A 115,343-nucleotide genomic window follows, 5' to 3' on the forward strand; every position below is an offset into this window, starting at 1 on the left:
GACCCTGGCGATCGAGCTGGGCAAGTTCGGCATCACCGCCAACGCGGTCGCGCCGGGCTTCATCGCCACCGACATGACGGCCGCCACCGCGGCCCGGGTGGGCATGGAGTTCGAGGACTTCAAGGCCGCCGCGGCCACCCAGATCCCGGTCGGCCGGGTCGGCGTCCCCGAGGACATCGCCAACACGATCTCCTTCCTGACCGGCGAGGGCGCCGGCTTCGTCTCCGGCCAGGTCATCTACGTGGCCGGCGGCCCGCTCGACTGAGCACCCCGGCCGGCCGGCGGAGGTCGCGACACGCCGGGCGGCTCGCCGTGCGGGCGGCGGGCCGGAAGGTCCACACTCGAGGGGAGGCCGGTCGCCCGCCCGGCGGCCTGCCGACACCCTCTCCCCGGAGGCCTTACATGTCCGAACCCAGTGACGTCGACTCCATGCCGACCCCGGACCACCTGCTGCACACCGGCGCCGAGAACCCCGTCGACCCCGAGGACCTGGTGCGCGCCTCGGGCCGCGAACCCACCCCGGAGCTGATCGAGAAGGCCCGTCAGGATCTGGCCAAGTACGGCGCCGCGGCAGTGGAGCGGCTGCTGCCCTGACCGGCACCGGTCCGGCACCCGTCCGGCACCCGTTGTGCACCTGAGGCCCCGCAGCGATGCGGGGCCTCAGGCATGTCCGGACATGGACACTTCACGTCAGAACTGTGGTCAAGCGCCTTGGGCTGCGCTATACCTGCTCACAGTTGCTCAATACTGCACTGTGAGAGGTGATTATGCGCAAATCCGTGCACCACCCGCTCATACGGCCGGCCGCTCTGGCCCTCGCCGCCGCACTGACCCTCACCGCCGCCGGCCTCAGCACCGCACTCGCCCCCACCGCGGCGGCGGCCGTCACCAGCGCGGGCGCCGTCACCGCGTTCAGCGCCGACGGCGCCGTCTACTCGATCTCCGCGGGCACCGCGCGGGCCCGGGTCAGCTTCACCACCGACCGGGTCTTCCGGATCGAGCTGGCCCCGAACGGCACCTTCACCGACCCCACCGGCAGCGACATCGTCCTCCCGCAGGGCGCACCGCCGGCCACCACCTGGCGGGACGCCGGCGACCGGTACGAGATCTCCACCGCCGCGGTGACCCTGCGGGTCTACAAGTCGGCGCTGCGGTTCGCGCTGTACAGGGCCGACGGCAGCGCGGTGTGGTCCGAGTCCAAGCCGCTCAGCTGGGACGGCAAGGCCACCACCCAGACGCTGGCCCGGGGCGCCGCCGAGCAGTTCTTCGGCGCCGGCGAGCAGAACGGCTCGTTCACCTACCGCGGCCGGACCGTCCAGGTCGGCCAGGACACCAACTGGAACGAGGGCGGCCACCCCAACTCGGTGCCGTTCTACCTCTCCTCGGCCGGCTACGGCGTCTTCCGCAACACCTACGCCCCCGGCACCTACGCCTTCACCGACCCGGTCGCCACCACCGAGCAGGAACTGCGCTTCGACGCCTACTACTTCACCGGCCCGAGCACCAAGGACGTGATCGGCCAGTACACCTCGCTCACCGGAAAGCCCTTCCTGCCGCCGGTGTACGGCCTGGAGATGGGCGACTCCGACTGCTACCTGCACAACGCCAACCGCGGCGAGCGGCACACCCTGGACGCGCTCGCCGTCGCCGACGGCTACCGGGCCAACGACATGCCGAACGGCTGGATGCTGGTCAACGACGGCTACGGCTGCGGCTACGAGAACCTCGCCCAGACCGCCCAGGGCCTCCAGCAGCGCAAGATGCAGCTGGGCCTGTGGACCGAGAACGGCCTCTCCCAGCTCGCCGACCAGGTGAAGGCCGGCCAGCGGATCGCCAAGCTGGACGTCGCCTGGGTGGGCTCCGGCTACAAGTTCGCCCTCGACGGCTGCAAGGCCGCCTACCGGGGCATCGAGGACAACAGCGACGCCCGCGGCTTCACCTGGGCCCCGGAGAGCTGGTCCGGCGCGCAGCGCTGCGGGGTGCAGTGGAGCGGCGACCAGTCCGGCAGCTGGGACTACATCCGCTGGCAGATCCCCACCTACGCCGGCGCGACCATGTCGGGCATGGCGTACAACAGCGGCGACGTGGACGGGATCTTCGGCGGCAGCGCCAAGACCTACACCCGCGACCTGCAGTGGAAGTCCTTCCTGCCGGCCATCATGTCGATGGACGGCTGGGCGCCCAGCGACAAGCAGCCCTACCGGTACGGGGACCCGTACACCGCGATCAACCGCAAGTACCTCAAGCTCAAGGAGTCGCTGCTCCCCTACATGTACAGCTACGCCGCCGAGGCGACCCGCACCGGCGTCGGCCCGGTCCGGCCGCTGGCGCTGGAGTACCCGGACGACCCGGTGACCGCGACGGACGCGGTGAAGTACGAGTTCCTCAGCGGTGAGGACTTCCTGGTCGCGCCGGTGTACTCGGACACCTCGGTGCGGGACGGCATCTACCTGCCCAAGGGCACCTGGGTGGACTACTGGACCGGCCGCACCTACCAGGGCCCGACCACCGTCAACGGCTACCAGGCGCCGCTGGACACCCTGCCGCTGTTCGTCAAGGCGGGTGCGGCCGTCCCGATGTGGCCGGGCGTCAGCTCGTACCTCGACCGCACCGCCGCCTCGCCGCTGGCCTGGGACGTCTACCCGCAGGGCCACGGCTCCTTCACCCTGTACGAGGACGACGGCGTGACCCGGCAGCACCGCAGCGGGAAGTCCGCGACCCAGACCGCCACGGTGGACGCCCCGGCGAGCGGCGCCGGCCAGGTGCGGATCGACGTCGGCGCCAGCGTCGGCGACTTCACCGGCAAGCAGGCCGCCCGCCCGTACGCCTTCACCGTGCACTCCACCACCGCGCCCACCCGGGTCGCGCTGGGCGGCCGGGCGCTGCCGCAGCAGGCCTCCAAGGCCGCGTTCGACGCGGCGGCCGAGGGCTGGTGGTACGACCCGGCGGACCGTGCCGGGGTGGTGAACGTGAAGACCGCGGCGCTCTCCACCGGGTCCGCGTTCCAACTGGTGCTGGACGGTGCGAGCGCGGTCGGGGGCGCCACCACGCCGCCCGACCCGGGCGGACCGCGGGCCGACAGCTGGGCGAGCGACCTGCCCTGGGTCAGCTCGGTGAACGGCTGGGGCCCCGCCGAGCGGGACCGCAGCAACGGCGAGCAGGGGGCCGCGGACGGCGGGCCGATCACGCTGAACGGCACCGTGCACCAGAAGGGGATCGGCGCGCACGCCGCCTCCGACATCGAGTTCCTGACCGGCGGCCACTGCTCCTCCTTCACCGCCTCGGTCGGGATCGACGACGAGATCAGCGGCTACGGGGACGTCACCTTCTCGGTCCGGGCGGACGGGGTCACCCGGTGGACCTCGCCGACCCTGGGGTCCTCGTCGGCGCCGCTGGCGGTCGACGTCCCGCTCGGCGGCGCGCAGCGGGTGGAGCTGGTGGTGACCAGCGTCGGCACCGCCACCGGTGACCACGGCGACTGGGGTTCGGCCCGCTTCCACTGCTCCTGACCGGGCGGCGGCCGTCCCCTACCAGGGGCGGCCGCCGTACGGCCACACGGTCCCCATTTTTCGGCCATTCCCGGGTGGTGACGTGAAATCAATGGGAGATTCCTCCACCGCTCGGCACCCCAGGGCCCGCGGAGGGACACCCACGCACATTTACAGTATCATCACACCTTTCTGACCAGCGGATTTCCGGCAATCGCCGGAGCGCTCCGCCGGGCCCGGGTAATCTCTGGTGCGTGCCAGCCAGAATTGAATCCACCGACTCCGAATATGCCTCCGCCCAGGACGGATCCGCCACCGAGTCGGGATGGCCGCCGATCAGCAGACGGCACGCCATGGTGTTCGCTCTCACCGGCATCGGCTACCTGCTCGTGGTGGTCGGAATTCTCTGCGACACCCCGCTGGTCGACCTCGACTGGGCGTTCAAGCAGCTGCGGCCGTACCGCCGCTGGCCCGAGCTGGAGCCCTTCCTGGACGTCTGGGTGGTGGCCGGCCAGCGCGGCCCCACCGCCATCGCCGCCTGCCTGTGGCTCGGCTGGCGCTCGCACCGCACCGGGACGCTGCGCCCGCTGCTGGTGATGGGCCTGGCCCTGCTGCTGCTCAACGTCACCGTGGGCAGCGTCAAGATCGTCACCGGTCGGCTCGGCCCGCACTACGCCCACTACGTGGGCTCCCCCGAACTCTTCTCGGGCGGCAACATCTTCCCCTCCGGGCACACCGCCAACGCGGTGGTCACCTGGGGCGTACTCGCCTACCTGGCCACCCGGCTGCGGCGCACCGGCGCGGTGCTGGCCGGCGCGACCGCCGTGTCGATCGGCCTGACCACGGTCTACCTGGGCACCCACTGGCTCTCGGACGTGCTGGCCGGCTGGGCCGCCGGACTGCTGGTGCTGCTGGTGCTGCCGCCGGCCGAGCCCCTGATCGCCGCCGTCGACGCCCGGATCACCGCCCGCCGCGGACGCCGCCGGGCCGCCACCGGGCCCGCCGGACCGCCGCCGGCCGCCGACCCCGGGCCGCGCGCCGCCACCCGCGTCCCGTTCCCGGCCCAGCGGTCGGTCACCGGGTCCGCCCCGTGCCAGGCCGCCGCCCCGGCCCGGCGTCCGGGCGAGGGCCCCGCCCGGCGCTCAGCCCTGCCAGGCCCGCTCCACCACGCCGTCCCGCACCAGGAGGTTGAGCCGGTCCGGACGGTACTCCAGGGTGATCAACGCCCCCGGCGCCAGCTCCCGGACGGTCTCCACCCCCAGGCGGACAGCCAGTTCCCTGGCCCGTTCGACCGGCAGGCCCACGTACTGCGCGGTGTCGGACATCAGCGTCCCCCTTGCCTCGCGTCCTACCCTGGAAGGGTAGACCGACCCGGATCCGAGGCGACCGCCGATGCGTCCAGCGAAGACCCCGAAGGTCTGGCGGAGCGGCACCGAGCCCGCCACCGCCCGGAGTGACCTGAAACTGCGCTTCCTCCTGTCGGTGCTGTTCACCCCGCTGTTCGCCCTGCTGACGGCCGGCTTCGCGGTCTGGGCCGCCCGGGCCACCGCCACCGACAATCCCAGCCAGGCGCTGCTCACCGTCTTCGCCGTGGTCTGCGGGCTGCTCACGCTCTTCGCCGTGGTGGACCTGGTGGTGGTGGTCCGCCGCCGGCGCACCGAGCTCTGACCTCCCGCGGCCGCCGCGGTCCCGGTGGCCTCAGCGGCCGGACGGAGCGTCACCGGGCCCGCTGTCAAGGGCTACCGCAGCGGACGCGAGCATGACACCGTACGGGCATGCGTCTTCGAGCCACCCTGCTGGCCTGTACGGCCGCCGCCGCCCTCACCCTCTCCGCCTGCTCCGGCTCCGGCTCCGGCAGCACCGCCGCCGGGACGGCACCGAGCACCGCCGCGCCCTCCGCCGCGCCCTCCGCCGCCGGCTCCCCCTCCGGTGCCGTCGCGCCGTCCGAGCCCGCCCCGCAGGGGTCGTCGGACGCACCCGAGGCGTCCAAGCCCGCGCCCCCGGCCGACGCCGGGCTGCCGCCCGCCCCCGACGCCGCGGCCACCGCGAAGCTGGTCGCCGCCCTGGACGCGATCGACCCCGACATCGTCGCGGGCAAGCCGGAGAAGGCCGTCGAAGCCGCCCGCAACCAGTGCCAGGCCATCTTCAGCTTCCCCAAGGACCGGCAGAAGCTGATCGACCTGACCAACCAGCGCTTCACCTCCGCCAAGCACCCCGAGGGCTTCGGCGCGCAGAAGGCGGAGCAGATCCTCACCGCCCTCCAGGCCGACCTCTGCCCGGCGCCCCGCTGACCCGGCCGCAATCGGGGGCCGGCCGGCAGCATCCGGAGCCGGCCGGCCGCACCTCAGCCTCAGCCGCGGCCGGCCCGGGCCGGGTCCGACCGTTTCCGCCGGGCGCCCAGCGCCGCGCGCCGATCCGCCGCCGATCCGCCGCAGACGGTCAGACCCGGCCCAGACCCTCCGGCGCCGGCCGGTGCAGCTGGGGTGAGCGCGAGTAGACCAGCGCGGTCAGCGCCACCGCGCTCCCCACCCCCAGCAGCACCACACCGAGGCCGAGCGGCAGCGCCACCGCCCCCAGCAGACCGCCGACGAGCATCCCGAGGACGGTCGCCAGCCGCTGCAGCCTGGTCAGGCTGCCCGGCGTACCGGCGGTCCGGGCCGAGGGCGGCGAGGCGAGGTCGGCGACCAGCTTGACCAGGGTGGTCTGCGCCAGGGTGGTGGGCATCTCCGGGATCCCGGCCTGCAGGATGACCCGGCTGCGCCACCCCATCGCGAAGGTGAGCAGCACGAACACGGTCGTGGCGTGGCTCCCCTGCAGCGTCCCGCCGTGGCCGGCCGTGGCGACGGCGTAGCCGCCGCCGGCCAGCAGCAGGGCGGACTCCACCGACATGCCCACCACGAACCACCGCCGCCGCCGGGCCAGCCGCCGGCTGACCATGAGGTGCGCGGCGGCCGCCCCGGCCACGAAGCCCGCGAGGGCGAGCGCCGGGCGGCCGATCGGCAGTCCCTCGGAGCCGCCGATGCCGAAGGCGAGCAGCAGAAGGTTCCCGGTGGCGAGCGCGGCGAAGGCGTGCCCGAGCCCGAGGAAGCTGACCGCGTCGACCATGCCGCTGGTGACGGTGAGCGCGGTCAGCACGCCGGTGACCCGGACCTCGATCCGATCGGCCATCCCATCCCTCACCACCGGGCCGCCGAACGGCCTCCGACCTGAGCCCCCGCCCTCGCCCCGCGGGGCTACTTGCCGCCCACGGCCTGCTTCACCAGGGTCCGCCCGAAGTCCCACATCAGGCCGCTCCCCCGGTGCGCGTCGTCCATCACCTCGGTGAACGCGGCCATGAAGCGCTCCACCTCCCGTTCGGTGATGATCAGCGGCGGGATGAGTTTGATGACCTCCAGGTGGTCGCCGGAGACCTGGGTGAGGATCCGGTGCCGCTGGAGCAGCGGGACCACCACCATCTGCGCGAACAGCCCCTTGCGGGCCGCCTGCAGCGCCGTCCATCCGGTCCGCAGCTTGAGCGACTTCGGCCGGCCGAACTCGATGCCGATCATCAGCCCGCGCCCGCGCACCTCGGCCAGCAGCTCGTACTTCTCCACCAGCGCGGTCAGCTGCTCCCGGAACAGGTCCCCGACCCGGCGCGCGTTGGCCACCACCTGCTCGTCCCGCATCACCTGCAGGGTGGCCAGCCCGGCCGCCATCGCCTGCGCGTTGGAGCCGAACGAGGCCGAGTGCACCAGCACCCGGTCCATCGAGGAGTACACCTTCTCGAAGATCCACCCCTTGCCGAGGGTGGCGCCGACCGGCACGTACCCGCCGGAGAGCGCCTTGGCGGCGCACACCAGGTCGGGCAGCACGCCCTCCTCGTGCTGGTACGCGAAGAAGTCGCCGGTGCGGCCGATCCCGGTCTGCACCTCGTCGCAGATCAGCAGGGCCTTGTGCTCGTGCAGCAGGTCCTGGGCGGCCCGCAGCCAGCCGGGCGGGGCCGCGTGCACGCCCTTGCCCTGGACCGGCTCCACGATCAGCGCGGCGACGTCGCCCCGGCGCAGCTCTCGGGCCAGCGCGCCGAGGTCGCCGAGCGGGATCGCGGTGTCCGGCAGCAGCGGCTCGAAGCCCTTGCGGAAGCCCTGCTCGCCGTTGACCGACAGTGAGCCGGCGGTCAGTCCGTGGAAGGCGTGGTCGCAGTAGAGCACCCGCTTGCGGCCGGTCGCGTACCGGGCGAACTTCAGCGCGGTCTCGACCGCCTCGGTACCGCTGTTGCCGAAGAACACCCGGTCCAGGCCGGGCGCGTACGACAGCAGCTGCTCGGCGAGCAGGCCGGGCAGCGGGGAGCAGTCGAAGCGGGTCAGGTCGGGCAGGCCGAGGTCGATCACCTGGTGGAGGGCGTCGCGGACCACCGGGTGGTGCCGGCCGAGGGCGAAGATGCCGAACCCGGCCAGCATGTCCAGGTAGGAGTTGCCGTCGGCGTCGTAGAAGTACGGGCCCTCGGCGCGTTCGTAGTACCGGTCGAAGCCGATGGTGTGCAGCATCCGGGGCAGCTGCGGGTTGAGGTACTCGGCCTGCAGCCGGTAGCGCTCGGCGCCGCGTTCGGCGATCAGGGCGGCGAGGTCGACGGGGCGGGCGGGGCGGTCAGCCGGCATGGTGCGGGTTCGCTCCTCGGATCGGCAGCAGGCGCTTGGCGAAGGCGGCGGTCTGGGCGGCGACGCCGGTGCCGGTGAGGCCGATCTCCTCGAGGATCTCGCCGCGGCCGGCGTGGTTCAGGAACTCCTGCGGGATGCCGAGCTCGCGCAGCGGGGTGTCGACGCCGCCGTCGCGCAGGGCCTGGGCGACCGCGGTGCCGACCCCGCCGGCCCGGCCGTTGTCCTCGACGGTGACCACCATCCGGTGGGCGGCGGCGAGCGCGACCAGGTCCGGGTCGACCGGTTTGACCCAGCGCGGGTCGACCACGGTGGCGGTGAACCCCTCGGCGGCGAGCAGCGCGGCCGCGTCCAGGCAGGCGGGGGCCATCGCGCCCACGGCGACCAGCAGGACGTCCGGGTTGGGGCCGGTCCGCGCCAGCACGTCGACCCCGCCGATCCGCTCGATCGCGGGCACCGCCGGGCCGAGGTCGCCCTTGGGGAAGCGCAGCACGGTGGGCGCGTCGGAGACCGCGACGGCCTCGCGCAGCTGGGCGCGCAGCTGTTCGGCGTCGCGCGGGGCGGCCAGCCGCAGTCCGGGCACGACCTGGAGGATCGACATGTCCCACATGCCGTTGTGGGAGGCGCCGTCGTTGCCGGTGACCCCGGCGCGGTCGAGCACGAAGGTGACGCCCAGGCGGTGCAGCGCGACGTCCATCAGGACCTGGTCGAAGGCCCGGTTGAGGAAGGTCGCGTAGACCGCGACCACCGGGTGCAGCCCGCCGGTGGCCAGGCCCGCGGCGCTGGCGACGGCGTGCTGCTCGGCGATGCCGACGTCGAAGGTCCGCTCGGGGTAGGCGGCGGCGAACTTGGCGAGGCCGACCGGCTGGAGCATCGCCGCGGTGATCGCCACCACGTCCGGGTACTCGGCGCCCAGCGCCAGCAGTTCGGAGCCGAACACCGAGGTCCAGGAGGTCCCGGCGGACGGCGAGATGGGCAGGCAGGTGTACGGGTCGATCGGGTTGACCGCGTGGAAGCGGTCGGCCTCGTCCTGCTCGGCCGGGCGGTAGCCGCGGCCCTTGACGGTCAGGCAGTGCACGATCACCGGGCCGCCGTAGTGCCGGGCCTGGCGCAGCGCCTGCTCGACGGCGCCGATGTCGTGGCCGTCGATCGGGCCGAGGTACTTCAGGCCGAGGTCCTCGAACAGGCCCTGCGGGGCGAAGGCGTCCTTGAAGCCCTTCTTGGCGCCGTGCAGCGCGTCGAAGATCGGCTGGCCGACCAGCGGGGTGCGCTGCAGGGCCTCCTTGCCGCGGGCCAGGAAGCGTTCGTAGCCCTGGGTGGTGCGCAGGGTGGCGAGGTGGTGGGCGAGGCCGCCGACGGTGCGGGCGTAGGAGCGCTCGTTGTCGTTGACGACGATGACCAGCGGGCGGTCCTTGGCGTCGGCGATGTTGTTGAGCGCCTCCCAGGCCATCCCGCCGGTGAGTGCGCCGTCGCCGATCACCGCGACGGTCCGGCGGTCCTCGCGGCCGAGCAGCTGGTTGGCCTTGGCGATGCCGTCGGCGTAGCCGAGTGCGGTGGAGGCGTGCGAGTTCTCGATCAGGTCGTGCTCGGACTCGGTGCGCGAGGGGTAGCCGGACAGGCCGTCCCGGCCGCGCAGCCGGGTGAAGTCCTGGCGGCCGGTGAGCAGCTTGTGGACGTAGGCCTGGTGGCCGGTGTCGAACAGGATCCGGTCGTGCGGCGAGTCGAAGACCCGGTGCAGTGCGATGGTCAGCTCGACCACGCCGAGGTTGGGGCCGAGGTGGCCGCCGGTGCGGGTGACAGCGTCGATCAGGAAGTCGCGGATCTCGTCGGCCAGCAGCGGGAGGTCCTCGGCCGCCAGCCGTCTGAGGTCGGCGGGCCCCTTGATGGTGGGCAGAAGTGACATGGCTTCACCTCGCGGCTCGTTCAAAGCGATGACTGTCGGTGTCCAGCCTGCGGCCGCGGCGGGCCGCTCGCCTGTTTTCCCCGGGCCGCCGCACCGGGCGGCCCGGGGAAGGGGCCGGTCAGCCTCCCCGGTTGGCGGAGATCGTCTCGCGGGCGGCGCGCAGCGACTCCTTGAGCGATCCCATGGTGGCGAGGACGGCGGTGGGCTCGTAGCCGCAGTGCGCCATGCAGTTGTCGCAGCGCGGGTCCTTGCCGCGGCCGTACTTGGCCCAGTCGGTCTTCTCGATCAGTTCGCGGTAGGTGGGGACGTAGCCGTCGGCCATCAGGTAGCAGGGGCGCTGCCAGCCGAACAGCGAGTAGTTGGGGATGCCCCAGGCGGTGCACTCGAAGTCGACCTTGCCTTCCAGGAAGTCCAGGAAGAGCGGGCTGTGGTTGAGCCGCCAGCGCAGCCGGTTGCCGCCGGCGAAGGCCTTGCGGAAGAGCTCCCTGGTCTGCTCGACGCCGAGGAAGTGCTCCTGGTCGGGGGCCTTCTCGTAGGCGTACGCCGGGGAGATCATCATCTCGTCGACGTGCAGTTCGTCGTTGAGGTAGTCCAGCACCTCGATGATGGTCTGCGGGGTGTCGGTGTTGAAGAACGTCGAGTTGGTGGTGACCCGGAAGCCGCGCCGCTTGGCCTCCTTGATCGCCTCCACCGCCTCGTCGAAGGTGCCCTCCTTGGCCACCGACGCATCGTGCCGCTCGCGCAGCCCGTCGATGTGGACGGTGAAGGTGAAGTACGGCGAGGGGGTGAACTTGTCGAGCTTCTTGCGCATCAGCAGGGCGTTGGTGCACAGGAAGACGTACTTGCGGCGGGCCACCAGCTGGCGGACGATCTCGTCGATCTGCGGGTGCATCAGCGGTTCGCCGCCCGCGATGGAGACCATCGGGGCGCCCGACTCCAGCACCGCGCCGACCGCCTGGGCGACCGGCATCCGCTGCTTGAGCACCCCGGCCGGGTGCTGGATCTTGCCGCAGCCCTCGCAGGCCAGGTTGCAGGCGTAGAGCGGTTCCAGCTCCACGATCAGCGGGAACTTGTCCCGCCGCTTGATCTTCTGCTGCATGAGGTAGGTGCCGACCCGGATGGTCTGACGCAGCGGCATGGCCATGACTAGCTCGCCTCCTGAGGGAGCGTCGAGGGCTGTGGGTGGGGCTGGTGGGGGGCAGGGGCGGACGGCGGGACGGCGACGGTGTGCCGGTGCCAGGCGGTCAGCGCCGGTACGGCCGCGCGCAGCGACCGCCAGGCGCGCACCCCGGCCGGCAGGGTGCCGGGGCGGATCAGCTCGCGCTCGGGGGTGTCGACCACGATCCTCAGCACCGCGGTCGGCAGGCCGGGCCGCCGCTCGGCCCGGGCGGCCAGGACCGCGGCGGCCTCCATGTCGACGGCCAGCGCGCCGGAGGCGTGCAGCGCGGCCCGCTCGGCGCCGCGCACCACGTGGTCGGCGGTGTGGTGCAGGCCGGTGTGGGCGGCCAGGCCGCGCGAACGCAGGGCCTCGGCCAGGACGGGGGCGGAGTCCAGCTCGAACCGGCGGCCCTCGCCGTCCCGGACGGCGTCCGCGACGATCACCTCGCCGGGCCGGACCCCGGGGGCCACCGAGGCGCCGAACCCGGCCACCACCAGCGCGCCGTAGCCGTCGTCCGCGAGCAGCCGGGCCACGCTGCGGCCGGCCCGGCGGCGGCCCATGCCGGTCCGGGCGAGCACCGGCGGCTCGGTGGCGCCGGTCCAGTCGCCGCCGCGCAGCGCCCAGAGTTCCGGGCCTAGCGCGCACAGCACCAGCAGCGGGCCTGCCGTCATCGTCCGCCTCCGCCCAGGGGGGTGCCGTTCACGTACCGGCCGAGCGCGGTCACCGGGAAGACCAGCCGGTACAGGTGGTAGTTGATGGAGAAGTCCCAGGGGAACCCCGTCCCGGTGAACTGCGGTTCGTCCCAGGTGCCCTCGGGCAGCTGGGTGTCCACCAGCCAGCGCACCCCGCGCTCGACGGCGGCGCCGTCCCCGGCCGCGGACCCGCCGGGGCCCTCGCCCGCCGCCAGCAGCGCCATCAGCGCCCAGGCGGTCTGCGAGGCGGTGGACTCGCCGCGCCCGGCCCAGCTGCCCGGGTCCTCGTACGAGCGCATGTCCTCGCCCCAGCCGCCGTCGGGGTTCTGCCGCTCCTTCAGCCAGGCCACCGCGCGGCGCACCGCCGGGTGGCCGGGCGCGGTGCCGGCCGCGACCAGGGCGGGCACCACCGAGCCGGTGCCGTACACGTAGTTGGTGCCCCAGCGGCCGAACCAGGAACCGTCGGCCTCCTGGTTGGCCAGCAGCCAGGCGACGCCGCGGCGGGTGCGCGGGTCGTGGGCGAGGCCAACCTCGGCGAGCATCTCCACCACATGGGCGGTGACGTCGGCGGACGGCGGGTCGATCACCTCGCCGAAGTCGCAGAACGGCAGCCGGTTGGGGAGCCGGCTGGTGTTGTCGACGTCGAAGGCGCCCCAGGCGCCGTTCTTGGACTGCATGCCGAGGTTCCAGCGGACCCCGCGGTGCACCGCGCCGGCCAGCCGTTCACCGTCCGGGTGGGCGATCCGGCGCAGCGCCAGCACCACCTCGGCGGTGTCGTCGATGTCCGGATAGGTGTCGTTGTGGAACTCGAAGGCCCACCCACCGGGGTCCAGCCGTGGACGTTTGACCGCCCAGTCACCCTTGACGGTGATCTCCTCGCCGAGCATCCAGTCGGCGGCGGCGACCAGCGCCGGGTGGTCGGCGGGCAGTCCGGCGTCGCGCAGCGCGATGGCGGCCAGGCAGGTGTCCCAGACCGGGGACTGGCAGGCCTCCATCCAGCGCCGCCCGTCGGGGGTGTGCACGGTGAAGCCGTCGAAGGAGGCCAGCCCGGCCTTCATCACCGGGTGGTCGAGCGGGTAGCCCAGCAGGTGCAGGGCGATCAGCGAGTAGACGGCGGGCGGCTGGATGCCGCCCCAGCAGCCGTCGGCCTCCTGCCGCTCCACGATCCACCGGCCGGCCCGGCTCAGGGCGAGGCGGCGCAGCGGGCGCAGCGCGTAGCGGTGGTAGACGTGCATCAGCCGGTCGAGCCGCTGGAAGAGGCCGTCCCAGCTGCGGGCGGGGGCGAGCGGCCGGGCCGGATGGGGGTCGGCCGGGTCGGTGTGCAGCTCGGTGAGGGCGAACGGGGCGGGCCGCACCGGGCGGCTGGCGGAGACCACCGTCAGCGGCACGATGGTCTGCCGGGCCCAGCAGCCGAAGTCGTAGATGTTCAGCGGTGCCCAGCTGGGCAGGAAGATCAGCTCGGGGGGCAGCTCGGGGAGTTCGTCCCAGGGCCACCAGCCGAACAGGGCGAGCCAGATCCGGGTGAAGACCCGGGTGGCGGCGATGCCGCCGCGGGCGCGGACGAACTCGGCGGCCGCCCGCATGTGCCCGGCCTCGGGCGGGTCGCCGGCCAGCCGCAGCGCCACGTACGCCTCGACCGTGGCGGACAGCTCGGGCGGGCCGCCGTGGAAGGTGGCCCAGGTGCCGTCCTCGCGCTGCTGGGAGCGGATCCAGGCGGCACTGGCCGCGGTCTGCTCCTCGGTGCGGATGCCCAGGAACTGTCGCAGTAACAGGTCCTCGGCGTCCATGGTGACGTTGGTCTCCAGGTCGCCCTTCCACCAGCCCTCGGTGCTCTGCAGCGAGAGCAGGTGGGTGGTGGCCCGGGCCAGTGCGGCCGCGGCGGGTGAAGAATCGTTTGGCCCGGTCGGGACCTGGGCCCGGCGCTGGCCGGGTCCGTCGGGCACCGGCGGGCGGGTGCCCACCGCGGCCGGCTCGGGATCGTACTCGGGGTCGAGCCGGCCGCCCGCGGTTGCTGTCACCTTGACGTCACCTCTCTCGTACCACCACGAATTCGGCGAGTGCCACGAAGTGCTCGCGCACCGTGCGGTCCATCGGCACCTCGTCCAGAGCGGCGAGGGCGGTCTCGTACTGGCGGCGGGCCTCGTCCTGGGTCCAGGCGCGGCCGCCGGCCTGCTCGATCAGGGCGGCGCGGGCGGCGAGCTGCGGCTCGCTCTCCTCGCCCCGGCCCTTGGGGTCGGCCAGCTGCTCGGCCAGCAGCCGGGAGGCCTCGCCGCCGTCGGCCAGCGCGGCGGCCACCGGCAGCGACTTCTTGCGCTGGCGCAGGTCGCCCCAGTGCGGCTTGCCGGTGACCTCGGTGGCGCCCCAGATGCCGAGCAGGTCGTCCACCGCCTGGAAGGCCAGGCCCAGGTGGTGGCCGTAGCGCTGGAGCGCGTCGGAGACCCGGTCGTCGGCGCCGGCCAGCACCGCGCCGACGGCGGCGGAGGCGGCCAGCAGCGCGCCGGTCTTGTTGCCCTCCATCTCCAGGCACTCCTCGACGGTGACCAGGTCACGGTGTTCGAAGGAGAGGTCCTGGGCCTGGCCGTCGATCAGCTTGCGGGTCGCGGTGGTGATCAGCCGGACGGCGCGGGCGGCGTCCGCGGCGGTCGCCTTCCCGCTGACGGCGGCGTCGAGCAGCACCTCGGTGCCGAGCGTGGCCAGCGCGTCGCCGACCAGGATCGCCTGGGCCGGGCCGAAGACCGTCCACGCCGTCGCCCGGTGCCGCCGGAACTCGTCACCGTCCATCAGATCATCATGGAGCAGGGAAAAGTTGTGCACCATCTCAACGGCGACGCCGCCGGGCACCCCGTGCTCGGCGGGGGCCCCGGCCGCCTCGGCCGACAGCAGCGCCAGGGCGGGGCGGACGGCCTTGCCGCCGTCCCCCGCGGCCGGCTTGCCGTCCCGGTCGATCCAGCCGAAGTGGTACGCCGCGACGGTGTCCATCGGTGCGGCCAAACGGGCGATGGCCGAGCGCAGCGGCGGGGTGCACAGGCTCCGGCCGCGGGCCAGCAGCTCCACCACCGACGAGGTGTCCTTGTCCGGTGCGGCCCCCGCGGCCCGAGCCATCGAGCCGGTGCGTGCCTCCACGTGCGTTCCCTCTTCCTGCGTGTTCCCGGCCGTGGGGGACGGCCGGTCCGGTGCGATGTCGGTGGTGGTGGGGCGGGCCGTCATCGCGGCCACCGCCCGTCGCCGCGGTCGACCGGGACCCGCGCCGCGGCGCCGGACCGGGTCAGCGCGGCGTCGGCCGCGGCGTGGCCGCTGCGGACCGCGCTCTCCATGGTCGCGGGCCAGCCGGTGGCGGTCCACGAACCGGCCAGCAGCACGCCGGGCACCGCCGTCCGGGCCGCCGGGCGCAGCGCCGCGGTGCCGGGCGCCGGGTCGAACGTGGCGGTGCGCTCGCGGGTGACGAAGAAGTCCAGCACCCGGGCGCCGCGGGCGGCCGGCAGCAGCCGCTCCAGCTCCGGCAGGTAGCGCTCGCGCAGCTCGGCGACCGGCAGGTCGATCTCGGCCTCGACGGCCGACTGGGAGAGTGCGAGGTACTGGGCGCCGGGTACGTCGAGGCCGGAGTGCGCCGTCCGGTCGAACACCCACTGCACCGGGGAGCCCAGTGCGGCGAAGAACGGCCGCCGCAGCAGCTTGCGGTCGTAGACCACGTGCACGTTGAGGATGGGCGCGTGGCCGAGCTGCCCGAGGCGCTGCTCGATCGCCCCCGGCGGCAGCAGGGCGGCGGCCGACTCCTGGGCCCCGGCCAGCACCACGGTGTCGGCGGTGAGCAGCTCGCCGCCCTCGAGGCGGACCGCGTGCTGGTCGGCGGGCTTGAGCTCGGCGGCGCGGGTCCGCAGCAGCACCCGGACGCCGGCGCGCTCGAGCTCGGCGAGCGCCGCGTCGTGGTGGATCACGCCGAGCGGGACGTTGGCCGTCCCGATGTCGGAGGCGCCCGGGTCGGAGAGCAGGCCGGTCTTGAAGACCATCGCGGCCAGCGCCAGCGAGGTCCGGTCGGCGGTGGCGTTCAGCGTGGCCACGCCGACCAGGTCCCAGAGCGCGGCCAGGGTGGCCGGGGTCTGGCCGTGCCGGCGCAGCCAGTCGCCGAACGAGAGCCGGTCCAGGGCCGGGTCGGTGAGGTCGAGCGCCCGGAGCGCGAGCGCCCCCCGCACCACCCGCAGCCGGTCGGCCGGGGACAGGTGGGGGTAGCCCGCCAGGCTGGCGGCGAGGTGCAGCGGGACCGGCAGGCCGGCCCGGCGCAGCCGCCCGAGGGTGCGGGAGCCGTCCGGACCGAGACCGAGCACCGGGACGTCCAGCCGGGGCTGGAGATCCACCAGACGGCCCGCGCCCAGCCGGTCGACCAGGCCGCGGTAGGCGGTGCAGCAGCGCAGGAAGACGTGCTGGCCGTTGTCGACGGTCAGGTCGCCGCGGCGGAAGGAGAAGGCCAGGCCCCCGAGGCGGGGGCGGGCCTCCAGCAGGGTGACCCGCTGCCCGGCCTCGGCCAGCCGCAGCGCGGCGGTGATGCCCGCCAGGCCGCCGCCGACCACCACGGCGGTGGGCCGGTGGACCGCAGCTCGTGCCGACATCAGCCTCTCCCCCCGTCGTTGTGGTCCTTCCGTCGCCCGGCGGTGGACAACGCTCTCCCAGGCATGCGTGGTTCCCTGCTGACACAGCGTGACATAACTGGCGAGAGAATCAAGAACGCCCTCCGGCGAGCCCGGACAGTGCCACGTATGCCTTCTGCCATCCGGGCAGCGAGACCCGGCCGCGCAGCACCGACTCCGGCTCGGCGGCGATCCGTCCGAGCAGCCGGTGGTAGATGCCGGCCATCGCGGCGGTGCAGGCGCGGCTGCGGCGGTCGAGCAGCGGCAGCAGCCGCAGGCCCTCCTCGAAGGCCCGCTGGGCCCGCTCGGCCTCGAAGGCGACCAGGCCGGTGAAGTCGGCCCCTTCGGGCAGCACGGGCTGCCCGAAGCCCTGCTCGCAGCCGAACCGGGCCAGGTCCTCGGCGGGCAGGTAGGTGCGGCCGTTGGCGGCGTCCTCGCGCAGGTCGCGCAGGATGTTGGTGAGCTGCAGCGCGAGGCCCAGGGTGTCGGCGTACCGCTCGCCGAGGGCCGGGTCCTCGCAGCCGTACACGCCGAGCGAGAGGCGGCCGATCGAGCCGGCCACGCAGCGGCAGTAGACCTTGAGGTCCTCGAAGGTCTGGTACTCGACGCCCTTGAGGTCCATCTCGACGCCGTCGATCAGCTCGTCGAAGCCGCCGAGCGGGATCGGGAAGCGCCGGGCGGCGTCCGCGAGCGCGACCTTGATCGGGTCGGTGTCCTCCTCGGACACCGACCCGGCCCTGATCTGGTCGAGCAGCGCCCGGGTCTGCCCGAGCTGCTCGGTCTTGCGGTCGGGTGGCAGTTCGCCGTCCCCGATGTCGTCGACCCGCCGGGCCAGCGCGTACAGCGCCGACATGGCGAGCCGCTTGGACTCGGGCAGCAGCCGGATGCCGTAGCTGAAGTTGCGGGCCTGCAGCGCGGTGACCGCCTCGCAGTACCGGTAGGCCGCCATGACCGGCGCCGACGCCAGTGGTGATGCCCCCACTCGGGCGCTCACCTTCCCTTCGCGAAGAGTGCCGCCGCCTTCACTGCGAGGCGGCGCTTGTCCGGCTTGGCCTGGATGGCCAGTACGTCGTACCCGGCGGCCTCGATGGCCGCCAGGGCCGCGTACCCTCCGGCGGTGAATCCCGCCAGCAGCAGTCGGAGCCTTCCTCGAACCGTACCTACCAGCGGTGACCCGTGGTCGAGCAGGGTCCGGGCCCGGGCCGCCTCGAAGGCGATCAGCTCGCGGACCCGCGGCCCGGCGGTGGGGGCGGCGAGGTCGGCCTCGGTGACCCGGAAGCGGGCCATGTCCTCGGCGGGCAGGTAGATCCGGCCGCGGCCGAGGTCCTCGGCCACGTCCTGGAGGTGCTCGACGATCTGGAGCGCCGTGCAGATCTGGTCCGAGCGGGTGATCCGCTCGGGCGTGGAGCGTCCGGCGATGGCCAGCACCAGGCGGCCGACCGGATCGGCGGAGAGCGTGCAGTAGTCGAGCAGGTCCTGGTACCGGGGGTAGCGGGTGACCCGCTGGTCCACCCGGTTGGCCTCGATCAGCCGGCGGAACGGCTCGGGGGTCAGGCCGTGCCGGTCCACCAGCGGCACCAGGGCGCGCATCAGCGGGTGGCGCGGCCCCTCGGCGGCGGGGCGGGCGGGGTCCGGGGCCAGCGCGCTCTCGAAGGCGCGGTCGAGGTCGCGCTCCAGGCCGTCCAGCAGGGCGGGCCGGAAGCCGGGGTCCTGGGGAGCGCTCTCCACGCCCAGCAGGCGGGCCACCCCGGCCGGATCGGCGAGGTCGCCGTCGCCGGCGTCGTCGATCAGGCGGGCGAAGCCGTAGACCGCCATCAGGTCGGTGCGCCAGGCGGCGGGCAGGAACACCGGGGCGACCGGGAAGTTCTCCAGGTCCGCCTTGCCGAGGGTGCCGTCGGCCGGCGTGCCGCCGCCCAGGGGGCCGCTACCCGCCCCACCATCAGTCGGGTTATCTGATTTAGCTGAAGCCGCCACTGCCGTCACTCCCCCGTTGTACACCGGCCGACCCTCCGGGTCCGCCTCGGACACGCCTCGCGGACCTACTCGGGGCAGCTCCCCGGCCAGGTCCCAGCCTTGCAGCCTCCCGCCGTCCGGGGGAAGACCGCCGGTACACGACGCAGGGCCGGTCCGGGGAAGCCCCGGCACCGGCCCCGCAGGTCGGGCCCGCCCGCTCAGGGGCGCTCGCCCCGCTCGTAGGCGGAGACGACGTCCTCGGTGAGGCCGTCCATGACCAGCTCGCCGTGCTCGATCCAGATGGTCCGCTCGCAGACCTCGCGGATCGAGTTGTTGTCGTGGCTGACCAGGAAGACCGTACCGGCCGCCTTGCGCAGCTCGTTGATCCGCTGCTTGCTGCGCTGCTGGAAGGCCTGGTCACCGGTGGCCAGCGCCTCGTCGATCAGCAGCACGTCGTGGGTCTTGGCCGCGGCGATGGAGAACCGCAGCCGGGCGCCCATGCCGGAGGAGTACGTGCGCATCGGCAGCGAGATGAAGTCGCCCTTCTCGTTGATGCCCGAGAAGTCGACGATCTCCTGGTACCGGTTGCGCACCTCCTCCTTGGTCATGCCCATCGCCAGGCAGCCGAGCACCACGTTGCGCTCGCCGGTGAGGTCGTTCATCAGCGCGGCGTTCACGCCCAGCAGCGAGGGCTGGCCGTTGGTGTAGATGCCGCCGCTCTCGGTCGGCAGCAGGCCCGCGATGGCCGCCAGCATGGTCGACTTGCCGGAGCCGTTCGACCCGATCAGGCCGATCGCCTCGCCCTTGTACGCGGTGAAGCTGATCCCGCGCACCGCGTGCACCTCGCGGATCGAGGGCGAGCGCTTCTTGCTGATGATCCGGCTCAGCGCCGAGGTGGCGCTGCCCTTGCCGGCGCCGGCGCCGTGCACCCGGTAGACGATGTGCACGTCGTCGACGACCACGGTGGGGACCCGGGCGCTGTCGTTCTGGGCGTCGCGCACGGCGCTCTCCAGGCTCTCGGTGGTTGCGGTGTCAGCCACGGCCGTACTCCTCCTCGGCCTTCCAGAAGAACACGTAGCCGACCACGAAGGTCACCACGGCCCAGGCGACGCCGAGCTCCCACTGGTGGTGCGGCAGGTTCTGGTGGTTCTTGGTCGCCGGGTCGTAGATCTCCGGGACCATGGCGTACCGGATCAGGTCCATGTAGACCGAGGCCGGGTTGATCGTCATGATCACCTGGATGTAGTGCGGCCAGTTGTCGATCCGGTCCTGGATGCTGTACATCACGCCGGACATGTACAGCCAGGCGCGCATCACGAACGGGATCAGCTGCGAGATGTCACTGGTCTTGGCGCCGATCCGGGCCATGATCAGGGCCAGGCCGGTGTTGAACGCGCTCTGCAGGATCAGCGCCGGGATCACCAGGATCCAGGTGCTGGTCGGCGGGATGCCGCTGCCCAGCACGATGGCGACCAGCACCACCATCGAGATCAGCAGCTGCTGGAGCTGGATCACGGTGAAGGCGATCGGCATCGAGGCACGGGGGAAGTGCAGCGCGCGGATCAGCCCGAGGTTGTCCGAGATCGCCCGGGTGCCGGCCTGCACCGCGCTCTGGGTGAACTGGAAGACGAAGACACCGATGCACAGCCAGGCGATGTAGTGCGGGATCCCCTTGTTGTTGAGGATCACGCCGAAGACGATGTAGAACACCAGGCAGTTCAGCAGGGGCGTGGCCACCTGCCAGACCTGGCCGAGCTTGGCCGTGGTGTACTGCGCGACCAGTCGGGCCGTGGCGAACGCCATGATGAAGTGGCGCCGGTTCCACAGCTGCCTGCTGTACGCGAACAGCCCGGGGCGGCGACCGCTGACCGTCAAGCCGTACTTGTCCGCCAGCTGCTTGGGGGTCAGGCCCGCGTCCGCCCCCCTCGGGGCTGAGAGGCTGACGGAATCACTCACTGTCGACACATTCGTCCTTTAGCGGGATCGATGGTCCGGTCCGCACCTGTATCGGCTGAGCAGGCGGGCCGGGGCCGGATCCGGGGGGATCACGGGGGGACAAGCCGGTCGGCAGAGGGGCTGCTGCCGACCACAGCGATCACATCATGCGATCAGATGATTGGCGGTCTGCCCAACCTGGTCAGTCGCCATACAGTACGCCATCGCATCGGACGGCGAGGACCGCAGGGCTCCCGCCAGCCGGCCAGGAAACCGCCCAGCCACGCCTTGACCGCGGCACCCGAGGGGCGGCGGGCCAGCGTGAGCAGGAACCAGGTTCCCAGGTAGAGAGGGACCAACGGCACCGGGAGGTTCCGTCGGGCCAGCCACACCCGGTTCCGGGCCACGTTGTGCAGGTACGTGGCGTGCCGGCCCGGGGAGGTCGTCGGGTGGTGCAGCACGATGTCCGCCCGGTAGTCGATCGACCAGCCGGCGTCCAGGGCGCGCCAGGCCAGGTCGGTCTCCTCGTGGGCGTAGAAGAAGTCCCCGGGCAGCTGCCCGGCCGTCCGGAACACCTCGCTGCGCACCGCGCTGGCGCCGCCCAGGAAGGTGGTCACCGGCGAGGACACCAGCGGGTCGCCGACGCGCAGCCGCGGGACGTGCCGGCGCTGGGTGACGCCGGTGTCCGGGTCGGCGATCCGGAACGAGACGATGCCCAGCCCCGGGTCGGCGGCGAAGGCCTGCCGGAGCAGCTCGGCCGAGTCCTGCCCGGGCAGCGAGCCGTCGTCGTCCAGGAAGAGCACCGCGTCGACGTCCCGGCCGTCCTCGCCGAACAGCTCGATGCCGACGTTGCGGCCGCCGGGGATGCCCAGGTTCTCGGGCAGCTCGGCGGTGCGGACGCCGTCCGGCAGCGGCGGCAGCGGGGCGCCGTTGCCGACCACCGCCAGTTCGACGGCCGGGCCGTGCTGGGCGCGCACCGAGTCGATCAGCGCGGTCAGCTCGGCCGGGCGGGTGCCCATGGTGATGATGACGGCACCCAGCTTGAAGCCCTCGGCGGCCTCGCCGGACCCGGTGGTCATCGCAGCCTGCTGGACAGGACGATGCTGAGCAGGTGCAGGACCGTCTGGAGCATGGCGATGGCGGCCAGCACGACCACCGCGAGGCGGGTGAAGAACAGCCCGCCGTGCACGGCGTCGGCGATCCCGGCCGCCAGGATGAACAGCGAGGCCTCGACCGCGCCGACCAGGCGGTGGAACTTCAGCAGCGAGGCCGCCCGGCGGGCCTTGGCCACGGTGGCGGAGCGCGGCACCGAGGCCTCGTCCTGCACCGCGGTCAGACCGCTGCGGGCGCGGGCCACGTCGACCAGGTCGGTCTCCGACTTGATCAGGATCGCGCCGAGCGCGGCCAGCGTGCCGAGGAAGGCCCACTGCCACTGCGAGGAGGAGCCCTCCTGGTGGAACAGGTCGGCGGCGCGCAGGCCGAGGCCGGTGAGCAGCGCGGCCTCGGACATGTAGTGGCCGACCCGGTCGAGGTAGACGCCGGTCAGCGAGGTCTGCCGGCGCCAGCGGGCCACCTCGCCGTCGACGCAGTCGAGCAGCAGGTAGATCTGGATCAGCAGCGCGCCGAGCACGGCCCCGGTGATCCCGGGCACCAGCAGCGCGGCGCCGGCCGCGATGCCGGTCAGCATCATCAGGTAGGTCAGGCCGTTGGGCGTGATCACCGTCATGGTGGACAGGACCCGGGTGATCCGCAGCGAGATCTTGCGCATGTAGAGGCGGCCGGCCCAGTGCTCGGCGCTCCGGCGCTGGAGCATGCCCTCCGGGTGGATGACGGCCCGCAGCTCCTCGATCGAGGGGCGGCGGGTGAGGTCGACCGGCGGACGCTCGGCCGGGGTCCCGGCGGGGCGGTCAGCTGTTGACGGCTTGGACATAGTCGGCGTACGCGTCCCTGATGTCTGATGGGGAGAGGTCGAGGTGCTCGAGGATGGTGAAACGACCCGGACGGGTGTTCGGAGCGTAGTGCACCGCTTCGGTGAACTCCGCCTCGGTGAAGCCGATCTCGTCCGCGGTCACCGGAAGGCCGTGGAACCGCAGGCGGTCCACGACCAGGCCGGTCAGCTCGCGCTCGCCCCGCAGGAAGCAGGCGAAGGCCGCACCGAGGCCCACCTGCTCGCCGTGCTGGGCGGACCGCTTGGGATACAGCACGTCCAGGGCGTGCGAGATCTCGTGGCAGGCCCCCGAGGACGGCCGGGTACTGCCAGCGATGTTCATCGCGATGCCGGACAGTACCAGGGCTTCCGCGAGCGCCGTCAGCAGGTCCTGGTCGGCCAGGCTGCCGGGGTGGCGCAGCAGGTTCTCACCGGCCGCGCGGGCCATCGCGACCGCCAGCCCGTCGACCGGCTCGCCGGTCACGGTGTGCGACAGCTCCCAGTCCGCGCAGGCCGAGATGTTGGAGATGACGTCGCCGATCCCGGAGGCCACGAACCGCGCCGGGGCCCGGCGGACCACGTCCAGGTCGACCACGATGCCGATCGGGCTGGGCACCCCGTACGAGCCGCGGCCGGCGTCGTTGTCGAGGGTCGAGACCGGGGAGCAGATGCCGTCGTGGGCCAGGTTGGTGGCGACCGCGACGACCGGCAGGCCGACCCGGGCCGCGGCGTACTTGGCCACGTCGATGATCTTGCCGCCGCCGAGGCCCACGATCGCGTCGTAGTGCCCGGCGCGCATCTGGTCGGCCAGCCGTACCGCGCTGTCCAGGGTGCCGTCCGGCACGTGGTACCAGTCGGCGCCCGGCAGCAGCGGCTCCAGCCGCTCCCGCAGGACCGCGCCGGAGCCGTTGCTGACCGCCACCGCTATCCGGCCGGAGGCCGACAGCCGCTGGTCGGCGAGGATCCCGCCGAGCGCGTCCAGGGCGTCCGGGCGGATCTCGACGAAGACCGGCGAGGGCACCAGTCGGGTCAGTACCGGCACGCGATCTCCCGCGCCTTCGCCAGGTCGTCGTGGTTGTCGACCTCGACCCAGGAGACCTCGCCGATCGGCTGGACGTCGATCCGCAGGCCGCGGTCGACCATCTCCTGGTAGCCGTCCTCGTAGTACAGCTGCGGGTCGCGCTCGAAGGTGGTGCGCAGCGCGTCGCTGAGGTCGGCGGCGGCGGCGGGGTTGATCACCGTGACGCCGATGTACTCACCGGTGGCCTCGGCGGGGTCCATCAGCTTGGTGATCCGGCGCATGCCGGCCGCCGGGTCGACGACGACCTTCATCTCCTCGTCGGCGAGCTTCTTCACGGTGTCCAGGGCGAGCAGGATGCCGGGGGCGGTGCCCTCCTTGATCCGCCGGTCGTTGCCGTCCAGCATGGTGCGCTGCACCGAGGCCGGGTGCACGGTGTCGCCGTTGGCGAGCAGCAGCCCCTCGCCGAACAGGTCCCGGGCGCACCACAGGGAGTAGGCGTTGTTCCACTCCTCGGCCTTGTCGTTCTCGACCAGGGTCAGCTTGACGCCGTACTTCTGCTCCAGGGCGTCCTTGCGGTCGTACACCGCCTCCTTGCGGTAGCCCACGACGATCGCGGCCTCGCGCAGGCCGACCTCGGCGAAGTTGCCGAGGGTGAGATCCAGGACGGTCCGCTCCCCGTCGACCGGCACCAGGGCCTTGGGCAGGGTGTCGGTGTACGGGCGGAGCCGGCGGCCCGCGCCGGCTGCCAGGACGAGGCCGATCATGCGGTGTCTCCTGTTTCGTCGTGTGCTGCTGTGACGCCGCGGGGCACCCGCACGTGGATGCCCGCGGCGCTGCGGTCGGCGCACCGGCCGCCGCGCACCCGGCGACCACGCACCCGGTCGCCGCGACGGGGGCGGCGGGCCCGGCCGTCCTGCCCGTCACCCCGCACCGGCCCCCGGGACGGCGCCCGGCCCCGCCCTCGGGGCGGTACACCGTGTCGTAGTGATGGTAGGCGACCACGGCGACCAGCCCGAACGCGGCCGCGGCGGACGGCGCGAAGCCGTACCGGCCGAGCGAAACCCCAGGTGAGGGGCCCGGTCCGTGTGGATCATCATCCCGGACGACCGGGGGCCGCGACAAGCGGCCGGGGGGCGCTTGCGGCGGCGGTCGCGGCGGCCGCGCACCGGCCCGGGCGGGACTCGTGAATCATCCGCGCACATCCGTCCGCATCCGCGCGACGGAATCGAGCGGACTTGCCAGAAGGTGAACGAACGGTCGACAAAATTGACCACTGGTCGAACAGTTTCACCATTCATCCATACCGGTACGGCCCGGTAAGCGCCCAGATGTGCGTCGGACCAGCACCGACGCTGGGCCATACGGCAGACTGGGGCCCCGACGCCCCCTGGTGCACCCCGGGCGACCCCGGGGACGCCGGCGGCGCAGCCGACCACCGGACCGGGGTGGACGGACCCGGGCCCGCACGCCCGGGTGGCGGCTCCGGTCCCCGCGCGAAAGGGGCCTCATGCCCACGAGCCCATCGACCAGCCGGCCGGATCTCGCTGACGCCCCCGCGGGCCTCACCGGCAGAGAACCGGGCACCGACCCCGGTCTGGGCGCCGCCGGGCCGGAGATCCTGCTGGAACTCGTGGACGACGACGGCGTCACCGTCGGCACCGCCGAGAAGCTCTGGGCCCACCAGCAGCCGGGCCGCCTCCACCGGGCCTTCTCCGTCTTCCTGTTCGACCAGCAGGGCCGGCTGCTGCTGCAGCGCCGGGCGCTCGGCAAGTACCACTCGCCCGGCGTGTGGTCCAACACCTGCTGCGGCCACCCGTACCCCGGCGAGCAGCCCTTCGTGGCCGCCGCCCGGCGCACCGCGGAGGAGCTCGGCGCCGCCCCGGCGCTGCTCTGCGAGGCCGGGACCGTGCGCTACGACCTGCCCGACGAGGCCTCCGGCCTGATCGAGCGGGAGTGGAACCACCTGTTCGTCGGGCTGGTCACGGCCGAGCTGGCGCCCGACCCGGACGAGGTCGACTCCACCCGCTTCGTCACCGCCCAGGAGCTGAAGGACCTGCGGGCGCAGAAGCCGTTCTCGGTGTGGTTCGAGACCGTCTTCGACGCCGCGCTGCCGGGCATCCAGGAGATCGCCGGACGGGACTGGTAGGGGCACCCGCCCCCGCGGGGCACCCCGGCCCGGGGTGCCCCACCCGGGCCGGACCGGCCCGGGACCGTCCGGTGCGTCACTCGGGCCAGGCGTGCCGCCCGGTGACCTCCCCCGCCGCCGCGTCCTCGTCGTCGTCCTTGACCGCCTCGGTGATCGCATCGAGCATCGCCGCGTCGGCGAACTCCGGCCGGACACCGGCCCGGCCCTGCGACGGCAGCGCCGGACCGGGCACCGCCGGACCGGGCAGCGGCAGGGCGGCCCAGATCACCTTGCCGCCCTCCTCGGTCCGCTCCACGTCGCAGACCCCGCCGGCCTGCAGCGTGATGCTCTTGACCAGCAGCAGCCCCCGCCCGCCCAGCCGTCCCAGATCGCTCTCCTGCGCCTTCGGCCGGTACGGATGCCCGTCCTCGACGGCGACCCTCACCCGGCCCTCCCCGATCCGCAGCTCGGTGACGACCCGGGGGGAGAGCGCCGCGGCATGGGTGACCGCGTTGCCGACCAGCTCGGAGACGATCAGCAGCAGGTCGTCGATCAGCTCCTGGTAGCGCTCCCCCGCCATCCCCTCGGCCAGCAGCCGGTCGCGCACGGCATGGCGGGTGCGGGGCACCGAGGCCTCGCTGGACTCCGCCGGGAAGCGCCACACCCCGGGCCGCGGCACCTGCTCGATCCGACCGGTCCGGGACCCGGCGGCGAGACCGGTGCCGGTCCGTCTGCCGGGGCCGGTACCGGATCCGCTGCCGGCCGCGGTCGGGGCCGATGAGGACGATGAGGATGAGGTGGGGAGAGGGGGAAGTGGTTCGGGGCCGTCGGACGGTCTCGTCGTCGGCCCGGTCGCCTCGCTGGTCTGTTCCACGGTCAAGCCGCCCTTCGCACGGTGACGGGAGGCTCTGCCGCCGACCGCAGCCCATGCCACCGGCGGCCTCTCGGGAATCGGGCGTTCCGCTCAAGGCTCCCTAGGTTCACAGAGGCTAGGAGACCAGCTGTCAGCGGCTGGAGCGGGGACTGGAACTAGGCATCGGCTGAACTCTTGCGACGGATTCTGAACGGATGCAGCCGAATACGGTCCATTCATGGCACCGATCACGGGGGCGTCCCAGCGAGATCGATCAACCCGGCGGCGGCTGCGCCGGCGGCCCGGCCAGCGGGTCGGCCGGCGGCCCCGCCAGTGGCTCGCCCAGCGGCCCGACGGTCGGCCCGACGGGCGGCTCGGCGGCCTTGCGGGCGTCCGCGGCCATCCCGATCACCCGGCGCGAGCCGATCCCCACGCTGATCAGCCCGAGACCGTCGAAGAGCAGCGAGAGCGAGAAGTACAGGCCCAGCGTGTAGCGGGACGCACTGGGCCACTGCGCCAGCACCAGCACGCCGATCACCAGGTCCAGCACGCCGAGCAGCAGCGTCCATCCCAGTTGCGGCCCCCGCACGGTGATCCCGCCGACCACCCGGAAGGTCCCGGCGCTCAGGAACAGCAGGGCGGCGAACTGCGTCAGCCCCTCGGGCTCGGCGTCCGGCCGCACCACCAGGACCAGGCCCGCCGCGAGGTTCAGGGCCGCCACCGCCGCGCCCAGCCAGAAGAAGTTCTCCCGCCGCGCCTGGACGGCGTGGCCCAGCCCCACCACGCCGCAGATCAGCAGCAGCCAGCCGTACAGCAGCATGCCGGTCAGCGTCGCGAAGGCGGTGTAGAGCAGGCCGAACAGCGCCGCTCCCACCAGCACCACCCCGAGCAGCGCCAGCACCCCGAACCTGCGCGCCAGCCCGCGCTCCGGCGCCCCCAGCTCCCCCGCCCTCGCCTCCCGCACCGCCACCACCTCCGGGTCACCCGCCGTCCGCCCTGTCCTGGTTCGTCGGCATTCATCCCAGCACACCTCCGGGCACCCCGCCGGGCGACAGATACGCAGGTGAGAAGCGGTCCGCGAGCCTGGTAGTGTTCTCTCTGTCGCCACGGGACGAACACAAGTGAAACCCGCGGCAACACACCCGGTCCGGGTGGCGGAATGGCAGACGCGCTAGCTTGAGGTGCTAGTGCCCTTTATCGGGCGTGGGGGTTCAAGTCCCCCCTCGGACACAGACCGCTCGCAGTCGCGAGCGAGCCGATGCCGGTCAGGAGAGATCCTGGCCGGCATCTCGCGTTTGCGGTGCGCCGGTCCGCTGTCAGCCCCCGTCACTACGCTGGATCACGTGGCTGCACACCCCCCTGCCCGCCATCTGCTCCGGGCCAAGGACCTCGCCGACGCACGGTACGCCGAGCCGCTCACCGTCGCCGAGCTCGCCGCGGCGGCCGGCCTGTCGCGGGCGCACTTCAGCCGCGAGTTCCGGCGGGCGTTCGGCGAGTCCCCGCACGTGTACCTGCTGACCAGGCGGCTGGAGCGGGCCGCCACCCTGCTGCGCACCACGGACCGCCCGATCGCCACGATCTGCTTCGACGTCGGGCTGAACAGCCTGGGGTCGTTCACCACCAGCTTCACGCGGATGTACGCGCGCACGCCCGCGGCCTACCGGGCGGCGTTCCCCCCGGCGGCCGCGCACGCCATCATCCCGGGCTGCGTGCAGCGCGCCTACGGCCGCCCGCAACACCGCACGTTTCGAGAAGACGCCGCCGACGGCCCCGGAATAGCGTGACGGTATCGCCGCTACGGAACACCATGGCCGACGGCCCGCCCCACGGAGGACTCGATGATCAGGATCGCCACCGCTCAGCTCTGGGTGCACGACCAGGAGGAGGCGCTCGCCTTCTACACGAAGAACGTCGGGATGGAGGTCAGGTCCGACGTCACCCTCCCCGAGATGGGGAACTTCCGCTGGCTCACGGTGGGCCCGGCCGGGCAGGAGGACGTGGCCATCGTGCTGATGGCGATCCCCGGTCCGCCGATGTTCGACGCCGAGACCCAGGGTCAGGTGCGCGAGCTGACGGCCAAGGGCGCGGCCGGCACCGTCTTCCTGACCACCGACGACTGCGACGCCGCCTACGCGGAGCTCTCGGCGCGCGGCGTCGAGTTCAACGAGAAGCCGACCGACCAGCCGTACGGCCGTGACTGCGGGTTCCGCGACCCGTCCGGCAACAACATCCGGCTGACCCAGCTCCGGGAGATGTGACCCGCGCCGGGCGCACGCACCTCGCGGACGGCGGGCGCACCCCGCGGACCCGCCGACGGACCGGGAAGGGACCGTCGGCGGGTCCGCGGCGCGTACGGCCGACCGGGGCCCGCCCGGCGGCGGGCCCCGCGCCGCTCAGCCGCGGGGCAGTGGCTGCTCCGCCCAGATGATCTTTCCCTCGGCGGTGTACCTGGTCCCCCAGCGCTCGGCGAACTGGGCCACCAGGAACAGGCCGCGGCCGCCCTCGTCCGAGTCCGCGGCGTAGCGCAGGTGCGGGGCGGTGCTGCTGGTGTCCGAGACCTCGCAGATCAGGGTGCGGTCGAACAGCAGCCGGACGGTGATCGGCCCGGAGGCGTAGCGCACGGCGTTGGTGACCAGTTCGCTGAGGATCAGCTCGGTGGTGAACGACAGCTCCTCCAGCCCCCAGTCGGCCAGCCGGCGGCCGGCGTCGGCCCGGGTGCCGGCCACCGCGGCCGGGCCGAACGGGACCTCCCAGCAGGCGATCCGGTCGGCGGGCAGGGCCTTGGTGCGGGCGACCAGCAGGGCGACGTCGTCGGTAGGCTGGGTGGGCAGCAGGGCGTCGAGGACGGCGTCGCAGGCCTGTTCCGGAGTACGGCCGCCGTCGCCCGCCAGGGCGGCCCGGAGCTGCTCGAGTCCGAGGTCGATGTCGCGGCGGCGGTTCTCCAGCAGGCCGTCGGTGTAGAGGACCAGGTGGCTGCCCTCGGGAAGTTCCAGGCGGACGGTCTCGAACGGCAGGCCGCCGAGGCCGAGCGGCGGGCCGGCCGGCAGGTCCAGGAACTCGACGGCGCCGCCGGGCCGGACCAGGGCGGGCGGCAGGTGGCCGGCCCGGGCGAGTTCGCAGCCGCGCGAGACCGGGTCGTAGACGGCGTAGAGGCAGGTCGCCCCGGTGAGCGCGGCGTCGCCGCCGGCCGTGGACTCGTCCTTGTCGATCCGGGCGACCAGGTCGTCGAGGTGGGCGAGCAGGTCGTCGGGCGGCAGGTCGAGCATGGAGAAGTTGTGCACCGCGGTCCGCAGCCGGCCCATCGAGGCGGCGGCGTGCATGCCGTGGCCGACGATGTCGCCGACCACCAGGGCGACCCGGGTGCCGGCCAGCGGGATGACGTCGAACCAGTCGCCGCCGACGCCTTCCTGGGCGGGCAGGTAGCGGTACGCGACGTCGAGGGCGCCCTGGTCGGGCAGGCCGCGGGGCAGCAGGCTCTGCTGCAGGGTGACGGCCATGGTGTGGTCGCCGGTGACGGCGGAGACGATCTGCTCCTGGGTGGCGTACTTGGTGTCGAAGACGCCGCCGTTGCAGCCCAGGCGCAGCACCGCCACCCGGTCGGCGACCGCGCGGACGGTGTCCAGGTCGTGGCTGACCAGCAGGACGCCCAGGCCGCGTTCGCGCAGGCGCTCGATCAGTTCCAGCACCAGGGCGGTCTGGGCGACGCCGAGGGCGGCGGTCGGCTCGTCCAGGATGACCATCCGGGGGCCGCCGATCAGGGCCCGGGCGATGGCCACGCTCTGGCGCTGGCCGCCGGAGAGCGAGCCGACCGGGACCCGCAGGCTGGGGATCCGGATGGACAGGGCGGCCAGCAGCCGGCGGGCGCGCTTCTCCATGCCGACCTCGTCGAGGATCCCGAAGCGGCGCAGTTCGCGGCCGAGGAAGAGGTTGGCGACGGTGTCGAGGTTGTCGCACAGGGAGAGGTCCTGGTGGACGGCGGCGATGCCCAGGTCCTGGGCGTCGGCCGGGCGGCGCAGGCCGACCGGGCGGCCGTCCCACTCGATCTCCCCGCTGTCCGGTTCGAGCACCCCGGAGACCGCCTTGACCAGGGTGGACTTGCCGGCGCCGTTGTCCCCGACCAGGGCCACCACCTCGCCGGCGGTGACCACCAGGTCGACCTCGCTCAGCGCCTGGACGGCGCCGAAGCGTTTGGAGATCCCGCGCACGGCGAGCAGCGGCGGCTTGGCCACGGCGCAACCTCCTGTCCGGCTCTGGGGTTCAGCGGGGGACGGATCGGATCAGCAGCAGGGCGATGTCGTCGGTCCGGTGCTCGGCGCGCCTGGCCTGGCCGATCAGGGTGTCGGCGAGGCGGGCGAGCGGCTCGCCGCCGTGCCGGGCGAGTTCGCCGGACAGCGCGGCGAGGGCCAGGTCGAGGTCGGCGCCGGGGGTCTCGATCAGGCCGTCGGTGTAGAAGGCGAGGGTGGTGCCGACCGGCAGGCCGATCCGGGTCAGCGGGTACTCGGCGGCGGGGTCGACGTTGAGCACCAGGCCGCTCTGCGGTTCCAGCACCTCGGCCTGTCCGTCGGGGCGCCGCAGCAGCGGTGCGGGGTGGCCGGCGTCGGCGAGCCAGGCCTCCCGCCGGGCGAGGTCGACCCGCAGGCAGGCGCAGCTGGCGAGCAGGGTGGTGTCCAGGTCGGTGAGCAGGCGGTTGGTGCGGGCGAGCACGGTGCTGGGGTCGGCGTCGGCGGTGGCGAAGGCGCGGACGGCGGTGCGGATCTGGCCCATCAGGGCGGCGGCGTTGACGTTGTGGCCCTGGACGTCGCCGATGACCACGACGGCGGTGTCCCGGTCGATGGGGACCAGGTCGTAGAAGTCGCCGCCGACGTCCATGCCCTCGGTGCCGGGCAGGTAGCGGGCGGCGCTCTCCAGGCCGGGGACGGTGGGCAGGGCGCGGGGCAGCAGGCTGTCCTGGAGGCCGTGGGCGAGGCCGAGTTTGGTGTCGTACAGGCGGGCGCGGTCGAGGGCCTGGGCGATCAGGCCGCCGAGGGAGGTGAGGACGGCGCGTTCCTCGACGCCGAAGTGGTGGGGTTCGGCGAAGGCCAGCACGCAGGTGCCGATCAGCCGGCCGGAGGTGACCAGCGGGAGGTACGCCCAGGCGGCCATGCCGTCCTGGGTCTCGTGGCGGCCGGGGTAGAGCCGTTCGAGTTCGGTGCGGTTCTCGAAGAAGGCGGGCACCGGGTTGGTGGCGGCCTGGACGCCGGGGGTGGACTCGTCCAGCGCGGTGCCGTCGAACTGGTCGACCAGGCCGGGCGGGTAGCCGCGGTGGCCGACGATCCGCAGCCGCCCGGCCTCGGCCATCAGGACGGCGACGGCCTGGGCGCCGAAGGCGGGGACGATCTGCTCGGAGACCATGCTGACCACGTCCTGGACGCCGACCGCCTCGGTGAGCGCGCCGGCCAGGTGGAGGATGTGGTACAGCGCGCCGGGCCGGGGGTGGACGGCGGGCTGGGCGTCCGGCCGGGGGCCGGTGGGGTGCTGTCCGTCCGCGGCGGGGGTGATCCGGACGGTGAGGCCGGTGGCGTCGGGGTGGAGCTGGAACGTCAGCCAGTGGTCGGGGGGCCGCAGCGCGACGAAGGAGGTGGACGTGCCGCCGATCACGGCCGCCCGGTAGTGGTACTCGTACACCGGGTCGCGCAGCCAGGGCAGCGCGGACCAGGGGCGTTCACCGGTGAGGCGGTCGGCGCTCTCGCCGAGCAGGGCGGCCGCGTTGGCGGTGACGACGGCGATCCGGCCGTTCAGGTCCAGGCCGCACAGGCCGTCGGGGAGCCGGGCCAGGGCGAGTGCGAGCGGGTCGGCCGGGAGGTCGGTGGGGGTGACCGCGAGGGGGCTGCGGCGTGGCCGCAGCGGGTGGCCGGCCCGGTCGGCGCGGGCGAGTTCGGCGGTGAGCCGGGCGGTGAGGTCGGTGAGCGCGCGGCTCTCGCCCGGCGAGAGCTCCGCGGGGTGGGAGGCCGGCCAGAGCAGGAACAGCGCGCCGTAGCCGGCCGTGCCGTCGGTCAGCGGGGCAGCGGCGAGGCTGAAGGCGTACGGCATGGCGACCGCGACCCGGGGGTACCGGCGGGCCATCGCGTCCGGGCCGCCGATCCAGACCAGGTGGTCGCCGCGGACGGCGTCGGCGACCGGGATCGGCGCGGACAGGCCGACCCGGTGCCAGGGGCGGGTGAACTGCCGGGCGGCCCCCAGGGTGAGGGCGAGTTCCAGCAGGTCGCCGTCGGCCGACCGCAGGTAGAGCCCGCCGAGCTGGGCGTCCAGCGGGCCGGTGGCGGCCCGGCGCAGGATCCGGGCCAGGGCGTCGAGGCCGTCCTCGGCCGCCGGCTCGGCGCCATCGCGTCCGGGCCGCGGGGACGCCGGCCCTGACGTGTCCACGCAACCACCTCGATCCGGGCCGTCGGGTCACCCGCCCGGCCTTCCTCCCATACTGGCCCGTCCGGGCGCCGGTCGCCCCGCAGTCCCGGGGACCGGCGGTTCCGCGGCCGGCCGGGCGGCCGCGCGGGCGGCGGAATCACCCCGCGGCCCGCTCGTGTCCCGCGCCCGGCGCGCGCGCCGGTGCGTACCGTCGGATCTTGCAGAGGCGGCCACCGGACCCGGCGGCACCCGGACCCGGGTGACGGCCGGACACCGGGGCGACCCGACCCGGCCGGTCGGGACGACGGTCGGACAACACGACGGTCGGGACGAGGAGCGGGGCTTTCCGTGGAACGCAAGTGGTGGACCCTGATCGCCGTCTCGGTGGCGACCTTCATGCTCCTGCTGGACATCACCGTCGTGAACGTGGCGCTGCCGTCGATCCGCCGTGACCTGGGGGCCAGCTTCACCGACCTGCAGTGGGTGTTCGACGCGTACGCGCTGACGCTGGCCGCGCTGGTGCTGACGGCCGGCTCGCTGGCCGACCGGCTCGGGCGGCGGCGGACCTTCGCGGCCGGTCTGGTGATCTTCTCGGTGGCCTCGCTGCTGTGCGCCCTGGCCCCCAACCCGACGTTCCTCAACCTCTCCCGGGCGCTGCAGGGCGTCGGCGGCGCGGTGATGTTCGCGGTGTCGCTGGCCCTGGTCGCCCAGGAGTTCCCGGCCGGACGGGAGCGCGGCACGGCGATGGGCCTGTACGGGGCCACCATCGGGGTCGCGGTGGCGGTCGGCCCGCTGGTCGGCGGCGCGCTGACCGACTGGCTGGGCTGGGAGTCGATCTTCTACCTCAACCTGCCGATCGGGGCGGCGGCGCTGCTGGTCACCTTCCTGAAGCTGCGCGAGAGCCGCGACCCCAACGCCACCCGGATCGACTGGGCGGGCGTGGTGACCTTCTCGCTCTCGCTGTTCCTGCTGGTCCTGGCGCTGGTCCGGGGCAACGCGGAGGGCTGGGGCAGCGCCCTGATCGTCTCGCTGTTCGTCGGCGCGGCGCTGCTGATGGCCGCGTTCGTGGTGGTCGAGCTGCGGGTGGCGGAGCCGATGCTGCCGCTGACGCTGTTCCGGCGCGGGGCGTTCACCGGGGTGCAGCTGGCCGCGTTCGCGGTCTCCGGCTCGCTGTTCGCGCTGTTCCTGTACCTGACCCTGTACCTGCAGAACTACCTCGGCCTGTCGCCGTTCGCGGCCGGCGTGCGGTACCTGCCGATCACCGCGCTCAGCTTCCTGGTGGCGCCGGTCGCCGGGGCGCTGCTGTCCCGGGTGCAGGCCCGGCTGCTGCTCGGGACCGGGCTCGCGGCGGTCGGCACGGGGCTGCTGCTGATGGGCGACATCCAGGCCGGCGACAGCTGGTCCACCCTGCTGAGCGGCTTCGTGGTGGCGGGCGCGGGGGTCGGCCTGATCAACCCGGTGATCGCGGACGTGGCGGTGAGCGTGGTCCCCAAGGAGCGCAGCGGGATGGCCGCCGGCATCAACGACACCTTCCGGCAGGTCGGCATCGCGGTGGGCATCGCGGTCTGGGGCGCGGTGTTCGTCGGCCGCGGCACCGAGCGGGTCCGCGAGCTGGCCGCCGGGACCCCGGCCGCCGAGGGCGGGCGGCCGCGGCAGCTGGTCGAGGCGGCCTCCTCGGGCGCGCTCGACGAGGCGGTGGCGGCGTTCCCGGAGCCGGTCCGCGGCGCGGTGGTGGACGCCGCCCGGGCCGGGTTCCTGTCCGGCCTGAACACGGTGCTGTGGATGGGCGCGGTGCTCAGCTTCGTCGGCGCCGTGCTGGCCCTGTGGCTGGTCCGGGAGAGCGAGATCGAGCGCGACCGGCCCGGGCCCGAACCGGCGCCCGCCGGCGCCGGGGGCTGAGCGGCCCCCGGCGGCGGTGGGGAGTCAGGCGATCCAGGTGCTGGTCGCGCCGAGCACGGCGGACCCGTCGAGGTCGGCCAGCTTGAGCCCGACGAAGGCCCGGGCGGCCTCGGAGGTCTGCACCCGCAGCGCCGGACGGTCAGCGCCGAGCGCCTCGACGATGGTGGCGGCGGCGCCCTCGGCGGACTGCGCGCCGTTGGCGAAGGCGGCCATGGTGCGGTCGAGGTAGCCCTTGAGGGCCGGGGCGTACGGGCCGGCGGCGCCGAGCGCGGCCTCGAGGTCGACGCCGACGTTGGCCACGAACTCGCTGGCCACGGCACCGGGCTCGACCAGGGTCACGGCGACGCCCTGGGAGGCGGCCACCGGGGCGAGCGACTCCAGGAAGCCCTCGACGGCGAACTTGGCCGCGCAGTACGCCTCGTTGAACGGCTGGCCGACCACGCCGCCGACGCTGCTCACCGCGATCAGGCGGCCGCCGGAGGCCCGCAGGTGGGGCAGCGCGGCGCGGGTGACCTCCACGACGCCGAAGAAGTTCACCTCCATCACCGCGCGGACGTCCGCGACGGCCTCCTGCTCGATGGTGCCGAGGTGGCCGGCGCCCGCGTTGTTGACCACCGCGTCCAGCCGCCCGTGCTCGGTGATCACACCGGCGACGCAGGCGGCCACCGACGCGGGGTCGGTCACGTCCAGCTGCCGTACCTGGACCAGGTCGGCCACGCCGGCCTCGGCGGCGGCCCGCTCCAGGGCGCCGGAGCGGGTGAGGTCCCGCATGGTGGCGACCACCAGCCAGCCGGCCCGGGCGGCGGCGACGGCCGCGGCCAGGCCGATGCCGGAGGAGCAGCCGGTGATCAGGACGGTCCGGTTCGGCGTGGCGGCGTTGGCGGCGTCGCGGGGGGCGGTGCTGGACATGGCGGTACCTCGTTCGGGTCGGTCGGCACAGTGACTTGCGTGTACACACACACTAATACTGTGTGCGCGCACACGCAAGGAAGTACGATGCGGTCATGACGCGCGCCGAGCTCTCCCTGGGGCCCCTGTCCGACCAGGACCACGCCTTCTACGGCCTGGTCTGGGCGGGCACCACGCTGGCCGCGCACGTGGACCGCGAGCTGACCCGCACCCACGGCCTGCCGCTGTCCTGGTTCGAGGTGATGCTCTGGCTCAACGGCCAGGCCGAGCCGGTGGCCGCCTCGGACCTCGGCGCCCGCACCATGCTCAGCCGCAGCCAGGTCTCCCGGGTGGTGGACGCGCTCGCCGCCCGCGGCCTGGTCGCCCGCAGCCCCTCCCCCTCCGACGCCCGTTCGGTGCGGATCGCCCTGACCGAGCACGGCCGGCGGACCTTCGCCGAGGCGGACGCGGCCCGCCGGGAGATCCTCCGGCCGGTGTTCGGCGGACTCCTGGACGAGACGGACATCCAGGCCCTGGAGACCGTCTGGCGCAAGCTCAAGCAGCCCTACGCCGGGAAGCGGCCGGACGGCCCGGCCCAGGCCGGGAACTGACGCAGGGGCGCGCGGAGGGCCGCCGCGCCCTCCCCGTGCCCCGGCGGGCGCTCGCGCCGGGGCGACCGACCGCGACCCGGGCTCCGGGCGGACACATGTCCCGACCGTTCCGGCGGGCTCCGGGCAGGGCCGCCCGACCGTGCGTCACCGAACCTCCGGTGCAGGTCGCGGACGGTTCCGGCACGCGCCGCATGCGGTTCCCGACCGCAGCCCCCAAGTCAACCGTGATGATTGTGTGATGCTCGGTATGCAGGCTTGTTATTGAGCTGTTGATCCCTCTAATCTCCCAGGCAGCCCGCCGCTGCGGGCGCCCGGAACGCGGCACGCCCAACCCTGCCCACCGCGCCACCGGGACGACCGGACACCCTGGGCAGGGGCGGGGGACCCAGGTTATTGCGCCGACCCCCATCGGCTCGGGGTGAAGCCGCGCCCAGCGCGGCCGGGCCACCTCCCGGCCCGAACCCGACAGCTCACCTCGCAGGCGTGCGGAGAGGGATAACTGATGGTGTTTTCGGGTTCCGGGCGTCACCGCCGTCCCACCCAGGCCGACCGCGCCGTCGCGGCCGCCGGCGTCGCCGGGGTCGGCCTCGCGCTCCCGCTGCTCACCGCGACCGGCGCGCACGCGGCACCGGCCGTGACGCCGGACACCTGGCAGGCGGTCGCCCAGTGCCAGACCGACGGGGACTGGCACGGCAACCCCGGCACCGGCACCTACGGCGGCCTCGGCCTGACCCTGCGGACCTGGGCCGCGTACGGCGGCGACGAGTTCGCCGCGCAGCCCGACCACGCCACCCCGCAGGAGCAGATCATCGTGGCCGAGCGGCTGCTCGCGGCCCGCGGCTCCAGCCTGTGGCCGACCTGCGGCCCGGCGGCCGGCCTGCCCGCCCCGGTGGCCGACACCCCGCCCGCCGCCGACCCGGCCGTGCCCAGCCTCGACGCCTCCACCCCGGTCCGGGGCGACGGCGGGTACGTCCCGCACTTCGTCCTGCCGTACCTGGAGCCCTCCGCGACCCCCGCCGTCCCCGGGACCACCGGGACCACCGGGACCACCGGCGAGCTGCCGCCCGCCGCCCCCGCCCAGCCCGGCGGCCTGCCGACCGACCTGCCCGGCGCCACGGCGCCCGGCACCACCCCGGTCGACCCCACCACGGCCGCCCCGGTCACCCCGGCCCCGACCCCGGACCCGGGCACCACCCCGGCGCCCGGCACCGGCACCGCCGCACCCACCACCTCCCCCAGCCCGGACGCCACCACCTCCCCCGGCACGGGCCTGCCGGTGCCGGGCGCCTCCGGCACCACCGCACCCGCCACCGGCGGCCAGCCGGCCACCCCGGACCCGGCCGCGGCGGCCGCCACCACCACGCCCGCCGCCGCCACCACCCCGGCGCCCGCGACCACCTACACCGTCGCCCCGGGCGACACCCTCTCCACCATCTCCAACAACCTGACCCTGGGCGGCTGGCAGCACCTCTACGACCACAACTCCCCCACGGTCGGCACCAACCCCGACCTGATCCACCCCGGACAGGTGCTCACCCTCCCCTGACCGGCCGGGGCCCGGCCCCGGCCGGCCCCACCCGAACCCCGCACCGGAGCACCGGGCACGGGCCTGGCAGACTGCTGCCGACGGCCCGTGCCCGAACGATCCCAGCCGAGGTTCCATGCAGTCCCTGCTCGCCGGTTTCGCCCCGATCTGGGTCCTCACCGCCGTCGGCCTGCTGATCGCCCGGACCGGCCTGCTCGGGGAGCAGGCCGAGACGGTGCTCGGGCGGTTCGTCTTCCATGTGGCCATGCCCGCCGCGCTGTTCACCATGCTCGCCGGGGCGCGCCCGGCGGGTCTGGTGGGCTCCGCGATGCTGGCCTTCGCCGCGGGCACGGTACTCACCGCCGGGCTGGGCTTCCTGGCGGGCCGGCTGCTGTTCCGCCGGGCCCCGGCCGACCAGGCGATCAGCGGGATGGCGGCGGGCTACGTCAACTCGGCCAACCTCGGCATCCCGGTGGCCGTCCAGGTGCTCGGTGACGCCTCGTTCGTGGCCCAGATCCTGCTGTTCCAGGTCCTGCTGGTGTCCCCGGTGATCCTCGCCCTGCTCGACGCGGGCACCGCGCGGGCCCGCGCGGCGGCCGGTGCGGGAATGCCGGGCGGCGCCGGGGCGGCGGCGCCCGGCCCGCTGCGGCGGCTGCTCACCATGCCGGTCCGCAACCCGGTCATCCTGGCCTCGGCCCTCGGCGTACTGGTCTCCGCCGCGGGGTGGCGGCTGCCGCCGTTCCTGGCCCGGCCCGGCGAACTGCTCGGCGCCGCGGCCGTCCCGACCGCCCTGCTCACCCTCGGCATGTCGCTGCACGGCCGCCGGGCCGGGGCCGGGCCCGGGCTGCGCGCGGAGGTCGGCGTGGCCGTGGTCCTGAAGACGCTGGTCCAGCCGCTGGTCGCGCTGGCGGTCGGCGGTCCGCTGCTGCACCTGCCCCGCCATCAGCTGCTGGCCGTGGTGCTCTGTTCGGCGCTGCCGACCGCCCAGAACGCCTTCGTCTACGCCCGTGAGTACGGGCTGAGCACGGCCGTGGCCCGGGACTCGGTGCTGTCCTCGACGCTGGTGTCGATGGGCACGCTCTCCCTGGTGTACCTGGCCCTCGGCCCGACGCACTGAGCCGGGCACCGCCCCGGACGGCGGGGACCCGCCTTCTTGACGAAACCATGACACTGACGGACCATCATGCTGGCGCGCGCCGCACCTCCTCCCTGTTCCGTCCCTACGGATCCCCCACCGGAGGACAGTCATGCGACTGCCCAGTCGAGGGAAGCCCGCCGCGGCCACCGCCGTCCTGCTGGCCCTCGCCCTCGCGTCACCGCTCACCACCCAGGCCGCCGCGCACCCGGTGGCCGCCGGGTCCGCCGTCGGCGCGGACACCGCCCGGCAGTACGTCCTCGACGGCCCGCGGACCGTCGCCGAGCGCACCGCCATCGCCGCCACCGGCGCCTCCGTCGACGCCGTCCGCAGCGACTCCGTGGTGGTCACCGCCACCGCCGCCGAGGCCGGCCGGCTGCGGGCGCTCGGCTGGTCCGCCACCGTGCTGCCCGGGCCGCAGGACGGCGACGGCGGCGCCCGGGAGCCGGCGGCCGCCACCCCGTACGACTTCCCGTCCGCGGACTCCGGCTACCACAACTACGCCGAGGCCACCGCCGACATCGACGCCGTGGTCGCCGCCCACCCCGACATCATGAGCAAGCGGGTCATCGGCACCTCGTACGAGGGCCGGGCGATCGTCGCGATCAAGATCAGCGACAACGTCGGCACCGACGAGAACGAGCCCGAGGTGCTGTTACCGCCCACCAGCACGCCCGCGAGCACCTCACCGTCGAGATGGCGCTCTACCTGCTGCACGAGTTCGGCGACAAGTACGCCACCGACAGCCGGATCGCGAACGCCGTCAACAGCCGCGAGATCTGGGTGGTGCCGGACCTCAACCCGGACGGCGGCGAGTACGACATCGCCACCGGCCGCTACCGCAGCTGGCGCAAGGACCGCCAGCCCAACCCGGGCAGCAGCAGCGCCGGTACCGACCTCAACCGGAACTGGAACTACAAGTGGGGCTGCTGCGGCGGCTCCTCCGGCTCCACCTCCAGCGAGACCTACCGGGGCAGCGCCGCGGAGTCCGCCAAGGAGACCAAGGTGGTCGCCGACTTCGTGCGCAGCCGGGTGGTCGGCGGCAAGCAGCAGATCACCGCGGCGATCGACTTCCACACCTACAGCCAGCTGGTGCTCTGGCCGTTCGGCTGGACCACGGCCAACACCACCACCGGCATGACCGCCGACGAGTACAACACCTTCGCCACCCTCGGGCGCACCATGGCCGGCACCAACGGCTACACCCCCGAGCAGTCCAGCGACCTGTACATCACCGACGGGGCGATCGACGACTGGCTGTGGGGCACCCAGCGGGTCTTCGCGTACACCTTCGAGATGTACCCGGGCCCGAACGGCAGCAGCGGCTTCTACCCGCCCGACGAGGTGATCGGACGGGAGACCAGCCGCAACCGGGAGGCCGTGCTGCGGCTGGTGGAGACCGCCGACTGCGTGTACCGGGCGATCGGCAAGCAGCAGCAGTACTGCGGCATCGCGACCTGAGCGGCGCCGCTCCGGACGGGCCCTGCGCGGGCCCGCCCGGGACGGCGGCCGTCAGGAGCGGCGGCCGGTCAGGAGCGCACCGGGCGCCGGGCCGGCTGCTCGCGCTCGCCGAACAGCCGGTGGTAGGCGGCAAGGTGGCGCGGGTCGGCCAGCAGGAACGGTAGGTCGGTCGGCACCATGTGGCGGATCACCAGCATCGGCAGCGGACTGCGCAGCGGCCGGAAGTCCGGGTTCCACAGGCCCGGCTGGTCCGGCGGCAGGTCGTGGAACTGGCCCAGCATCAGGCCGTCCTCGACGAAGGCGGTCTTCAGCTCCAGCTGGGTGCGGTCGACGAGTTCGGGTGCCTCGGCGGTCGGCAGGTCGGGGAAGACGATCAGGATGGTGGTGAACTGCGCCCGGGCGCCGCCGGGCGGCGCCAGCCGCAGGAACCAGTCCCGGTACAGCGCGACCGCCTCCGCCACCGGGCGGCGCCCGGCCGGCCGGCCCGGGCGGACCGCCAGGTGGAACCGCTCGTCGCGCAGCGAGGCGCCGACGAACGGGCAGACCGGCCCGGTGCGGCCGAGGTCGGGGTGCGGCTCGGTGAGGTAGGCGCGGGCCCAGTCCAGGACGGCGCGCAGCGCACCCGCGTGGGCCGCGGCGGCCGCCGGGAGGGCGGGGCCGCCGACGGCCGGTTCCAGGTCGGCGGCGGTCAGCAGGAACAGGTCCGGTCTGGTGGGGTGGGTGAGCATCAGGAGTCCCGCGGGTCGGCCGGGCGGGCGCCGGTCGGCCGCCCGGAGTCCGGAAGTGAGTCGTCGGCCTCGCGCAGCGGCCGGTACCCGTAGCCCGCGGCGGTCCAGGCCAGCGCGGCGAGGCCGGTGAGCACCACGACGGCGGCCATGCCGCGTCCCGGGCCGGTGCCGAGCACGGCGCCGATCAGGGTGCCGGGCAGGGTCGCGGGGTCGCGCAGCAGCGGTTCGAAGACGTGGTCGGTGAGCGGGCCGGTGACCAGGTAGCCGAGCGGCATCACCAGCCGGGCCAGCATCAGGCAGGTGGCGAGCACCCGGCCCTGGAGGTCGAGGCCGACCTTGAGCTGGACCAGGGCCAGCCAGTGGGCGTTGATCAGGGCCGCGCAGACGCCGATGCCGAACATGCCGGCGGTCGGGAAGAACGCGGTCGGGCGCAGGCCGATCACCACCGCGGAGGCGGCGAACAGCCCGACGAAGGCGATCATGCCGGCGGCCCGGCGGCGGGTGCCGCCCCAGAGCGCCATCAGGGCGCTGCCGGCGAGCAGTCCGGCGCCCTGGGCGGCGAGCACCACGCCGAGGGTGGCGGGTGAGCCGAAGGCCAGGACCAGCGGGGTGACCAGGACCGTCACCACGCCGCCGAGCGCGTTGGCGACGGCGAAGAAGACGGCGAGGGCGATCAGGCCGCGGCGGCGGGCCAGGAAGCGCCAGCCCTCGGTGATCTCGCGCAGCAGCGGCCCGTCCCGGCGGACGAAGCCGAGGTCGGGGAAGCGGACCACCAGCAGGGTGGTGAGCGAGATCGCGAAGGAGGCCACGTCCAGCCACACCACGGTGGCCAGGCCGACGGCCACCGCCAGGGCGCCGCCGAGGAGTTGGGCGAACAGGGTGCCGGTGGCGGTGCCCAGGCCGACCACGCCGTTGGCCTGGCCCAGGTAGCGTTTGGGGGTGAGCTGGGTGACGGCCGCGAGGTAGGCGGGCTGCCGGAAGGCGGTGGCGACGGCTCCCACGATCACCACCGCGTACAGCTGCCACAGCCGCAGGGACCCGGTGGTGAGCAGGGCGGCGGCGGCCGCGCCGGCGCCGAGGGCGGCCAGGTCGCAGCCGATCATCACCCGGCGGCGGTCGTAGCGGTCGGCGACGGCGCCCGCGATCGGCGCCGCCAGGATGGCCGGGAGCAGCGCGAACGCGGCGATGGCGGCGAAGGCGGTGACGGCGCCGGTGGTGCGGTAGGCCCACAGGCCGAGGGCGAAGGTGGACAGTCCGGTGCCGACCAGCGAGACCAGTTGGCCGAGGGTGACGGTGAGGAAGGCGGTGAGCCGGGCGGGCGGCGGCACCTCGGGCGGTTCGGCCGGTCCCTCCGCGCGCCGCCAGCGTTCCACCCGTTGCCGCAGCAGGTCGGCGAGGGCGGGTTCGCGCTGGAAGAAGTGGCCGGCGCCGGGGACCACGGCGGTGTCGACGGCGGAGCCGTAGGCGGCCCATTCGTGGGCGCGTTCGCGGTGGAACTCGGTGACCTTGTCGCGTTCGCCGACCACCACCAGGACGGGGGTGGGGCCGGCCGTGGCGGGGGCGCCGTAGAAGCGTTCGGCCTCGACGGCGTCGTGCCGCACGGCCGCGGCCAGCAGCCGGCGTTCCGGTTCGGGGAGGTCCTCGGCGAGGCCGCCGAGGGCGCGCAGGCCGTCGGTGAGGGCGCGGTCGGACTGCCGGCGGCCGGGGGCGAGGCGGGCCAGGCGGCCGAGCGGGCCCGGCAGTTCGGCGGTCGGGAAGGCCGCGCCGACGACCAGGCCGAGGACGGGGTGGCCGGCGGCGCGCAGTTCGGCCTCGATCGCGGTGGCGAGGGCGGCGCCGACGCAGTGGCCGTACAGGACCACCGGGCCGGGGCGTTCGCGCAGGATCCGCTCGGCGCAGCGGCGGGCGAGGCCGGCGGCCGCCTCGGCGCTCTCCTCCAGGTGGGCCGGGTCGCGGCCGGGCGGCTGGACGGCGTACAGGGCCCAGCCGTCGGGCAGCCGTTCGGCGAGGTCGCGGTAGACGATGGCGCCGGCGCCGCCGAACGGGACGGCGAGGACGGTGACCTCGGCCTGGTCGGCGGTGGTGCCGGTCATCCGGTGGATCAGGTCGGCGGTGCGGCCGGGCCCGCCGAGGCGGGCGGCGAGGGCGCGGACGGTGGGGTGGCCGAACAGGTCGAGGACGGAGAGCTCGGGGTCGATCCGGCGGACCGCGCGGACGGCGCGCATGGAGTCGCCGCCGGCGGCGAAGAAGTCCTCGTCGAGGCCGACCGGCCGTTCCAGGACGTCCTGGAAGACGGCGGCGACCAGGGCTTCGGCGGGGGTGGTGGGGGTCGCGGCCGGGCCGCCGGGGGTCGCCTCGGGCGGGGCGGGCAGGGCGGCCCGGTCGAGCTTTCCGGCGGGGCTGAGCGGCAGTTCGTCGATGGTGGCGAGCCGGGCGGGCACCAGGTGGGCGGGCAGGCGGCGGCGCAGCCAGGCGGTGACCTCGGTGAGGTCGACCGGCCCGGTGGTGACCAGGTGGCCGACCAGCCGGGGCTCGCCGGCCCGGTCGGGGCGCAGGACGACGGCGGCGCGGCGGATCCCGGGGTGTTCGGCGAGGACGGCTTCGATCTCGCCGGTCTCGATCCGGTGGCCGCGGAGTTTGATCTGGCCGTCGGCCCGTCCCAGCAGCAGGAGTTGGCCGTCGGCGCGGTGGCGGGCGAGGTCGCCGGTGCGGTAGAGGCGGCCGGGTCCGAAGGGGTTGGGGACGAAGGCGGCGGCGGTCAGGTCGGGCCTGCGGTGGTAGCCGTGGGCGAGGCCGGCGCCGCCGAGGTACAGGTCGCCGACGGCGCCGACCGGGACCGGGCGCAGGCGGTCGTCGAGGACGTACGCGGTGGTGTTGGCGAGCGGGCGGCCGACGGTGATCTCGCCGTCGTCGTCGATCCGGCGGGCGGTGGCCCAGACGGTGGCCTCGGTGGGGCCGTAGAGGTTCCACAGGGCGCCGACCCGCGGGCGCAGGGCGGCGGCGAGGTCGGTGGGCAGGGCCTCGCCGCCGCACAGGGCGGTGAGCCGCGGGCCGCCGCTCCAGCCGGCCTCCAGCAGCAGGCGCCAGGTGGCGGGGGTGGCCTGCAGGCAGGTGGCGCCGCTGTCGGCGATCCGGCGGGCGAGGGCGGCGCCGTCGCGGACGGTGGTGCGGTCGGCGAGTTCGACCCGGGCGCCGGTGACCAGCGGCAGCCACAGTTCCAGGCCGGCGATGTCGAAGGAGAGGGTGGTGATGGCCAGCAGGACGTCGTCGGGGCCGAAGCCGCCGAGGGTGCGGCGGATCGCGCCGAGCAGGTTGGCGAGGGCGCGGTGCGGGACGGCGACGCCCTTGGGGCGGCCGGTGGAGCCGGAGGTGTACAGCAGGTAGGCGGTGCGGTCGGGGTCGGGTGCGGGCAGCGGTACGGGCGGGGCCGCCGGGGTGGCGGGGCCCGGGCCGGGGGTGTGCAGGGCGAGGACCGGGCCGTCGAAGGGGACGCCGGGCAGGGCGGTGCCGTCGTCGGTGAGCAGGGCGGCGGCGCCGGAGTCGGCGAGCATGTGGGTGAGCCGCTCGGCGGGGTAGTCGGGATCGAGCGGCAGGTAGGTGCCGCCGGCCCGCAGCACGGCGAGCAGCGCGACCGGCAGCCGGGTGGTGCGGTCGGCGGCGACGCCGACCACGGTCTGCGGTCCGACGCCGTGGGCGGCGAGGGTGCGGGCCAGGGCGTCGGCCTGCCGGTCGAGTGCGGCGTAGTCGAGGGTGCGGGTGCCGTCGCCGACGGCGGTGGCGTGCGGGGTGCGGGCGGCCTGGGCGGCGATCTGCTCGGGCACGGTGGCGGTGGGCAGGTCGGCGGCGGTGTCGTTCCACGCGGTGAGGACGCGGTGCGTCTCGGCGGCGTCGGCGAGCGGCAGGTCGGCGAGGGCGGTGTCGGGGTCGGCGGCGACGGCCCGCAGCAGGGTGGCGAAGTGGCCGGCCAGCCGTTCGGCGGTGGCGGGGGCGAGGACGTCGGCGCTGTACTCCAGGGCGCCGGTGAGGCCGTCGGGCTGCTCGACCAGGATCAGCGAGAGGTCGAACTTGGCGACGCCGGTGGGGCCGTCGGCCGCGGTGGCGGTCAGTCCGGGCAGCCGCCAGACCGGGGCGGGCATGTTCTGCAGGGCGAACATGGTGGAGAACAGCGGCGTGCGGGCCGGGTCGCGGACCGGCGCGAGCTGCTCGACCAGCCATTCGAAGGGCACCTCGGCGTGGCCGAAGGCGGCCACGCAGGTGTCCCGGACGGCCCGCAGGTGCTCGCGGAAGGTCAGGCCGGGGCGCGGCCGGCCGCGCAGCGGCAGCATGTTGACGAAGAAGCCGACCAGGTCGTCGGCGTCGGGGTGGTGCCGGCCGGCCACCGGGACGCCGACCACCAGGTCGTCGGTGCCGGCGTACCGGGCGAGCAGCACCTGGTAGGCGGCGAACAGCGTCATGAAGGCGGTGGCGCCCTCGGCCCGGCCGATCCCCAGCAGGGGTGCGGAGACCTCGGCGGGGACGGTGAGGGGGACGGCGCCGCCGGTGTGGGTCGGGCGGGCGGGCCGGGGCCGGTCGGCGGGCAGCTCGAGGAAGGGCGGTGCGCCGCGCAGCAGTTCGCGCCAGTGCGCGAGGCCCTCGGTGTGGTCGGTGCCGCGCTGCCAGGCGGCGTGGTCGGCGTACTGGACTCCGGGCGGCGGCAGCGGGGTGCCCGCGTACGCGGCGCCGACCTCGGCGGCGAACAGCGCGTACGACCAGCCGTCGAAGACGATGTGGTGGAAGGTCAGCAGCAGCAGGTGGGCGCGGTCCTCGGTGCGCAGCAGCCGGGCCCGCAGCAGCGGGCCGGCGGCGAGGTCGAAGCCGTGCCGGAACTCGGCGTCGACCTCGGTGCGCAGCCGTTCGGCGGGGGCGCCGCGCAGGTCGGTGACGGGCAGCGGGACGGGCGCGGGCGGCAGCACCCGGGGGGCGGGGGCGCCGTCGGCGGCGGGGAAGACGGTGCGCAGGCTGTCGTGGCGGGCGGCGGCCGCGGTGAGTGCGGCGGCGAGCGCGGGCACGTCGAGGTCGCCGTCCAGGCGCAGCGCGTACGGGAGGTTGTAGGCGGGGTTGCCGGGGGTGACCTGGTCGAGGAACCAGAGCCGCTGCTGGGCGAAGGAGACCGTGACCGGGCTGCCGGGGCGCAGCGGCGGGTGGGTGGTCGTGCCGGGGCGCAGCGCGGCGAGTTGCCGGGCGAGGCCGGCGACCGTGGGGTGGGCGAACAGGACGGGCAGTGCCACGGTGGTGCCGAGGTCGCGGCGCAGCCGGGAGACGGCGCGGGTGGCGAGCAGGGAGTGGCCGCCGAGGGCGAAGAAGTCGGCGTCGGCGTCGGTGACGGGGACGCCGAGCAGGTCGGTGTAGACGGCGGCGACGGCGCGTTCCAGCCGGGTGGCGGGCGGGCGGCCGGTGGTGGCGGGGGCCGGGGCGGCGGGCAGCGCGGCGCGGTCGACCTTGCCGTTGGCGGTCAGCGGCAGGGCGTCGAGCGGGACGAGTGCGGCGGGGACGAGGTGGGCGGGCAGCCGGGCGGCGAGCCGGTCGGCGAGGCCGTCCAGGGCCGCCGGGGCGTCGGCGACCAGGTAGGCGGTCAGCCGGCCGTCGGCGGCGAGGACGGCGGCGTCGGTGATGCCGGGTTCGGCGCGCAGGGCGGCCTCGACCTCGCCGGGTTCGACCCGGTAGCCGCGGATCTTGACCTGCCGGTCGGCGCGGCCGAGGAACTCCACGGTGTCGTCGGGGCGCAGCCGGACCCGGTCGCCGGTGCGGTATCGGCGGGTGCCGGTGTCCGGGTCGGTGGTGAAGCGTTCGGCGGTCCGCCCGGGGTCGCCGTGGTAGCCGCGGGTGACGGCGGGGCCGCCGATCCACAGTTCGCCGACGGCCCCGGGCGGGACGGGCCGGCCGTGGCGGTCCAGGATCAGCGCCTCGACGTGCGGCAGCGGGCGGCCGAGCGGCGGCGCGGGGGGCCGGTCTGCCGCGGGGTGGTCCGAGAGGACGTGGGTGAGGACGCCGACGGTGGTCTCGGTGGGCCCGTAGTGGTTGACGATCCGCAGGCCGGGTCGCAGGGCGGCGGCCCGGTCGACGAGCTCCCAGCCGGCCGCCTCGCCGCCGAGCACCAGGCAGCGGCGGGGCAGCAGGTCGGCCGGCCGGTCGGCGGTGAGCAGCGCGGCGAGCTGGGAGGGGACCAGTTTGAGCAGGTCGACGGGGTGGTCGGCGAGGGCGGCGGCGAGCGCGTCGGCGTCGGCGACCAGGGCGGGGTCGAGCAGCCGGACGGTGCCGCCGGCCCACAGCGCGCCGAACAGCATGGTGTGGCCGAGGTCGGCGGCGAGGGTGGAGCAGACGGCGTACTGCTCGGCGGCCGGCGCGGCGGCCGGGTCGGGGGTGAGTACCGGGGTGACGGCGGCCAGGTAGGCGGCGAGGCTGTCGTGGCCGACGGCGACGCCCTTGGGGCGGCCGGTGGAGCCGGAGGTGAACATCACGTAGGCGAGGCCGGGCTGCGGGGTGCCGTCGGCGCCGGTGCGGCGGACGACGGGGGCGTGGGCGGGCCCGGAGACCAGCAGGGCGGCGCCGGCCGCGGTGAGCAGTTCGCGCTGCCGGGCCTCGGGCAGGGCGGGGTCGACGGGGAGGTAGGCGGCGCCGGCCCGCCAGCAGGCCAGCACGGCGGTGAGGAAGCCGGTGCCGGGGGTGGCGTGGACGGCGACGACGGCGGCGCCGTGCAGCCGTCCGGCCAGGGTGCGGGCGGCCCGGTCGAGTCCGGCGTAGTCGAGGGTGCCGTCGGGGGCGTGCACGGCGGGCCGGTCGGGGTGGGTGCGGACCCCGTGGTCGAAGCGGTCCAGCACGGTGTCCCGGACGGGCTGCCACGGCGGGCGGGCCGCGGCCCGGTCGCCGTCGGGCAGCGGCAGCCGGTCGACGGGGGCGTCGGGGTCGGCGGCGAGGGCGGTGAGCAGCGCGCCGTACTGCCGCAGGAAGCGCTCGACCGACGCCCGGTCGAACAGGGCGGTGCGGTACACCGCGGTGATCTCGACGGTGGGGCCGCCGAGGTCCTCGGCGGACAGCGAGAGGTCGACCTTGGCGGTCCGGGGTTCGACGTCCTGGTGGGTGACGTCCAGACCGTCCAGGCGCAGCGGTACCCGGGGGACGTGGGTGGCCACCAACTGCACCTGGTAGAGCGGGTGGTGGCCGGCCTGCCGGGTGGTGCGGCCGACCAGCCGGTCGAACGGCAGCGCGCTGTTGGCGGTGTCGGCGAGGACCGACTCCCGGACCCCGGCGAGCAGGTGGCGGCCGGTCAGGCCGTCGGGGAAGCGGGTGCGCAGCACGATGGTGTCCAGGAAGCAGCCGAACACCTCGGGCACCTCGTCGCGGCCCGCGACCGGGGTGCCGACCAGGACGTCGTCGACCCCGGCGTAGCGGGCGCACAGGGCCTGGAAGGCGGCCAGCAGGACCATGAAGGTGGTGCACCGGGTCTCGGCGGCCAGGCTGCGCAGGGCGGCGGTGGCCCTCTCGTCGAGGGTGAAGCGCAGGGCGGCGCCGGCGTCGTCGGCGACGGCCTGCCGGGGGCGGTCGGCGGGCAGTTCGAGGACGGTCGGGGCGCCGTCCAGCCGCTGCTGCCAGTAGGCGAGTTCGGGTTCGTGGGTGAGGTGGCGCCGGGCGTGGGTGACGTCGGCGTAGCCGGTGGCGGGCGGCAGCGGGCCGCCGTGCTGCCAGGCGGCGGCGAGGTCGGCGGCCAGCAGGCCGACCGACCAGCCGTCGGCGGCGATGTGGTGCAGGCAGACCACCAGGACGTGGTCGTCGGGGGCCAGCCGGAGCAGTTCGGCGCGCAGCGGCGGGCGCAGGTCCAGGTCGAAGGGTTCGGCGATCGCGCGGCGCAGCGCCGCGTCGAGGCCGTCGGGCGCCTCGCGGACCGGCAGCGGGACGGGCGCCGGGTCGTCGACGACGGGGGTGGGCTCGCCGCCGTCGTCGGCCGGCACCGGGTAGCGGGTGCGCAGGATCTCGTGCCGGGCGGCGACGGCGGTCAGCGCGCCGGCGAGCCGCGCCGCGTCGAGCGGGCCGCGCAGCCGCCAGGCGACCGGGATGGTGTAGGCGGCGCTGTCGGGGTCCCAGCGGTGCAGGAACCACAGCCGCCGCTGGGCGCCGGAGAGCGGGGTGGCGCCGGGGGGCCTGGGCGGGAAGGCGGGGGCGGCGGCGGGGCGGCGGGCCCGGGCCCGGGCGAGCCGTTCGGCCAGGCGCTGTTCCAGGGTGGCCGCCGGGGGTTCCAGGGTGGTCATCCGAGGTCCTCGACAATCGCCTTCTCGACGGCGCCGGCGAGCGCGGCGATGGTGGGTTCGTCGAACAGGGCCCGGACCGGGAAGGGGATCTCGAAGCGGTCCCGGATCCGGGCGGCGACGGCGGCGGCGAGCAGGGACTGGCCGCCGATCGCGAAGAAGTCGTCGTCCACGCCGGGTTCGGTGCCGAGCACCTCGGTCCAGATCTCGACCAGGATCTCCTCGATCGGCCCGGCCGGGCCGCGCCGGGCGGCCTGCTGCCCGGGGAGGTCGCCGGGGTCGGGCAGGGCGCGCCGGTCGACCTTGCCGGTGCTGGTGCGGGGCAGGGCGGGCAGGGTGACGAAGGCGGTGGGGACGGCGTGGGCGGGCAGCCGGTCGGCGAGGAAGGCGCGGACGGCGGCCGGCGCGAGCGGCCCGTCGGCGGCGGGCGGGGCGGGGACGGCGGGGGCGTCGGCGGCGGGTACCAGGTGGGCGACCAGCCGCTCCCCCGCGACCGGGTGGCGCTGGACGGCGGCGGCGGCGTCGGCGACGGCCGGGTGGGCGCGCAGTGCGGCCTCGATGTCGCCGATCTCGACCCGGGCGCCGCGGACGTTGACCTGGTCGTCGTTGCGGCCGAGCAGGGCGATCCGGCCGTCGGGCAGCCAGCGGGCCAGGTCGCCGGTGCGGTACATCCGGCCGCCGCCGTCGGCGAACGGGTCGGGCAGGAAGCGTTCGGCGGTCAGGTCCGGGCGTCCGAGGTAGCCGCGGCCGACGCCCGCGCCGCCGATGTACAGCTCGCCGGGGACGCCGACCGGGACCGGGCGGTGGTGCTCGTCCAGCAGGTGGACCAGGGCGCCGGGGATCGGGTGGCCGACGGTGGGCCGCCCGCCGCCGGGGCGGCAGACGCCGACGGCGGTGGCGGTGGTGGCCTCGGTCGGGCCGTAGGCGTTGACGAAGTGCCGGCCCGGTGCCCAGCGGTCGACCAGGGCGGCGCTGCACGCCTCGCCGCCGACGGTGATCGCGCGCACGGACGGCAGGTCGGTGTCGGGCAGTGCGGCGAGGACGGAGGCGGGCAGCACCAGGTTGGTGACGCCGTGCCGGCGGATCAGTGCGGCGAGGTCCTCCCCGGCCAGGTCCGCGTCGCCGCGGACCACCAGGGTGCCGCCGGTGGTGAGGGTCATGTAGACGTCGGAGATGGAGACGCTGAAGCCGAACGCGACGAACTGCAGCACGGTGGAGTCGGGCCGGACGTCGAACAGGTCGACCTTGGCGGCCACCAGGTTGGCCAGGCCGCCGTGGGTCAGCAGGACGCCCTTGGGGCGGCCGGTGGAGCCGGAGGTGAACATGATGTCGGCGGTGTCGTCGTCGCCGACCCGCACCGGCGGCCGGTCGGTGCGGCCCGGCTGGCGGGCGCCGAGGGTGGTGAGCGGCGCGGCGGTGAGCGCCCGCAGGCGTTCCGCGGTGCCGCCGGGTCCGTCGGTGCAGACCGCGAACGGCGGGGCGGCGTCGGCGAGCAGCTGCCGCAGCCGCTCGTCGGGGAAGGCCGGGTCGATCGGGACGTACACGCCGCCGGCCCGGTGCACGGCGATCATGGCGACCACCGAGTGGACCGAGCGGGGCAGGCAGACCGCGACCGGGGTGCCGGGGGTGAGGCCGTGTCCGGTCAGGGCGTGGGCGAGGCCGTTGACGGCCAGGTCGAGTGCGGCGTAGTCGAGGCTCTCGTCCTCGCAGACGACGGCGGGGCGGCTGGGCGGGCCGGCGATCCGGTCGTGCACCGGTCCGGGGCGGCGGGCGGGGGCGCCGCGGCCGAAGGCCAGCACCTGATCGCGTTCGGCGTCGGTGAGCAGCTCGATCGCGTCCAGGGCGGTCGCCGGGTCGGCGCCGGCGGCGGCGAGCACCCGCAGCAGCTGGTCGGCGAGCCGCTCGGCGAAGGCGGCGTCGAACAGGTCGGTGGCGTACTCCACCGCCAGCCGGTCCCGGTCGAGCACCACGGTGAGGTCGAACCGGCCGCGTTCGGCGGGGAGTTCGCCGTCGAAGCGGACGGTGGCACCGGGCAGCCGGACCTCGGTGAGCTCGGGCTGCTGGAGCACCAGCATCACCTGGAACACCGGGTGGTGGGCCCGCCGCCCGGCCGGCATCAGCTCCTCCACCAGCCGCTCGAACGGCAGCGCCCGGTGGGCGTACGCCCCGGCGGTGACCGCCCGGACCCGGTCGACGAGCTCGGCGAAGTCCGGCCGGCCGCCCAGGTCGACCCGGAGCGGCAGGGTGTTGACGAAGCAGCCGACGGCCGACTCGAAGGCGGCCCTGGGCCGGTCGCCGACCGGGGTGCCGACCACCAGGTCGCGCTGCCCGGTGCAGCGGTGCAGCACGGTCAGCAGGCCGGCCAGCAGCACCATGTACGGGGTGGCGCCGAGCCGCCGGGCGGTCCGGTCCAGGGTGCCGCGCAGCCCGGCCTGCAGGCGGCGGGCGGCGGTGGCGCCGCGGAAGCTGGGCTGCGGCGGGCGGGTCTCGCCGGGGGTGAGGTCGAGGAGCGGCGGGGCGCCGTCCAGGGTGCGGGTCCAGTACTCCAGCAGGGCGGGGTGCCGGTGCTGCTGGGCCTGTTCCCAGCGGGCCGGTTCGGCGGGGCCGGGGCCGGCCGGGCGGTCGGCGGGGCGGCGGCCCTCGGCCAGCGCCGGGTAGACCTCGGCCAGGTCGGCGAGCAGGATCTCCACCGAGCGCCCGTCGACGGCGATGTGGTGGACGGTCAGGCAGATCTCCCAGCGCCGATCGCCGGTCCGGGCCAGGGTGGCGCGCAGCAGCGGCGGGGCGGTCAGGTCGAACGGCCGGGCGGTCTGCGCGGCGAAGCGTTCGGCGGCGGAGCCGGGTGCGTGCCGCAGGTCGACCGTCTCGACCAGGTCGTCGGCGGTACCGGTCCAGGGCAGGACCCGCTGGCGCGGGCCGTCCGGGGTGTCGAGGTGGGCGGTGCGCAGCGCGGGGTGGCGGCGGACCAGTTCGGCGATGCTCTCGGCGAGGGCGCGCTCGTCGACGGCGGGGCCGGGCTGCGGGTCGGCGGTGACGGTGAGGCCGACCGAGACGTTGGAGATGGCCCGGTCGGGCGCGAACTGGTCGATGAACCAGTGCCGGGCCTGGGCCGAGCTCAGCGGGGCGTCGCCGTCGGCCGGCATCGGCGGTTCCAGCGGCTGTCCGGGGCCGTCGGCGCGCGCCGAGGCGTCCACGGTCCGGGCGAGGTCGGCGACCGTGCGGCGGCCGAACAGGTCGGCCGGGGCGAGGTCGGCGCCGCAGCGTTCGGCGATCCGGGCGACGATCCGCATCGCCCGCAGCGAGTGTCCGCCGAGTTCGTCGAACGGCTCGTCCACGCCGACCCGGAAGCCGAACACCTCCGACCAGATGTCCGCGAGCAGCGCCTCGGTGGGGGTGCGCGGTGGCGCCGCCGGGGGGCGTTCGCCGGCCGAGCGGGCCCGCAGCGCGGCCCGGTCGGTCTTGCCGTGGCCGGTCAGCGGCAGTGCGTCCAGGGCGTGCACGGCGGCCGGTACCAGGTGGGCGGGCAGCCGGGCGGCGAGGGCGCGGCGGACGGCGTCGGCCGCGGGGCCGTCGGGGGCGGGGACGTAGAACGCCCGCAGGCAGGGCTCGCCGGTGGCGTCCGGTCCGGCCACCACGGCGGCCGCCCGGACGCCCGGCAGGGCGCCGACCGCGGCCTCCACCTCGCCAGGCTCGACCCGGAAGCCGCGGATCTGCACCTGGTCGTCGGCGCGTCCGACGAACTCGTACGCGCCGTCCGGGCGGCGGCGCACCAGGTCGCCGGTCCGGTAGAGCCGGCCCGCGGCCGGGTCGGCGGTGAAGCGTTCGGCGGTGAGCTCCGGGCGGCCCAGGTAGCCGCGGGCCAGGCCCGCCCCGCCGAGGTACAGCTCGCCCACCTCGCCGTCGGGCGCCTCGGCGCCGGCCGCGTCGCGGACCAGGGCGGTGATCCCGGGCAGCGGGCGGCCGATGGCGGCCGGGCCGTCGCCGGGGTCGACCCGGCCGGAGAGCGCGACCACGGTGGACTCGGCGGGCCCGTAGTTGTCGACCAGGGTGAACGGCAGCCCGGCCGGGGGCCGGGCGGTGAGCCGGTCGCCGCCGGTGAGCAGGGTGCGCAGGGCGGTGGTGGCGGGCCAGGGCAGCGCGGTCAGGGCCTCGGCCAGCGGGGTGGCGGCGAACGCCAGGGTGATCCCGGCGTCGACCAGGAAGTCCCGCAGCCGGGCCGGGGAGCGCCGGTCGTGCTCGGTGGCGACCACCAGGGTGGCGCCCGCCGTCAGGTACGGCCACAGCTCCAGCACCGAGGCGTCGAAGCCGACCGCCGACAGCAGCGGGGTGCGGTCGCCGGGGCCGGGGGCGAAGGCGGCGTGCACCCAGCCCACCAGGTTCAGCAGGCTGCCGTGCTCGACGGCGACGCCCTTGGGGCGGCCGGTGGAGCCGGAGGTGTACACCACGTAGGCGAGGTCGCCGGGGGCCGGGGAGCCGGCCGGACGGCGGGGCGCGGCGGGGGTGCCGGCGGGGGTGCGGGCGGCGGTGACGGCGGCGGCGTCCAGCACCGCGGCCACGGCGGCGTCCGCGAGCATCAGCTCCCGGCGCTCGGCCGGGTAGGCGGGGTCGACCGGCAGGTAGCAGGCGCCCGCCCGCAGCACCGCGAGTGCGGCGACCACGTACTCGATCGAGCGCTCGCAGACCACCGCGACCGTGGCGCCCGGGCCCACGCCGGCTCCGGTCAGCCGCGCGGCCAGCGCGTCGGCCCAGTCGAGCAGGGCGCCGTAGGTGAGTTCCCGGTCACCCTGCAGCAGGGCGGTGCGGTCCGGGTCGGCGGCCGCGCGGGCCGCCACGAGCTCGGGCACAGTGGGCACGCGCACGTCCTTCTCCCGGCTGCGGGCACCACGGCGCGCAGCCTCCCCCCACCGACCCCAACGGCGGTGGCCGTCACAGCGGCCGGTGCACCTCGGTGAGTGCCCTGGCCCGGTCGAACAGGCACCGATAATCCCCGGCGGCCCGAACCAAGTCAATGAACTCCGCTGCCGGTCACGGCAGGTGACGGAGCGCCAGGGAAGGCCGGGCGGCGGTGACGGCCGGGGCGGATTTCCCGGCCGGAACCCCATCGGTGTTTTCAGCTGATCAGATCCATTCCACTATTCACCCGAGCTGACGCCCCTTTCCGTCGCCGCCCCGCCCGCCCCGCCCGTCCGGCCGCCCGCACGCCCCTGGCCTGCGACGCCGTCGCCACACGGCGCCGCCGGGACCGCTGCTCCCGGAAATCCCCGGAGACCGTTTCGCACACGGAACGTCACCGGCCGGGCCACGGGACCACCGCGCACCCGGCCGATTACCGCCGGTACCGGCACCGGCCCGCTACGGGCCGCCGCGGCCCGCGAACGGCCGCCACGCGCCGTCACCCCCTGTACACCCGGCGCCCGGCGGAGCCCCGGCCGCTAACCGGCGGTCAGGTGCGACCGGTGCACGGCCCGCACGCCATCCCCAGGAAAGCGGGGGGCCCCGGGCGTACGCTGAGGAGGTCCAGTCCCGTCCGTCCCTCCGTCACAGGATCAGGGGGTGGGAACGATGCAGGGTCCCCCCGGACACCACTCTCCGCCTCCGCCCGCCGCACCGTCGGTGGTCAGCTCCCGGGCCGGCGAGAAGGGCCTGAAGACCGGCGCCCTCGGCCTGGTCTCCTCGGTGGCGATCGGCCTGGCCTCCACCGCACCCGCGTACAGCCTGGCCGCCACGCTCGGCATCATCGTGGTCGGCGTGGGGCTGCAGGCGCCGATCATCACCATCCTGGCGTTCATCCCGATGCTGCTGATCGCCTACGCCTACAAGGAGCTCAACGCCTCCGACCCGGACTGCGGCACCACCTTCACCTGGGGCGCCCGCGCCTTCGGGCCGCGCACCGGCTGGATGGGGGGCTGGGGCATCGTGGCGGCCGACATCATCGTGATGGCCAACCTCGCCCAGATCGCCGGCGTGTACGGCTTCCGGCTGTTCGGCTTCGACGGCCTCGCCGAGAGCACCGTGTGGACCACCGTCGCCGGGGTCATCTGGATCATCGTGATGACCGCGATCTGCTACGTCGGCATCGAGATCTCCGCCGCCCTGCAGCGCTGGCTGCTGTGCATCGAGGTCGTGATGCTGGTGCTGCTGTCGGTGACCGCCCTGGTCAAGGTCTACGGCTCGCACCCCCCGGACACCGCGATCCACGTCTCCGCGTCCTGGTTCAACCCCTTCGCGGTCTCCTCCACCACCGCGTTCACCGCCGGCATCCTGGCCGCCGTGTTCATCTACTGGGGCTGGGACACCGCCGTCTCCGTCAACGAGGAGACCGCCGACGCCGCCCGTACCCCCGGACGCGCCGCCGTCATCTCCACCGTGCTCCTGCTGATCATCTACGCCCTGGTCTCCACCTCCGCCCAGGCCTTCGCCGGGATCGGCACCGAGGGCATCGGACTCGGCAACGAGGACAACTCCGGCGATGTGCTCTCCTCACTCGGCGCAGCCGTGTTCGGCAGCGCGGGCCTCGGCTGGTTCCTCACCAAACTGCTCATCTTCATGGTGCTGACCTCCTCCGCGGCCTCCACCCAGACCACCATCCTGCCGACCGCCCGGACCACCTTCTCGATGGCCGCGCACAAGGCCATCCCCCGCGAGTTCGCCCGGGTCCACCCCCGGCACCTCACCCCGACCTGGTCCACCGTCGGCATGGGCCTCGCCTCGATCGCCTTCTACGTCCTGCTCACCGCGATCAGCGGCAACGTCCTCGCCGACTCGATCGCCTCGGTCGGCCTCGCCATCGCCTTCTACTACGGCCTGACCGGCTTCGCCTGCGTCTGGTACTACCGCAAGGTGCTCACCCGCAGCGCCAAGGACTTCATCTTCAAGGGCGTCGCACCGCTGCTCGGCGGCCTGATGCTGCTCTACTTCTTCTGCTACGGCGCCTTCGACGTCTACGCCGACCCCGACTACGGATCCACCTCCATCGACCTGCCGATCTTCGGGCAGACCGGCGGGGTCACCGTGATCGGCATCGGCGCGCTGATCCTCGGCTTCCTGCTGATGCTCGTCCAGTGGGCCGTCCAGGGCTCCTGGTTCAGGCACCCGGACGTCCCGGTCAGCGCCGCCGACCCCTCCGACGCCCCGTGAGGCCGCGATGAGGATCCTGCTGGTGGGCGCGGGCGGCGTCGGCACCGCCGCCGCCCGGATCGCGGTCCGGCGCCCCTTCTTCGAATGCTTCGTGGTGGCCGACTTCGACCCCGCCCGGGCCGAGGCCGCGGTCGCCTCGCTGGCCGGCGAGGCCGGCGCGGAACGGTTCCGCCCGGCCACCGTCGACGCCTCCGACACCGCCGCCGTCACCGCGCTGCTCACCGAACACCGCTGCGACGTCCTGTTCAACGCCACCGACCCGCGGTTCGTGCTGCCGCTGTTCGAGGCCGCGCTGGCCGGGCGGGCGCACTACCTCGACATGGCGATGTCGCTGTCCCACCCGCACCCCGAACGCCCCTACCAGGAGTGCGGGATCAAACTCGGCGACGGCCAGTTCGCCCGGGCCCGCGCCTGGGAGGACGCCGGGCTGCTGGCCCTGTGCGGCATGGGCGTCGAACCCGGCCTCTCGGACGTCTTCGCCCGCTACGCGGCGGACGAACTCTTCGACACCATCGACGAGATCGGGGTCCGCGACGGCGCCGACCTGACCGTCGACGGGTACGACTTCGCGCCCTCGTTCTCGATCTGGACCACCATCGAGGAGTGCCTCAACCCGCCGGTCGTCTTCGAGTCCGGACTCGGCTGGTTCACCACCGAACCCTTCAGCGAGCCCGAGGTGTTCGACTTCCCCGACGGCATCGGGCCGGTCGAGTGCGTCAACGTCGAGCACGAGGAGGTCCTGCTGATCCCCCGCTGGATCGACGCCCGCCGGGTCACCTTCAAGTACGGCCTCGGGCAGGACTTCATCGAGGTGCTCAAGACGCTCCACCGGCTCGGCCTGTCCGCCACCGACCCGGTCACCGTCCCCGCCGCACACGGGCCGGTCGGGGTCTCCCCCCGCGACGTGGTCGCCGCCTGCCTGCCCGACCCGGCCACCCTCGGCGACCGGATGCACGGCAGGACCTGCGCCGGCACCTGGGTCCGCGGCGCCAAGAACGGGCAGCCGCGGCAGGTGTACCTGCACCACGTGGTGGACAACGCCTGGTCGATGCGCGAGTACGGCTCGCAGGCCGTGGTCTGGCAGACCGCGGTGAACCCGGTCGTCGCCCTCGAACTGCTCGCCACCGGCGCCTGGGCCGGCGCCGGCGTCCTCGGCCCCGAAGCCCTGCCGCCCCGCCCGTTCCTGGACCTGCTCACCGCCTACGGCTCCCCCTGGGCGCTGCGCGAGGAGACCCCCCGCGCCGCCGCGGCCTGACCGGCCCGCGGGCCGCCCCCGGCCGGGCCCGCGCCCAATTGGCCACGGACGTTCGCCTGTACGAAAGATCCCCGTGGTCAGTCGCACGCCCCGAGGGGACACAACGTTGGCATGCGAGTCGCCATCGTCACCGAGTCCTTCCCCCCCGAGGTCAACGGCGTCGCCCACAGCGTGCTGAGGACAGCGGAGCACCTGGTCCGCCGCGGCCACGAACCGTTGGTCATCACCCCGGCCCCGGCCAGGGGCGCCCACTGCCCGCCGCACTCCTTCGGCCCGGACTCGACGCCGCTGCCGGTGGTCCGGGTGCCGTCGATCCCGCTGCCGGGCTACCCCCAGGTCCGGGTCGCGCTGCCGAGCAGGCGGCTGGCCGAGGCCGTCGCCGACCACCGGCCCGACCTGGTGCACCTGGCCAGCCCGTTCGTGCTCGGCGCGCGCGGCGCGAAGGTGGCCGAACGGCTCGGCCTGCCCAGCGTGGCCGTCTACCAGACCGACCTGGCCGGGTACGCCCAGGCGTACCGGGTGGGCCGGGGCATCGGCTCCGCGCTCGCCTGGGCCCGGATCCGGGCGGTGCACGGCGCCGCCACCCGCACCCTGGCACCCTCCACCCCGGCCGCGCAGGACCTCACCGCCCACGGCGTCCCCCGGGTCCGGCTGTGGCCGCGCGGCGTGGACTCGGTCCGCTTCCACCCCGCCCACCGCGACGAGGCACTGCACCGCACCCTGGCCCCCGGCGGCGAACTGCTGATCGGCTACGTCGGCCGGCTCGCCCCCGAGAAGCGGGTCGACCTGCTGGCCGGCGCCTGCGAACTGCCGGGCGTACGGGTGGTGGTGATCGGCGACGGCCCCAGCGCCCCCGCACTCAAGGCCGCCATGCCCAAGGCCCTGTTCCTCGGCCGCCGGACCGGCGCCGAGCTCGCCCGCTACTTCGCCACCCTGGACCTGTTCGTGCACACCGGTCCGCTGGAGACGTTCTGCCAGACCATCCAGGAGGCGATGGCCAGCGGCGTCCCCGTGGTCGCACCCGCCGTCGGCGGCCCGCTCGACCTGGTCGGCCACCACCGCACCGGCCTGCTGGTCCCGCCCCGGGACACCGCCGCCGTCACCCGCGCCGTCGCCGAACTGGCCGCCGCCGGCCCCGAGGTCCGGACCGGCTACGGCCGGGCCGGCCGCGCCGACGTCACCGCCCGCACCTGGGAGGCGGTCGGCGACCTGCTGCTGCGCCACTACACCGAGGCCATCGCCGAGCACCACGGCGGCCCCGTCCAGGCCCTCCACCCGGCGGCCGGCACCCCCGCCACCGTGCCCGCGCCCACCGGCCAGATCCCCGCGCAGGCATCCGCCGGCACCCAGCTGCCCGAGGAGCTCCCGGCATGACCCCGCCGCACGACGGGCTGCGGATCGTCCGGGTGGCCAACTTCGTCACCCCGGTCTCCGGCGGCCTGCGCACGGCCCTGCGCCACCTCGGCGAGGGCTACCTCGCCGCCGGCCACCACCCGGTCCTCCTCGTCCCCGGGCCGCGCGCCGCCGACGAGTGGACCTCCCAGGGCCGGGTCATCACCCTGCCCGGCCGGCCGATCCCCGGCAGCGGCGGCTACCGGCTGCTCACCGACCGGCGCGCCGTCGCCCGCACCCTGGCCGGCCTGGCCCCCGACCGGCTGGAGGTCTCCGACCGCACCAGCCTGCGCTGGACCGGCGCCTGGGCCCGGGCCCACGGCGTCCGGTCGGTGATGGTCTCGCACGAGAGCGCCACCGGACTGCTCGGCACCTGGGGCCTGCCGCCCGGCCCCGCCCGCACCCTCGCCGACCGGCTCAACACCAGGACCGCCCGGGCGTACGACACCGTGCTGTGCACCACCGCCTGGGCGGCCGCCGAGTTCGAACGGATCGGCGCCGCCAACCTGGTCCAGGCACCGCTCGGCGTCGACCTCGAGCAGTTGCACCCCGACCGCCACGACCCCGAGGTCCGGGCCCGCTACGCCGACCCCGGACAGGTCCTGCTGGTGCTCTGCTCCCGGCTGTCCCCCGAGAAGAAGCCCGAACGGGCCGTCGAGGCGCTCGCCGTCCTGCGGCGCCGCCACCGGATCCCCGCCGTCCTGGCCGTCGCCGGCGCCGGGCCGCTGCGCCGCCGGCTCCAGGCGCGCGCCGCCGAACTGCGGGTCCCCGTCCGGTTCCTCGGGCACCTCGGCACCCGCGCCGAGGTCGCCGCGCTGCTCGCCGCCGCCGACGTCGCCATCGCGCCCGGGCCGGTGGAGACCTTCGGGCTGGCCGCCCTGGAGGCGCTCGCCTGCGGCACCCCGGTGGCCGTCAGCCGCTCCTCGGCGCTGCCGCCGATCGTCGGACCGGCCGGCCTCGCCGCGGCCGACACCGGCGAGGCCTTCGCCACCGCCGTCCGCGACCTGCTCGAGCGGCCGGCCGCCGAACGCCGCGCCGCGGCCCGCGCCAGGGCCGAACACTTCGGCTGGGACTCCGCGGTCGCCGCCTTCCTCGCCGCCCACCGGGTACCGCTGCCGGCGGACGCCGCGCAGGCCGCGCCATGACCGCGGCGGTCCGGTTCACCGCCCTCGGCGACTCCGTCACCGAGGGCGTGGGCGACCCCGTCGCCGACGGCTGGCGCGGCTGGGCCGCCATGCTCGCCCCCAGCCTCTCCCCCGGCCCGGTCGAGTTCCGCAACCTCGCCAACAGCGGCGCGCTCAGCCACGACCTGACCGCCGTTCAACTGCCCGCCGCCCTCGCCCTGCGGCCCACCCACGCCGCCGTCCTGATCGGCGGCAACGACACCCTGCGGGCCGGCTTCGACATCGCCCGCACCGCACGCCACCTCGACACCGCCCTCGCCGCACTGCGCGACCAGGGCGCCGTCCTGCTGACCGCGTGCCTGCCCGACCCCGGGCGGCTGCTGCGGCTCCCGCCACCGCTCGCCCGGCCGCTCGCCCGCCGGATGCGGGCCGTCAACACCGTCGTGCACGCCCTCTCGCTCCGGTACGGCGCCGCCCACCTGCACCTCGCCGACCTGCCCTGGCTCACCGAACGCGCGCTGCTCAGCGTCGACCGGCTGCATCCCAGCGCGGCGGGGCACCACCGGATCGCGCGCGAGTTCCACGCCCTGCTCACCGCCGGCGGCGGGCAGCTGGGGGACGCCCCGGCGGCGAGCCTGTCCGCGGCGGCGCCCGGGTTCGTCGCCGACCTGCGCTGGATGGCCACCCAGGGCACCCGCTGGGTCGCCGCCCGCTGCACCGACCTCCTCCCCGGCCTGCTCCTCCTCGCCACCCGCGAGACCCGCCACCTCCTCCTCGGCACCTCCGCCCGCCTCGACACCGAAGCCACAGCCGCCACCGCAGCAGCCCTCCGCAGCGCGGCCACCTGCGCGCAGCGGTACGGCAACGGCGCAACGGCCACCCCACCCCCCAAGGCAACCCACGGCACCACCTCAGGGGCGCGAGGAACTGCGCGCAGCGGCAGGCATCCCACCTGAACAACGGCAACGGCGCCGCCCTGGAGCCGCGCCCCGGCACCACCTCAGGGGCGCGAGGAACTGCGCGCAGCGGCAGGCATCCCACCGGAACAACGGCAACGGCGCTGCACCCACCCCACCGTCGCCGACCCCGCACCCGCTACCTCCCGCCCTCGCGCAGTTCCCCGCGCCCCCAAAAAACAACCCCGCGCCCCCAGAAGCAGCCCCGCGCCCCCAGAGACAACCCGCGCGCTGCGCCACGCCGGGGGTCCGGGGGTTCGGGGAGTCGTACCGGTGTTGCACTCTGCGGCGCTTGGAGTGCAAGGAGTGAAAGGTCACACCGGTTCGTTGTACAGCCGCACGTGAACGGGCTCTAACCTTCCCTCATGACGGTCTCGCCCGAAGGGCTCTCCCTGGCCGCCGAGTTCCCGGATGCAAGCCGTGAGCAGTGGCAGCGCCTGGTCGAAGGTGTGTTGCGCAAGTCCGGTAAGCAGGACGTGACCGGTACGCAGGCGGAGGACGCCCTCGCCACCAAGCTGGAGGACGGCCTCACCGCCCGTCCGCTGTACACCGCCGAGGACGCACCCGCCGGGGCCGGGTTCCCGGGCTTCGCGCCGTTCGTCCGGGGTGGCCGGCCGCAGGGTTCGGCCGTCTCGGGGTGGGACGTGCGCCAGCGGCACACCCATCCGGACCCGCGGACCTCGAACGAGGCGGTGCTCGCCGACCTGGAGCACGGGGTGGGCTCGGTCTGGCTGGAGCTGGGCCGGGACGGTCTGCCGGTCGCCGCGCTGCCCGAGGTGCTGGAGGGCGTGTACCTGGACCTGGCGGCCGTGGCGCTGGACGCCGGGGCCGAGTTCCCGGCGGCCGCCGAGCGGCTGCTGGCGCTGTACGCGGAGCGCGGGGTGCCCGCCGAGGCCGCCACCGGCACGCTGGGTGCGGACCCGCTGGGCCTGCTGGCCCGTACCGGGGACGACGCGCCGACCGCCGGGCTGCTCGCCGCGGCCGCCGCGCTGGCGGTCCGCGTGCACGAGGGCTTCCCGGGCCTGCGCGCGATCACCGTCGACGCGCTGCCGTACCACGAGGCGGGTGCCTCGCCCGCGCAGGAGCTGGGCTGTGCGCTGGCCGCCGGTGTGGCGTACCTGCGGGAGCTGACGGCGGCCGGGCTGGACGCGGACGCGGCCGCCGGGCAGCTGGAGTTCCGGCTGTCGGCCGGGGCGGACCAGTTCCTGACCATCGCCGCGTTCCGGGCGGCGCGCCGACTGTGGGCGCGGGTGGCCGAGGCGTCGGGGATCTCCTCGCCGGCCGCCGCGCAGCGCCAGCACGCGGTCACCTCGGCGGTGATGATGACCGAGCGCGACCCGTGGGTGAACATGCTGCGCACCACCGTCGCCTGCCTGGCCGCGGGCGTCGGCGGCGCGGACGCGGTGACGGTGCTGCCGTTCGACAGCGCGCTCGGTCTGCCGGACGCGTTCGCCCGCCGGATCGCCCGCAACACGCAGGCGATCCTGCTGGAGGAGTCGCACCTGGCGCGGGTCGTCGACCCGGCCGGCGGTTCCTGGTACGTGGAGCGGCTGACCGACGAGCTGGCGCACGCCGCCTGGTCGTGGTTCCAGGAGATCGAGCGGGCCGGCGGCCTGCGCGAGGCGCTGCGCTCGGGTCTGGTCGCGGACCGGATCGGCGACACGTGGGCGCGGCGCTCGTCGGCGCTGGCCCGCCGCAGGGAGCCGATCACCGGCGTCAGCGAGTTCCCGAACCTGGGCGAGCAGCCGCTGGTGCGCGAGGCGGCCCCGGCGCCGCTGACCGGCGGTCTGCCCCGGGTGCGCCGCGCCGAGGCGTACGAGGCCCTGCGGACCCGTTCCGACCTGCACCGGGACGCCACCGGCGCGCGGCCGCGGCTGTTCCTGGCGGCGCTGGGCCCGGCGGCGGCGCACACCGCGCGGCTGACCTTCGCCGCCAACCTGTTCCAGGCCGGCGGGATCGAGACCGTCGTCGGCCAGGGCACCGACCCGGTCGCGCTCGCGGAGGCGTTCGCCGCGAGCGGCGCCGCGGTGGCCGCGCTGTGCTCCAGCGACGCGCTGTACGAGGAGCACGCCGCACCGGTGGCCGCCGCGCTGAAGGCGGCCGGCGCCGCCCGGGTGCTGCTGGCGGGCCGGCCCGGCGAGCAGGAGACGGCGTACCGGCAGGCCGGGGTCGACGAGTTCGTCAGCGCGGGCGGCGACGCGGTCGCCGTCCTCACCTCCCTGCTCGACCAGATCGGAGTGGCCCGATGATCCCCGACTTCACGGAGATCGGACTCGACGCACCGGGCGGCCCGGCGGCCACCGGCGAGCAGTGGCGGGCGGCCTGGCAGCAGGCGACCGGCAAGGACGTCGAGGAGCTGGTCTGGGAGACCCCGGAGGGCATCGGCGTCAAGCCGCTGTACACCGCCGAGGACCTGGCCGGGCTGGACTTCCTGGCCACCTATCCGGGTGTCGCGCCGTTCCTGCGCGGCCCGTACCCGACCATGTACGTCAACCAGCCGTGGACGGTCCGGCAGTACGCGGGCTTCTCCACCGCCGAGGAGTCCAACGCCTTCTACCGGCGCAACCTGGCGGCCGGTCAGAAGGGCCTGTCGGTCGCCTTCGACCTGCCGACCCACCGCGGCTACGACAGCGACCACCCGCGGGTGACCGGTGATGTCGGCATGGCGGGCGTGGCGATCGACTCGATCTACGACATGCGCCAGCTGTTCGACGGGATCCCGCTGGACCGGATGTCGGTGTCGATGACCATGAACGGCGCGGTGCTGCCGATCCTGGCGCTGTACATCGTGGCGGCCGAGGAGCAGGGGGTGGCGCCCGAGAAGCTCGCGGGGACCATCCAGAACGACATCCTCAAGGAGTTCATGGTCCGCAACACCTACATCTACCCGCCGCAGCCGTCGATGCGGATCATCTCGGACATCTTCGCGTACACCTCGCAGAAGATGCCGCGCTACAACTCCATCTCCATCTCCGGGTACCACATCCAGGAGGCCGGGGCCACGGCCGACCTGGAGCTGGCGTACACGCTGGCGGACGGGGTGGAGTACCTGCGGGCGGGCCTGGGCGCCGGGCTGGACGTGGACGCGTTCGCGCCGCGGCTGTCGTTCTTCTGGGCGATCGGCATGAACTTCTTCATGGAGGTCGCCAAGCTGCGCGCGGCCCGGCTGCTGTGGGCCAAGCTGGTCAAGCAGTTCGACCCCCAGAACGCCAAGTCGCTGTCGCTGCGCACCCATTCGCAGACCTCCGGCTGGTCGCTGACCGCCCAGGACGTGTTCAACAACGTCACCCGCACCTGTGTCGAGGCGATGGCCGCCACCCAGGGCCACACCCAGTCGCTGCACACCAACGCGCTGGACGAGGCGCTGGCGCTGCCGACCGACTTCTCGGCCCGGATCGCCCGCAACACCCAGCTGATGCTCCAGCAGGAGTCGGGCACCTGCCGGGTGATCGACCCGTGGGGCGGCTCCGCGTACGTGGAGAAGCTCACCCACGACCTGGCGGCCCGCGCCTGGCAGCACATCCAGGAGGTGGAGGCGGCCGGCGGCATGGCGAAGGCGATCGACGCCGGCATCCCCAAGCTGCGCGTCGAGGAGGCCGCGGCCCGGACCCAGGCCCGGATCGACTCCGGCCGCCAGCCGGTGATCGGCGTCAACAAGTACCGGGTCGCCAACGACGAGCAGATCGACGTGCTCAAGGTCGACAACTCCTCGGTGCGCGCCCAGCAGATCGAGAAGCTGCGCCGGCTGCGCGCCGAGCGCGACGAGCAGGCCTGCCGGGCCGCGCTGGACGCGCTGACCCGCTCCGCCGAGCAGGGCGCCAAGGGCGGCGGTTCGCTGGAGGGCAACCTGCTGGCGCTGGCCGTGGACGCGGCCCGGGCCAAGGCCACCGTCGGGGAGATCTCGGACGCCCTGGAGAAGGTCTACGGGCGCCACTCCGGCCAGATCCGTACCATCTCCGGTGTGTACCGCGACGAGGCAGGACCGTCCACCGGGGTGGAGCGCACCCGGGCGCTGGTCGAGAGGTTCGAGGAGGCGGAGGGCCGCCGCCCGCGCATCCTGGTGGCCAAGATGGGCCAGGACGGGCACGACCGCGGCCAGAAGGTGATCGCCACCGCCTTCGCGGACCTCGGCTTCACGGTCGACGTCGGCCCGCTGTTCCAGACCCCGGCCGAGGTCGCCCGGCAGGCGGTGGAGGCGGACGTGCACATCGTCGGCGTCTCCTCGCTGGCCGCCGGGCACCTGACCCTGGTGCCCGCGCTCAAGGCCGAACTGGCCGCCGCCGGGCGCGAGGACATCACCATCGTGGTCGGCGGCGTGATCCCGCCGCAGGACTTCGACGCGCTGTACGAGGCCGGCGCCACCGCCGTCTTCCCGCCCGGCACGGTCATCCCGGACGCGGCGTACGACCTGCTGAAGGCGCTGGCCGCCGACCTCGGCCACGAGCTCTGAGGCCGCCGGGACGATGCCGCCGCGGACGATCGACGTCGACGCCTACGTCAAGGGTGTGCTGGAGGGCTCGCGGGCGTTCATCGCGCGGGCCATCACGCTGGTGGAGTCCACCCGGCCCGACCACCGGGTGCTCGCCCAGCGGCTGCTGATCGAGCTGCTGCCGCACGCCGGCAAGGCGGTCCGGGTCGGCATCACCGGTGTGCCGGGGGTGGGCAAGTCCACCTTCATCGAGGCGCTGGGCACCCTGCTGACGGCCCGCGGCCACCGGGTCGCGGTGCTCGCCGTCGACCCCACCTCCAGCCGCACCGGCGGCTCCATCCTGGGTGACAAGACCCGGATGGAGCGGCTCGCGGTGGACCCGAACGCCTTCGTCCGGCCGTCCCCGACCTCGGGGACGCTGGGCGGGGTGGCCCGGGCCACCCGGGAGTCGATGGTGGTGATGGAGGCCGCCGGGTACGACGTGGTGCTGGTCGAGACGGTCGGCGTCGGCCAGTCCGAGACCACCGTCGCGGGCATGGTCGACTCCTTCCTGCTGCTCACCCTGGCCCGTACCGGCGACCAGTTGCAGGGCATCAAGAAGGGCGTGCTGGAGCTCGCCGACCTGGTCGCCGTGAACAAGGCGGACGGGCCGTTCGAACGCGACGCCAAGGCCGCCGCCCGCGAACTGGCGGGCGCGCTCAGGCTGTTGCAGCCACCGGACGCGGTCTGGACGCCGCCGGTGCTCACCTGCAGCGGGCAGGACGGCAGCGGCCTGGAGGAGCTCTGGGACCGGCTGGCGCAGCACCGGCTGCTGCTGGAGACCACCGGGGCGCTGGCCGCCAAGCGGCGCGACCAGCAGGTCGACTGGACCTGGTCGATGGTCCACGACCAGCTGCTGTCCGCCCTGCACGAGCACCCGGTGGTCCGGCGGATCGCCCCGGAGCTGGAGCGCCGGGTCCGCGAGGGCACGCTGACCGCGACGCTCGCCGCCGAGCAGATCCTGGACGGTTTCGCGGGTCCCGCCGGCTGACCGGCCGGACGGCCGACGGGCCGGGCGGGGATCCGCCGGACCTCCCCCCGGGGCGGCCGCGGCGGGGGCATCCTGGAGGCAGCCCCCCGATGGTCCCCGGGAGAAGGAGCACCGCGTGACACCGACCCGCCCCGTACCGGCCTGGCTGTCCGACGCCGTCCTCTACCAGATCTACCCGCAGAGCTTCGCCGACTCCGACGGCGACGGCATCGGCGACTTCGCCGGGATCACCGAGCGTCTGGAGTACCTGGCCTGGCTCGGCGTCGACGCCGTCTGGCTCAACCCGTGCTTCGCCTCGCCGTTCGGCGACGCCGGGTACGACGTCAGCGACTACCTGGCCACCGCGCCGCGCTACGGCGACGCCGCGGCGCTGGCCGAACTGACCGACCGCGCCCGGCGGCTGGGGATCCGGGTGCTGCTCGACCTGGTCGCCGGGCACACCTCCGACCGGCACCCCTGGTTCCTGGCCTCGGCCGACGACCCCGCGGACCACCGCTACATCTGGGCCGACCACCCCGCCGAACGCTTCGTCCGCTCCCCCGGCCGCCGCCCCGGCTGGTACCTGCCGAACTTCTTCGACTTCCAGCCCGCGCTCAACTTCGGCTACGCCAGGCCCGATCCGGCCGAACCGTGGCGCCAGGGCGTCGACGCCGAGGGCCCGCGCGCCAACCGCGCCGCGCTGCGCCGGATCATGGCGCACTGGCTGGGGCTCGGCATCGCCGGCTTCCGCGTCGACATGGCCTCCTCGCTGGTCAAGGACGACCCGGGCAAGGCCGAGACCGGCCGGCTCTGGAACGGGCTGCGCGGCTGGCTGGACGCCGAGCACCCCGATGCCGCCCTGCTCGCCGAGTGGGGCGACCCGGCGCGCGCCGTGGCGGCCGGCTTCCACGCCGACTTCCTGCTGCAGTTCGGCGGCGAGGCCGACGGCCGTCCGCTGCGCTCGCTGTGGCACAACGGCACCGGCACCGACCAGGACGGCTGGCCGTCCGAGCCCTGCTACTTCGACGCCGAGGGCAAGGGCGACATCGCGGTCTTCCTGGACGCCTGGCGCACCGCGGACCGGGAGGTCGGCGGGGGCGGCCGGATCTCGCTGCCCACCTCCAACCACGACTTCTCCCGGCTCGCCTGCGGGCCGCGCACCCGCGACCAGCTCGCCCCCGCCTTCGTCTTCCAGCTCACCTGGCCCACCCTGCCGGCCGTCTACTACGGCGACGAGATCGGCATGCGGTACGTCCCCGGCCTGCCCGACGTCGAGGGCAGCGTGCTCGGCCCGCGCTACAACCGGGCCGGCTGCCGCACCCCGATGCAGTGGGACGCCACCGAGGGCGCCGGCTTCTCCACCGCGCACCGGCTGTACCTCCCGCTCGACGACGCCCCCGACCGCCCCGACGTCGCCACCCAGCGCGCCGACCCGGGCTCGCTGCTGCACCTGGTCCGCCGTCTGATCGTGCTGCGCCGCGCCCGTCCCGCCCTCGGCGCCGACGGCCCGGTGGACGTGCTGCACGCCGGCTACCCGCTGGTCTACACCCGCGGCGGCCGCTTCCTGGTGGTGGTCAACCCGCGCCGCGACCCGGCCGTCCTGCCCGCCCCGGGTCCGGCCCCGCGCCGCGCGCTGGAGGTGCGCGGCGTCACCGCCGACGCGACGGAGATCCGCGCCGAGGGCTTCTCGTACGGGGTGTTCGAACTCTGACCCGCGGCCGGAAGGTTCACCCGGACACCGCAACCATCGCATGATCGACTCGTTGGATGATCTGCACCGCACGGCCCCCGGCCTGCGGCGCACCGCCTTGACGCGCCGACCGAAAGCCGCCACCGATGGACCGTCAGACCCTGCGCCGTACCGCCGAGGCCGCCGCCGCCCGGACCGTCGGCCGGCGGCGGCCGGGCGGACTGCCCGGGGCCGAGGCCGTCCTGGTCCGCCAGTACGGCCGGCTCGCCCGCCTCGCCTATCTGATCGTGCCCGCCGAACTCGACCGCCGCAGGCGGCTGCTGGCCGCCCACGCGGTGGTCCGGGCGGCGCTGCCCGGCCGCTGGGGCGTCGGCTCCCCGGACGCCGAGCAGGTCTACGCGGTGCTGCGCGGCCGGGTGGTGCGCGGCGCCCTGCGGTTCACCCGCGGGCAGCCCCGGCTGCTCCCGCGGGCCTGGGGGCTGCGGCTGTTCACCCCCGACGGCGGCCCCGCCGAACTCGCCGTGGACCGCGCGCTGACGGGGGTCCCGGCGGCCGGGCGGGCAGCCTACGCGCTGCGCTTCGCCGAGTCGCTGGGGCCCGAGGAGACGGCCCGGGTGCTGGCCGCCGCCGGCGTCGCCGATCCGGCCGGCGCGCTCCGGCAGGCCGACCGGCTGCAGGCCGACGCCCCGCTGCCCGAGGGGCAGTTGGCCACGTCCCCGCGGTTCGATCCGTGCACCGTCCGGGTCCGGCCCGGGGACCTGCTGCGGCAGCGCCGGACGGCCCGGCTCGCGGCCGGCGGGGCGCTGCTGCTCGCGCTCGGCTCGCTGTGGGCCGTACCCGACGGGCCGTCCGCGCCCGCCGGGCGGCCGGTCTCGGCCGACGCCGCGGTGCGCCCCGACGCGCCCGCCCGGCCGCTGCGGGCCGCCGCCGACCTGTGGCAGCGCACCGCGCGGCTCGACCTGTCCGCCTGGCCCGCCCGCGGCGACCGGATCGGCGACGACGCGCTGATCGGCCGCGCGCTGGCCGCGTGGCGGGAGGGCCGGCTGCAGATCGAGCCGGGCACCGACGTCTCGGGGCCCGCGGGCACCCCGCAGCTGCTGTTCGCCGGTCTGGTGGACGGGACGCCGGTGGTGGTGCTGTACGACGGTGCCCGGCTGGCCCGTTTCACCGACGGACCGCTGGGCGGTCTGATGCTGGCCCGCGCCGACGACTCGGACGTGGTCACCGGGGCGGCGCTGGTGCTGCGCCGGGACGGTGCCGGGGCCCGCTTCCTGCTGGCGCCCTGGGTGGAGAGCGCCGAGATCCGCCGGCTGCGCGCCCCGGACACCCCGGCGGCCGCCCTGCGGCCGGTCGACGGGGTCACCGGGCCGGTGCCCTCGGCCGGTTCGGCGGGCTGCCTGGACGGTGCGGTGCTGCAGCTGCGGTCCTCCCGGGCGGTCGCGGAGAAGCACGCCTTCCTGCTCGCCGACGTGGGCGGTCTGCTGCCCGCCCACCTGACGTACACCCCGCCGCCGCAGCAGGGCGAGGCCCGCGCGCCGCGCGAGGCGACCGGTAGCGACGCGCTGCTCACCTGGGCCCGGACCGCCTGCGAGGTGCCGGAGCTGCGGCCCGGGGTGAAGGCGCTGAACGCCTGGGCGTTCGCCCGCCAGGACCTGCCGCAGCAGGCGGGCACCGCCACCTGGGTGTGCCTGCGCACCGACCGCTGGACCGGCACCGGCTCGGCCGCCACCGAGCTGCTGCTGCCCGCGGGCCGGCCCGACGAGCCCGCGCGGCGCACCGCGCTCGCCGAGGGGCGCGGCTGCAGCCGGTTCGACCAGAACACGCTCGGCTGGACCGTCTGGCGGGCTCCCGACGGGCACGAGTACCTGCTGGCCGCCGGCAGCCGCCGGGTCGCCCGGATCTCGGTGAGCGGCCCGGGCGGCGCCGCCGACCGGCCCGTCCCGGACCGCACGCTGGCCCTGGAGGGCCCGCCCGGGGAGCGGCCCGAGGTGACGGCGGCCCTGGACGACGGCACCCGGATCGCCCCGCTGTCCTGACGCCGCCGCACCTCGGCCGCGGTACCGACCGGCCTCGTCGTAGGCTCCGGCGGCCGCCGGACGCCCGGCCGGTGCGGTGGCCGCGCCTGTCCTGCTCACCGCTGCCACCTGGGCGGACGCACCTGATGGCCGATCACGCCGGGCGGGCCGGGCCGCGACCGTCCGACCGGGCATCAGGCCGTGCGCCGGGGAGCGCAGATGTGATCGAGATGAGATCGGGAAGCGGGGAATCCGAGTCGACGCACCCGAACGGTTTCTGCCAGGCTGGTCCGGCCTGCCAGCGCCGGTGGCCGCCCCCGGCGCCGTTCCGACAGAAAGACTCGATCTTGCGCATACGTCGCGCCCTCGGCCTCACGGCTGCCGGGGCCACCGTCGTTCTCGCCGTCCCGGTCCCCGCGCTCGCGGACTCCCCGGCCACGCTCTACGTCAACAACTCAGGCCCCGCGCCGTGTTCGGACTCCGGCCCGGGCACCCGGGAGCAGCCGTTCTGCACCGTGACCGCGGCGGCGAACCTCGTCGAACCCGGACAGACCGTCCAGGTGGCCTCCACCCAGGGGTACCCGGAGGAGGTCCGCCTGACCCGCTCGGGGACCCCCGAGCGGCCGATCACCTTCGTCGGCACGCCGTCGGCCGTCCCCGGGTCGCTCGGCCGGCTCCCGGCCGTCGGCCGGGGCGACCACGGCTTCGTGATCTCCGGGGTGCACGATGTGGCGGTCCGCCAGTTCGCGGTGCGCGGTGCGGTGGACGGGGTGACGGTGGCGGACTCCGCCAGGGTCACGGTCGACGCGAACAGCTTCGGCGCGGACGTGCGCGGGGCGGCGGTCCGGGTGAGCGGGCAGAGCGAGCGCGTCACGGTGAGCCGCAACCGGCTCTACCAGTCGGCCGGCGTGGTCGCCGAGGGCGGCGCCCGCGACACGGTGGTCACCACCAACGACTTCTCCCGCACGCTGAGCGGCGTCCGGGGCGCCGACGCGCCCGGCCTGACGGTGGTGCACAACACCGTCGCGTTCGCCTGCGGCCCGAGCGTCACGCTGGACGGCGCCTCCACCGGCTCGGTGGTCGAGAACAACATCCTGACGGCCCACAACGCCGAGTCGCTGGCGACCGGCCCGGCCACCGCCTGCGGAGCCGGCGGCCGCGGCGAGTCCGAGGTGGTGGTCGCGGCCGCCGCCACCACCGGTACCACCGTGGACTTCAACCTCGTCCACCCGTTCTCCGACGCCTCGGCCTACACCTGGGCGGGGACGGCCTACCGCACCCCGCAGGCGCTGGCCGCCGCCACCGGCCAGGGCCGCCACGACGCCGACCAGGACGTCAGGTTCAACCCGGGCAACCTGCCGGAGCGCAACACGCTGCTGGAGACCGCCACCGCCGCCATCGACTCCGCCGACCCGGCGGCGCCCGGCACGCTCCCCGCGGACCTCGAGGGCCGGGCGGCCCTGGACGACCCGCTGGTCGCCAACACCGGCGGCGGCACCGGCCGTGACCGCGGCGCACACGAGCTGGAGGGCCTGCACGGCGTCGGTCTGCGGACCGCCGGGGCCAACTGGGGCCCGGACACGGGCCCGCCGCCGCTCGCCATCCGGCTCACGGCCGACGTCACCAACTCCTGGCCCACCAAGGTCACCTACACCTACGAGTTCGACGACGGCAGCGCGCCACTGGTGACCACCGACCCGTCCGTCGTGCACACCTACACCGCGGCCGGCGCGTACCACCCGACGGTGACCGCCGCCGACGAGCTGGGCGTGCGCGTGGTCAGCCCGCCGCTCGCGTCCGTCTACGTGAACCGTCCCGGCCCGCTGCTGCCGGTGCTCACCGTGCGGCCCGTGGCGTCCGCGCCCGCACTGACCTACTGGGCCGACAGCAGCTACAGCTCCGGCCCGTGGCGGATCCTCACCTTCAAGGCGGACTTCGGGGACGGGACGGTCGTCGACTCCGGCTTCCCGCAGCACACCTACGCCCGCCCCGGCACCTACACCGTGACGCTCACCGAGACGGACGAGGGCGGCCGGACGGCCTCCGTCAGCAAGGTGGTGGACGTCGACTACACCGACGCCCAGAAGGCGCTGCGCTCCGGTGAGCGGGTCCGGGTGCTGGCCCAGACCTCGGCCGACGGGCTCTCGGACGGCCAGGCCAACTACACCAGCGGCAGCTGGAGCCCGTTCACCGAGCTCACCCCGGCCGGCCCCGCGCCGGCCGCGGTCGCCGCCGCGTACACCGCGAACGGCAACCTGCACGCGGCCCGGACCGCGGCCGACGGCACGGTCGAGATCGCCGACTGGGACCGCACCGGCACCCTGTGGGGCGCCTGGTCGGCCATCCCGGACAAGGTCCCGGCCGGGTCGGGTGCGTCGGTCGCCCAGGTCGCCGCCGCGAGCATCGGCAACAAGCTGCACGTGGTCGCGCTCGCCGGGGGCCGGGTCTTCGAGGCGGTCGGCGACTACGACAGCGGCCGTTGGAGCGCCTGGGGCGAGATCACCGCCGCCGCCCGGCTGCAGGCCCCGGTCGGGCGGATCGCGGTGGCCGCCATCGGCAACGGCCTGCACCTCGCGGCCCTCGGCTCCGACGGGCACCTGCGGATCGCCGACGGCGACTACGCCCGGGGCACCTGGACCAGCGGCGACCTCACGGCGTACATCGGCGGCCCGGGTGACATCACCGAGCTGTCCGCCGCCGCCATCGGGTCGAAGTTCCACGTCCTCGCGCTGGCGGGCGGCAACGTCCACCAGGCCACCGGTGACTACGCCGCCGGCTCCTGGAGCAGCTGGGCGAACGTCTCCGACACGATCGGCCTCGGCGGCTCGGTCACCCGGCTGTCCGCCGCCGCCACCGGCAACACCCTCCACCTGTACGGCGTCAGCAACGGCCACCTCCACAACGCGAACGGCGACTACACGGCCGGCCGCTGGTCCGGCTGGGCCGATGTCACCGCGCCCGGCCGCAACGTCCCGGAGTCCGGTATCACCGGGCTGGCCACGGCCGGTTCCTGACCCGCCGGCCGCAGGGGCCCGCCGCACCGGAACACCGGGCGGCGGGCCCCTGCCGCGTCCTGCGCTCAGCGCGCCCGGCCCGGCCGCCGCGGCGGCAGCGGCAGGAAGCCGCTGGTGCGGGCCGCGTACGCGGCCCAGCCCGGCTTGCGCGCGCTCAGCTGCCGCTCGAGCAGCGGCTTCCCGCTGCCGAAGGCGAGCAGCCAGGTCATCAGCAGCACGCTCGGCAGGAACGCCCAGCCGGCCGGGCCGCCCGCGGCGAACAGGAACAGGCCCCACCAGACGCAGGCGTCGCCGAAGTAGTTGGGGTGCCGGGTGTAGCGCCACAGGCCGCGGTCCATCACCCGGCCCCGGTTGGCGGGGTCGGCCCTGAACCGGTCCAGCTGCCGGTCGCCGACCGCCTCGAAGAACAGCCCGAGCGCCCAGAGCGCGGTGCCGGCCCAGGCGAGTGGGCCGAGCCGCTGCGGGAGGTACTGGGCGTACTGCACCGGCAGCGAGACGAACCAGACCAGGGCGCCCTGCAGCAGGTAGACCTTGCGCAGCGCGTACCGGCGCTCGTGGCCGGGCGGCGCCTTGGCGAGCATCGCGGCGTACCGCGGGTCCTCGCCGGCGCCCCGGCCGCGGCGGGCGATGTGTCCGGCCAGCCGCAGCCCCCAGACCACCACCAGGGCGGTGACCAGGGCCCGGCGCCCGGTGTCGCCGTACCCGGCGGACAGGCCGAGGCCGGTCAGCGCGACGGCGGCGAAGCCGAGGCCCCAGGCGACGTCGACGCCGCGGTGGCGGCCGGTGCGCAGGCCGGCCGCGAACGCCACGAGCATCACGGCCAGGGCGGCGCCGGCCGTGGCGGCCAGGCCGGTGGCGAACGCGGCGCCGTTCACCGGTACCACGCGGCGGGGGTGGCGGGGGCGCCGCTGCGCCCCGCGCGGGTCGGCCGGACGGCGAGGATCTGGTCGACGCCCATCCGGCGCTCCGCGAACGCCTGCGCGCTGCCCACCAGGTAGAGCCGCCACAGCCGCAGGACCGCCACCCCGACCAGGGTGACGACCTCCTCGCGGCGGTCCTGGAGGGTCCGGTGCCAGGCGTCGAGCGTCCGGGCGTAGTGCTCGCGCATCGCCTCGACCTGGCGGACCTCCAGACCGGCGGCCTCCAGCAGTCCGACGCTCTCGCCGACCGGCCGCATGTGCATGTCCGGCGCGATGTACGTCTCGATGAAGGCGCCGCCGCCGGGTGCCGTACCGCTCCGGGACATCTGCTGCACCAGCAGCCGGCCCTCGGGCCGCAGCAGGTCGAACAGCCGGGCCGCGAACGCCGGGTAGCCGTCCTTGCCGACGTGCTCGCCCATCTCGATGCAGCTGACCGCGTCGTACGGGCCGTCGACCGGCTCTCGGTAGTCCTGCAGCCGGACGTCGATCCGGTCGGCGAGCCCGGCCCCGGCGGCGAGGGCGGTGGCGAAGGCGTGCTGGCGGGCGGAGAGCGTCACGGCGGTGACGTGGACGCCGTGGTGGCGGGCGGCGTGCACGGCGAGCGCGCCCCAGCCGCAGCCGACGTCCAGCAGACGCATCCCCGGCTGCAGGCCGAGCTTGCGGCAGACCAGCTCGAACTTGGCGTGCTGCGCGTCGGCGAGGGTGGTGTCCGGGGCGTCGAAGTAGGCGCAGGAGTAGGCCATCGCGGGGCCCAGCAGCAGCGCGTAGAACTCGTTGGAGAGGTCGTAGTGGTGGCTGATCACCGCGCGGTCCCGGGCCCGGCTGTGCGGCTCGCCGCGGACGGCCGCCCGGCCGCCCGGCGGGGCGGGCCGCGGGCCGAGGACGCCGAGCCGGGCGGCGGCGGTGAGCAGCCGGGGCCAGTCGCGCGGCGCGGGGCGGACGGGGCCCTGCCCGGCGAGGGCGCCGCGGATCCGGGTCAGGGCGGTGCCCAGGTCGCCCTCGACGTCCAGGTCGCCGGTGATGTAGGCGTCGGCGAGGCCGAGTTCGCCGGGCTGCCAGAGCAGCCGGCGCAGCGCCCGGCGGTGGCGCAGGACGACGGTGGGCGCGCCGTCCGGGCCCGCGGTGGAGCCGTCCCAGGCGCGCAGCCGGAACGGTACGGGCCGGCCGAGGACGTCGCCGATCAGGGGGACCAGGCGGTCCGCGACGGTGGTCACCGGTCCTCCTGCGGGCGGGTCAGCAGCAGCTGCTGGACGTCGAGGTAGCCGGTGCGGAACCCGGCCTCGGAGTACGCCAGGTAGAGCTCCCACATCCGTTGGAAGACCCGGTCGAAGCCGAGGTCGGTGACCTCGTCGGCGCGTGCGGTGAAGCGTTCCCGCCACAGCCGCAGGGTCTCGGCGTAGTGCGGGCCCCAGGCGCTGCGGTGGGTCAGGCGCAGGCCGGTGTGGCGGGCGGCGGTCTGGGCGATGGCCTGGACGGAGGGGATCAGGCCGCCGGGGAAGATGTACTTGAGGATCCAGGTGTAGGTGTCGCTGCTGGCGAGCATCCGGTCGTGCGGCATGGTGATGGCCTGGAGCGCGGCCCGGCCGCCGGGGGCGAGCACCCGGTCGAGGGTGGTGAAGTAGTCGGGCCAGTAGGGGCGGCCGACCGCTTCGATCATCTCGACGCTCAGCACGGCGTCGTAACGGCCTTCGGCGGCGCGGTAGTCGCAGAGCCGGACCTCGGCGCGCCCGGACAGGCCGGCGTCGGCGATCCGGCGGCGGGCGAGGTCGAGCTGTTCGGCGGAGAGCGTGAGGGAGACCACCCGGGCGCCGCGGGCGGCGGCCCGCAGGGCGAGTTCGCCCCAGCCGGTGCCGATCTCCAGGACGCGGGTGCCGTCGCCGACCCGGGCGAGGTCGAGCAGCCGGTCGATCTTGCGGTGCTGGGCGGCGGCGAGGCCGTCCCAGCGGGCCAGCGGGCGGCCGTCGGCGCCGGTCGGGAAGAGCGCCGAGGAGTAGGTCATGGTGGGGTCGAGGAAGAGCGCGAACAGGTCGTTGGAGAGGTCGTAGTGGCGGCTGATGTTGCGCCGGGAGTTGGCGGTGGACGGCAGTTCGGCGGGCGGCTTGCGCGGCACGTACAGGCGGCGCAGCCACTGGGCGCCGGTGGGGACCAGGGTCTCGGGGGCGGTGGCGAGTTCGGTGAGCAGGGCGACCAGGTCGGGTGAGTCCCAGTCGCCGGCCTGGTAGGCCTCGCCGAAGCCGATCAGCCCGGTGGCGCCGACCCTGCGCAGGAAGGCCTCGGGCCGGTGCAGGCGCAGGACGGGCGCGCCGGCGGGGGCGGGGGCCATGGTCCGTCCGTCGGGGAGTTCGACCCGCAGGCCGCGGCGGCGGGCGACCCGGCGCAGCAGCCGTTCGGCCACGGCGGCGCGCAGCGGCGCGTCGGGGACGCGGGCGACGTCGGGCCAGCGGGCCGGGTCGACGGCGCCCGCGTCGCCGGGGCGCCGGGCGTCGACCGGCTCCGGCCGGTGGTGGACGGGTCGGAAGGCTTGCTGGGTCACGGGAGGGGTACCTCTTCCCTGGCCTGGGGCCGGGCGGCGGGACGGGGGTGGACGGGAAGGCCGCGCAGCAGCAGCCGGATGCCCTGGTAGCGGATGTGCAGGGAGACGGCGGCGGTGGCGAAGGGGTGCCGCAGGACGGCGCGCAGCAGGGCGGCGGGCCCGGCGGGGGTGCGGGTGGCGTGCACGGTGGCGGTGAACGGGCGGCCGCCGGCGCGTTCCAGGTGGATCGTCAGGGCGAGCCGTTCGCCGGGCGGCGGCAGGTGCATCCGGTACGCGCCGTCGACCGGGAAGAACGGTGAGACGTAGAACTCCTTGGGGGTGGTGGCGCGGCCGTCCGGGTCGGGGTGCAGCAGGTAGCGGTGGTGGCCGCCGTAGGTGTTGTGCACCTCGGCGACGGTGCAGGCGGGGCGGCCGTCCGGGGTGTGGCACCAGTAGACGGTGATCGGGTTGAAGAGGTGGCCGAGCGAGCGGGCCTGGGTGAGCATCAGGACCCGGCCGCCGGCCAGGTCGACGCCTCGGCCGGCCAGGTAGCGGTCGAGGTTGCGGCGCAGGGTGAGCCGGGGGTCGCCGGGGTGGTCGGCGGCGCGGAAGCGGGCCAGCGGGCGCAGCGGGGCGGGCAGCCGGGGCAGCGCGTCCAGGTCGACCAGCCACAGCAGGCCGCGGTGGCGGAAGGCGTGCCGCAGGGGTGCGGTGCGCACGTGGGTGGTGGTGGTCTCGTACAGCGACGCTCCCCACGGTCCCGGCAGGGCGGCGGGGGTCATCGGGCGGCCACCTGGGCGAGGGCCTCGGCGGCGGCGAGTCCGGAGCGGCAGCCGTCCTCGTGGAAGCCCCAGCCGTGGTAGGCGCCGGCGAACGCGGTGCGGCCGCGGTTGAGTTCGGGCAGCCGGCGCTGGGCGGCGAGGGCTTCGTGGGTGTAGACGGGGTGGTGGTAGACGGTGCGGGAGACCACGTGTTCGGCGGGGACCGGACGGGCGGGGTCCTCGTTGAGGGTGACCAGGTAGTCCTCGGCGGTGTCGAGGCCGAGCAGGCGGTTGAGGTGGTAGCTGACCTGGACCTGGTCGGAGCGGCCGGTGCAGTCGGGCATCCGGTAGTTCCAGGAGGCCCGGGCGCGGGGGGCGTTCGGCAGGTGGGAGGTGTCGCGGTGCAGCACGGTGGGGTTGCGGGAGTAGCGGAACGCGCCGAGCACCTCGCGTTCGGCCGGGCCCGGGTTGGCGAGCAGGGCGAGGGCCTGGTCGGGGTGGGTGGCGACGACGACGGCGTCGGCCTCGGTGCGGCGGCCGTCGGCGGTGATCACCTGGACGCCGTCGGGGTGCCGGAAGACCGCCCGGACCGGTGCCCCGGTGTGGACGGCGCCGAGGCGGGCGGCGATCCGCTCGACGTACTGGCGGGAGCCGCCGACCACGGTGCGCCAGGTGGGTGAGCCGGTGACGTCGAGCATGCCGTGGTTGTCCAGGAAGGCGAACAGGTAGCGGGCGGGGTAGTCGCCCGCCAGGTCGGGGGCGCAGGACCAGACGGCGGAGACCACCGGGGTCATGAAGTGGCTGACGAAGTAGGCGGAGAAGCCCGCGGCGCCGAGGAACTGGCGCAGCGTCGGGTCGCCGGCCTGCGGGTCGGCCAGCAGTCGGCGGGCCCGGCGGTGGAAGCGCGGGACCTCGGCGAGCAGCCGCAGGTAGCGGCCGCGCAGCGGGGTGCCGGGCCGGGCCAGCAGTCCGGCCGGGCCCTTGGCCCCGGCGTACTCCAGGCCGCAGCCGTCGCACCGCACCGACATGGACATCTCGCTCTCGCGGGTCTGCACGCCGAGTTCGTCGAAGAGTTCCACCAGGTGCGGGTAGGTGCGGCGGTTGTGCACCAGGAAGCCGGTGTCCAGGTCGACGGTGCGGCCGTCGGCGCCGGTGGCCCGCTGGGTGTGGGCGTGGCCGCCGAGCCGGTCGTCGGCCTCGAAGAGGTGCACCTGGGCGCCGTCCCGGGTGAGTCGGTAGGCGGCGGTCAGTCCCGCCACCCCGCTGCCGACCACGGCGATCCGGCGCCCGGCGCCGCCGCTGCGGCGGGCGTCGGGGATCCCGGCGGTACGGACGGTCTCCGGCATGGTCACGGTGGGCCCCTGTCCTCCGCGGGCCCGGCCGGTGGTGCGGCCGGGCCCGTCACGTGCGTGTCACCAGCCATTCGGAGCAGTGGGCCGGGCGGATTGGTGGGCGGATCGGCGGGCGGATCGACGGGATCGGCGGGGCGGCCCCGGGGCGGGGCCGCCCGTCAGGTGAAGGCGAGCAGCATCGTCGGCGCCGCGGTGGGGTGCGCGGAGCCGCCGGCCGGCTCCACGGTGACGCCGACCCCGGCGGCGCCGCCGATCGGGCCGGTGAGCAGCACCGAGCCGGTGGAGGCGGGCAGCAGCCCGGCCGGGCGCATGGTGCCGGCGTCGTTGAACCAGAGCTGGTAGGTCCGGTCGGCGGGCAGCTTCGGCAGGCCGGAGGCGAGGAACCCGGCCTGGCCGCGGCTCTGCGACCAGACCACCGTGCCGACCCCGGAGCCGGCCGTCGCCGTGCTGGTGCGGGCGTCGGGAGCGGTGAGCAGCGCGCCGAACGCGGCCTGCTGCTGGGCCAGCGCCGCGCTCCGGGCGCGGGCCTGCTCGGCCTGGTCGTGCTGCTGGTACGCGAGGACGCCGAGCGAGGCGGCGGCCGCGACGGAGGCGGCCAGCGCGAGCCGGTACAGCCGGCGGCCGAGGCGCCCGCCGGTGCGGCCGTCGAGGGCGTCGGGGTTGTCGCCGGCCGAGGTGGCGGGGGCGAGCTGGCGGACGGTCGTGATCCCGGCCATCACCCGGGCCCGCAGTTCGGGGGGCGGGACGACGGCCTCGGCGGAGCCGAGCCTGGCCAGGGTGGCGGTGAACTCCCGGACCTCCTGGGTGCAGGCCGGGCACTGGGCCAGGTGGCGTTCGAAGGCCTGGCGCTCGGTGTCGCCGAGGGCGTGGGCCGCGTAGGCCCCGGTGAGCGTGTGCAGGTCGGCAGCGGTTGTCACGATCCCACCCCCAGGCAGTCGCGGAGCCGGATCAGGGCGTCCCGCATGCGCGTCTTGACGGTGCCGAGCGGCGAGCCGAGCAGGTCGGCCACCTCCCGGTAGGAGTAGCCGCGGTAGTAGGCCATGGTGACCGACTCGCGCTGGAGTTCGGTGAGGCCCTGGAGGCAGCGCCGCACCTGTTCGCGTTCGAGCCGGCCCTCGACCTGTTCGGCAACCTCGTCGAAGGCGGGGGCGTGCGACTGTGCGGCGGCCTTGCGGTCGCGGTCGGCGGCGGCCTGGGCGGCCCGGACCCGGTCGACGGCCCGGCGGTGGGCCATGGTCATCACCCACGGCATCACCTCGCCGAGTTCCGGCCGGTAGCGGGCCGCGGTGCGCCACACCTCCAGCATCACCTCCTGGGCGACCTCCTCGGACTGTGCCGGGTCCCGCAGCACCCGGCGGACCAGGCCGAGCACCGGGCCGGCCACCGCGTCGTACAGCCGGCCGAACGCGTCCTGGTCGCCGAAGGCCACCTTGGCGACCAGTTCCTGCAGGTCCGGGCCGCGGCGGTGCGGGCCGGAGAGGTGGACGACGGTGTTCACCGGGCCACCCCCCGGCACCCGGCCGCCGGGTGCGGCGGACGGACCCTCGGGCCGGTCGGGTGGACGGCTGGCATGGGCGACCTCCTGGGAGCGGGACGGACCGCCGCGGCATCCCGGACCGGGGGTGCCTCGGCAACGGGTGTTCGGAGCCGCCGGGGCGGCGGATTGGTCCCGACCGGCGGACCCGTGATCCGATCATGGACGCGGGCCGTCCGGCCCCACCGGGATTCGGCCGGATCGCACCGATCCGATTCCCGACCTGCACCGAATCACCACCGGACCACCCGTCCGCCACCCGCCCGCGGCCGGCACACCGCCCGCCGCACCGCCCACCGCACCGAGGAGGCCAGCCGTGCCGGCCGACCCGCCCACCGGCCCCCGCCCGCGCGTCCTGTTCGACGTCCGGGAGATCTACGCCGAACCGGCCGCCGCCGCCTCCCCGCGCGGCCGCCAGGTCCTGGCGCGCTTCCCCGCCGCCCGGGTCACCGAGGTCGCCTCGCACTGGCAGATCCCGCACCTGCACGGCAACGCCGGCAACGTGGAGTGCTGGGCCCGGATCAAGCGCGAGGTGCTGGTGCTCGGCGTCAAGAAGTCGCTCACCGCCCGGCCCAACGGCCGCTCCGCCGACTGGATCGCCCCGAGTTCGGCCAACGGCTGCGCGCTCGCCTGCGCCTACTGCTACGTCCCGCGCCGCAAGGGCTACGCCAACCCGGTCACCGTCTTCACCAACATCGACCGGATCATCGGCTACCTGGGCCGCCACCTCGCCCGCCAGGGCCGCAAGCCGGAGCCCAACCAGTGCGACCCGGCCGCCTGGGTGTACGACATCGGCGAGAACAACGACTGCGCGGTGGACGCCCTGGTCTGCGACAACACCGCCGACCTGATCCGCGCCTTCCGGCACTGGCCCACCGGCAAGGCCTCGTTCGCCACCAAGTGGGTCAACCGCGACCTGCTGGCGCTCGACCCGCGCGGCCGCACCCGGATCCGGTTCTCGGTGATGCCGCCCGCCGACGCCCGGCTGCTGGACGTCCGGGCCGCGCCGGTGCCCGACCGGCTGGCCGCGGCCGCGGACTTCCGAGAGGCTGGGTACGAGGTGCACTTCAACCTGTCCCCGGTCGTCCTGCGGGAGGGCTGGGAGCGGGACTGGGCCGAGCTGCTGAGCCGGATGGACGACATCCTGCCGCCCGCCGTCAAGGCGCAGGCCGCCGCCGAGATCATCCTGCTCACCCACAACGAGCAGCTGCACCAGGTCAACCTGGGCTGGCACCCCGCGGCCGAGCAGGTGCTCTGGCGCCCGGACCTCCAGGAGCCCAAGCGCTCCGAGAACGGCGCCGACAACGTCCGCTACCGGGCGGGCCGCAAGGCCGCGGCGCTGGCCCGGCTGCGCGGCCTGATCGAGCGGCACGCGCCCTGGCTGCGGGTGCGGTACGCGTTCTGAGCCCTCCGGTGCCCGCGCCGCGGCCTGCCGCGGGACGGCGCCGCAGGACGAGACGGGAGACGAGATGACCGACCACCCCGACGCCCGGCCCGAGGGCGCGTCCGCCGACCGGACGCTCTGCCTGGTCACCGGCGCGACCGGTTACATCGGCGGCCGGCTGGTGCCGGAGCTGCTCGCGGCCGGCCACCGGGTCCGCTGCCTGGTCCGCGACCCGGGCCGGATCCGCGACTACCCCTGGCGGGCCGAGGTGGAGACGGTCAAGGCGGACGTCACCCGGCCCGAGACGCTCGCCGGGGTGTTCGCCGGCGTCGAGGTGGCGTACTTCCTGGTGCACTCGCTCGGCACCGGCGGCTCCTTCGAGCGGCGCGACCGCACCTCCGCCCGGGCCTTCGGGGCGGCCGCCGCCCGGGCGGGGGTGCGGCGCATCGTCTACCTGGGCGGGCTGATCCCGCCCGGCGTCCCCGAGCACGCCCTGTCGCCGCACCTGCGCTCACGGGCCGAGGTCGGCCGGATCCTGCGGGAGAGCGGCGTCCCCACCGCCGAACTGCGCGCCGCCGTGATCCTCGGCTCCGGCTCCGCCTCGTTCGAGATGCTGCGCTACCTGACCGAGCGGCTGCCCGTCATGGTGACGCCGAACTGGGTGGACACCAGGATCCAGCCGATCGCCGTCCGCGACGTGCTGCGCTACCTGGTCGGCGCCGCCGCCCTGCCGCCGGAGGTCAACCGCTCGTTCGACATCGGCGGCCCCGACGTGCTGACCTACCGCGAGATGATGCTGCGCTACGCCGGGATCGCCGGGCTGCCCCGGCGGCTGATCGTGCCGGTCCCGGTGCTCACCCCGCGGCTGTCCAGCCACTGGGTGGGCCTGGTCACCCCGGTCCCGAACTCGATCGCCCGTCCGCTGGTGGAGTCGCTGCGGCACGAGGTGGTCTGCCGGGAGCACGACATCGCGGCGCTGGTGCCCGACCCGCCGGGCGGGCTGATCGGCTTCGACCGCGCGGTGCGGCTCGCCCTGAAACGGATCCAGGACGCCGAGGTCACCACCCGCTGGTCCTCCGCCTCGCTGGCCGGCGCCCCCAGCGACCCGCTGCCCACCGACCCGCACTGGGCCGGCGGCAGCCTGTACCAGGACGTCAAGGAGCGCGAGGTCGCGGCCAGCCCGCAGGCCGTCTGGCAGGTGGTGGAGGGCATCGGCGGCGACAACGGCTGGTACTCCTTCCCGCTGGCCTGGGCGGTCCGGGGCTGGCTGGACCGGCTGGTCGGCGGGGTCGGCCTGCGCCGCGGGAGGCGGGACCCGGCCCGGCTGCGGGTCGGCGACTCGCTGGACTTCTGGCGGGTGGAGGAGATCGAACCGGTCGAACTGCTGCGGCTGCGCGCCGAGATGAGGCTGCCGGGCCTGGCCTGGCTGGAGCTGCGGGTCGACAGCGACGGCAACGGCGGCACCATCTACCGGCAGCGGGCGCTGTTCCATCCGCACGGGCTGGCCGGGCACGCGTACTGGTGGTCGGTGGCGCCGTTCCACTCCTTCGTGTTCGGCGGCATGGCCCGCAACATCACCGAACGGGCCCGCACCCTGCCGTGAACACCAGCGACCCGCAGCCGGGTTGACGGTCGGCGCCGTCAACCCTTCTGCCCCTGAGGTCAATTCACCCTGCGGAGTGAACCCACAAGTCGCACCCATCCGCTCCCGTCACCGCACCGAATGCAGGACGTGAGCAAGCAGACGACCACCGACCCGCGGCCCGCCGCCGCCCCGCACCGCCGCCGGCGCGCGGCGCTGCGGGCCGCCGGGGCCGCGGCGACCGGGCTGGCGGCCGCCGCGGCGGCGGTCGGGGCGGGCGAGGCGGTGGCGGCGTGGACCGGCCCGGCCGGCGCGCCGGTGTTCGCGGTCGGCTCCGCCGCCATCGACCTGACCCCGACGCCGCTCAAGGAGTACGCGGTCCGGACCTTCGGGACCGACGACAAGCCGGTGCTGCTGGGCGGCATCTACCTGGTGATGGCCGCCCTGGCGGCGCTCGCCGGACTGCTGGCGGCCCGCCGGCCGGCCGCCGGCGGCGCGGTGTTCGCCGCCTTCGGCGCGCTCGGCGTCTGGGCGGCGCTGTCGCGGCCGTCCGCCGCCGCCACCGACGCGCTGCCCTCGCTGGCGGCGGCCGCGGCCGGCGCCGGCGCGGTGGTGTGGCTGGCCCGGCTGCTGCGGACGGCGGCCGTCGCACCGGCCGAGGCCGCCGGACCCACCCGGCGGGCGGTCCTGCTGGCGGGCGGCGGCACGGTCGCGTTCGCCGCGCTCACCGGCTTCGGCGGCCGGGCGGTCGCCGACCGGCGGTACGACGTCAGCGCCGCCCGGGACGCCGTCCGGCTGCCCGCCCCGGCCGCACCCCTGCCCCCGCCGCCCGCGGCGGCCCACCCCGCGGTGCCCGGCCTGTCCGCCTTCTTCACCCCGAACCGCGACTTCTACCGGGTCGACACCGCGCTCACCCTCCCGAGGATCGACCCGCGGGACTGGTCGCTGCGGATCCACGGCCTGGTCGACCACCCGATGACGCTCTCCTTCGACCAGCTGCTCGGACGGCCGCTCGAGGAGCTCGACCACACCCTGTCCTGCGTCTCCAACGAGGTCGGCGGCCCGTACGTGTCGACCGCCCGCTGGCTCGGCGTCCCGCTGCCCGACCTGCTGCGCCGGGCCGGGGTCCGCCCGGGCGCGCAGCAGCTGATCGGCCGGTCAAAGGACGGCATGACCATCGGCACCCCGCTGGACCTGCTGCTCGACGGCCGCCGGGCGCTGCTCGCGCTCGCCATGAACGGCGAGGTGCTGCCGGTGGCCCACGGCTTCCCGTGCCGGACGGTGGTACCGGGCCTGTACGGGTACACCTCCGCCACCAAGTGGCTGGTCGACCTGGAGGTGGCCACCTTCGCCGGCCACGACCCGTACTGGGTCCGGCGCGGCTGGGACCGCACCGGCGAGGTCCGCACCGCCTCCCGGATCGAGGTGCCGTCGGCGTTCGCCAAGGTCCCGGCCGGGGACGTGGTGGTGGCCGGTACGGCCTGGGCCACCCACCGCGGGATCGCCGCCGTCGAGGTCAAGGTCGACGACGGCCCGTGGACCGAGGCCGAACTCGCCGCCGACGCCGGCCTCGACCTGTGGCGCCAGTGGAGCCACCGCTGGAGCGGTGCCCGGCCCGGCACCCACCGGATCCAGGTCCGCGCCACCGACGCCACCGGGGCCGTCCAGCCCGAGGCGAGAGCGGCGCCCTTCCCGGCCGGCGCCACCGGCTGGCACTCGACGGTGGTCACCGTCACCTGACACCTCCCCCGATCCCGGTCCGCGCGACGGCACCGCCATGCCCGGACCACCCGCAGAACCCCCGTCAACACCCCTTCCCAGCACCACGATCCCGAGGAGCAGTCCCCATGTCCGTGACCCGTACCCGGTCCCTCGCCGCCCTCTTCGCCGCCGGCGCCCTCGCCTTCGGCCTGACCGCCTGCAGCAGCAGCGGCGGCACCACCTCCAACAGCGCCGCGGCCCCCGCCGCCCCGTCCGCACCGGCCACCGCCGCCTCCCCCGCCGCCGCGATGGACGCCCCGTTCGGCGCCGCCTGCGCGGCCGTACCGAAGGACGGCTCGGGCAGCTTCGCCGGGATGGCCCAGGACCCGGTCGCCACCGCCGCCTCGCACAACCCGCTGCTGTCCACCCTGGTCAGCGCCGTCACCGCGGCCGGGCTCGGCGACACCCTCAACTCGGCCCAGAACGTCACCGTGTTCGCGCCGACCAACGACGCCTTCGCCAAGATCCCCGCCGACCAGCTGAAGGCGCTGCTGGCCGACAAGGACAAGCTCACCAAGGTCCTCACCTACCACGTGGTGCCCGACCGCCTCGCGCCCGCCGCACTGGCCGGCACCCACAAGACCCTGGAGGGCGGCGACCTGACGGCGGCCGGTTCCGGCGCGGCCTACACGGTCAACGCCAACTCCAAGGTGCTGTGCGGCAACGTGCAGACCGCCAACGCCACCGTGTACATCGTCGACACCGTCCTGATGCCCGCCTCCTGACCCACCCGCCGCCCGCGGCCCGGCCGGCTCAGCCCAGAGCCGGGCCGCGGGCCAGCAGCAGCGCCACATCGATCCCGGCCACCGCCAGCGCGGCCAGGAACGGCCACCGGGTGCGCGGCAGCAGCACCGCCGGGAGCACCAGCAGCGCCGTCGCCGCCAGCACCGCCCGCCCGGCGCCCCCGACCGGACCGGGCGGCCCGGCCACCAGCACCGCGGAGGCGCAGCCGAGCAGCAGTGCGGCCACCGCCCCGGCACCGGCCCGGCCCAGCCGCTGGGGCAGGCCGCGCACCCCCGCGGCCAGGTCGTCGGCCAGATCCGGCAGCACATTGGCGAAGTGCGCGCCGGTACCGAGCAGGACGGCCGCCGCCGTCAGCCACGGCGGCGGCCACGGCCCGCCGGGCAGGCCGAGCGTGACGAAGGCCGGCAGCAGGCCGAAGGCCAGCGCGTACGGCGCCCAGGACAGCACGGTCCGCTTCAGCCCCAGGTTGTAGGCCCACCCGGCGGCCACCCCGGCCAGGTGCGCGGCCCCGGCCGCCGCACCGGCCGCCAGCGACAGCGGTCCGCAGACCAGCAGCGCCGCACCGGCCGCCGCACGCAGCACCGCCGGGTCCAACTCCCCCGCCGCCAGCGGCTTGTCCCGGCGCCGCGCGGCCAGGTCACGCCGGTGGTCGATCAGATCGTTGCTCCACCCCACCGAGAGCTGGCCGGCCGCCACCGCCGCACCGGTCAGCGCACAGCCGGCCGGACCGCGCCCGCACCCGGCGGCGAACGCCGCGGCGAACAGCGTGACGGCGGCCGCCGGGGCCGGATGGCAGGCCCGCAGCAGCGGCAGCGGGCGCACGGCCCGGCCCGCGGCGGGTACCGCGTTGGCGTTCGGCATGCCCCGATGCTAGGCCGCCCCCGGCCCCACCCGTCGGACCGTCCCCCGGCCCCCGCCCCCGGCGCGCCGCCCCGCACCGCCGTCCGGCCGCCGCACCCACCCGAGGCCCGCAGAGCAGCCGGCCACCCCGCCTCCCGCGCCCTGCGCCGCCGTCCGGGTCCCATACCTGCGTTCCGTACCCCGGGACTCGCCCGGTTGAGCCGATTGATGAGGGTATGTCGGTGACTTCCCTATGCTGGCGCAATGACCCGAATCGTGGCAGTGACGGGCGTGGTGCCGACGCACCGCTACCGGCAGCAGGAGCTGGCGGAGGCGTTCGCGGCGGCGCTCCGGTTACCGGCCGACGGGAGCCGGGCGGTGCTCGAGCGGGTGCACGCCTCGGCCGGGGTGGAGACCCGTCATCTGGCGCTCCCGCTCACCGACTACGCCGCCCTGAGCGGTTTCGGCCAGGCCAACGACGCGTACCTGGCCGCCGCGCTGGACCTCGGCGAGCAGGCGGTGACCGCCGCACTGGCGGAAGCCGGACTGTCGGCCGACGCGGTCGACCTGGTGATCTCCACCTCCGTGACCGGGATCGCCGCCCCCTCCCTGGAGGCCAGGCTGGCCGGGCGGTTGGGCCTGCGCCCGGACGTCCGGCGGCTCCCGGTGTTCGGCCTCGGGTGCGCGGCCGGCGCGGCCGGGGTGGCCCGGCTGCACGACTTCCTGGCCGGGCGCCCGGACGGCGTGGCGCTGCTGCTCTCCACCGAGCTGTGCTCGCTGACCCTGCAACGCTCGGACGGTTCGCCGGCGAACCTGGTGGCCGGTGCGCTGTTCGGCGACGGCGCCGGGGCGCTGCTGGCCGTCGGCCCCGAGCATCCCGCTCACGGCACCGCCCCGGGCCCGGCCGTCGTCGCCGCCCGCAGCCGGCTCTACCCGGGTACCGAGCAGCAGCTCGGCTGGGACATCGTCGACAGCGGCTTCCGGATCGTGCTCGGCGCCGAACTCCCGGCCCTGGTGCGGCTGCACGTCGCCGAGGAGGTCGAAGGGTTCCTGGCCGCACACGACCTCAAGCCCGGTGACATCGGAGCCTGGATCTGCCACCCGGGCGGACCCAAGGTGCTGGACGCGCTCGCCGGAGCCCTCGCACTGCCGGACACCGCAATGGAGTTGAGCCGCCGCTCGCTCGCCGCCGTCGGCAACCTCTCCTCCGCCTCGGTCCTGCACATCCTGCGCGACACCCTCGCCCTGCGCCCCCCGCGGCCGGGCACCTACGGGCTGATGCTGGCGCTCGGCCCCGGCTTCGCCTCCGAACTCGTCCTCCTGCGCTGGTAGGGCCCGCCGATGAGCATGTCCGCGTACACCGTCCTGATCCTGCTGGTCGCCGTCGAGCGGCTCGCCGAACTGGTCGTCGCCCGCCGCAACGCGCTGTGGAGCATCGCCATCGGCGGCACCGAGCACGGCCGCGGCCACTACCCGCCGATGGTGCTGCTGCACACCTCGCTGCTGCTCGGCTGCCTGCTCGAACCCGCCCTCGCCGACCGGCCGTTCCTGCCCCCGCTGGGGTGGCCGATGCTCGCGGTGGTGCTCGCCGCGCAGGGGCTGCGCTGGTGGTGCATCGCCACCCTCGGGCCGCGCTGGAACACCCGGGTCATCGTGGTGCCGGGGCTGCCGCTGGTGGCCGCCGGCCCGTACCGGTGGCTGCGCCACCCCAACTACCTGGCGGTGGTGGCGGAGGGCCTGGCCCTGCCGCTGGTGCACAGCGCCTGGCTGACCGCGACCGGCTTCACCGTGCTGAACCTGGCGCTGCTGCGGGTCCGGATCCGCTGCGAGGAGCAGGCGCTGACCGCGGCCCGCCCGGCGGTGGCCACGTGATCGACCTGCTGGTGGTGGGCGGCGGCCCGGCCGGCCTGGCCACCGCGATCCGGGCCGCCGGGGCGGGCCTGCGGGCGGTGGTCGCCGAACCGCGGCCCGCACCCGTCGACAAGGCCTGCGGGGAGGGGCTGATGCCGTCCGCCGTCCGCGCCCTGGACGAGCTCGGGGTCCGGGTGTCCGGACACCCGCTGCACGGCATCCGCTACCTGGACGCCGCCACCGGGCGCGGCGCCACCGCCGGGTTCCGCGGCGGCCCGGGTCTCGGGGTGCGCCGGACCGTGCTGCACACCGCGCTCGCCGAACGGGCCGCCGAGCTGGCGGTACCCGTACTGCCGGTCCAGGTGAAGGAGTTCCGGCAGGGCCGGTTCACCGTCACGGCGGCCGGGCTGACCTGCCGCCACCTGGTCGCCGCCGACGGCCTGCACTCGCCGGTCCGCCGCGCGCTCGGCCTGCACCACCCGCCCGGCCCGTCCGCACCGCCGGCCCGGTACGGGCTGCGCCGCCACTACCGCCTCGCGCCGTGGAGCGACCTGGTCGAGGTGCACTGGTCGCCGCAGGCCGAGGCGTACGTGACGCCGCTCGGGCCGGACCTGGTCGGCGTCGCGCTGCTCACCGCCGACCGGGCGCCGTACCAGGAGCAGCTGGCGCGCTTCCCGGTGCTGGCGGGCCGGCTGGCGGACGCCGCCGCGTGCACGCCGGTGCGCGGCGCCGGTCCGCTGCGCCAGCGGGTCCGGGCCCGGGTGCACGGGCGGGTGCTGCTGGTCGGCGACGCGGCCGGGTACCTGGACGCGCTCACCGGCGAGGGGGTCTCGGTCGCGCTGGCATCCGCGCAGGCGCTGGTGCGGTGCGTGGCCGCGGGCCGCCCGGCCGACTACGAACGGGCCTGGCGGCGCGCCTCGCGCAGCTACCGGCTGCTGACCGGGTCACTCCTGTGGGCCCGTCAGCAGCCTTTGCTCGCGCCGCGGATCGTCCCGTCCGCGGTCCGCCTGCCCGGCCTGTTCCGGGCCGGGGTCAACCTGCTGGCCTGACCTCCGCCGGCCGGCCCGGGCCGGGCCCGAGCCGGGCGGCAGGTCACCAGGTCACGGGCAGGGTCCGCAGGCCGCGGACCACCGAGTCGGCCCGGGTCTCGACCTCCTCGAACGGCACCGCCAGCCGCAGGCCGGGCAGCCGCCGCAGCAGCGTCTCGAGCGCGATCTGGAGTTCGGCGCGGGCCAGCGGCTGCCCGAGGCACTGGTGGATCCCGAACCCGAACGCGAGGTGGCGCCGGGCATCCCGGGTGACGTCCAGCTCGTCACCGGCGTCGAACAGCTCCGGGTCCCGGTTGGCGGTGGACGGCATGGCCAGCACGCCTTCGCCCGCGCGGATCAGGGTGCCGTCCAGGTCGACGTCCTCCACCGCGACCCTGGGGATGCCCAGGTGCACGATGGTCAGGTAGCGCAGCAGCTCCTCGACCGCGCCCTTCATCAACTCCGGCCGGGTCCGCAGCAGTTCCAGCTGCTCCGGGTTCTGCAGCAGCGCCAGGGTGCCGAGCGCGGTCATGTTGGCGGTGGTCTCGTGTCCGGCGACGAGCAGCAGCAGCCCCATGGCGGCGGCCTCGGCGTGGGTCAGCTCGTCGCGGGCGACCAGCCTGCTGAGCACGCCGTCGTCGGGCTCGCGCCGCTTGCGGTCGGCGAGGTCGGCCAGGTACGAGGTCAGCGCGTCCTGCGCCGCCGCGACCTGCTCGGTGTCCGCCCCGGTGTCCAGCAGGACCCGGCTGTTGGCCTGGAAGAACTCGTGGTCGGCGTACGGGACGCCGAGCAGCAGGCAGATGACCAGCGAGGGCACCGGCAGGGCGAACTCCGCCACCAGGTCGGCCGGACCGCCGCGGGCGATCATACGGTCGAGCGCCTCGTCGACGATCTGCTGGATCTGCGGGCGCAGCGCCTCCACCCGCTTGATGATGAAGTCCCCGGTGAGCATGCGGCGCTGGCGGGCGTGCTCGGGGTCGTCCAGGCGCAGGAAGGTGGGGGTGCTGCGGACCACCAGGTCGCGCCGGCCGGGGAAGAGGAAGGGGAAGCCGGGCTTGCGGGCGTCGGCGCTGAAGCGCCGGTCGGCGAGGACCGCCCGGGACTCCTGGTAGCCCGTCAGCAGCCAGCAGGGGGTGCCGTCCCAGAGCGTGACCCGGGTGGCCGGGGAGACCCGGTGGGCCTCCTGGTAGGCGGGCGGCGGGTCGAACGGGCAGCGCGCCTGGGCGGCCGGCACGGCGAGGGCGTCGGCAGCGCCGGAGGCGGCGGCGGTGTTCGCGGTGATGGAGGGTGCGTCGGTGGTCATGCGGCTGTGCTCCTTCCAACAGGGTGGAGTCCGGCCGGTCCGGGGATCGGGGTCGGGCCCGGGTCAGCCGGCGTCGCCGTGCACGGTGATGGCGTTGCCGGGGCAGAGCGCGGCCGCGAGCCGGACGTCGGCGGTGAGGGTGGCCGCCGGGCGTTCCGCGAGCAGCCGGACGAGCCCGTCGTCCTCGCCCTGGTCGAAGACGGCGGGGGCGGTCAGTACGCACTGGCCGGATCCGCAGCAGCGGTCCTGATCGATGATCACCTGCATGGCGGCACCTCGGTCCGGTGGGGTGAATCGGTTTCGCAAGGCAACCATTTCACCGTAGCCCAGATCCGGTCCGCACACGAAGGTCCGTTCGCGGACCATCGCGAGTTGGCCGAAAAGCCCTCCCCCGAAGGGGTGAACGGGCCGTCAGTTCCGGCTCTGCCCGGGCCCCGTGGGGTCGACCGGTTCCTCGGCCAGCAGTTCCAGGACCGGCAGCGCGGCCAGCAGGGCCTCCCGCCGGTCGGGGCCGAGCGCCCGGACCCGTTCGGCGAGCAGCTGGGCCCGCTCCTCCCGGATCCGGTCGATGGTCTCCCGGCCGTGCGCGGTGAGGGTGATCAGCGCGGAGCGGCGGTCCTGCGGGTCCGGCTCCTTGGCGATCAGGCCGTCGGCGTGCAGCGGCGCCAGCGTGCGGATCATGGACGGGGCCGCGACCCGCTCCCGACCGGCCAGGTCGACCAGGCGGATCGGGGCGTGCGCCTCGATCCGGGCGAGCGCGGAGAGCTGGGCGAAGGTGAGGTCGAGCCGGCTCGACGCCTGCACCATCTGCCGGTGCAGGCGGGAGACCGCGAGGCGCAGCCGGGCCAGGTCGGCCGCGGACAGGTCGGCCGCGGACAGGTCCGGGTCGAGCGCCGGGTCGGCCGGGGGAAGGTTCGGCTCGGCCGCGGGCCGGTTCGGGTCGGTCGCCATGGGCCGCGGGTGCTCCTCAGTCTCGCCGGGTGGTGCCCGCCGCCGCCTGGGCCGGGCCGTCCGCCGCCTTCACGGTACCCGCCGCCCCGGCCCGGCCCGCCGGGCGGTCCTTGACCAGCGAGGCGAGCGCGCCGAGCAGCGACAGTCCGATGGCGAACCAGAAGACCACCACCAGCCCGTCGTGGAACGGACCGGCGATCAGCTGCGGGAAGAACTCGCGGCCGGTGAGGGTCTGCGCGTTGCCGGGCGGCAGCGAACCGAGCAGGTCGGGGCCGAGCAGTTCGCGGACCGGGTTGTAGCCGAGGAAGGCGGCGAACAGGGTGCCCACCGGCGGGAGTCCGGCGATCGTGTGGGCGGCCGGGGCCGGGACGCCCTGCGCGGTCAGTCCGCTGTTCAGCCCGTCCGGGAGCGAGCCGGCCAGGCCGGCCACCATCAGCGAGAAGAAGATGCCGATCGACAGCACCATGCCGGCGTTCTGAAAGGTGGCGCGCATGCCGGAGGCGGCGCCGCGGGCGTCGGCCGGCACGCTGGACATGATCAGCGAGGTGTTCGGGGCCGCGAACAGGCCACCGCCGAGGCCGTTCAGCAGGATCAGGAAGGCGAACCAGGGGTAGCCGAAGTCGGTCGGCAGGAGCAGCAGTCCGGCGAACGAGAGCGCCATCACCACCAGGCCGCCCGCCGCGAACAGCCGGGCGCCGTACTTGTCCGACAGGTGCCCGGCGACCGGGCCGGCGATCAGGAACCCGACCGTCAGCGGGACCATGTAGATGCCGGCCCACAGCGGCGTGGACTCGTACTGGTAGCCGTGCAGCGGCAGCCAGATGCCCTGCAGCCAGATGATCAGCATGAACTGGAGTCCGCCGCGGGCGATCGAGCCCAGCAGGGTGGCCGCGTTGCCGCTGCTGAACGCGGCGTCCCGGAACAGCCTCAGCGGGAACATCGGGTCGGCCACCCGGCGCTCGATCAGGCAGAACAGCGCCAGCACGGCCGTGCCGCCGATCAGTCCGGCCAGCACCCACGGGTTGCTCCAGCCCATGGTGTGGCCGCCGTACGGCTGGATGCCGTAGGTGATCCCGGCGAGCAGGGCGGTCAGGCCGACGGCGAAGGTCAGGTTCCCCCACCAGTCGATCCGGGCCGGGCGCCGCACGCCGGTGTCGCGCAGCGAGCGGTACGCCCACAGGGTACCGAGCAGGCCGATCGGCACGTTGACCCAGAAGATGGACCGCCAGTTCCACTCGGCCAGTACGCCGCCGAGTACCAGGCCGATGAACGAACCGGCGATGGCGGCCACGATGTTGACGCCGAGTGCGGTGCCGCGCCGCTGGGCGGGGAAGGCGTCGGTGATGATCGCCGCGCTGTTGGCCATCAGCATCGAGCCGCCGACCGCCTGGGCCACCCGCCAGCCGATCAGCCAGAGCGCTCCCCCGCCGCCGGACACCGGGTCGAGCGACAGGGCGACCGAGGTCAGGGTGAAGATCAGGAAACCGGCGTTGTAGATCCGGACCCGGCCGTAGATGTCGCCGAGCCGGCCGAGGGTGACCACCAGGACGGCGGTGACCAGCATGTAGCCCATCAGCATCCAGAGCAGGTAGCTGACGTTGCCGGGCTCCAGCGGGTCGAGGCCGATGCCGTTGAAGATCGCCGGGAGCGAGATCAGCACGATCGAGCTGTTGATCGTCGCCACCAGCGTGCCCAGCGTGGTGTTGGACAGTGCGATCCACCTGTAGCGCGTGTCGCCGTCCGGCACGGTACGCATCCGACTCTCCCCGTCCCCAATAGTTAGCTTCCGCTAGCTAACTATCTTCCCGCCGACCCGTGCCCCCGGCAAGGCCCGTCCGGTCACGGTCCGGCCAACGGGTGCGGGGGCGCACCGCCGGGCCGCTCCCCGCGCTGCCGGTAGCACAGCTCCGGCCGGCCGACCTGCCCGTACTGCGGCTCCCGGACCGCGAACCCGGTCTCCACCAGGTGTTCCAGGTAGCGCCGCGCGGTGATCCGCGACACCCCGGCGGCGGCTCCCGCAGCCGCCGCCGACAGGCCGGTGGCGGACTCCCGCAGCACCCCGGCGACGGCCTCCAGGGTGGGCGCGCTGAGCCCCTTGGGGAGCGCGGCCCGCTCGGGCGTGCGCAGCAGGGCGAAGGCCTGGTCGACCTCGTCCTGGCCGGTCGCCTCGCCGGCCCGGCCGAGGCTGTCGCGGTAGCGCGCGTAGCTCTCGAGCCGGTCGGTGAGCGCGGCCGCACCGAACGGCTTGAGCAGGTACTGGACCACGCCCGCCGACACCGCCTGCCGGACCATCGTCAGGTCGCGCGCCGAGGTGACCGCGATGACGTCGGTGGGGTGGCCGGCCGCCCGCATCGTCCGGCACAGCCGCAGGCCGTGGCCGTCCGGCAGGTAGAGGTCCAGCAGCATCAGGTCGACCGGCGCACCCCCGGCCCGCGCCCGGTCGAGCCGGCGCAGCGCGTCCGCGCAGCTGTGCACGGTGTCCGCGACCCGGAAGCCCGGGGTGCGGCCGACGTAGAGGGTGTGCGCGGCGGCGGCGACCGGGTCGTCCTCGACCACCAGGACGGAGATCATCCGACCGGTTCCCGGCTCAGCGGGAGCCGTACGGTGAGCACCGCGCCGCGTTCGCGGCCGAGTTCGACGGTGCCGCCGTTGCGGCGGGCGGTCTGCGCGACCAGCGCCAGGCCGAGGCCCCGGCCGTGCTGCTTGGTGGTCCAGCCCCGGCGGAACACCTCCTCGGCGGCGTCCGGGTCGATGCCCGCGCCGGTGTCGGCGACCCGCAGCAGCAGTTCACCGTCGTGGGCGAGGGCGGTGACGGTGACCTCGGGCGGGCCGGCCCGGCGGGCGGCGTTCTCGATCGCGGCGTCCACCGCGTTGTCGATCAGGTTGCCGAGCAGGGTGACCAGGTCGCGCGGGGCGAGGGCGGCGGGCAGCACGCCGTCGTCGATCCGGCTGTCCTCGGTGAGGGTGAGTTCCACGCCGCGTTCGGCGGCCTGGGCGGCCTTGCCGAGCAGCAGGGCGGCCAGCACGGGCTCGCCGAGGGCGGCCACCACGCGGTCGGTGAGCCGCTGGGCGAGGGCGAGTTCGGCGGTGGCGAACTCCACCGCCTCGCGGTGGCGGCCGAGTTCGATCAGCGAGACCACGGCGTGCAGCCGGTTGGCCGCCTCGTGCGCCTGCGCGCCGAGCGCCTCCGCGAAGCCCCGGACCGAGTCCAGTTCCCCGGTCAGGCCCTGGAGTTCGGTGTGGTCCCGGAGGGTCACCACGGTACCCAGGCCCGGGCCGACGGCCGAGGTGTTGAGCAGCACCACCCGTTCGGCGGTGAGGTGCACCTCGTCGCGGACGGGGGCCGGGGCCAGCAGGGCGCGGGTGAGCGAGTCGGGCAGGCCGAGGGTGTCCACCGCGGACCCGGCCGCCCCGTCGGTGAGGCCGAGCAGTTCGCGGGCGGCGTCGTTGCAGAGCAGCACCCGGTGCGCGGTGTCCAGCAGGACCAGCCCCTCGCGGACCGAGTGCAGGGTGGCCTGGTGGTAGTCGTACAGGTGGCTGAGTTCGGCCGCGCCCATCCCGTGGGTGTGGCGGCGCAGCCGGACGGTGACCAGCGCGGTGCCGGCGGCGCCGAGCGCGAGCGCGGCCAGGGCGACGCCGGCCAGCGCAAGGACCGGCCCGCGCAGCTGGTCGCTGATCGCGTCGACCGTGATGCCCGCACTGACCAGGGCCACCACGTGACGCTGATCGTCGAGGACGGGTGCCACCACCCGCACCGACGGGCCGAGCGTGCCGGTGTACGTCTCCGGGAACACCTCCCCCGCCAGCGCCCGGTCGATGTGCCCGAGGAACGGGCGGCCGATCTGCGCCGGGTCGCGGTGCGCCCAGCGGATGCCGCCGGGGTCCATCACGGTCACGAAGTCCACCCCGGTCTCCCGGCGGACCTGCTCCGCGTACGGCTGGAGGACGGCCGAGGGGTCGGGGGCGGCGGCGGCCTCACGGACCGTCGGGGCGTCCGCGACGCTGACGGCCACGGCCCGGACCCGGCCGAGCGCGGCCTGTTCGGCCCGGTCCGCCGTGAACAGGTAGGCCAGCACCGCGCCCCCGGCCACCACCCCCGCCACGATCACCACCTGCACCAGGAACAGCCTCCCGGCCAGGCTGCGCGTACGGCGGCGCGGCGGGCGGGCGGGGTGCGGGGTCATGCCGGACAGTCTGCCCTGCCGCCCGCCGCGGGCAAGGGGTGCGGCGGTGTGAACTCTATGAACGCAAACGTGACGGCCGTCACTCCGGCACCCATAGTCGGATCGGCCCTCCACCCGGGCCGCCAGGAACCGCAGGACCCGCAGGGCGAAGGAGCCGCAGGATGACGACCTCAGGAACCGACCGGAGCGACCGGAGCGACCGGAGCGACCGGAGCGACCGGAGCGACCGGACCAGAGGAGCCGGCCGGGCCGGGAGAGCCGACCGGACACGGGGAGCCGACCGCACCCACTACCTCTACCTCGCGGTGATCGCCGCCGTGGTCGGCGGCGTGGTGCTCGGGCTGGCCGCACCCGACGCGGCGGTCGAGCTCAAGCCGGTCGGCACCGGCTTCGTCAACCTGATCAAGATGATGATCAGCCCGGTGATCTTCTGCACCATCGTGCTCGGCGTCGGCTCGGTGACCAAGGCCGCCAAGGTCGGCCGGGTCGGCGGCCTGGCGCTCGGCTACTTCCTGCTGATGTCGACCGCGGCGCTCGGCATCGGGCTGCTCGTGGGCAACCTGATCGACCCCGGATCCGGCCTGCACCTGACCGCCGCCCTCGCCAAGTCCGGCCACGCCCAGGCCGCCACCGGCGCCGCGACCGGCACGGCGGACTTCCTGCTCGGGATCATCCCGACCACGGTCTTCTCGGCGCTCACCGAGGGCAAGGTGCTGCAGACCCTGCTGGTCGCCCTGCTGGCCGGGTTCGCCCTGCAGGCCATGGGCCCGGCGGGCGCACCGGTGCTGCGCGGGGTCGAGCACCTTCAGCGGCTGGTGTTCCGGATCATGTCGATGATCATGTGGCTGGCCCCGGTCGGCGCCTTCGGCGCGATGGCCGCGGTGGTCGGCGCCACCGGGACGGCGGCCCTGAAGAGCCTCGCGATGATCATGATCGGGTTCTACACCACCTGCGTGATCTTCGTGGTGGTGGTGCTCGGGCTGCTGCTGCGACTGGTCGCGCGCGTCAACGTGTTCGCCCTGCTGCGCTACCTCGGCCGCGAGTTCCTGCTGATCCTCTCCACCTCCTCCTCGGAGAGCGCACTGCCGCGCCTGATCGCCAAGATGGAGCACATCGGCGTGAGCCGGCCGGTGGTCGGCATCACCGTCCCGACCGGCTACAGCTTCAACCTGGACGGCACCGCGATCTACCTCACGATGGCGTCGATCTTCATCTCCGAGGCGCTCGACAAGCCGATGCCGCTCGGCCAGCAGCTCTCACTGCTGCTCTTCATGGTGATCGCCAGCAAGGGCGCGGCCGGTGTCACCGGCGCGGGCCTCGCCACCCTGGCCGGCGGACTGCAGTCCCACCGGCCCGAACTGGTGGACGGCGTCGGGCTGATCGTCGGCATCGACCGCTTCATGTCGGAGGCCCGCGCACTCACCAACTTCGCGGGCAACGCCGTCGCCACCGTCCTGATCGGCCACTGGACCAAGGAACTCGACCACGACCGGCTCCGCGAGGTACTCGCCGGACGCCTGCCGTTCGACGAGACCACGCTCGTCGACACCGGCCACGACGGCGGCAGCGGTGATGGCGGCCGCGGCGCCGGCGAGGCGGCGGAGGTGCCGGCGGAGGTACCGGCGCAGCCGGACCGCCCCGGCCTGGAGAAGACCGGCGCCTGACCCCGACCCCGAGCCCCGCCCCGCCTGCGGCCGTACGCGCCCGTGCCCGCGCCCGGCTCCGTCCGTCCGTGCCCTGTCGACCCCGTGCGGGCGGCAGGGCACGGCGCCGTTCCGGGCCTCCGGACGGCCGCCGGGGCAGCCCGGCCGGGGCAAACTCCCTTGAGACCGACGCCACCTGTGGCTGATGTCACAGACCCGCCCGGTCCGCCCCTCCCCCACCCGCGCCCACCCTTACCCACCAGGGGTTTTCCGTACGTAGGCGACCCAGTCGGCGGTCGGATGATCTCGCCCGCGGTACGGACCGAGCTTGCGCGGCGACGGCGGTGTCCCGCAGGCTCCTCGACGGAACGGGCCCGACGACTCCCCTGCCGGAGTACGGGCCGGTCCTGTCCGAGGGGGGAAACGAAAGGCTCCCCCACAGCATGCCCAGACATTCCAAGCACCGCCGCACGGCGCCGGCCGCCCGGCGACGCCTCCTCGCCGTCGGCCTCGCCGTGGCCGCCGTCGGCGCCGGAGGCGCGGCGTGGGCCGCCCCGAGCCGCACCGCGGCCGAGCCGGTCGTCGTCGACTCGCTCACCATCACGCCGGCCACGCCGGGCAGCACCGCCCAGGTCACCGCCACCGCCAAGCTGCACTCCGCGAAGAGCCTCCCGGTCCAGTCGCTGACCATCGCCGTACGCGACGCCAACGGCGCCAACTACGACTTCCGGGGCGCGATCCCGACGACCCTGTCGGGCACCCAGCAGACCTTCCAGCCGCAGGCGCGCACCTTCCCGGCGGGCTCGTACACCTACTTCGTGGCGTACAAGGCCAACAACACCTGGCACAACCTCACGCCCACCGCCGCCTTCACCTCGACCGGCGCCACGGTGACCCCGACGCCCACCCCGACGCCGAAGCCCTCGCCCACCCCGACGGTCAAGCCGACCACCCCGGCGCCGAGCACCCCGGCTGCGACCAGCCCGGCCGCGACCGCGTCCGCGACGGCCAAGCCGACGCCCACCGCGACGCCGACCCCCACCGCGACGCAGACGGCGAGCCCCACCAAGGCCCCGACGCAGACGCCCACCACGACGCCGTCGCCGACCGCCACCCCCACGGTCACGCCGTCGACCAGCCCCACCACTGCGCCGAGCAGCCCGTTCACCAGCCCGGCGGCCACCCCGTCGGCGTCGGCCAGTCCCACCACCCCGGCCCCCACCGGCGGCCCGGCGGGCATCCCGGGCAGCTGGCGCCCGGTGTTCGCCGACGAGTTCAACGGCTCGGCCGTCGACTCGGCCAAGTGGACCCCCAACTGGCTCGGCTGCCCGACCTGCACCACCCCGCCGGTCAACAGCTCCGAGGCGGCCGCGTACGCGCCGTCCCAGGCCACCGTCAGCGGCGGCAGCCTGCACCTGACGGCCACCCAGCAGTCCACCACGGTCAACGGCAAGACCTACCCGTTCCGCTCCGGCATGGTGCAGAGCAACGGCAAGGCCCAGTTCACCTACGGCGCCTTCGAGTCCCGGATCTACCTGCCGCCGACCGGCTCGAAGATCGCCAACTGGCCCGCCTTCTGGACCGACGGCCAGAACTGGCCGACCGACGGTGAGATGGACGTCATGGAGGGCCTCGGCGGCAGCGCCTGCTACCACTTCCACTCGCCGTCCGGCGGCCCCGGCTCCTGCGCCCCCGGCAACTTCACCGGCTGGCACACCTACGGCGCCGAGTGGGCACCGGGCTCGGTCACGTACTACTACGACGGCGTGAAGGTCGGTCAGATCACCACCGGCATCACCAGCGCGCCGCAGTACCTGATCCTGAACAACGGCGTCGAGTCCGCCACGGCGGGCAACAACCTCGCCCCCGCGGACATGCAGGTCGACTACGTCCGCGTCTGGCAGCACTGACCGGTAGCGCCCGCACCCGCAGCCCCAGCTGTAGCTGCAGCCGGACAGTCCGGTCCCGCCGATCCGCCTTCCCGTCCTCGACGGGGAGGCGGATCGGCGTTTCGGCGCGGCGCAGCGCGTTGGTTGCGTTCCGGCGCGTTCCGGCGCGTTCCGGCCTGTTCCGGCGCGTGCGGCGTCCGAGAGCCCCGGGCGGATGGCGGGAGGGAATGACAGGCGGGGATGGCGGGAGGGAATGACAGGCAGAGATGGCAGGCAGGGATGGCTGGGGGGGTGACTGAAGGGATGGCAGAAAAGGTGGGAAGGACGACCTTGCTGCCATCCGCCCCCGCTGACACGCTGGCGGCATGTCCACCAGTGACGTCCTGATCGTCCTCTTCGACGAGGTCCAGAGCCTCGACGTGACCGGCCCGCTCGAGGTCCTGAGTTCGGCCCGGTCGCGAGGCGCGGTGCCCGGACGGCACGCCTACCGGATCCGTACGGCAAGCCCCGGCGGCGGGCCGGTCCGTTGCTCCAGCGGCCTCACGCTGGTACCGGACGAGGACCTGGACCTGGCCGCCACGCCACACACCCTCCTGGTACCCGGCGGCCGCGGCACCCGCGGTCCCGCCGACCCCGCGCTCGTCGCACGGATCGCCGAACTGGCCGCCGGGGCCGAGCGCGTGGTGTCGGTCTGCACGGGCGCGTTCCTGCTCGCCGAGGCCGGGCTGCTGGACGGCCACCGCGCCACCACCCACTGGGCGTACTGCGAGACCTTCGCCCGGCGCTTCCCGGCGGTCCGGCTCGACCCCGAGCCGATCTTCGTACGGGACGGGCGGATCTCCACCTCGGCGGGCGTGACCGCCGGAATCGATCTGGCCCTGGCCCTGGTCGAGGAGGACCTCGGCCGCAGCGCGGCCCTGGCCATCGCCCGGCACCTGGTGATGTACCTCCGACGTCCGGGCGGGCAGGCGCAGTTCAGCACGCACCTGGCCGGCCAGCTCGCGGAACGGCATCCCCTGCGCGAGGTCCAGCGGTGGATCGGCGAGAACCCGGCCGCCGACCTGTCGGTCACCGCGCTCGCCGAGCGCGCCACGCTGTCGCCGCGCCAGTTCGCGCGGGCGTTCGCCGCGGAGGTCGGAGTGCCGCCCGGACGGTACGTCGACGGCATCCGGCTGGAGACCGCGCGGCGGCTGCTGGAGGAGACCGGGCAGGGCGTCGAGGAGATCGGCCGAGCCTCGGGTTACGGCTCCACCGAGGCGATGCGCCGCGCCTTCGTCCGAGGGCTGGGGATCCCCCCTTCGGAGTACCGGCGCCGCTTCCGGCCTCCGTCACCGGTTCCGCCCACCGGCACCGCCACCACCACCACCGTCGGCTGAGGGCGCGGCGCGCACGGGGGTACGGCGTGCGGGGACCTCGCGCCCCGCGCCCGCGCTCCCGGCACCCCGGCACCCCGGCACCCCAGCACCCCAGCACCCCAGCACCCCAGCCGACGTTCCTGCCCGGCATTTCGGGCGGCGCAAACATTCACGGGATCGTGAATATCAGCCGACCGCCAATCATTCACCCCACGAAAACCGTTCACGACTTCGCAAACATCAACGCCATCGCTCATCATTCACGACTTCATGAATGGTTACGCATATGCAAATCGCGATTCTGCTCTTCGACCGGTTCACCGCCCTCGACGCCGTCGGCCCCTACGAGGTCCTCTCCCGTCTGCCGGGAGCGGACGTCGTCTTCACGGCGGCCCGGCGCGGACCGGTCCGGGCCGACACCGGCTTCCTCTCCCTGGTGGCCGACGCCTCGATCGACGAGGTCACCTCACCCGATCTGCTGCTCGTCCCCGGCGGCCCGGGCCAGGCCGCCCGCATGGACGACCGGCCGCTGCTCGACTGGATCAGGGCCGTCGACGCCGGGACCACCTGGTCCACCTCGGTCTGCACCGGCTCTCTCCTACTGGCGGCCGCCGGACTGCTGAAGGGCCGCCGGGCCGCCTGCCACTGGCTGGCGGCCGACCAGCTCCCCGCCCACGGCGCGCTCCCCACCACCGACCGGGTCGTGATCGACGGCAAGTACGCCACCGCAGCCGGGGTCTCCGCCGGGATCGACCTCGCACTGCTGCTGGCCGGCCGGATCGCCGGCGACCGGACCGCGCAGGCCATCCAGCTCCTCACCGAGTACGCCCCCGAGCCCCCGTACCGGGCAGGCAGTCCGGCCACGGCCCCGGCCGACCTGGTCGATGCCCTCCGCGGCCGCGCACCGGAGTTCCTGCGCGACTGAGCGTCCCTGCCGCCACCCCCGCACCACCGCCGCACCACACCGCCCCCGCCCCGGCTCCCCGGCCCGGCCCCCCTGCCCGGCTCCCCGACGCAGTCCGGGCCGGCGGGGCCACCGGGAGCCGGGGCACATGCAGGGCCGGTCCGGCACGGGCCGGGGATCACCCTCCCGGCCCACGCCGCGCCCCTCCCGCCGGAGGCGAGTGACACTTGATGCATGGGCGAGACTCAGCGCAGCAGCAGCGGGGACATCTTCACCCCGCCGGTCGTGGTGCGCCCACCCACCCGGGGCGCCCGGCCGTACCGGCGGGTGGAGATCTACGGGCGGACGGTCGGCAAGGCCTTCGACGCGGCCGATGTGGCCGAGTTCATCCGGCGGGCCGGCGTCGAGGACCCGGATCTGACCGACCCGGAACTGGTCGGCTGGCGCGGTGGCGACCAGACCGTCTGGTCGGCACCGAGCACGCCGACCGCCCCGGTCCACGAGGTGTCGGCCCTGCCGGACACCTCCGAAGCACCGGCGACTCCCGACCCACCGGACGGACCCCACCAGCCAAACGGCCCCCACCAGCCGGGCGGCCCGCACGCCGACGCTCGCGCCACCGGGGCGCACGCCACCCCCACCGGCACCCACCCCACCGGTAGCCTCACCACCGGCACCCACCCCACCGGCACCGAGGACGACAGCGTCGACGACGACAGCGCCGACGACGACAGCGCTGCTGCGAGCTGACCGGTCCGAACCGGGGCCGCGGCCCACCGACCACCCCGCACCATGCCGCCGCACCCCGCCCGAACGATGCCCCACGCGCCGCCGCCGCCCATCGCCCACACGGCGCCCGCACGCCGCCGCACACCGCCCGCGCAGCCCAGCACGCAGGCGCCCCCGAGCCCGCAGGCATCCGCTCGGAGCCCGCGCTCCCGGCACTGCCGCCGACGCGACCGGCCGATCAACCATCCAGGGCAATTCGTTCCCCCCAGGCGCTGACGATGCCGCGCCTGGGGTGGCCGGTCGGGGCCACCCAGGAGGTAGTGGAAGGACGTGACCCACTCCGCCCGAGGAGCAGCGCATGCGCCCGACCCGCTTGGCAGCCACCCTCTCGATGGTCTCCCTGTTCGCCGCCACCGTGAGCAGTTGCGCCGCTGAGTGGCGGCCGCTGTCCTCCGCCGCCCCGGTTCCCACGGTGACCGCGACAGCCACGGCCACGGTGACGGCCACCGCGCCGGCCGCGCCCGCTCCGGCGGTGGCGCTGACCCCCGTCCCCGGCGCCCCGGCCCCGGCCGGCTCCCCCGCCGACCCGGCCGCACCCGCCGGGTCGGTCCCACCCGCGGCTCCCGGCGCCCCCGCAGCCCCCGGTGCGAGCGCGCCGCCCGCCGCCGATCCCGCCGCAGCGGCGGCTGCTGCGGCCGCCGCGGCCGGGGCCCTGTCAGCCGAGCCCGGCACGGCCGTCGGGGTGGCGGCCACCGATCCGCTCGGCCCGGTGCTGGTCGACGCCCAGGGGCGCACGCTGTACGTCTTCGAGGGCGACACCTCGACGGCCTCCACCTGCTACGACGACTGCGCCGCGGCTCTTCCCCCGCTGACCACCAAGGGCCTGCCGGTGGCCGGTCCGGGCGCGGACGAGGGGCTGCTCGGCACCACGGTGCGGACCGACGGGACGATCCAGGTCCTCTACAACGGGCGGCCGCTCTACCTGTGTGCCCAGGACACGGCCGCCGGGGAGTCGTTCGGCCAGGAGCAGTCGCGGTTCGGCTCGTACTGGTACGCCGCGGACGCCTCCGGGCACTCCGTGAAGCTGTCCGCGGCACCGCCGGATCCCACCCACTGAGACCGGCGGACCCCCTCCCGCGGACGGTCCGACGGCCTCACCGGCCTTCACCAGGCACTCTCTTCCGCCCCCGGCCAGCCCGGTCCGCCGCCTGTCCACCCAGTGCTGCAGGCCCTCAACCATCGACCGATTCCTGTATAAATCCGTGCCGACGCGGCGCGAACGACCGCCCCAGGAACCCCTGGCGGCCCTCATGTTTATGCAGCGCGGCGCGAAGCAATACCACCCCACCCGCTTTCTCAAATAATGCTCAAATTTCCGTGACGCCCGGCCTGACCTGCGGAGACATACGGAGAGCAGTCAGTTGTGCAGCAGCCGTGAAATTGGCCATCTGAATGTAACTATTCGGCTTCGCGTCTGTTGTGCGACCGCGGTGCCGACCTAGCCTTGGGCAACTCTCAACCTCCACCTGCCATTCACCGAGAGGTTCCCCATCCCCATGGCTTCTGTCGACCAGCTCGCCCCTTCAGCCTCCCCATCGACCGGTTCACCGGGCAGCGGCCGTTCGCTGCGCCGTGAGGTCGGGCTGATCGGCCTGCTCTGGGCCTCCGTGGGCTCGATCATCGGCTCCGGCTGGCTCTACGGCGCGAAGAACGCCGTCATGGTGGCCGGCCCCGCCGCGCTCATCTCCTGGGGCATCGGCGCGGTCGCGATCGTGCTGCTGGCCTTCGTCCACGCCGAGCTCGGCGGCATGTTCCCGGTGGCGGGCGGCACCGCGCGCTACCCGCACTACGCCTTCGGCGGCCTGGCCGGCATGTCGTTCGGCTGGTTCTCCTGGCTGCAGGCCGCCACGGTCGCGCCGATCGAGGTCGAGGCCATGATCGGCTACGCCGGTCACTGGGAGTTCGCGAAGAGCTTCCTGAACGACAACGGCACCCTGACCGCCTCCGGCTTCGTGGTCGCGGTGATCCTGATGGGCGTCTTCGTCGCGGTCAACTTCCTCGGCGTGCGCGTGCTGTCGCACACCAACAGCTTCGCGACCTGGCTGAAGATCTTCGTGCCGCTGCTGGCCATCTTCACCCTCGCCGTGTCCAACTTCCACGGCGGCAACTTCACCTCGCACGGCTTCGCCCCGTTCGGCACCAAGGGCATCCTGGCCGCGATCAGCACCAGCGGCATCATCTTCGCCCTGCTCGGCTTCGAGCAGGCGATCCAGCTGGCCGGTGAGAGCAAGAACCCCAAGCGCGACATCCCGCGCGCCGTGCTCGGCTCGGTCGCCATCGGCACCCTGATCTACATCCTGCTGCAGGTCGTCTTCATCGCCGCGCTGCCCGCGACCGCGTTCGCGAACGGCTGGGCCAACCTCGACTTCCCCGGCATCAGCGGCCCGTTCGCCGGCCTCGCCACCACCGTCGGCCTCGGCTGGCTGGCCTGGGTGCTGTACTTCGACGCGATCGTCTCGCCCGGCGGCACCGGCCTCATCTACACCACCTCCACCTCGCGCATCTCCTACGGCCTGAGCAAGAACGGCTACGCACCCCAGCTGTTCGAGCGGGTCGACCGCCAGGGCGTGCCGTGGTTCGGTCTGGTCATCTCCTTCCTGACCGGCGTGATCTGCTTCCTGCCCTTCCCGAGCTGGCAGGAGCTGGTCGGCTTCATCACCTCCGCCTCGGTGCTGATGTACGCGGGCGCCCCGCTGGCCTTCGGCGCGCTGCGCCGCCGCCTGCCGAACCGTGAGCGCTCGTACCGCCTGCCCGGCGGCGCGGTCATCGCCCCGCTGTCGTTCATCGTCGCCAGCATGATCATCTACTGGACCGGCTGGCACACCCTGGCCCGCCTCGGCATCGCCATCGTGCTCGGCTACGTGCTGCTCGGCAGCTACGCCGCGTACGCCACCAAGAAGGGCCTGCCGAACGCGCCGAAGCTGGACTGGCGCGCCGCCCAGTGGCTGCCCGCGTACCTGCTCGGCCTCGGCCTGATCTCCTGGCAGGGCAGCTTCGGCGACGGCCAGGGCAACCTGCCGATGTGGTGGGACATGGGCGTGGTCGCGGCCTTCGCGCTCGCCATCTACTCCTGGGCGACCCGGGTCGCGCTGCCCGCCGAGCTGATCGAGCAGATGATCCAGGACGTCGAGGTGGTGGACGAGGGCGGTCACTGACCCCCGGACCCGCTACCGCGGCAGTACCCCCGCGGGACCCGAGCAGTCCCCAGTCGCACCCAGTAGTACCCAGCGCAGCCCGGCCGGTTCCCACCGGCCGGGCTGCGCCGCTGTCGGGGACGTCCGCGGGGCCGGGGCGGCCGGGGTCTGCGGTTGCCGGACCCGGCGGACGGTGGTTCGGTCGAACCGGTCGCAGCGCAGCGCGCGCGGCGCCGAAGGTACGTCCCGGCACCGCTAGGAGGCCTCACCGCCATGTCCGATGCACCACGCGTCCGGCCCACCGTCCGGCCCACCACCAACAACGCCGGGGTCCCGGTCGAGAGCGACGCGGATTCGCTGACCGCCGGCCCGGTCGGCCCGATCCTGCTGCACGACCACTACCTGATCGAGAAGATGGCCCAGTTCAACCGGGAACGGGTGCCCGAGCGGGTGGTGCACGCCAAGGGCGGCGGCGCGTACGGCGTCTTCCGGGTGACCCAGGACGTGAGCCGGTTCACCAGGGCCGACCTGTTCCAGCCCGGCAAGGAGACCGAGATGCTGGCCCGGTTCTCCACCGTCGCCGGTGAGCTCGGCACCCCCGACAGCTGGCGCGACCCGCGCGGTTTCGCGCTGAAGTTCTACACCGAGCAGGGCAACTACGACCTGGTCGGCAACAACACCCCGGTCTTCTTCGTCCGGGACCCGATCAAGTTCCAGGACTTCATCCGCTCGCAGAAGCGCCGCCCCGACACCCACCTGCGCGACCACGACATGCAGTGGGACTTCTGGACGCTCTCCCCGGAGTCGGCCCACATGGTCACCTGGCTGATGGGCGACCGCGGCATCCCGAAGTCCTGGCGCCACATGAACGGGTACGGCTCGCACACCTACCAGTGGGTCAACGCGGACGGCGAACGCTTCTGGGTCAAGTACCACTTCAAGACCGACCAGGGCATCGAGTTCCTGACCCAGGAGGCGGCGGACCGGCTGGCCGGCGAGGACCCGGACGCCCACCTGCGCGACCTCTACGACGCGATCGAGAACGGCGACCACCCGTCGTGGACGCTGTACGTCCAGGTGATGCCGTTCGACGACGCGTGGACGTACCGGTTCAACCCGTTCGACCTGACCAAGGTGTGGCCGCACGCCGACCACCCGCTGCACGAGGTCGGCCGGATGACGCTCGACCGCAACCCGGACAACTACCACGTCCACATCGAGCAGGCCGCCTTCGAGCCCTCGAACCTGGTGCCCGGCATCGGGGTCTCGCCGGACAAGATGCTGCTCGGCCGGATCTTCTCCTACCCGGACACCCACCGGTACCGGATCGGCCCCAACTACGCCCAGCTGCCGCCCAACCGGGCCCACGTGCCGGTGCACTCGTACGCCAAGGACGGGCCGATGCGCTTCGACGCGTCCCGGGCCACCACGCCGTACGCGCCCAACTCGTACGGCGGGCCGGCCGCGCAGCCCGAGCTGTGGGGCGCGCCGATCGGGTGGGACGTGGCGGGGCGGATGGTCCGCGAGGCGTACCCGCTGCACGCCGAGGACGACGACTGGGGCCAGGCGGGCACCATGGTGCGCGAGGTGCTGGACGACGCCGCGCGAGAGCGGCTGGTGTCGAACATCGCCGGGCACCTGCTGAAGGGGGTCTCCGCGCCGGTCCTGGAGCGGGCCGTCACGTACTGGCGCAACGTCGACAAGGACCTCGGCGACCGGGTGGCCGCGAAGGTCGCCGGTAGCTAGCCGCAGGCGCGTACACAGCCGCCCCGGGCCGGACGGTCCGGGGCGGCTGCGGCGTCCGCGCGGCGGTGGTCCGGGCGGGCCCGGCGGCCGGAGCCGTTGACAAGGCGGACACCTCGCAGGGATTCTAAGCAAGCGCTTAGTCATACCGTCCTGTCGTCGTCCCCATCCAGGCGAGGAGCCCATGAGCGACGCCCCCGCAGCCCTTCCCGGAGCCCTTCCCGGCCTCGATCTCGACCGTCTCCGCGCCCGCATCGACCGTGACCTGCCCGGTCTGCTGGCCGGTCCGCTGCACGCCCGGCTGTTCGAGGGAGGCAAGTCGAACCTGACCTACCTGCTGGAGGACGGCACCGGCCGCTGGGTGCTGCGGCGGCCGCCGCTCGGGCACGTCCTGGCCACCGCGCACGACATGGCCCGCGAGTTCCGGGTGCTGACCGCCCTGCACCCGACCGGGGTGCCGGTGCCGCGGCCGCTGCTGCTGATCGAGGACCCGGAGGTGACCGGGGCGCCGTGCTACCTGATGGAGTGCGCGCCGGGCACCGTGTACCGGGACACCGCACAGTTCGAGGGCCTCGGCGAGGAGCGGGTGCACGCGCTCGGGCTGCGCCTGGTGGACACCCTGGTCGACCTGCACGCGCTCGACCCGCAGGCCGTCGGGCTGGGCGGGTTCGGCCGGCCGGAGGGCTTCCTGGAGCGGCAACTGGTCCGCTGGGGGAAGCAGTTGGCGGCCTCCCGCAGCCGGGAGGTGACCGGCATAGACGAGTTGCAGGCGCAGCTCGCGGCCTCCATCCCGTTCTCCCCCGCGCCCGCGCTGGTGCACGGCGACTACCGGCTGGACAACGTGCTGGTCGACGCGGACGACCGGATCACCGCGGTGCTGGACTGGGAGATGTCCACCGTCGGCGACCCGCTCACCGACCTCGGGCTGCTGGTGATGTACATCGAGCTGGCCCGGCGCTTCGACGGCGTCCTGCCCGGCGCGGTGCTCGCCCCCGGGTTCCCCGCCACCGCCGACCTGGTCGCCCGGTACGCCGGGCGCTCGGGGCGGGACGTGGCGGCGCTCGGCTGGTACGTCGGCTTCGCCTCGTTCAAGCTGGCCGTCGTGCTGGAGGGCATCCACTACCGGTGGACCAAGGGCGGCACGGTCGGCCCCGGCTTCGACCGGGTCGGTGAACTGGTGCCCGCCTTCGTACAGTTCGGTCTCGCCTCGCTGGACCGGCCGACCAACAAGGAGCACTGACGGTGGACTTCTCCTACGACGCCCGCACCGAGGAGCTGCGCGGCCGGCTGCTCGCCTTCATGGACGAGGCGGTGTACCCGGCGGAGCCGGTGCTCACCGCCCAACTCGCCGACCCCGCACGGGAGCCGTGGACCGTCCCGCCGGTCGTCGGCGAGCTGCAGGCGGCGGCCAGGGCGCGCGGCCTGTGGAACCTCTTCCTGCCGGGCGAGCACGGCGCGGGCCTGACCAACCTCCAGTACGCGCCGCTGGCCGAGATCACCGGCCGGTCGATCCTGCTGGCGCCCGCCGCGCTGAACTGCGCGGCCCCGGACACCGGGAACATGGAGCTGCTGGCCGAGTTCGGCGACGAGGCGCAGCGCAAGCAGTGGCTCGAGCCGCTGCTCGCGGGTGAGATCAGGTCGGCGTTCGCGATGACCGAACCGGAGGTGGCCTCCTCGGACGCCACCAACATCACCACCCGGATCGAGCGGGACGGCGACCGGTACGTGGTCAACGGCCGCAAGTTCTACATCACCGGGGCGATGAACCCGAACTGCCGGATCTTCATCGTGATGGGCAAGACCGATCCCGCCGCGGACCCGCGCCGGCAGCAGAGCATGATCCTGGTGCCGCGCGACACCCCCGGGGTGACGGTGCGCCGCGGGATGACGGTGTTCGGGTACGGGGACGAGGACCACGGCGGGCACGCCGAGGTGCTGTTCGAGGACGTCCGGGTGCCGGCGGGGAACCTGATCGGCCCGGAGGGCTCCGGGTTCGCCATCGCGCAGGCGCGGCTCGGGCCGGGCCGGATCCACCACTGCATGCGGGCGATCGGGGTGGCCGAGCGGGCGTTGGAGCTGATGTGCGACCGGGCCCTGTCCCGGGTCGCGTTCGGCCGGCCGCTGGCCGAGCAGGGCGTGGTGCAGGAGTGGATCGCGGAGTCCCGGGTCCGGATCGAGCAGGCCCGGCTGTTGGTGCTGAAGACCGCCTGGCTGATGGACACCGTCGGCAACCGCGGTGCGCACACCGAGATCCAGGCCATCAAGATCGCTGTGCCGTCGGCGGTGGAGTGGATCCTCGACAAGGCCGTCCAGGCGCACGGCGCGGCCGGGGTCGGCCAGGACACCCCGCTGGCGCAGCTGTGGGCCGGGATCCGGACCCTGCGGCTGGCGGACGGCCCGGACGAGGTGCACCGGCGGTCGCTGGCCCGGCGTGAACTGAAGCGCCGCCAGGTCGGGGAGGTCTGAGATGGGATCGACCGGAGCGAAGGCGTCCGAGGCGAATGCGTCCGAGGCGGAGTTGTCCGGAGTGGAGTCGTCCGGCGTGGAGTCGGAGGTCCGTGAGCGCCTGCGCGGGCTGCTCGAGGCGTACGACCCGGCCACCACGGCACGGGAGGACTTCCTGCGGGCCAGGTTCGACGCCGGCCTGGCCTGGGTGCACTTCCCGCCCGGGCTCGGCGGGTTCGGCGCGCCGCGCGGCCTGCAGGCGCTGGTGGAGGCCGAGTTGGCGGCCGCCGGGGCGCCGGACAACGATCCGCGGCGCAACGGCATCGGCCTCGGCATGGCCGCGCCGACCATCCTGCGGTACGGCACCGAGGAGCAGAAGCAGCGGTTCCTGCGCCCGCTGTGGACCGGGGAGGAGGTGTGGTGCCAGCTGTTCAGCGAACCGGGTGCCGGATCCGACCTGGCGGCGCTGGCCACCCGCGCGGTCCGCGACGGCGACGGCTGGCGGGTGGACGGCCAGAAGGTGTGGACCTCCGGTGCGCACACCGCCCGCTGGGCGATCCTGATCGCCCGCACCGACCCCGGCGTGCCCAAGCACCAGGGCATCACCTACTTCGTCTGCGACATGACCGACCCGGGGGTGGAGGTCCGCCCGCTGCGGCAGATCACCGGGGAGGCGGAGTTCAACGAGGTGTTCCTGACCGGCGTACGGATCCCCGACGCGCACCGGCTCGGCGGCGTCGGCGAGGGCTGGCAGGTCGCGCAGACGACGCTCAACAACGAGCGGGTGGCGATCGGCGGGCAGGCGATGCCGCGCGAGGGCGGGATGACCGGCATCGTCGCGGCCACCTGGCGGGAGCGGCCCGAACTGCGCACCCACGAACTGCACCAGCGGCTGCTGAAGCTCTGGGTGGACGCCGAGGTGACGCGGCTGGCGGGCGAGCGGCTGCGCCAGCAGCTGGCAGTCGGCCAGCCCGGGCCGGAGGGCGCGGCGATGAAGCTCGCCTTCGCCCGGCTCGCCCAGGAGTTGAGCGGTCTGGAGGTGGAGCTGCTCGGCGAGGAGGGCCTCGGGTACGACGACTGGACGCTGCGCTGCCCGGAGCTCGTCGACTTCAATGGCCGTGAGGCCGGCTACCGGTACCTGCGGGCCAAGGGGAACTCGATCGAGGGCGGAACCTCGGAGATCCTCCGCAACATCATCGCCGAGCGGGTCCTGGGCCTGCCGGGCGAGCCTCGCACCGACAAGGACCTGCCCTGGAAGGAGCTGCCGCGATGAGCGCACCCGATCTGCTCCACTCCGAGATCGAGGAGGAACTGCGGGCCAGCGTCCGGGCGTTGCTCACCGACCGGTGCCCGCCGTCGGCGGTGCTGGAACGCTGCGAGGGACCGCTCCCGTACGACCCGGCGCTGTGGCGCGCCCTGGCCGACGGGCTCGGGGTGGCGGGGCTGCACGTGCCCGAGGAGTACGGCGGCGCGGGCGCGAGCCTGCGGGAGAGCGCCGTGGTGCTGGAGGAGCTGGGGCGGCGGGTGGCGCCGGTGCCGTTCCTGGGCAGTGCGGTGCTGGCGGGGGTGCTGCTGCTGGCGGCCTGTCCGCAGGACGCGCTGCTGCCGCAGGTCGCGGGTGGTGCGCTGACCGCGGCCGTCGCCGTGCCGCTGTCCACCGCGCCCGGGGCCGCGTTCCCGGCGGCCGTCACGGCCGGGCCGGGCGCCACGCTGAGCGGCCGGGTCACCTCGGTCGCCGACGCGCTGGACGCCGGGCTGCTGCTGGTCCCGGCGGTGGGGCCGGACGGCCCGGCGCTGTACGCGGTCGAGGCCGGCGCAGCGGGTCTGGGGGTGGCCCGGCGGACCTCGCTGGACCTGACCAGGCCGCTCGCGGACATCACCCTGCACGAGGTGCCCGGGCGCCGGCTGGCCGTCGGTGAGGTGGCCGAACGGGCCCTCGGTCAGGCGCTGTTGACGGCGGCCGGGCTGCTGGCGTCGGAGCAGCTCGGGGTGGCCGAGTGGTGTCTGGCGACCACGGTGGAGTACCTGAAGGAGCGTCGGCAGTTCGCGCGCCGGCTGGGGTCGTTCCAGGCGCTGAAGCACCGGCTGGCCGATCTGTGGCTGGAGACGGTCGGGGCGCGTGCGGCGGCCCGGTACGCGGCGGACACCCTGGCGCGCGGCGGCCCGGATGCGGAGGTCGCGGTGGCGCTCGCGCAGGCGCACTGCGGGGCGGTGGCGGTGCGGGCGGCCGAGGAGTGCGTCCAGCTGCACGGCGGGATCGGGATGACCTGGGAGCACCCGGCGCACCTGTACCTCAAGCGCGCCAAGGCGGACCAGATCGCCCTGGGCACGCCCGGCCACCACCGGGCGGCGCTGGCCCGGCTGGTGGACCTGCCGGGGCCGGTCGGCTGACGGCGGCGCGGGCGGCGCCGGAAGCACCGAGGGGGCGGGCGCCCGCAGGCGCCCGCCCCCTTTCGGCGTGTCCGCCCACCGGGACCGGCCGGGGTTCGGATCGCGCCGCCGTCCCCCGCCCGTGGGGCGGTCGGGACGGGCGGCACGCGCCCGCGCGGACCGTCGGCCCGGCGATCGGAGGGCAGGGCGAGGTCAGCTCGGCGTGGCCGGCGGACCGGCGTGCAGCGGACCGGGGTACGTCCGGATCGGCGGGCGCGGGTGGCCCGGCGCCGGGCGGGCGGCGGGCGCCCGGCGCCATCCGGCCCGGCAGCCGGCACCCGGTCGGACGCGGCCAAGGCCGAGGCCACCGCCACCGCCACCGCCACCGCCACCGCTACGGCTGGACGGTGATCCGTCCGGTGCTGAGACCGTCGGCGACCCGCTGGACGCCCTCGGCGGCGCGCTCCAGCGGCAGCCGTTCGCTGACCAGCGGGCGGACCACCCCCTTGGCGGCGAGGTCGGTGAGCTCGCGGTGGGCGTGCCGGACGGCCTGCGGGTCGTGGGTGTTGTAGAGGCCCCAGTGCAGGCCGAGCAGCGAGTAGTTCTTCACCAGGGCGTGGCCGAGGCTCGGCGCGGGGATGGTGCCGCCGGCGAAGCCGACCACGACGATCCGGCCCTCGAAGGCGATGCACTTGGTGGAGCCGGTGTAGGCGTCGCCGCCGACCGGGTCGAACACAACGTCGGCCCCGCGGCCGCCGGTGGCCTCCTTGACCACGGCGACGAAGTCCCGTTCGTGCCGGTCGATCACCAGGTCGGCGCCCAGGTCCCGGGCCACGGCGGCCTTCGCCGCGCCGCCGACGACGCCGATCACGGTCGCCCCGGCGGCCTTGCCGAGCTGGACGGCGGCGCTGCCGACGCCGCCCGCCGCGGCGTGCACCAGCAGGGTCTCGCCGGCGGCCAGGGCGGCCCGCCGGTGCAGCCCGAACCAGGCGGTCTGGTAGCCGATGTGCAGGGCGGCGGCCTCGGCGTCGTCCAGCGCCTCGGGCGCGGGGAGGACCGCGCCGGCGTCCATCAGCGCGTACTCGGCGAACGCCCCGGCGGGCAGCAGCGCGGTGCCGATCACCCGGGTGCCCGCGTACGGGCCCTCGGCGGGCTCGCCGCAGAGTTCGACGCCCGGGGTGAACGGCAGCGGCGGGCGGACCTGGTACTGGCCCCGGCACATCAGCGCGTCCGGGAAGTTGACGGCGGCGGCCCGGACCCGGACCAGCAGCTGTCCCTCGGCGGGCACCGGCCTGGGTATGTCCTCCGCGAGCCGCATCACCTCGGCGGGCTCGCCGAGTCCGCCGACCTGCCAGGCCTTCACGAGTGGCTCCCTTCGGGGGTGCGGTCGGAGGTGCGGACGGCGGCCGGGCCCTGTTCGAGGCCCTGCTGGAGGCGGTTCATGCCGTTCAGCCAGCGGTCCGGGGTGGTGGCGCGGGCGGCGTAGTACTCGGCCACCTCGGCGTGCGGGAGGATCAGGAACTCCTCCGCCTCGACGGCCCGCAGGACCTCGGCGGCGACGGCGGCGGGCTCGATCGCGTTCGCGCCGAGCAGGGCCTCGCCGATCGCGCCGGTCGAGGTCAGCATGTCGGTGCGCACGCCCTGCGGGCACAGCGCGTGCACCCGTACCCCGCGGTGCCGGTAGGTGGCGGACAGCCACTCGGCGAAGGCCAGCGCGCCGTGCTTGCTGACCGCGTACGGGGCCGAGCCGAGCATGGTGAGCAGCCCGGCGGCCGAGACGGTGGACAGGAACCGGCCCTCGCCGCGCTCCAGCCACTCGGGCAGCAGCTGCTCGGCGGCCCGGACGTGGGCCATCACGTTCACCTCCCAGGCCTGGGACCAGAGCTCGGGGGCGGCGTCCGCCCCGCCCTGCGGGGCGACACCGGCGTTGGCGCAGTACAGGTCGACGCGGCCGTGGGCGCTGCGGGCGGCGTCGAGCAGGGCGGCGATGCCGTCGGCGGTCGCGGCGTCGCCGGGGGCGGCGAGCGCGCCGAGGCGGGCCGCTACCTGTTCGGCCGCCTCGGTGTCGAGGTCGTTGACCACGACCCGGGCGCCCTCGGCGGCGAAGGCGGTGGCGAGGGCGGCGCCGATGCCGCGGCCGGCGCCGGTGACGACGACGGTGCGCCCGTCGTGGGCGCTCACAGTCCGCCGCCCAGGGTCACGCCGCCGTCGACGACCAGGGTCTGGCCGGTGATCCAGGCGGCGTCCGCGGAGAGCAGGAAGGCGACGGCCCCGGCGACGTCCTCGGGGACGCCGAGCCGGCCGAGCGGGTAGGCCCGGATCACCTTCTCCTCGCGGCCTTCGTACAGGGCCTCGGCGAACTTGGTCTTGACGATCGCGGGGGCGACCGCGTTGACCCGGATGTCGGGGCCGAGGTCGGCGGCGAGTTCGACGGTGAGCCGCATCAGGGCGGCCTTGCTGACGCCGTACATGCCGATGCCCTTGGCGGCGCGGATGCCCGCGATGGAGGCGACGTTGACGACGGCGCCGCCGTGCTCGCCCATCCAGGCGGCGTGGGCGAGGCGGGTCCAGGCCAGTGGGGCCAGCACGTTGACCGCCATGATCTTGGCGGCGGCGGCCGGGTCGGTGTCCAGCATCGGGCCGTAGACCGGGTTGACGCCGGTGTTGTTGACCAGCAGGTCGAGCCGGCCGAAGGTCTCCATGGTGCGGGTGACGGCCTCCTCCTGGTGGGCCGGGTCGTCGGACTTGCCGGCCACCGCGAGGGCGTGGTCGGCGCCGCCGAGGTCACGGACCGCGTCGTCGAGCGGCTCGGCGCTGCGGGCGGTGATGCAGACCTTGGCGCCGCGCTGGACGAGTTCGCGGGCGATGCCGAGGCCGATGCCCCGGCTGGCTCCGGTGACCACGGCCACCTGGCCCTTGAGGGAGGAGGTCATCGCCGTACCTTTCGATGGGGTGACTAAGCGCTTGCTCAGCATCTTGGGGCCGGGCCACACTGTCAACAGGCCGAGCCGCCCGGCCCGCGTGATCCCTCTGCGAGGATTGGTCCTATGAACGAACTGGCGACCGCCGGCCTGTGGCCCGGAGAGGCGACCGAGGCCCCCCGGCGCCTGCTGCTCGCGGCGGTGGA

Annotated in this window: 84 protein-coding genes, 1 tRNA gene, 4 pseudogenes and 1 riboswitch (2 of these 90 cut by a window edge); of the genes and pseudogenes, 46 read left to right on the plus strand and 43 right to left on the minus strand. The window is 74.9% G+C overall.

Translation table 11 applies throughout. The features are described 5' to 3' along the window. The 4 genes and pseudogenes from fabG to AC2TEW_RS08660 all read left to right on the plus strand — a co-directional run. On the plus strand, positions 1–265 hold the 3' portion of the coding sequence (fabG, locus tag AC2TEW_RS08645) for a 3-oxoacyl-ACP reductase FabG (protein ID WP_484622760.1). Its footprint begins 497 nt before the window's first position; the window shows 265 of its 762 coding nt (coding positions 498–762); the start codon falls outside the window, past its left edge; it ends in the stop codon at positions 263–265. Between the two features lie 137 nt (positions 266–402). After that, on the plus strand, positions 403–594 hold the full coding sequence (locus AC2TEW_RS08650) for a hypothetical protein (RefSeq protein WP_484622761.1): 192 nt from the start codon (positions 403–405) through the stop codon (positions 592–594). A gap of 185 nt (positions 595–779) precedes the next feature. Next, complete coding sequence (locus tag AC2TEW_RS08655; protein ID WP_498041431.1) at positions 780–3,509, plus strand: NPCBM/NEW2 domain-containing protein; 2,730 nt, start codon at positions 780–782, stop codon at positions 3,507–3,509. 575 nt (positions 3,510–4,084) lie between these two features. After that, a pseudogene (locus tag AC2TEW_RS08660) lies at positions 4,085–4,348 on the plus strand (phosphatase PAP2 family protein); the annotation flags it as partial. 282 nt (positions 4,349–4,630) lie between these two features. Here the strand turns inward: AC2TEW_RS08660 and AC2TEW_RS08665 are convergent. Next, positions 4,631–4,813, minus strand: a complete 183-nt coding sequence (locus AC2TEW_RS08665; protein ID WP_484623003.1) for an I78 family peptidase inhibitor — start codon at positions 4,811–4,813, stop codon at positions 4,631–4,633. Between the two features lie 67 nt (positions 4,814–4,880). Here AC2TEW_RS08665 and AC2TEW_RS08670 point away from each other — a divergent pair, with 67 nt between their 5' ends. Further along, on the plus strand, positions 4,881–5,156 hold the full coding sequence (locus tag AC2TEW_RS08670; protein WP_484622762.1) for a DUF6343 family protein: 276 nt from the start codon (positions 4,881–4,883) through the stop codon (positions 5,154–5,156). A 107-nt stretch (positions 5,157–5,263) separates the two neighbouring features. Beyond that, positions 5,264–5,779 (plus strand): hypothetical protein, encoded by a 516-nt coding sequence (locus AC2TEW_RS08675; protein ID WP_484622763.1) that lies wholly within the window; start codon positions 5,264–5,266, stop codon positions 5,777–5,779. Positions 5,780–5,927: 148 nt separating this feature from the next. On the opposite strand, the gene AC2TEW_RS08680 is transcribed toward AC2TEW_RS08675, so the two are convergent. The 17 genes and pseudogenes from AC2TEW_RS08680 to AC2TEW_RS08760 all read right to left on the minus strand — a co-directional run. Then, complete coding sequence (locus AC2TEW_RS08680; protein WP_484622764.1) at positions 5,928–6,656, minus strand: DUF1275 family protein; 729 nt, start codon at positions 6,654–6,656, stop codon at positions 5,928–5,930. Positions 6,657–6,721: 65 nt separating this feature from the next. Beyond that, positions 6,722–8,122: an aspartate aminotransferase family protein gene (locus AC2TEW_RS08685; protein ID WP_484622765.1), complete on the minus strand. Its 1,401-nt coding sequence runs from the start codon at positions 8,120–8,122 to the stop codon at positions 6,722–6,724. Further along, complete coding sequence (gene dxs / locus AC2TEW_RS08690; RefSeq protein WP_484622766.1) at positions 8,112–10,022, minus strand: 1-deoxy-D-xylulose-5-phosphate synthase; 1,911 nt, start codon at positions 10,020–10,022, stop codon at positions 8,112–8,114. Before dxs ends, AC2TEW_RS08685 begins: the two co-directional genes overlap by 11 nt. A gap of 118 nt (positions 10,023–10,140) precedes the next feature. After that, positions 10,141–11,166: an adenosyl-hopene transferase HpnH gene (gene hpnH / locus AC2TEW_RS08695; RefSeq protein ID WP_484622767.1), complete on the minus strand. Its 1,026-nt coding sequence runs from the start codon at positions 11,164–11,166 to the stop codon at positions 10,141–10,143. A gap of 2 nt (positions 11,167–11,168) precedes the next feature. Further along, entirely contained in the window at positions 11,169–11,852 is a 684-nt protein-coding gene (locus AC2TEW_RS08700) for a phosphorylase family protein (RefSeq protein WP_484622768.1), read from the minus strand. After that, complete coding sequence (gene shc / locus AC2TEW_RS08705; protein ID WP_484622769.1) at positions 11,849–13,891, minus strand: squalene--hopene cyclase; 2,043 nt, start codon at positions 13,889–13,891, stop codon at positions 11,849–11,851. The genes AC2TEW_RS08700 and shc overlap by 4 nt, the downstream gene beginning before the upstream one ends. Before the next feature lie 7 nt (positions 13,892–13,898). Then, positions 13,899–14,975 carry a polyprenyl synthetase family protein gene (locus AC2TEW_RS08710; RefSeq protein ID WP_484623004.1) on the minus strand — a complete coding sequence of 359 codons (1,077 nt, stop codon included), beginning with the start codon at positions 14,973–14,975 and terminating at the stop codon, positions 13,899–13,901. Positions 14,976–15,076: 101 nt separating this feature from the next. Then, positions 15,077–16,477, minus strand: coding sequence for a hydroxysqualene dehydroxylase HpnE (gene hpnE / locus AC2TEW_RS08715; protein ID WP_484622770.1), 1,401 nt, complete (start codon positions 16,475–16,477; stop codon positions 15,077–15,079). Positions 16,478–16,586: 109 nt separating this feature from the next. After that, positions 16,587–17,489, minus strand: coding sequence for a presqualene diphosphate synthase HpnD (gene hpnD, locus AC2TEW_RS08720; protein ID WP_484622771.1), 903 nt, complete (start codon positions 17,487–17,489; stop codon positions 16,587–16,589). Then, entirely contained in the window at positions 17,486–18,412 is a 927-nt protein-coding gene (hpnC, locus tag AC2TEW_RS08725; protein WP_484623005.1) for a squalene synthase HpnC, read from the minus strand. The genes hpnD and hpnC overlap by 4 nt, the downstream gene beginning before the upstream one ends. 254 nt (positions 18,413–18,666) lie before the next feature. Continuing rightward, complete coding sequence (locus tag AC2TEW_RS08730) at positions 18,667–19,461, minus strand: ABC transporter ATP-binding protein (protein WP_484623006.1); 795 nt, start codon at positions 19,459–19,461, stop codon at positions 18,667–18,669. Positions 19,462–19,480: 19 nt separating this feature from the next. Continuing rightward, positions 19,481–20,413 (minus strand): ABC transporter permease, encoded by a 933-nt coding sequence (locus AC2TEW_RS08735; RefSeq protein ID WP_484622772.1) that lies wholly within the window; start codon positions 20,411–20,413, stop codon positions 19,481–19,483. Positions 20,414–20,556: 143 nt separating this feature from the next. After that, on the minus strand, positions 20,557–21,462 hold the full coding sequence (locus AC2TEW_RS08740) for a glycosyltransferase family 2 protein (RefSeq protein ID WP_484622773.1): 906 nt from the start codon (positions 21,460–21,462) through the stop codon (positions 20,557–20,559). Then, positions 21,459–22,196 (minus strand): CDP-alcohol phosphatidyltransferase family protein, encoded by a 738-nt coding sequence (locus AC2TEW_RS08745; protein WP_484623007.1) that lies wholly within the window; start codon positions 22,194–22,196, stop codon positions 21,459–21,461. The genes AC2TEW_RS08740 and AC2TEW_RS08745 overlap by 4 nt, the downstream gene beginning before the upstream one ends. A 94-nt stretch (positions 22,197–22,290) precedes the next feature. Next, entirely contained in the window at positions 22,291–23,352 is a 1,062-nt protein-coding gene (locus AC2TEW_RS08750) for an iron-containing alcohol dehydrogenase family protein (protein WP_033824326.1), read from the minus strand. Further along, on the minus strand, positions 23,340–24,095 hold the full coding sequence (locus AC2TEW_RS08755; RefSeq protein ID WP_484622774.1) for a phosphocholine cytidylyltransferase family protein: 756 nt from the start codon (positions 24,093–24,095) through the stop codon (positions 23,340–23,342). Before AC2TEW_RS08755 ends, AC2TEW_RS08750 begins: the two co-directional genes overlap by 13 nt. 142 nt (positions 24,096–24,237) lie before the next feature. Beyond that, positions 24,238–24,453 (minus strand): annotated as a pseudogene (locus AC2TEW_RS08760) (DUF5941 domain-containing protein); the annotation flags it as partial. A gap of 385 nt (positions 24,454–24,838) precedes the next feature. Here AC2TEW_RS08760 and idi point away from each other — a divergent pair. After that, positions 24,839–25,477 carry an isopentenyl-diphosphate Delta-isomerase gene (gene idi / locus AC2TEW_RS08765; RefSeq protein WP_033824324.1) on the plus strand — a complete coding sequence of 213 codons (639 nt, stop codon included), beginning with the start codon at positions 24,839–24,841 and terminating at the stop codon, positions 25,475–25,477. Between the two features lie 220 nt (positions 25,478–25,697). On the opposite strand, the pseudogene AC2TEW_RS08770 reads toward idi, so the two are convergent. Both AC2TEW_RS08770 and AC2TEW_RS08775 read right to left on the minus strand, forming a co-directional pair. After that, a pseudogene (locus AC2TEW_RS08770) lies at positions 25,698–26,144 on the minus strand (ATP-binding protein); the annotation flags it as partial. A gap of 439 nt (positions 26,145–26,583) precedes the next feature. Further along, positions 26,584–27,273 carry an HdeD family acid-resistance protein gene (locus tag AC2TEW_RS08775; protein ID WP_484622775.1) on the minus strand — a complete coding sequence of 230 codons (690 nt, stop codon included), beginning with the start codon at positions 27,271–27,273 and terminating at the stop codon, positions 26,584–26,586. Positions 27,274–27,454: 181 nt separating this feature from the next. Between AC2TEW_RS08775 and AC2TEW_RS08780 the strand changes: the two genes are divergently transcribed. The 3 genes from AC2TEW_RS08780 to AC2TEW_RS08790 all read left to right on the plus strand — a co-directional run bounded on the left by AC2TEW_RS08780 (position 27,455) and on the right by AC2TEW_RS08790 (position 28,567). Beyond that, a tRNA-Leu gene (locus AC2TEW_RS08780) sits at positions 27,455–27,539 on the plus strand. Between the two features lie 113 nt (positions 27,540–27,652). Next, positions 27,653–28,093, plus strand: coding sequence for a helix-turn-helix domain-containing protein (locus AC2TEW_RS08785; RefSeq protein WP_484622776.1), 441 nt, complete (start codon positions 27,653–27,655; stop codon positions 28,091–28,093). 54 nt (positions 28,094–28,147) lie between these two features. Next, positions 28,148–28,567: a VOC family protein gene (locus tag AC2TEW_RS08790; protein WP_484622777.1), complete on the plus strand. Its 420-nt coding sequence runs from the start codon at positions 28,148–28,150 to the stop codon at positions 28,565–28,567. Between the two features lie 135 nt (positions 28,568–28,702). Here AC2TEW_RS08790 and AC2TEW_RS08795 read toward each other — a convergent pair whose 3' ends face one another. Beyond that, entirely contained in the window at positions 28,703–30,538 is a 1,836-nt protein-coding gene (locus tag AC2TEW_RS08795) for a SpoIIE family protein phosphatase (RefSeq protein ID WP_484622778.1), read from the minus strand. Positions 30,539–30,566: 28 nt separating this feature from the next. Then, entirely contained in the window at positions 30,567–32,711 is a 2,145-nt protein-coding gene (locus tag AC2TEW_RS08800; RefSeq protein WP_484622779.1) for a SpoIIE family protein phosphatase, read from the minus strand. Between the two features lie 327 nt (positions 32,712–33,038). Between AC2TEW_RS08800 and AC2TEW_RS08805 the strand changes: the two genes are divergently transcribed. Further along, on the plus strand, positions 33,039–34,589 hold the full coding sequence (locus AC2TEW_RS08805) for an MFS transporter (RefSeq protein ID WP_484622780.1): 1,551 nt from the start codon (positions 33,039–33,041) through the stop codon (positions 34,587–34,589). A 24-nt stretch (positions 34,590–34,613) separates the two neighbouring features. Here AC2TEW_RS08805 and AC2TEW_RS08810 read toward each other — a convergent pair whose 3' ends face one another. After that, complete coding sequence (locus AC2TEW_RS08810) at positions 34,614–35,498, minus strand: SDR family NAD(P)-dependent oxidoreductase (protein WP_484622781.1); 885 nt, start codon at positions 35,496–35,498, stop codon at positions 34,614–34,616. A gap of 95 nt (positions 35,499–35,593) precedes the next feature. On the opposite strand from AC2TEW_RS08810, the gene AC2TEW_RS08815 reads away from it, so the two are divergent. The 4 genes and pseudogenes from AC2TEW_RS08815 (at position 35,594) to AC2TEW_RS08830 (ending at position 40,209) form a co-directional block, all read left to right on the plus strand. Beyond that, positions 35,594–36,088: a MarR family winged helix-turn-helix transcriptional regulator gene (locus AC2TEW_RS08815; protein WP_484622782.1), complete on the plus strand. Its 495-nt coding sequence runs from the start codon at positions 35,594–35,596 to the stop codon at positions 36,086–36,088. A gap of 345 nt (positions 36,089–36,433) precedes the next feature. Beyond that, positions 36,434–36,586: riboswitch (cyclic di-AMP (ydaO/yuaA leader) on the plus strand. 4 nt (positions 36,587–36,590) lie between these two features. Next, positions 36,591–37,634: a LysM peptidoglycan-binding domain-containing protein gene (locus AC2TEW_RS08820; protein ID WP_484622783.1), complete on the plus strand. Its 1,044-nt coding sequence runs from the start codon at positions 36,591–36,593 to the stop codon at positions 37,632–37,634. 115 nt (positions 37,635–37,749) lie between these two features. Further along, complete coding sequence (locus tag AC2TEW_RS08825) at positions 37,750–38,730, plus strand: AEC family transporter (protein WP_484622784.1); 981 nt, start codon at positions 37,750–37,752, stop codon at positions 38,728–38,730. 571 nt (positions 38,731–39,301) lie between these two features. Then, positions 39,302–40,209, plus strand: a pseudogene (locus AC2TEW_RS08830) (M14 family metallopeptidase). Between the two features lie 68 nt (positions 40,210–40,277). Here the strand turns inward: AC2TEW_RS08830 and AC2TEW_RS08835 are convergent. From AC2TEW_RS08835 to AC2TEW_RS08845, 3 genes are read right to left on the minus strand one after another with little or no spacing between them, the layout of a single operon-like run. Continuing rightward, complete coding sequence (locus AC2TEW_RS08835; protein ID WP_484622785.1) at positions 40,278–40,937, minus strand: DUF6875 domain-containing protein; 660 nt, start codon at positions 40,935–40,937, stop codon at positions 40,278–40,280. Next, the gene (locus AC2TEW_RS08840) at positions 40,937–49,219 is read right to left on the minus strand and encodes a non-ribosomal peptide synthetase/MFS transporter (protein WP_484622786.1); all 8,283 of its coding nucleotides are present in this window, start codon (positions 49,217–49,219) and stop codon (positions 40,937–40,939) included. Before AC2TEW_RS08840 ends, AC2TEW_RS08835 begins: the two co-directional genes overlap by 1 nt. Beyond that, complete coding sequence (locus tag AC2TEW_RS08845) at positions 49,216–54,069, minus strand: non-ribosomal peptide synthetase (protein ID WP_484622787.1); 4,854 nt, start codon at positions 54,067–54,069, stop codon at positions 49,216–49,218. Before AC2TEW_RS08845 ends, AC2TEW_RS08840 begins: the two co-directional genes overlap by 4 nt. Positions 54,070–54,778: 709 nt before the next feature. On the opposite strand from AC2TEW_RS08845, the gene AC2TEW_RS08850 reads away from it, so the two are divergent. The 11 genes from AC2TEW_RS08850 (at position 54,779) to AC2TEW_RS08900 (ending at position 73,237) form a co-directional block, all read left to right on the plus strand. Further along, complete coding sequence (locus AC2TEW_RS08850) at positions 54,779–56,353, plus strand: APC family permease (protein ID WP_484622788.1); 1,575 nt, start codon at positions 54,779–54,781, stop codon at positions 56,351–56,353. A 7-nt stretch (positions 56,354–56,360) separates the two neighbouring features. After that, the gene (locus AC2TEW_RS08855; protein ID WP_484622789.1) at positions 56,361–57,608 is read left to right on the plus strand and encodes a saccharopine dehydrogenase family protein; all 1,248 of its coding nucleotides are present in this window, start codon (positions 56,361–56,363) and stop codon (positions 57,606–57,608) included. 111 nt (positions 57,609–57,719) lie between these two features. After that, positions 57,720–58,982, plus strand: a complete 1,263-nt coding sequence (locus AC2TEW_RS08860) for a glycosyltransferase family 4 protein (RefSeq protein WP_484622790.1) — start codon at positions 57,720–57,722, stop codon at positions 58,980–58,982. Further along, positions 58,979–60,145, plus strand: coding sequence for a glycosyltransferase (locus AC2TEW_RS08865; protein WP_484622791.1), 1,167 nt, complete (start codon positions 58,979–58,981; stop codon positions 60,143–60,145). The genes AC2TEW_RS08860 and AC2TEW_RS08865 overlap by 4 nt, the downstream gene beginning before the upstream one ends. Then, positions 60,142–61,080, plus strand: a complete 939-nt coding sequence (locus tag AC2TEW_RS08870) for an SGNH/GDSL hydrolase family protein (RefSeq protein ID WP_484622792.1) — start codon at positions 60,142–60,144, stop codon at positions 61,078–61,080. The genes AC2TEW_RS08865 and AC2TEW_RS08870 overlap by 4 nt, the downstream gene beginning before the upstream one ends. Before the next feature lie 365 nt (positions 61,081–61,445). Next, positions 61,446–63,329, plus strand: coding sequence for a methylmalonyl-CoA mutase small subunit (gene mutA, locus AC2TEW_RS08875; protein WP_484622793.1), 1,884 nt, complete (start codon positions 61,446–61,448; stop codon positions 63,327–63,329). Beyond that, positions 63,326–65,530, plus strand: coding sequence for a methylmalonyl-CoA mutase (scpA, locus tag AC2TEW_RS08880; protein ID WP_484622794.1), 2,205 nt, complete (start codon positions 63,326–63,328; stop codon positions 65,528–65,530). The genes mutA and scpA overlap by 4 nt, the downstream gene beginning before the upstream one ends. A 13-nt stretch (positions 65,531–65,543) precedes the next feature. Next, positions 65,544–66,539: a methylmalonyl Co-A mutase-associated GTPase MeaB gene (gene meaB, locus AC2TEW_RS08885; RefSeq protein WP_484622795.1), complete on the plus strand. Its 996-nt coding sequence runs from the start codon at positions 65,544–65,546 to the stop codon at positions 66,537–66,539. Between the two features lie 115 nt (positions 66,540–66,654). Beyond that, a complete protein-coding gene (locus AC2TEW_RS08890; protein ID WP_484622796.1) occupies positions 66,655–68,229 on the plus strand; it encodes an alpha-amylase family glycosyl hydrolase in 1,575 nt (524 codons plus the stop codon). Between the two features lie 125 nt (positions 68,230–68,354). After that, positions 68,355–70,244, plus strand: a complete 1,890-nt coding sequence (locus AC2TEW_RS08895; protein WP_484622797.1) for a hypothetical protein — start codon at positions 68,355–68,357, stop codon at positions 70,242–70,244. 326 nt (positions 70,245–70,570) lie between these two features. Beyond that, complete coding sequence (locus tag AC2TEW_RS08900; protein ID WP_484622798.1) at positions 70,571–73,237, plus strand: PKD domain-containing protein; 2,667 nt, start codon at positions 70,571–70,573, stop codon at positions 73,235–73,237. 65 nt (positions 73,238–73,302) lie between these two features. Here AC2TEW_RS08900 and AC2TEW_RS08905 read toward each other — a convergent pair whose 3' ends face one another. From AC2TEW_RS08905 to sigK, 7 genes are all read right to left on the minus strand, one after another. After that, complete coding sequence (locus tag AC2TEW_RS08905; RefSeq protein WP_484623008.1) at positions 73,303–74,052, minus strand: DUF1295 domain-containing protein; 750 nt, start codon at positions 74,050–74,052, stop codon at positions 73,303–73,305. Positions 74,053–74,108: 56 nt separating this feature from the next. Next, complete coding sequence (locus tag AC2TEW_RS08910) at positions 74,109–75,371, minus strand: class I SAM-dependent methyltransferase (RefSeq protein ID WP_484622799.1); 1,263 nt, start codon at positions 75,369–75,371, stop codon at positions 74,109–74,111. After that, complete coding sequence (locus AC2TEW_RS08915; protein WP_484622800.1) at positions 75,368–76,690, minus strand: class I SAM-dependent methyltransferase; 1,323 nt, start codon at positions 76,688–76,690, stop codon at positions 75,368–75,370. The genes AC2TEW_RS08910 and AC2TEW_RS08915 overlap by 4 nt, the downstream gene beginning before the upstream one ends. After that, positions 76,687–77,451: a DUF1365 domain-containing protein gene (locus tag AC2TEW_RS08920; protein ID WP_484622801.1), complete on the minus strand. Its 765-nt coding sequence runs from the start codon at positions 77,449–77,451 to the stop codon at positions 76,687–76,689. Before AC2TEW_RS08920 ends, AC2TEW_RS08915 begins: the two co-directional genes overlap by 4 nt. Beyond that, positions 77,448–78,776: an NAD(P)/FAD-dependent oxidoreductase gene (locus AC2TEW_RS08925; RefSeq protein WP_484623009.1), complete on the minus strand. Its 1,329-nt coding sequence runs from the start codon at positions 78,774–78,776 to the stop codon at positions 77,448–77,450. Before AC2TEW_RS08925 ends, AC2TEW_RS08920 begins: the two co-directional genes overlap by 4 nt. Before the next feature lie 164 nt (positions 78,777–78,940). Continuing rightward, positions 78,941–79,699: an anti-sigma factor gene (locus tag AC2TEW_RS08930; RefSeq protein ID WP_484622802.1), complete on the minus strand. Its 759-nt coding sequence runs from the start codon at positions 79,697–79,699 to the stop codon at positions 78,941–78,943. Further along, the gene (sigK, locus tag AC2TEW_RS08935; RefSeq protein ID WP_033822276.1) at positions 79,696–80,280 is read right to left on the minus strand and encodes an ECF RNA polymerase sigma factor SigK; all 585 of its coding nucleotides are present in this window, start codon (positions 80,278–80,280) and stop codon (positions 79,696–79,698) included. The genes AC2TEW_RS08930 and sigK overlap by 4 nt, the downstream gene beginning before the upstream one ends. A gap of 352 nt (positions 80,281–80,632) precedes the next feature. Here sigK and AC2TEW_RS08940 point away from each other — a divergent pair, with 352 nt between their 5' ends. The 4 genes from AC2TEW_RS08940 to AC2TEW_RS08955 all read left to right on the plus strand — a co-directional run bounded on the left by AC2TEW_RS08940 (position 80,633) and on the right by AC2TEW_RS08955 (position 85,768). Further along, entirely contained in the window at positions 80,633–81,721 is a 1,089-nt protein-coding gene (locus tag AC2TEW_RS08940) for a spore photoproduct lyase family protein (RefSeq protein ID WP_484622803.1), read from the plus strand. Positions 81,722–81,785: 64 nt separating this feature from the next. After that, positions 81,786–83,303 carry an SDR family oxidoreductase gene (locus tag AC2TEW_RS08945; protein ID WP_484622804.1) on the plus strand — a complete coding sequence of 506 codons (1,518 nt, stop codon included), beginning with the start codon at positions 81,786–81,788 and terminating at the stop codon, positions 83,301–83,303. A 120-nt stretch (positions 83,304–83,423) separates the two neighbouring features. Next, complete coding sequence (locus tag AC2TEW_RS08950) at positions 83,424–85,022, plus strand: molybdopterin-dependent oxidoreductase (protein WP_484622805.1); 1,599 nt, start codon at positions 83,424–83,426, stop codon at positions 85,020–85,022. Between the two features lie 107 nt (positions 85,023–85,129). Further along, positions 85,130–85,768 (plus strand): fasciclin domain-containing protein, encoded by a 639-nt coding sequence (locus AC2TEW_RS08955; RefSeq protein ID WP_484622806.1) that lies wholly within the window; start codon positions 85,130–85,132, stop codon positions 85,766–85,768. Positions 85,769–85,796: 28 nt separating this feature from the next. On the opposite strand, the gene AC2TEW_RS08960 is transcribed toward AC2TEW_RS08955, so the two are convergent. Further along, a complete protein-coding gene (locus tag AC2TEW_RS08960) occupies positions 85,797–86,648 on the minus strand; it encodes a UbiA family prenyltransferase (RefSeq protein WP_484622807.1) in 852 nt (283 codons plus the stop codon). 243 nt (positions 86,649–86,891) lie between these two features. Between AC2TEW_RS08960 and AC2TEW_RS08965 the strand changes: the two genes are divergently transcribed. The 3 genes from AC2TEW_RS08965 to AC2TEW_RS08975 are packed head-to-tail and all read left to right on the plus strand — an operon-like array spanning position 86,892 to position 89,527. Further along, the gene (locus AC2TEW_RS08965) at positions 86,892–87,959 is read left to right on the plus strand and encodes a type III polyketide synthase (RefSeq protein WP_484622808.1); all 1,068 of its coding nucleotides are present in this window, start codon (positions 86,892–86,894) and stop codon (positions 87,957–87,959) included. 15 nt (positions 87,960–87,974) lie between these two features. Then, positions 87,975–88,499 carry an isoprenylcysteine carboxyl methyltransferase family protein gene (locus AC2TEW_RS08970; RefSeq protein WP_484623010.1) on the plus strand — a complete coding sequence of 175 codons (525 nt, stop codon included), beginning with the start codon at positions 87,975–87,977 and terminating at the stop codon, positions 88,497–88,499. Further along, the gene (locus AC2TEW_RS08975; protein ID WP_484622809.1) at positions 88,496–89,527 is read left to right on the plus strand and encodes an NAD(P)/FAD-dependent oxidoreductase; all 1,032 of its coding nucleotides are present in this window, start codon (positions 88,496–88,498) and stop codon (positions 89,525–89,527) included. The genes AC2TEW_RS08970 and AC2TEW_RS08975 overlap by 4 nt, the downstream gene beginning before the upstream one ends. 43 nt (positions 89,528–89,570) lie before the next feature. On the opposite strand, the gene AC2TEW_RS08980 is transcribed toward AC2TEW_RS08975, so the two are convergent. From AC2TEW_RS08980 to AC2TEW_RS09005, 6 genes are all read right to left on the minus strand, one after another. Continuing rightward, positions 89,571–90,809 carry a cytochrome P450 gene (locus AC2TEW_RS08980; RefSeq protein ID WP_484622810.1) on the minus strand — a complete coding sequence of 413 codons (1,239 nt, stop codon included), beginning with the start codon at positions 90,807–90,809 and terminating at the stop codon, positions 89,571–89,573. Positions 90,810–90,872: 63 nt separating this feature from the next. Then, complete coding sequence (locus AC2TEW_RS08985) at positions 90,873–91,076, minus strand: ferredoxin (RefSeq protein ID WP_484622811.1); 204 nt, start codon at positions 91,074–91,076, stop codon at positions 90,873–90,875. Positions 91,077–91,220: 144 nt separating this feature from the next. Beyond that, on the minus strand, positions 91,221–91,760 hold the full coding sequence (locus AC2TEW_RS08990; RefSeq protein WP_484622812.1) for a MarR family winged helix-turn-helix transcriptional regulator: 540 nt from the start codon (positions 91,758–91,760) through the stop codon (positions 91,221–91,223). 16 nt (positions 91,761–91,776) lie between these two features. Continuing rightward, entirely contained in the window at positions 91,777–93,516 is a 1,740-nt protein-coding gene (locus tag AC2TEW_RS08995) for an MFS transporter (RefSeq protein ID WP_484622813.1), read from the minus strand. An 83-nt stretch (positions 93,517–93,599) separates the two neighbouring features. Beyond that, positions 93,600–94,331 (minus strand): response regulator, encoded by a 732-nt coding sequence (locus tag AC2TEW_RS09000; RefSeq protein ID WP_484622814.1) that lies wholly within the window; start codon positions 94,329–94,331, stop codon positions 93,600–93,602. Then, on the minus strand, positions 94,328–95,944 hold the full coding sequence (locus tag AC2TEW_RS09005) for a sensor histidine kinase (RefSeq protein ID WP_484622815.1): 1,617 nt from the start codon (positions 95,942–95,944) through the stop codon (positions 94,328–94,330). The genes AC2TEW_RS09000 and AC2TEW_RS09005 overlap by 4 nt, the downstream gene beginning before the upstream one ends. 161 nt (positions 95,945–96,105) lie before the next feature. Between AC2TEW_RS09005 and AC2TEW_RS09010 the strand changes: the two genes are divergently transcribed. The 12 genes from AC2TEW_RS09010 to AC2TEW_RS09065 all read left to right on the plus strand — a co-directional run bounded on the left by AC2TEW_RS09010 (position 96,106) and on the right by AC2TEW_RS09065 (position 112,237). Beyond that, complete coding sequence (locus AC2TEW_RS09010) at positions 96,106–97,608, plus strand: cation:dicarboxylate symporter family transporter (RefSeq protein ID WP_484622816.1); 1,503 nt, start codon at positions 96,106–96,108, stop codon at positions 97,606–97,608. A gap of 422 nt (positions 97,609–98,030) precedes the next feature. Then, on the plus strand, positions 98,031–99,497 hold the full coding sequence (locus AC2TEW_RS09015; RefSeq protein ID WP_484622817.1) for a glycoside hydrolase family 16 protein: 1,467 nt from the start codon (positions 98,031–98,033) through the stop codon (positions 99,495–99,497). Positions 99,498–99,841: 344 nt separating this feature from the next. After that, positions 99,842–100,852: a GlxA family transcriptional regulator gene (locus tag AC2TEW_RS09020; RefSeq protein ID WP_484622818.1), complete on the plus strand. Its 1,011-nt coding sequence runs from the start codon at positions 99,842–99,844 to the stop codon at positions 100,850–100,852. Positions 100,853–101,117: 265 nt separating this feature from the next. Further along, positions 101,118–101,756: a DJ-1/PfpI family protein gene (locus tag AC2TEW_RS09025; protein ID WP_484622819.1), complete on the plus strand. Its 639-nt coding sequence runs from the start codon at positions 101,118–101,120 to the stop codon at positions 101,754–101,756. Positions 101,757–101,969: 213 nt separating this feature from the next. Next, on the plus strand, positions 101,970–102,485 hold the full coding sequence (locus AC2TEW_RS09030) for a hypothetical protein (protein ID WP_484622820.1): 516 nt from the start codon (positions 101,970–101,972) through the stop codon (positions 102,483–102,485). A gap of 337 nt (positions 102,486–102,822) precedes the next feature. Then, on the plus strand, positions 102,823–103,581 hold the full coding sequence (locus tag AC2TEW_RS09035) for a COG4315 family predicted lipoprotein (protein WP_484622821.1): 759 nt from the start codon (positions 102,823–102,825) through the stop codon (positions 103,579–103,581). A 439-nt stretch (positions 103,582–104,020) separates the two neighbouring features. Beyond that, the gene (locus AC2TEW_RS09040; protein WP_484622822.1) at positions 104,021–105,679 is read left to right on the plus strand and encodes an APC family permease; all 1,659 of its coding nucleotides are present in this window, start codon (positions 104,021–104,023) and stop codon (positions 105,677–105,679) included. 252 nt (positions 105,680–105,931) lie between these two features. Then, positions 105,932–107,404 carry a catalase gene (locus AC2TEW_RS09045; RefSeq protein ID WP_484622823.1) on the plus strand — a complete coding sequence of 491 codons (1,473 nt, stop codon included), beginning with the start codon at positions 105,932–105,934 and terminating at the stop codon, positions 107,402–107,404. A gap of 181 nt (positions 107,405–107,585) precedes the next feature. Further along, complete coding sequence (locus AC2TEW_RS09050; protein WP_484622824.1) at positions 107,586–108,641, plus strand: phosphotransferase family protein; 1,056 nt, start codon at positions 107,586–107,588, stop codon at positions 108,639–108,641. Between the two features lie 2 nt (positions 108,642–108,643). After that, positions 108,644–109,867, plus strand: coding sequence for an acyl-CoA dehydrogenase family protein (locus AC2TEW_RS09055; RefSeq protein ID WP_484622825.1), 1,224 nt, complete (start codon positions 108,644–108,646; stop codon positions 109,865–109,867). A gap of 1 nt (position 109,868) precedes the next feature. Further along, complete coding sequence (locus AC2TEW_RS09060; protein WP_484622826.1) at positions 109,869–111,119, plus strand: acyl-CoA dehydrogenase family protein; 1,251 nt, start codon at positions 109,869–109,871, stop codon at positions 111,117–111,119. Next, positions 111,116–112,237 (plus strand): acyl-CoA dehydrogenase family protein, encoded by a 1,122-nt coding sequence (locus tag AC2TEW_RS09065; protein WP_484622827.1) that lies wholly within the window; start codon positions 111,116–111,118, stop codon positions 112,235–112,237. Before AC2TEW_RS09060 ends, AC2TEW_RS09065 begins: the two co-directional genes overlap by 4 nt. Positions 112,238–112,610: 373 nt before the next feature. Here AC2TEW_RS09065 and AC2TEW_RS09070 read toward each other — a convergent pair whose 3' ends face one another. The 3 genes from AC2TEW_RS09070 to AC2TEW_RS09080 are packed head-to-tail and all read right to left on the minus strand — an operon-like array spanning position 112,611 to position 115,149. Further along, positions 112,611–113,579 (minus strand): NADPH:quinone oxidoreductase family protein, encoded by a 969-nt coding sequence (locus AC2TEW_RS09070; RefSeq protein WP_484622828.1) that lies wholly within the window; start codon positions 113,577–113,579, stop codon positions 112,611–112,613. Next, positions 113,576–114,397, minus strand: coding sequence for an SDR family oxidoreductase (locus AC2TEW_RS09075; RefSeq protein ID WP_484622829.1), 822 nt, complete (start codon positions 114,395–114,397; stop codon positions 113,576–113,578). Before AC2TEW_RS09075 ends, AC2TEW_RS09070 begins: the two co-directional genes overlap by 4 nt. Continuing rightward, positions 114,394–115,149, minus strand: coding sequence for an SDR family oxidoreductase (locus AC2TEW_RS09080; protein ID WP_484622830.1), 756 nt, complete (start codon positions 115,147–115,149; stop codon positions 114,394–114,396). The genes AC2TEW_RS09075 and AC2TEW_RS09080 overlap by 4 nt, the downstream gene beginning before the upstream one ends. Positions 115,150–115,263: 114 nt before the next feature. On the opposite strand from AC2TEW_RS09080, the gene AC2TEW_RS09085 reads away from it, so the two are divergent. Beyond that, positions 115,264–115,343: the start of a TetR/AcrR family transcriptional regulator gene (locus AC2TEW_RS09085; protein WP_484622831.1), read on the plus strand. Its footprint extends 538 nt past the window's final position; the window shows 80 of its 618 coding nt (coding positions 1–80); its start codon is at positions 115,264–115,266; the stop codon falls past the right edge of the window.

This window comes from Kitasatospora sp. NEAU-CNBT7 (genome assembly GCF_057220535.1).

Coding starts and splice junctions, on each gene's coding strand:
- AC2TEW_RS08925 (WP_484623009.1), bottom strand. CDS start 78,776: ATGCCGGAGACCGTCCGTACCGCCGGGATCCCCGACGCCCGCCGCAGC.
- AC2TEW_RS08920 (WP_484622801.1), bottom strand. CDS start 77,451: ATGACCCCCGCCGCCCTGCCGGGACCGTGGGGAGCGTCGCTGTACGAG.
- AC2TEW_RS09015 (WP_484622817.1), top strand. CDS start 98,031: ATGCCCAGACATTCCAAGCACCGCCGCACGGCGCCGGCCGCCCGGCGA.
- AC2TEW_RS09040 (WP_484622822.1), top strand. CDS start 104,021: ATGGCTTCTGTCGACCAGCTCGCCCCTTCAGCCTCCCCATCGACCGGT.
- AC2TEW_RS08710 (WP_484623004.1), bottom strand. CDS start 14,975: ATGGCTCGGGCCGCGGGGGCCGCACCGGACAAGGACACCTCGTCGGTG.
- idi (WP_033824324.1), top strand. CDS start 24,839: ATGCCCACGAGCCCATCGACCAGCCGGCCGGATCTCGCTGACGCCCCC.
- AC2TEW_RS08950 (WP_484622805.1), top strand. CDS start 83,424: ATGCAGGACGTGAGCAAGCAGACGACCACCGACCCGCGGCCCGCCGCC.
- hpnE (WP_484622770.1), bottom strand. CDS start 16,477: ATGTCGGCACGAGCTGCGGTCCACCGGCCCACCGCCGTGGTGGTCGGC.
- AC2TEW_RS08965 (WP_484622808.1), top strand. CDS start 86,892: ATGACCCGAATCGTGGCAGTGACGGGCGTGGTGCCGACGCACCGCTAC.
- AC2TEW_RS08825 (WP_484622784.1), top strand. CDS start 37,750: ATGCAGTCCCTGCTCGCCGGTTTCGCCCCGATCTGGGTCCTCACCGCC.
- AC2TEW_RS08835 (WP_484622785.1), bottom strand. CDS start 40,937: ATGCTCACCCACCCCACCAGACCGGACCTGTTCCTGCTGACCGCCGCC.
- AC2TEW_RS08945 (WP_484622804.1), top strand. CDS start 81,786: ATGACCGACCACCCCGACGCCCGGCCCGAGGGCGCGTCCGCCGACCGG.
- AC2TEW_RS08995 (WP_484622813.1), bottom strand. CDS start 93,516: ATGCGTACCGTGCCGGACGGCGACACGCGCTACAGGTGGATCGCACTG.
- AC2TEW_RS08685 (WP_484622765.1), bottom strand. CDS start 8,122: ATGCCGGCTGACCGCCCCGCCCGCCCCGTCGACCTCGCCGCCCTGATC.
- AC2TEW_RS08740 (WP_484622773.1), bottom strand. CDS start 21,462: ATGACCACCGGGTCCGGCGAGGCCGCCGAGGGCTTCAAGCTGGGTGCC.
- AC2TEW_RS09020 (WP_484622818.1), top strand. CDS start 99,842: ATGTCCACCAGTGACGTCCTGATCGTCCTCTTCGACGAGGTCCAGAGC.
- AC2TEW_RS08680 (WP_484622764.1), bottom strand. CDS start 6,656: ATGGCCGATCGGATCGAGGTCCGGGTCACCGGCGTGCTGACCGCGCTC.
- AC2TEW_RS08905 (WP_484623008.1), bottom strand. CDS start 74,052: ATGCTCGTGGCGTTCGCGGCCGGCCTGCGCACCGGCCGCCACCGCGGC.
- AC2TEW_RS08990 (WP_484622812.1), bottom strand. CDS start 91,760: ATGGCGACCGACCCGAACCGGCCCGCGGCCGAGCCGAACCTTCCCCCG.
- AC2TEW_RS09025 (WP_484622819.1), top strand. CDS start 101,118: ATGCAAATCGCGATTCTGCTCTTCGACCGGTTCACCGCCCTCGACGCC.
- AC2TEW_RS08700 (WP_484622768.1), bottom strand. CDS start 11,852: ATGACGGCAGGCCCGCTGCTGGTGCTGTGCGCGCTAGGCCCGGAACTC.
- AC2TEW_RS09035 (WP_484622821.1), top strand. CDS start 102,823: ATGCGCCCGACCCGCTTGGCAGCCACCCTCTCGATGGTCTCCCTGTTC.
- AC2TEW_RS08870 (WP_484622792.1), top strand. CDS start 60,142: ATGACCGCGGCGGTCCGGTTCACCGCCCTCGGCGACTCCGTCACCGAG.
- AC2TEW_RS09010 (WP_484622816.1), top strand. CDS start 96,106: ATGACGACCTCAGGAACCGACCGGAGCGACCGGAGCGACCGGAGCGAC.
- AC2TEW_RS08960 (WP_484622807.1), bottom strand. CDS start 86,648: ATGCCGAACGCCAACGCGGTACCCGCCGCGGGCCGGGCCGTGCGCCCG.
- mutA (WP_484622793.1), top strand. CDS start 61,446: ATGACGGTCTCGCCCGAAGGGCTCTCCCTGGCCGCCGAGTTCCCGGAT.
- AC2TEW_RS08815 (WP_484622782.1), top strand. CDS start 35,594: ATGACGCGCGCCGAGCTCTCCCTGGGGCCCCTGTCCGACCAGGACCAC.
- AC2TEW_RS09045 (WP_484622823.1), top strand. CDS start 105,932: ATGTCCGATGCACCACGCGTCCGGCCCACCGTCCGGCCCACCACCAAC.
- AC2TEW_RS08820 (WP_484622783.1), top strand. CDS start 36,591: ATGGTGTTTTCGGGTTCCGGGCGTCACCGCCGTCCCACCCAGGCCGAC.
- AC2TEW_RS09065 (WP_484622827.1), top strand. CDS start 111,116: ATGAGCGCACCCGATCTGCTCCACTCCGAGATCGAGGAGGAACTGCGG.
- AC2TEW_RS08865 (WP_484622791.1), top strand. CDS start 58,979: ATGACCCCGCCGCACGACGGGCTGCGGATCGTCCGGGTGGCCAACTTC.
- AC2TEW_RS08955 (WP_484622806.1), top strand. CDS start 85,130: ATGTCCGTGACCCGTACCCGGTCCCTCGCCGCCCTCTTCGCCGCCGGC.
- AC2TEW_RS09050 (WP_484622824.1), top strand. CDS start 107,586: ATGAGCGACGCCCCCGCAGCCCTTCCCGGAGCCCTTCCCGGCCTCGAT.
- AC2TEW_RS09080 (WP_484622830.1), bottom strand. CDS start 115,149: ATGACCTCCTCCCTCAAGGGCCAGGTGGCCGTGGTCACCGGAGCCAGC.
- AC2TEW_RS08985 (WP_484622811.1), bottom strand. CDS start 91,076: ATGCAGGTGATCATCGATCAGGACCGCTGCTGCGGATCCGGCCAGTGC.
- AC2TEW_RS08860 (WP_484622790.1), top strand. CDS start 57,720: ATGCGAGTCGCCATCGTCACCGAGTCCTTCCCCCCCGAGGTCAACGGC.
- AC2TEW_RS08980 (WP_484622810.1), bottom strand. CDS start 90,809: ATGACCACCGACGCACCCTCCATCACCGCGAACACCGCCGCCGCCTCC.
- AC2TEW_RS08970 (WP_484623010.1), top strand. CDS start 87,975: ATGTCCGCGTACACCGTCCTGATCCTGCTGGTCGCCGTCGAGCGGCTC.
- AC2TEW_RS08650 (WP_484622761.1), top strand. CDS start 403: ATGTCCGAACCCAGTGACGTCGACTCCATGCCGACCCCGGACCACCTG.
- AC2TEW_RS08840 (WP_484622786.1), bottom strand. CDS start 49,219: ATGACCACCCTGGAACCCCCGGCGGCCACCCTGGAACAGCGCCTGGCC.
- AC2TEW_RS08855 (WP_484622789.1), top strand. CDS start 56,361: ATGAGGATCCTGCTGGTGGGCGCGGGCGGCGTCGGCACCGCCGCCGCC.
- dxs (WP_484622766.1), bottom strand. CDS start 10,022: ATGTCACTTCTGCCCACCATCAAGGGGCCCGCCGACCTCAGACGGCTG.
- hpnH (WP_484622767.1), bottom strand. CDS start 11,166: ATGGCCATGCCGCTGCGTCAGACCATCCGGGTCGGCACCTACCTCATG.
- scpA (WP_484622794.1), top strand. CDS start 63,326: ATGATCCCCGACTTCACGGAGATCGGACTCGACGCACCGGGCGGCCCG.
- AC2TEW_RS08790 (WP_484622777.1), top strand. CDS start 28,148: ATGATCAGGATCGCCACCGCTCAGCTCTGGGTGCACGACCAGGAGGAG.
- AC2TEW_RS09030 (WP_484622820.1), top strand. CDS start 101,970: ATGGGCGAGACTCAGCGCAGCAGCAGCGGGGACATCTTCACCCCGCCG.
- AC2TEW_RS08850 (WP_484622788.1), top strand. CDS start 54,779: ATGCAGGGTCCCCCCGGACACCACTCTCCGCCTCCGCCCGCCGCACCG.
- AC2TEW_RS09005 (WP_484622815.1), bottom strand. CDS start 95,944: ATGACCCCGCACCCCGCCCGCCCGCCGCGCCGCCGTACGCGCAGCCTG.
- AC2TEW_RS09060 (WP_484622826.1), top strand. CDS start 109,869: ATGGGATCGACCGGAGCGAAGGCGTCCGAGGCGAATGCGTCCGAGGCG.
- AC2TEW_RS08745 (WP_484623007.1), bottom strand. CDS start 22,196: ATGCTCCAGCGCCGGAGCGCCGAGCACTGGGCCGGCCGCCTCTACATG.
- meaB (WP_484622795.1), top strand. CDS start 65,544: ATGCCGCCGCGGACGATCGACGTCGACGCCTACGTCAAGGGTGTGCTG.
- AC2TEW_RS08755 (WP_484622774.1), bottom strand. CDS start 24,095: ATGATCGGCCTCGTCCTGGCAGCCGGCGCGGGCCGCCGGCTCCGCCCG.
- AC2TEW_RS08670 (WP_484622762.1), top strand. CDS start 4,881: ATGCGTCCAGCGAAGACCCCGAAGGTCTGGCGGAGCGGCACCGAGCCC.
- AC2TEW_RS08675 (WP_484622763.1), top strand. CDS start 5,264: ATGCGTCTTCGAGCCACCCTGCTGGCCTGTACGGCCGCCGCCGCCCTC.
- AC2TEW_RS08810 (WP_484622781.1), bottom strand. CDS start 35,498: ATGTCCAGCACCGCCCCCCGCGACGCCGCCAACGCCGCCACGCCGAAC.
- AC2TEW_RS08665 (WP_484623003.1), bottom strand. CDS start 4,813: ATGTCCGACACCGCGCAGTACGTGGGCCTGCCGGTCGAACGGGCCAGG.
- AC2TEW_RS09000 (WP_484622814.1), bottom strand. CDS start 94,331: ATGATCTCCGTCCTGGTGGTCGAGGACGACCCGGTCGCCGCCGCCGCG.
- AC2TEW_RS08895 (WP_484622797.1), top strand. CDS start 68,355: ATGGACCGTCAGACCCTGCGCCGTACCGCCGAGGCCGCCGCCGCCCGG.